Below are 115,343 nucleotides of genomic sequence, written 5' to 3' on the forward strand. Positions count from 1 at the left end.
GATTGCTCCAGGCCGCCGGCCCGCCGTGTGCCTGCCAGTATGCTTCATAAGCCATGTCGGCCACGCTTGGCTGCCAGAAACGCCCGCCGTCCGTGCTGAGTATCTGACTGAGTATCGCCAGAATGCCTATGCCTGCCAGATAGATCACCACACCGCTTTTTAACAACACTTGGGTATTTTCTGCATAGCGCACCATGCCGTAACACACCAGCCCAATCAGCCCATAATCCAGCAGAATATCGCCATCCCAGAAAAACAGACTGTGGATCAGACCGATCAACATCAACCAGAATAGCCGGGCATGGATCCAGCGACGACCACGCGGCAACAGCAACTGCAATCCACCACCAAACAGTAGTGCAAACATGGTCAGGAATTTCGCCTGGGCCACACCATCCACAATGGCCCAAGTCCAGGCATCCCGTAATGGCGGTAATCCTCGATATGCAGGATTAAGGTAGGCCGCTTCAGGCAAACCAAACGCGGTGATGTTAAGTAGCAGAATACCCAGAATGGCAATCCCGCGCGCGAAATCCAGAGTAACAATTCTCGGTGGTGTCGTTGATTGTGGTGTCGTTAATTGTGGTGACATGGCCGTCGGCAAGCGATAAGTTTATCGGTGAATTGTAGTGACAGATAAGGCAAAAACCTACGCTTTTACTCACTATAAAATGAAGTGGGGTACTTCAGACAGGTGCAACGGCTGGCGTTATGACGAAAAGAAACGTACTAAAACCGTGCCCACCACGGCAGGCACAGCGTAAACGGCGATTTGTCGGTTAATTATGATGACGCACTGCGCGTAAAAATTCCTGACGAGTATTCTGACTGGACTTGAATAATCCCCCCAGCGATGTCGTCGTGGTCGCACTGGTCGCATCACGAATGCCACGGGCTTTCACGCAGTAATGTACTGCATCAATGGATACCGCTACATTATTGGTGCCCAACAAAGCCTGTAGCGCGATCAGAATCTGTTGCGTCAGCCGTTCCTGCACCTGTGGGCGCTGCGAGAAGAATTGTACGATACGGTTAATTTTCGACAGTCCAATCACCCCCTCTTTGGGGATATAGGCGACTGTCGCTTTACCATCGATAGTAACGAAATGGTGCTCACAGGTACTGGTTAACGTGATATCACGCACCGTGACCATCTCATCCACCTTCATCTTGTTTTCGATAATGGTAATTTTTGGGAAGTTGCTGTAATCCAGACCAGCGAATATTTCGTCCACATACATTTTGGCGATGCGATCTGGCGTCTCGGCAAGGCTATCGTCTTCCAGATCAAGGCTTAGCAGGTTCATGATTTCCGTCATATGTTCCGCAATGCGACGTTTACGGATATCCCGATCCAGCATTTCGCCACGCAATGGGGTTTCCAGCCCACGCGCCATCAATGCTTCATGCACCAAGACAGCTTCTTTTGTTAACGGTGATGCCATTATTATTTATTCTCCAGCAGGTGTAACTTATTTTGGCGCAGAGCAGGATAAAACGCCGACTTCACTCTAGTTGAGAGCATAACGATTATCCAGTGATTGTTCCTCATGATTGATGAAATAGCTGCAATATAATTGATGAAATAGCTGCAATCACCCGCTGATCAATAACAGAAATGGGACAAACGCTTTTCAGCATCCGTCCCATTTTAGGCTGTCGACGTTAGTGCGCCAATTGTGAGAAAACCGTCAGGATCTCTCACAGTGATCATAACGACTGGATTTGTGGACAGGTAATAACGCCAGACCGTTCCGATGCCGGAAGCGCTCTTTTGCCACCCTGATTCTTCGCTGCCGTCGGAACACTATCAATACGCCGCCATACAGCATATGGTATGACGGTTACCTGACAATAATTAACGCTACGGCAGAAGGTGTTTCTGACGATCGGATCAGAATGTTTCCCAGTTGTTGTCACCCGCTTTACGCCCTGCGATAGCCAATGCAGATGTCGATGCAAGTGTCGGGCGTTTTAGCGCAACGGCGGGTGTAATATTCCCCCCCGGGCGTCGTTCATCGCCGCCCAGTTGAAACACGGCTACTGCTTCAGACAATTGGCGGGCTTGTTCTTCCAAAGACTCCGCGGCTGACGACGCTTCCTGCACCAGCGCCGCATTTTGCTGGGTCACACCATCCATCTCATTGACCGCCTGACCAATCTGGTTGATACCGCGGCTCTGCTCATCAGAGGCGGAGGCAATTTCTCCAATCAGATCATTGACATGACTGATGGACGTAATGATGGTTTCCATCGCGTCACCCGCCTGTTTCACCTGGTTGGAACCGATATCCACACGAGAGACTGACTCCGCGATCAAAATTTCAATTTCTTTGGCTGCCTGGGCACTACGCTGGGCCAGATTACGTACCTCGCCGGCGACAACGGCAAAACCACGTCCCTGCTCCCCGGCACGCGCCGCTTCTACTGCCGCATTCAGTGCCAGAATATTGGTCTGAAATGCAATACCGTTGATAACACTGGTGATATCGGCAATCTTGCGTGAACTGGCCGTAATGCTGTCCATGGTTCCTACTACTTCGCCGGTGATTTCTCCTCCTTTTTTCGCAACGACAGAAGCCTCGTACGCCAGTTTGCTGGCCTGGTGAACGTTTTCCGAATTCAGTTTCACTGTGGAACTGAGTTGCTCCATGCTGGCCGCGGTTTCCTGTAGCGCGGCTGCCTGTTGTTCAGTGCGAGAAGAAAGATCATCATTACCCTGCTTGATCTCCGAAGCACTCTGATAAATCAGCACTGCACTTTCACGAATGATCGTGACAGTATCACGCAGGCTTTTCTGCATCTGGTTGATATCCGGGATTATCCGACCTGCGCAATTGCGACCAAACTCCACCAGTTTACTGTCCAGGCGTCCGGCCGTTAGCGCCGTCATATGTTCTTTAATGAGATTAATAGGCTTCACTAAATAATTTTTGAGATAGCGTTCAGTTAATATCAGCGTTATCAGCCCAAGAATCATAGTAAAAATCAACACATTACGACTCCACCCAGCATGAACGTTAACTTGCTGGGCAATATTCATATTGGTAATAGCGGCGGTGTACTTTTTCGCCATATCACCAAATGCCCAACTGGCAGGTGGATATGTTGTACGGAAAACGCTGCGGAACCCATCCAGATTATGTTGTTGCAGAGCGTTATACATCGGGTCGATAGCAGTAGAAAGTAATTGCGACCACGATGTAATCATCGCATCGACAATCTCTGGATTCACATCAATATGCTGTGCAGTTTTAAACTTCTCAAGCGCGCCTTTGCTGTTTTTTATTGCTTCCTGAGCCATATCCAATGTCTTTTTTGCATTTTCCGGATCATTGAACTGCAAATAATCCATGACCCGCGCCATGCGTGTCACCGAACGAAAATACTGATCGTTTCCATAAACCAGATAGGAATAGCTGTTTTTCTGTTCTTCACTTCGATTGAGGAGAGCGGTAACTTTATCCAGAGAATAAAGGCTATATCCCGACGCTGCGCCCAAAATCAGCAAAAAAGCGGCGAGGATAACTAACATCATTGCCCTGATGGTAATGTTTTTTAAAAAATTCATAAGTAACTCCGGATAATTAATCAGCGTTTTCTGTTTGTGCTTTTAATAACCAGCACACTAGAATATTTGATATTTTGCTGTTCACCCTTTGATGAAAAAAAAGGCAGACTACTTGTTAAAATGTGCACCAAAATTAATAACAATGAGATAAAACCAATACAGAAACATGATGTATTATTCTCTACGTCCGGCATTGTTCAGTTGCCGACGTGTTGGCGTAGTCCATTCACCAAAATCACTTACTTATGTTAGCTCGTCAGGATTCGTTTCCTTTTTATCTTCCTGTATCTTGATAAGCTGTTAAATATACATCGGCATTAAAATTAAATTCTTAATCGTTTTTTCACTAAATATTAAAAAAACCATTGTACAATGGAAATTCGCTATGATTTGGTAAGCGTTTTTTATTACCAAATTAATATTAACTTATTGTTTTAAAACAATTTTTAATTTTTTGTTTAAATAAACACATTAACTCATTTAATCTAAAACAGAATAAACCGTTAAACAGTAAGAACGATTTATTTTCAAATCAACTATCGTTAAATCAGATATGCGGAATGAAATTTGACCATGATAAACAAACAAGAAATAGTACCCGCGGTTACTAAAATCAGTTTCACCGATATACTCCTGATAATTCCCTCACATTAATTGTAACTATTATCACAAGTAACCATGCCCACTGTCTTTACGTTGTGGACACGGGTGACTATGTTTATCCGCTTAAATTATTTATCCAGACAATAATATAATAATTGTAACTTCAAGAATTAATTCCTGGCAGGCAATAAACCTCATCAGCAATACCGACAAATTCCCTGCGGTGATGTCTCCAGAAAAATGGAACTTCCGTCCATGTAGTATTTAACTGATGGATAACCGGCCTCACCAGCATTCCGTTTTTACTAAAGAGGTATTGCCAAGGCGTAACCCACCCACTACACTCATGAAAAGTGAATAACTAAGCAAAAGTTAATGACGTAAAAAGAAGACATGGACCTTATTCAACTGCGTATGTTTTGCCTGGTAGCAGAAACCAGCTCGGTTGTCCGTGCGGCGGAACAACTTCATCGGGTTCCATCAAACCTGACCACACGACTACGCCAGCTTGAGCAAGAGCTGGGAGAGGATCTGTTTATCCGGGAAAAACAGCGACTGCGTCTTTCACCACTGGGGCATAATTTCCTCTGCTATGCCCAGCGCATTCTGGCACTGAGTGACGAGGCAATCGCGATGACTCACACGGGAAAACCGGCGGGTAATTTCGCGCTTGGTGCCCTGGAAAGTCTGATTGTCACACCATTGCCAAACTTATTGGCAAGCTTTCACCTGCGGTATCCACAAGTCAACCTGTCACTGGAATCCGGTACTGGAGATGAATTGCTTGATAGCGTGCGTACCGGATTACTGGCCACCGCTCTGGTTAACGGTCCGGTAAATGATGACGCGCTGAATGGTTGTGCTGTTTTTGTCGAACAATTGGTCCTGGTGACCGCCCTGGGAAATCCCACCATCACGCACGCCAGCCAGGTACGGAACCGTACCTTGTTTTCCTTTAGCCGCGGATGTGGATACCGACGCCGACTGGAAGCCTGGTTCCGCAGCCAGGGCATTGCGCATGGTAATGTTGTGGAAGTTTCATCCTATTCATCCATGCTGGCCTGCGTGGCTGGCGGTGCAGGTCTGGCCATCGTGCCACGTTCCGTACTGGACGCATTACCGGTAGGGAATCAGGTATTACCGCATGAGCTACCGGTCGAAATGGCTGAAGCCACCGCTTGGCTGGTATGGCGTCGGGAAGCTTTCGGCCCTAATGTAGAAGCATTGAAGAAACTGATCATTGAACAGTTCCCCCGCTGAGTGGTAAGGGTTTCCCGATCAGACATTGCATCAAAATCAGCCATTGATACGTTTTAAACCTTATGTTCCATAAAAAAATAAAGGAGCTCACCATGCAAATGATAAAAACCCGGGCCGCTATCGCCTGGGGTCCCAACCAACCGCTTTCTGTTGAAGAAGTGGATTTGATGCCGCCACAAAAAGGCGAAGTGCTGGTACGCATCGTTGCCAGCGGTGTCTGTCACACGGATGCCTACACACTGTCCGGCAAAGATCCGGAGGGCGTGTTCCCGGTAATCCTCGGACATGAAGGCGGTGGTGTTGTTGAAGCTATCGGTGAAGGCGTAACCAGTGTAGCCGTTGGCGACCACGTTATTCCGCTGTATACACCGGAATGTGGTGAATGCGAATTTTGTCGTTCCGGCAAAACCAATCTGTGTCAGGCTATTCGTGCCACGCAAGGCAAAGGTTTGATGCCGGACGGGACGACGCGTTTCTTCAAAGACGGCAACCCGATTTTCCACTATATGGGTACCTCCACCTTCGCAGAACATACGGTGGTGGCTGAAATTTCACTGGCCAAAATCAGCAAGGAAGCCCCGCTGGAGGAAGTTTGTCTGCTGGGTTGTGGTGTAACCACAGGGATGGGGGCCGTCGTGAACACAGCGAAAGTCCAGCCAGGTGACAGCGTGGCGATTTTCGGTCTCGGTGGTATTGGCCTGTCAGCGATTATCGGTGCCAGAATGGCCGGTGCCGGTCGCATTATCGGGATTGACGTCAACACCAGTAAATTCGATCTGGCCCGCAAGCTGGGCGCTACCGACCTGATTAATCCCAAAGATCATGATAAGCCGATTCAGGATGTCATTATCGACCTGACGAAAGGCGGCGTGGATTTCTCTTTTGAGTGTATCGGTAACGTTAATGTGATGCGCTCCGCACTGGAGTGCTGCCACAAGGGCTGGGGTGAGTCAGTGATTATCGGCGTGGCGGGTGCTGGTGAAGAAATTTCTACCCGGCCATTCCAGTTGGTGACCGGACGTGTATGGCGCGGATCTGCTTTTGGCGGTGTTAAAGGCCGCAGCCAGCTACCCGGTATTGTGCAACGTTATCTGGACGGTGAATTCCAGCTCAACGATTTTATTACCCATACCATGAAGCTGGAAGACATCAATCAAGCATTTGAATTAATGCATGAAGGAAAATCCATCCGCTCTGTCATCCATTTCGACTAAATCGGAGGAACACCGCAACAATGAATGTGTCACTGGAACTTCTGGAAGAACATCGTATTTTTGGCGGCTGGCAACAGCGCTACCGTCATGCTTCATCCGCACTGAATTGCGACATGACGTTCAGCATCTATTTACCGCCGACGTCCGATGATATACCACCTCCGGTGTTGTATTGGCTGTCAGGGCTGACCTGTACGGATGAAAACTTTACCATCAAGGCCGGTGCCCAACGGGTTGCCTCGGAACTGGGACTGGTGTTGGTGGTACCGGATAGCAGCCCGCGTGGTGAGAACGTAACCGATGATGACAGCTACGATCTTGGACAGGGTGCGAGCTTCTATGTCAATGCTATTCAGCCCCCGTGGGACACGCATTACCGGATGTATGATTATATCTGTCATGAACTGCCAGCGCTGATTCAACAACACTTTAACGTCAGTGATCACCAGTCAATCAGCGGACATTCTATGGGGGGACACGGTGCCCTGATGCTGGCATTGCGCAACCCTGGCCGTTATCGCTCGGCGTCGGCCTTTGCCCCCATTGTCAATCCCTGTCGGGTGCCATGGGGCAGAAAAGCGTTTACGGCATATCTGGGCAGTGATGAACAGTTGTGGCAGCAGTATGACAGTTGTGCCCTGTTGGCAAACAGCACTGAGACCTTGCCAATACTGGTGGATCAGGGTGATTGCGACCAGTTCCTGGCCGATCAACTCCAACCCGCGCGGCTGGATGATGTAGCCCGCCAGCAGGGGTATCCACTGACGCTGCGAACACAATCCGGTTATGATCATAGCTACTATTTCATTGCCAGTTTTATTGAAGATCATCTGCGATTTCACGCTAAATACTTGCAATAAATAGTCGTGAGGTGTTGTTTACCCCTAATATTAGTAACAGAATAGCATTATGGAATGTTCAGCAGGCTTGAGCTTTTCAAGTTTGCTGGGTTTCCATGTTTATTTATAGTGCGGGATATCAGGGGAAAACGTATTACGTTAACCCTTTAACCAGGGTAAATGGTGGCTGATGCCCATAGATTGACCGAAAAAAAGACAACCAGTAACATGCTCGCTATATAGTCTGTTTATTGGCTGCTTAATAACAACAGGGAGTTATCGGCTTTGCAACGCAAACGTGTTTCATCAACAGAACTGTTCTCCGTGGGATATGATCCGGAAACCAGCACACTGGAGATAGAGTTTCTCAACGGAAGCTTGTATCAGTATAAAGGCGTAGCGCGCATGATTTATGAAGAACTCATGTCGACAAGTGCCAAAAATCGCTACTATACCCGGTATGTGAAAAATTCATTTCCTTATGAAAAAATCCAATAACGTAACAGAGCGGACACCTTCTCCGCTCTGTTTGTTTCTGGCTTTATCGTTGTGTGTTCACCGCTGACACCATGGTGGAACGCCGTCAGTGATGTAATTTCACCCAATAGCTCCTGGCGCAGAAAATGCGTAATGTGGTTTTACCTGCCCCGCCACCGGAGAGGACAGCGTAATTGCACGGTACAGACATGCAGATGACACGAGATCAGATTATTTTTTCAAAAAACGCAGAATACGGATCCCACATTTCGTCACCAGCCTGAATAAAGGCGATATTCTGAACGAATCCAGTATTGACCACAAAATATATACTTTGACCGTCTTGTTATAATGAGGCGATCCATGAACATCTCTTAGTGAAAGAATATTATGGTGTCGGGATATTTTTTTGATGAACCCGGCTTCAACATTCGGGATAACTTCATCCATCAGACTCTGCACATAGTACAATTTAACATTATTGTTAACCTCTGATGCATCAATAGTAAAAGTGGAATCCAGGTAATTAAACACCTGCGCCGCATCAGTCACTTTAGGTATTGTATTGATAATATTATGCTCAATAACCAGCCGTGTGACATACGGTAATTTATTATAGACATCTGCATCATGATACAGCGTGTCGAAAGGTGTTCCCACCATGGTCAACCCGCTAATTCGACTGTCGATAATACTGTTCTTATACGCAATAAAACCGCTAAAACTTAACCCGATGATATGACAATGGCATGTTCCCTGCTCGCTGCCGAGATAATCCAATATATCACTGTACATACTGAATGATTTATCACCATACGGTAATTTATTTTCTCCAACACCAGGCATTTCTGCCAATACAATGGTGAAATCAAACTTGTCAAACAAGTTAATAATATTTACCCATTGTTCTTTTAAAGAAATAATTCCACCACTGATAATAATCACATTATTAGACTTTTTCTTCCTTATATAACAAATCTGTTTATCATCAGAAAGGCTAACACGCGTTACTATCCCCTTGTCGATATAAAGATGCTTGAATAAACGCAAACAATGTTCATAGCATGCTTGTTGCAATTCTGTTTCTGCATAGGGAAAACGACTAAGATTATACAGTGCACAGGCCTTGACACATTCTCCCTTTTTTTCACATGCCAGCGCTGCTTCAAAAAATGTCCGGCTCCAACTGGAGTGGAGATCATCACCCAAATGATCAATCCGGCTTAAAAGATTTCGGGTTTCATCATAAACACCGAGTACCTTACTGTGTAATAAAACAAAATTCTTTAATTCATCCAATACCATAATGATTAGTCCATTGGGAAATGTTCTATATTCTGTTTTACCTGTCCCAGCAGTTGCGATGCCAGCTTCCCATCAAGAACCCGGTGATCAAATACCATGACGAGATTTGCTACCCATGCAGCCACTATTTCCTCTCCAGCCACGATCGGTTTTTCGCTAACTGCGCCCAGCGTAAAGGTAAATGTCGAACCGGATATGGGAATACACAGATCGGGGCCGTTTTTCCCCAGCGATGTTACCGTAAAGCTTCCCCATGTTTCTGCCTGTGTTTTTGATGAACGTAGCGCCAGCTTCATCAAAATAGCGGCTAAAAAACCGGGTAGTTGCTGAATCAACCTGATTTTACGGTAGTGTTCACTTTCCTTAACGTTCTCATGCTTAATCTCTTTTAACGCTTTCTCTATATCCATAACTGTTTTTATATCGGTATTTTTGATAACCCGCGAGTAGACCCCCGATACTCCATTCAACGTTTTTTCGAGCGTCAATCTGGCGCTGATATCATTCAAACAAATCAGAGTATTACTGCTGCCAAATTTCACCATTACATTCAGATCAGGAAATTTAACCAGAGCATCACTGATTGCCTTGATAGTAATAGCGGTCATACTGCCAAGCTTGGCGCTTTTTACAATGTGCGAGACATTCACTTCCCGTATTAACGTGATGGCCGGTATGTTTTTGGAGATTGATAAAAAAGAAAGTGTCTGATTTCTTTCCTTAGAGACTTTCTGCAACTTCATCGCTGACCACCTGGTAAATATCATGAAGTGTTGTGCATTGTAAAATCCGCTCAACATTAAGTGTGAGCTTATTTTTCTTTTCAATTTCCATTAACATATAAACAAAGGTCAAAGAGTCCCACTCTGATAAATTGGTCAAATCAATATCCACATGTTCCTTGAGCAAGGACATCCCGGTTTTAACATTAATAAAGCTGATAAACTCGTCCAGATTCATATTACTATCTCCTCTTGAATAGCAACGGAATGACTCTTTCCTGCCAAGTGATAATTATCCTGACCAACAATATTAAAAATTGTGTCCTTTGTATTATCAAAACCGCAGTCATGATAAAAAGACCGAAACTTTTTGTTTTTTTCAGTCGGAATGAATGCAGCTTCTATAATATTGATACTTTTTTGTTTACACAGATCAAACAACCATTGTATTGCAGCGAACTCCACTTGCCGACCAAATATCCGGCAACTCATGATGAAGTTATCAATATAACAACGTTCATTCGAGAATCTGAGAAACATAGCACCTATCGTGCCATAATCTCCAATGTTATCATGGCAATTTAATGTAACAATCAGGTTGTCGCTGTTATGGTTGAATTCAGCCACATCATTCATGCTCATTCGCCTGGTCGTCATATTAAACTGATTAGTTCTCAGTGTGAGCTGTGATACTCGATCAAACGTAGCATCATCAATCCTTCGGATGCTAAGCGTCATATTCAGACTGGCAAGAAAATCGTTGTTATCCGCGTAATTCTTTCTCATTTCTGTGCGGATTTTGTTCTGCGAATACGTCAGATTCCGTAACCGGTCATCATTACTGAGAGTTTCACGTTGAAAATAATCTTGGGTAATAATCCACGATACATTTTCAGCAACGTCACCAGAGAAATCGACCACCGTAATTTCCGGGCATCGCGTTTTGACCTCTGCGCATTCATAACCAGAATCATCAATGAACATCATGTGTTCTATTGATATATTCAACTCCTTGGCTATCTTGACTATATTAGTGCTTTTCTCATCCCAGTTAGCACTGATGACCGAAAATTTATCTAGTGAGATCTGTAATTCGTTGCTTCTGCGCTGAAACATCGCCTCGACATTTTCCAGGTTATTTTTACTGCATATCGCCAGAATAATGCCCTGATCGTACAAACTACTCAAAAAACGCTGGTAACGTAAAAATCCAGTACCGACCTGTTTATCGCTGATAATGATGTTATCGATACCATCATCAGCTAACGTGCCTTTCCACAGCGTATTATCCAGATCGGTGACCACACATTTAATGGTTTTCCCCATGGTCATTCGTAATGTAGAGGAAATCGATCTGGCCATGTCATCCAGTGTACCAAGGCCGACGGACAGCCCCAGCAATTGCGCCAGCTTACCATCTTCAGCACTGCCACCCGCCGTGTTGAATTCCTGGATATCAATCACCGTGATATGACTGCCGATATGAGATTTTGACTGAATAAAGGCGTTGAAATCATTGAGCAACGACTTTATCTCGGCTCTTTTATTCAATGCGGTATACTGCTTTAAAACAACTTCACTGATATGAATCGTATTTATAAATGTATGTGCTTTACAGATCTGGGTTGAAAAGTTCAGCACATACTCCAGTCTGTCCTTATATTCTGTGATTTTTTCTCTGATAACATCAGCTGACCGTGCGCAACCAATCCCATCTTCGATAAATGTGCCATCAATAATATAGACATGAAAATGTGCATTAAAATCACTGATCTCATCCATATTACCCAATATATGGGGGAAATAGTTGCTGTATACCTCATCATAAAACTCAGGAAAACATCCCATTTTGCCGATATTATAAGTAATCAGATCATTCAACGCTTTATGGTTGAAGTCACTGAATATTACACCCCTAATAATACGTTTATCAGTAGAATCAATTTTTTTAGAAAGCGCTATTTTATCTAATGCTGTATCCTTTTCCATAAAAAATCCCTCTATTATTAATACACTTTCCTATAAAATTCCCTTTTTATTTTTCAGAATAAAACCACCCGACAGCCATCGTGACGACTCGACAGATACACCAATAGCTGTTTCATTTGGAGAGGAAACGTCACTAAATTCCTTTAACTGGAAAAATAATGCCGCATTTGCTGTATTGCCGATCTCATCAACCAGGCTGAATATTTCATTTGGTTCATAATCAGTATCAGACAATATTTTCTTAACCATACTCCCCGATAATTGTGGTGGCATGAGCCAGTCTGCTTTTTTGTTTAATGAACTGGCTAAACCCTCGATCATTTCCTTTGTTATTTTAGGAACAAGACTTTCTATAAGTTTATACTCCTCCATCAGCATAGGCCCATAATCGATATCATTTCTTATTCCCCGCCAGTTCGCAAGTTGCCCCACATTCTCATCCAGACCGAGATACTTAAAACAAATATCAACTAATTCAATACCGGCACCATCAGCCGTATCAGAGATAATACACCCTCCGACACCATCACCAAACAAGGTATAATTTACTATCTCTTTCATTTCTTTCTTCCTTGTATCGTCACTGAAGAAATCAAGAAACTTAAAAGCGCACTCTACGCCGATAACAATCCCGCGGCGCAATGAGTTGTCAGATGCAGAGACCAATTCACGAGCGAGCTTAAGCGCCTGTATTGCGCCGGAACAGCCCGACAAAATCTGATAGGTTTCTATATTTTTCATTCCCACCAAAAAACAGGCTTGATTGACACTGGTAGGAAGAAGGTAATCAGGCGTGGCGGATGAAACAATAACGAAATCTATCTCGTCTTTTGAAATATGATGATTTGATAATAATTTTTTAATTACTATCGATACCAAGTCAGCCGATGTTGAAGTTGGTTTTCCTGTATTTATATTTGCAGTGAAATGTCGACCAATGTTACCAAATAGTTTCTTTATCAATTCTGGTTTGAAACCAATTTTCTCACCAAGCTCATTATTAGTAACATTAGGTCCTGGCAAATACGTCTCCACCGCATTAATATAAACGCTCATTTGTGATCCCTCATTTTTAAGCATGAAATAAAACTCGCACACATTATGTGCTTTTGCAACTGCATTTCAACAACCATCAGAAAATCCTATTTCTAAAAACGGATATAATGTGCATTCGTTTTTTAAATTATTATCAAGATAATAATTTCATATCATATATGCCCTACAGATAAAAATTATAGCCAAAAAAAATATCAATAACACTGAATTATATAAAGTTATATTGAATTATTTATGGATAGAAAAATCGATAAAAGTAAAAATAATGAAATAAAATATATTTGTTTCATTATTGAAACAGAAAAGAAACAAAATATTATATTTATAATCCACACATTAATATCCGCATCATTATTCCACAAAAATATAGTCATGAAATAGTATTATTATATAATAATAATGAGCATCTAAAATATAAACATTTCCGGGATACAATAGATAAGATACCTTCCATCCATAAGCGACATGCGCTAAGTCCCCATTGTAAAAAAAAAAAACAAAAAACGTGACACATGTCGCATTTATAAGTTGAATTGACTAGAATGCGCTGTCCGTTATACCTATACCTGTTCAGGAAATACCTATGGAATCCGCCATTCCATCACGCTCCACAGCCTGGATGCGCGTTGTCACCCTGGCTATCGCTGCCTTTATTTTTAATACCACTGAATTTATCCCTGTTGGGCTACTGAGTGACATCGCACAAAGCTTTTCCATGAGAAGTGAGGATGTCGGACTGATGATCACTATCTATGCCTGGATAGTGGCCGGGATGTCGCTTATCTGTATGTTGCTGACCAGCAAGATAGAACGTCGTAAGCTGCTGATTGCCTTGTTTAGCCTGTTTATCGTCAGCCATATTCTCTCCGCCGTGGCCTGGAACTTCACGGTTCTGATCATTTCACGTGCCGGAGTAGCACTGGCCCACTCGGTTTTCTGGTCAATTACCGCGTCGTTGGCCATTCGCATGGCGCCACCGGGGAAACGTGCTCAGGCGCTAAGCCTGCTGGCGACCGGTTCAGCATTGGCCATGGTGTTCGGCCTACCGCTGGGCCGTATAGTTGGCCAGTATCTGGGCTGGCGCGTCACCTTTATCGCCATTGCGGTTGGCGCCACCATTGCCCTGATTCTGTTGGCCCGCTTGCTACCAGTACTGCCAAGTGAACATTCCGGCTCACTGGCCAGCGTACCAATGTTGTTCAAGCGTCCGGAACTGGTCACCGTATATATGCTGACCATTATGGTCGTGACAGCAAACTTTACGGCTTACAGCTATATCGAGCCCTTCATACAAAACGTGGCTGGACTGCCGGGAAGCTTCACGACCTTGATACTCCTGTTATTTGGCGCAGCAGGTATTCTGGGCAGCGTGTTGTACAGCCGTTACAGCGAGCGTTTTCCATCCGGCTTTATCATTGGCGCTATGGTGATGCTGCTCGCCAGCCTGCTGCTATTGTTGCCGGCAGCCGGTCATCCGCTTAGCCTGACGTTGCTCTGTGTGGTATGGGGAGTATCGATTATGGCTATCAGTCTATCCATGCAGTCCAAAGTATTAAATCTGGCACCGGATGCCAGTGATATCGCCATGTCTATCTTCTCAGGTCTCTATAACTTTGGTATCGGTAGCGGTGCCTTGCTGGGCAATCAGGTCAGTCTGCATATCGGCATGGATAAAATCGGTTATGTCGGAGCGCCACTGGCATTGATAGCGCTTGGCTGGTGCCTGTTCAGCTTCTACCACAACACACGACTTGTTAATTTTCGGATGAAGAAAGCACACAACCCGGATGCACATTCAATCCGTTAAACGCCATATTTAGGATTGTACGACCCATATCGCACCTCAAAAAAATGCCAGTCAGCTAATGTGACTGGCATTTGAATCCGGGATATCATGCCTATTAAATCAACCATCCCTTGATAGTCAATGCATTACCACCAGTCTCAATCCGATGCGTGATTGACCGATGTTTCAGGGAATGTCATTTCTTCGTATTTCACGACGCGTGTACCTTTCAGTAGCTTATATCCAAACCAGATAACCAGAAACAGCGGGATGCCGATGTAAGTCGCGGTGACGGAATACCAGTCGATCTTGTCTGACAGAAATGCCTGATAATTCTGGCCGAGGGTGATAATCAGGCACAGCACAAACGCGAAAACCGGTCCCAACGGGAATAAACCGGAACGGTATGGCAGTTCGCCCAGATCACGCCCTTGCTTAACATAACCACGCCGAAAACGGTAATGGCTGACGGCAATCCCAAGCCAGGCAATAAAACCTGTCATGCCCGACGTATTGAGCAACCATAGGTAGACCGTCTGATTACCATACATCGAACTCAAAAAGCAGAGCGCGGCTACTGCGGTGGTCGCATACAGTGCATTACGCGGCACGCCACCGGTGGACAATTTGGCGAACAATGCCGGCGCTTTACCTTCCGTCGCCAGGTTATACAGCATCCGGGTAGAAGCATACATCCCCGAGTTCCCGGCTGACAGCACGGCAGTCAGGATAACCGTGTTCATCATCGCCGCCGCGGATAACAAACCAGCGTTCTCAAACACCAACGTAAACGGGCTGACGCTGATGTCTTTCACGTCGTTACGCAGCAGATTGGGATCAGTATAAGGAATGATCAAACTGATAATCAGAATAGCGAGAACATAGAACAGCAGGATACGCCAGAACACCTGTCGGACAGCACGCGGAATGTTGATGTGCGGATCTTTAGATTCACCAGCAGCAACACCGATCAACTCGGTTCCCTGGAAGGAAAAACCGGCGATCATCGCCACGCCAATCATGGCAGAAAATCCACCGACAAACGGCGCATCGCCAATCTGCCAGTTATGCCACCCCGCATGCTCGCCACCCCGTAAAATACCGACGATCATCAGGATACCCACGCCGATGAAGACCACGACGGTGACGACCTTAATTAAAGAGAACCAGTATTCTGCCTCACCAAAACCTTTTACCGAAATGGCATTCAACAAAAACATCACTGACAAAAATAGTGCGCTCCACACCCAGCCAGGAAAATCCGGAAACCAATAGCCCATCACCAATTGTGCCGCCACCAGTTCCACTGCGATGGTGACCGCCCAGTTATACCAATAGTTCCAGCCCAGCGCGAAACCGAAGCCTTCTTCTACATATTGTGCGCCGTAGGTGGAAAAAGAGCCGGCAACCGGCATAAAAGCGGCAAGCTCGCCGAGGCTGGTCATTAAAAAATAAACCATCAAGCCAATCAGCGCATAAGATAATAACGCGCCGCCAGGCCCGGCCTGAGAAACCGTAGCACCGGAAGCCACAAATAAACCGGTACCAATCGAACCACCGATCGCGATCATGGTGAGATGCCGTGCTTTTAGCTCACGGCGGAGCATGGTGCCTCCCTGTCCCGGGGCTTGAATATCATACTGAGCCATTAGAATCCTGCGTGCTCTTACAAAAATTGAGGCCGGATTGTAACAAATATGCCTGAGCTTAATAGCGGCGAACACCAATTATAAGAGAGCTTAATAACTCCATGGCTATCATAAGAAATTCATTTGGTCACAATATTCTTGGAGGAAAAAGGACTACGCCGCCTGACAATATCCCAGAAAACATTGCAGCACACTGGAAAGATGTTTCTGCCGGTGATGTACCAGGTACAGGGTTCGGACCAGCCGAGGCAACGGTATTGACAGCTCAACCAACGTCCCCGCCGCGAGTTGCTCGGCGATGACATGCCGGGATAAGCAGCTGATGCCAATACCATGCCGCACCGCATGTTTGATCGCCTCAGAGTTCCCCAACTCCATCACCAGACGGAAATGAGGCAGGCGCGTTAGCAATAGGTGGTCCAGAACTTCACGCGTACCCGACCCTCGCTCTCGCAGGATCCACGGTGCATCAGCCAAGTGTTGAAGTGTAAATGTCTCATTAATCAGCGGATTTCCGGGAGCACAGAACACCACCAGTTCATCTTCCATCCAGGGTGTGGTAATCAGATCCGGGTGATGGCACGGCCCTTCGATCAACCCCAGGTCTACACTCAACGTCGCCACCGCCGTGACCACATCCTGGGTATTACCCACATGTAACTCCAGGGGGATATGCGGGTAATCCTGGCGATAGCGGGCGATCATTTCGGGCATTAAGTAATTACCAATGGTGCTACTGGCATAAATGCGCAACGCACCATTGCCTTTACGAAATAACAACTCAATCTCAGAGGATTGCTCCAACAATGACAGTGCTTTGGGATAGAGCAGACGACCATGTTCATTCACCACCAGTCGCTTTCCTACACGATCAAACAACTGCACCCCAAGTTGACTTTCCAAATCAGCCAACGCGGCACTGACGGCCGATTGAGAAAGCGATAACACGACGGATGCCTGAGTCGTCGAACCGCTTTTCAACACTTCAGTAAAAACTTCCAACTGACGTAATGTTATATGCATAGTGGGCTCTTATCGTAAATACCTATAGGTTATAAATATATAATCGATTTCTCTTTTAAGCACTCTGATTATAGGCTGTGCACTCAGCTCGATATATTCATAATAGGAACTGCCATGCTTTCTCTTGCTTCCAGGGTATTGCTTCAAAAACCACGATTTGCCGTCAAACACATCGCTACCGGTATGATACTGATCAGTTTGATGACCGTACTGATGCTCTGTCTGGCCAACCAACCGACTATCGCCACCTGGGGCCTTGGCTCCCTGACGCTGGCTATTTTGGGGGGCATGGTACTGGGAAATACAGTTTATCCCCGGTTACATCCCCGCTGTGATGCTGGAGTACAATGGGCAAAACACCACTTGTTACGATGGGGTATCATTCTGTATGGCTTTAAACTCAGTTTTCAGCAAATTACTTCAATTGGCGCAACCGGTATCACCATCGATATCCTGACGTTAACATCCACTTTTCTGCTCGCCTGCTGGATTGGACAACGGTGGTTCAAGCTTGATCAGCAAACGGTATTCTTGATCGGTGCCGGCAGCAGCATCTGCGGTGCTGCGGCAGTTCTCGCCACTGCACCAGTATTAAAAGGCCCGGCGGATAAAATAGCCGTTGCCGTTTCTACCGTCGTTATTTTTGGTACTACGGCCATGTTTCTTTATCCCTGGATTTATCACTTCATTCTTCATTATAGCGGCAGCTTATTTACCCCGCAGACTTTCGGCATATATCTTGGCTCGACCGTTCACGAAGTCGCCCAGGTGGTTGCCGCCGGTCATGCCATTAGTCCGGAAACAGAGAATGTCGCGGTAATTGGCAAAATGTTGCGCGTCATGATGTTGGCCCCTTTTCTACTGATCCTCAGCTTTTGGCTGAAACAGAAACAGCCGGTGACGGAATCCACCGAAAAGGCCGCACCGTTGATTTTCCCTTGGTTCGCCCTGGGCTTTATTTTGATGGCAGCCTTTAATTCCTTTGCATTATTGCCCACATCATGGGTAAAGGGCATCGTTCACCTGGATAACATACTATTGACCATGGCTATGGTCGCATTGGGTATTGCTACCCGTTTCAGCGCGATAAAACAGGCCGGTCTCAAACCCATTCTGTTAGCACTGTTGCTGTTTATCTGGCTGATTTTCGGCGGGGCCGCTATCAATCTGGGAATAGAACATCTGTTTGCAGCATGAATATCGCAGGGATTTACCGCCTGACCATCAGACAATGCCATAATGCACGCACCAGCAAAGGAGAAAACCATGAAATATGTCGGTGCTCATGTCAGTGCATCCGGTGGTGTCGACCAGGCGGTAATCCGCGCCCATGAACTTAATGCCACGGCGTTTGCGCTATTTACCAAAAATCAGCGCCAATGGCAGGCGCCACCGCTTGCGCCGGAGATTATCAGCAAATTCAAGGCCGCCTGCGCCCAATATGGCTACACATCCGCGCAAATACTTCCTCACGACAGTTATTTGATCAACCTGGGTCATCCGGATGATGAAGCACTGCAAAAATCCCGTATCGCATTTATTGATGAAATGTACCGTTGCCAGCAACTGGGACTGACGATGCTCAATTTTCATCCCGGTAGTCATTTACGCCAGATAACGGAGCGCCAGTGTCTGGCGCGGATTGCGGAATCCATCAACATTGCCCTCGAAGCAAGCCAGGGTGTCACCGCCGTGATCGAAAATACCGCCGGTCAGGGCAGTAACCTGGGATTTCGCTTTGAACAGCTGGCGGAAATTATCCACCAGGTTGAAGACAAAAGCCGGGTAGGTGTCTGTATCGATACCTGCCACACATTTGCGGGTGGTTATGATCTGCGCACCGAAGCCGATTGTGACCATACGTTTACCGAACTGGAAAACGTAGTAGGTTTCACATACTTGAGAGGGATGCATCTCAATGATGCCAAAAGCGAGTTCGGCAGCCGGGTTGACCGCCATCATAGTCTGGGAGAGGGCAATATTGGCAAAACGGTGTTCAGCTATATCATGCGTGATCCCCGTTTTGATGGCATTCCACTCATTCTGGAAACTATCAATTCCGCTATCTGGGCAGAAGAGATCGCCTGGTTGAAAGCTCAGCAGTCCGGCAACTGACCCCCTGAGAAAATGTTATCACCGCCGATGTTCTACTATTTCATTACGTAAACACCAATGTCGTTCCCGTGAAAACGGGAATCTATCTGTTAATCAATTCGTTAGTATCAGAATGGATTCCCCTCTACACGGAGATGGCAAACATCGCGTCCTTGCCATCAAACGCAAACGCGCCAGTCTATTTAGACTGGCGCGTTTGAAGCAACATCCCTGTGTGTGACTAATACTTATGGCAAATCAATATCAAGCGGCTTTCATCAACTGCGCGTCAGTGCGTTTCAGCGCCGCGTACAGCAGACCGGTAACCACTGTACCTGCCAGGATCGAAAGCAGGTAACCGAACACCGGTGTAATTGCACCCGGAATCAGCAGCACGAACAGACCACCGTGTGGCGCCATCAGTTTGGCACCGATAGCCATCGACAACGCACCGGTCAGTGCGCCACCCAGAATACAACTCGGTATGACACGCATCGGGTCACGGGCAGCATACGGAATCGCCCCTTCAGAGATGAAGCACAAGCCCAGAATCAGCGCGGCTTTACCCCCTTCACGCTCGGTATCCGTAAATTTCTTCCCGGCGACAATGGTCGCCAGACCCATTGCCAGCGGTGGCACCATACCAGCCGCCATGACCGCCGCCATTGGTGCATAAATCTGACTACTGAGCAGCGTGGTGCCGAACACATAGGCAACCTTGTTCACCGGACCACCCATATCGGTACACATCATGCCACCAAGAATCGCACCCAAAATGATGGCGTTCGCGGTTCCCATGGTTTGCAGCCAGTTCGTCAGCCCGGTCAAAATCTTCGCAACCGGTGTCCCTACCACATAAATCATGATCAGACCGGTAATCAGCGTAGCGATCAGCGGAATAATCAGGATAGGTTTCAACGCATCCATACTTTGTGGCAGCTTCACATGATTATTGATTGCACGGGCCAGATAACCAGCCAGGAAACCAGCAATAATACCACCGAGGAAACCTGCACCCGTGCTGACCGCCAGCATGCCGCCGACCATACCAGGTGCCAGACCAGGACGGTCAGCAATCGAGAAGGCGATGTAACCTGCCAGTACCGGAACCATCAGTGCAAAGGCCGAACCACCACCGATCTTCATCAGTGCCGCAGCCAACGTCCCGGGTTCTTTAAAGGCAGTAATACCGAACACGAACGATAATGCGATACACAAACCACCGGCTACCACGACCGGCAGCATGTAGGACACACCGGTCAACAGGTGACGATAAGGACCGGTACCACCTTTCTGAGATCCGCCGGTAGAGGCACTATTGCTTTGACCGGAAGGCTGATACACCACGGCTTCTACCGCTGCCTTGTCCAGCTCTTGCGCCGTTTTCTTCAGCGCCAGTCCGGTTGAGGTACGGTACATTTTTTTACCGGCGAACTTACTCAAGTCAACTTCGATATCGGCCGCCACAATCACCAAATCAGCCTGTTCGACCTCTTCTGGTGTAATGGGGTTACCGGCACCTACGGATCCGCGAGTTTCTACTTTAACCCACCAGCCACGTTTTTTAGCTTCGGTTTCAATGGCTTCCGCCGCCATAAATGTATGAGCGACACCGGTTGGACAGGCGGTGATCGCCACGATGCGCTTCGCCGCTGAAGGCGTAGCCGCCGCGATAGGTGATGCCTGATACGGTTTGGATTCAGCTTTGGCTTTTTCCAGGAACGCATCTGGCTGGCTAAGTGCCAGCTCTACATCACCGACATACACATTTTTGCCATTCAGACCACTGTCTGTCTGTGCCGTAGCACCCAACACAATAGCCAGTTCAGCATCTGAAAGTTGTTCGGTAAGAGTAAGACCTGCTTTCACAGCGGCAGAGCCGAGTAGGTTCTTCACCAGACGGCTTTTCGCCAGTCCCAGTGATTTATCTATTATCAGCAGCGTTTTCATCGTTCATCTCCTGCTGTCAGTTAAAAGGTTTTAAATCGACACGCGCCATCATTGCGGCCAATTGTGGACGATCGGTAATGCCGACGTTACTTTGACTGACAGCTAACGCAGCGACTGCCGTTGCCAAACGTAACGTATGTTCACTGGACTCCCGCATCAATAAGCCATAAATCAATCCCCCCACCATGGAGTCACCCGCACCTACAGTACTGATCACCTCACAGGCCGGCGGTTTAGCCAACCATGCACCTGACGCATTCACCCACAGTGCGCCTTCCGCTCCCAGCGAAATAACGACATGGGCAATGCCTTGTTCACGCAGTGCATGAGCAGCGTCAACCACATCGGATAACGTTGGTAATTTACGTCCCGCCCAGATTTCCAACTCACGACGGTTAGGTTTCACTAGCCAAGGCGATGCTTTCAACCCCGCCACCAGTGCTTCACGACTACTGTCAAAAATAATGCACGGACATTGGCTACGCAGCCGTGTCATCCAGTCAGTAAAGGCATCAGGATCAACGCCACTGGGCAGACTGCCGCTGACAGCAACCATATCGAATTGCCCCAACCAGCTCAGCGAATCATTGACAAACCGCTGCCAGTCCTGAGGCGTAACTTCAAAACCAGAGAAATTCAGATCGGTAACATCACCGTTTTTTTCGGTCAACTTAACGTTAATGCGTGTGCGTCCTGGAACGACCTGGAAACGGTTGGCAATGCCCAACTCGCTGAACAATTGCTGAAATCCGTCCTGGTTGTCTTTACCCAGAAATCCACCCACCGTGACGTCAATCCCAAGATCTTTCAGCACTTTGGCAACATTGATACCTTTGCCAGCCGCATGCAGACCTGCAGTCTGAACCAGATTCACTTCGCCACGTTCAATTTCCGGGCAATAGCCAACCAGATCATAAGCGGGATTCAAGGTAATGGTGGCGACTCGCCTACTCATGCAGCCCCCTCACCCAAACCAGAGTTAATGGCCTCGCCAATGGCTTTCAGCGCAGCTTCAGCATCACTACCGCTAGCCGTAAAACGCAGATGGTGGCCACTCTTAACCCCTAGCGCTACCACTTTCATCAAACTGCGCCCATTCGCCGGTTTACCGCTGCCATCAAGGTTGGTCACGGTAATTTCGCTGGAGAATTGTTTAATGACATTCACCAGCATCGCTCCCGGACGCGCATGCAGCCCGTGTTCATTACGAACGGTGAATTCCGCTACCAGCGCATTGCTCTCCTCCACCACATCACTGGTCAGCAGTGCCAATAGTGTAGCGTCATCCGCAGCCAGTAATTGGCTAGCCTTACCGGCAATCATCAGGTTACTGAAGTAATCCAGCGGGGCGAAAATCTGTTCGTCTGCTGCCGCAACGGTTAGCAACATGGCGACGTTTTCACCATCAACAAGGAAAGGTTCTGCCGGACGGCTCACCGCCAACGCGCTGATCACGTTGCCGTTCAGGCTGTCATTTAACCAGATACCCTGCCCCAGATTCAGAGGTTTGCCTGCCACGACATTGCTGACGAAGCTGGCATCCACCGCACCAATCTGTTGCAGACGGCCAGCATTCAGTGCCTGCAACGTCATCAGGTTGTCAGTAGCGACATTCAGGTTGATTAGCGAAGTATCAAAGCGGAATTCTCCGGCCAGTTTTTCGCCCATCAGCAAATGGTGTAACTCTTCGGCAGACGTGGTGCTGGCCAGGCGTTCGGCAACACGATCGTCACTCAGCACATGTGTAAGCTGACGCAGCAATTCCAGATGCTCATCAGAACGGGCGGCAATTCCCAGCACGACGTAAGCCGTCTGGTCATCGCCCCAGGGAATCCCCTGCGGGAACTGATAGACCTGAACACCTGTGTTCAGCACCAGATCACGCGTGTCAGTAGTACCGTGAGGAATGGCAATGCCATTGCCCAGATAAGTGGATGTTTGCTTTTCACGCTGAAACATACCTTCAACGTAACCAGCGCTGACGCAACCGGCTTCAGTCAATGCGGCAGCCACCAGATTGATGGCCTCTTGCTTGCTGCTGGCGGTAGCACCTATATGAATATCGTGCTGTGACAACTGGAACATGGCTCTCCTCCTCCGCTAAAATTGAATCGTTTCAGCATTTGTGAGAAAAAAAAGTATCAATTTTCGGAAGCGTTTCAAAAAAAACCGCTGAAACGTTTCAAAAATTCTGAGGGATTCATCATATCGATGCAAGCATTCTCCATGAACTATGTTACGGATCTTAGAGGTCACGCACACTTTCATCATTTTATGGGATAGTTCTTAATTATTTTGTAACATTTGCTGAAGCTATGCTGAAGAAAAAATTCTGAAACTGTTTTTTGTTTTTTATTGGCAGGCGTAATATAGCGCGTCCTGTTTTATCTCTCGTTCACTTTTTAGCCAAAGAACCACCATGCACACGTCTGCCAATATTACCCGACGATTACCCGATATTACGTCGTCGGCATTTTTAGTGGTTGCTTTTCTGACCGGCACCGCCGGTGCGTTGCAATTGCCGACGCTCAGTCTGTTTTTGTCAACGGAAGTTCATGCCCGCCCTTTTTTGGTAGGTCTGTTTTACACCGGCAGCGCGATCATCGGAATTATTGTCAGTCAACTGCTGGCCGGTCGATCAGATCGACAAGGCGACCGCAAAACGCTGATTTTTCAATGCTGTATATTGGGCGCACTCGCCTGTGCATTGTTTGCCTGGAACCGCAACTACTTCATTCTGCTGTTTATTGGCGTACTGCTTTCCAGTTTTGGCTCCACCGCGAATCCACAACTTTTCGCGCTGGCGCGAGAGTATGCTGACCATACCGGACGCGAAGCCACCATGTTCAGCTCGATGTTACGCGCCCAGATCTCCCTCTCCTGGGTCGTCGGACCGCCCATCGCCTTTATGCTGGCACTGGGGTTTGGCTTTCCGTTCATGTATCTGGCCGCCGCTGGCGTGTTTATCCTGTGTGGCCTGCTGGTATGGATGCTCCTGCCCTCAATGCCGAAGGTTCAGACAAAAACCCGCGATACATTGGAATCCCCACGTCGCAACCGCCGCGATACATTGCTATTGTTTATCGCGTGTACGCTGATGTGGAGTTGCAACGGTATCTACCTGATTAATATGCCGCTGTATCTGATTCATGAATTGCAATTACCGGAAAAACTGGCTGGCGTAATGATGGGGACAGCCGCCGGGCTGGAGATTCCCGCCATGCTCATCGCTGGTTATGTAGCTGAACGGTTTGGTAAACGTTTTCTGATGCGTCTGGCCATCACCGCCGGTTTATTGTTCTATATAGGACTGAGTGTGTTGCATGCTGAGTGGATATTGCTGGCGCTACAACTGCTGAACGCTATCTTTATTGGTATTCTCGCTGGCATCGGCATGCTGTATTTTCAGGATCTTATGCCTGGGCAGGCCGGTGCAGCCACCACATTGTTTTCCAACACATCCCGCGTTGGCTGGATTATTTCCGGCTCTCTGGCAGGCATAGTGGCTGAAATCTGGAGTTACCATGCCGGTTTTATCATCGCGATGGGAATGATCGTCGGCTCAGGTTATTGTTTGTGGCGGATTAAGGACGTCTGATCGTCCGGCGTGGTATCCACTTCAAGCTGAATCAAATAGATCAGCGCATCGTCACGATGGCTGTGACACATCTCCAGGCTGGCCTGCAAGCTGCCACAGACAGCCGGACGCAATGGAGAATGGAACAAGGCACAACGCATCTGTTCATCCAGATGGATGCAGCGGGTATTGGCAGGCTTCCCCTGCGGCATACCCGGTATCGGGCTGGATATAGAAGGGGCGATGCAGCAGGCTCCACAATCAGGACGGCAGTTCATCAGTGATGCTCCAGTGGTCTGGTCCTAACGGGGTTTCCCATTCCGCACCTTAGCAGGCTTATGCCGACAAGGCGAATGCTTCTCCCGTCATCTCCCGACAACGGCATTTTTAAAGTCACTGGTGCATCAAATCCTGCTTGCCTGAATCCGGCGGCACGAGTAACGTGACGCCACAAAAATTCAACTCCTTACACAGGTATTACTTCATGGCAAGAGCGAACGAAATCAAGCGTGGCATGGCTGTTAACTACAATGGCAAGCTGCTGTTGGTAAAAGATATTGATATTCAGAGTCCCAGTGCTCGTGGTGCCAGTACGTTATATAAAATGCGTTTCTCCGATGTACGCACTGGTCTGAAAGTTGAAGAACGCTTCAAAGGGGATGATATTCTTGACACCATCACCCTCACCCGCCGTTCCGTCACCTTTTCCTATATTGATGGTGACGAGTATGTGTTTATGGATAACGAAGATTACACGCCCTATAACTTTAAAAAAGAGCAGATCGAAGACGAGCTGCTGTTTATTCCAGAAAGCGGCATGCCAGGTATCCAGGTCCTGACGATGGATGGACAGATTCTGGCACTGGAACTGCCACAGACCGTCGATTTGGAAATTGTGGATACAGCCCCAGGTATCAAAGGCGCCTCCGCCAGTTCCCGTAACAAACCCGCCACCATGAGCACCGGCCTGACAATTCAGGTGCCGGAATATCTGAGCGCTGGCGAGAAGATCCGCATTCATATTCCAGAACGCCGTTATATGGGTCGTGCCGAGTAAGTGTTGTTCGACCTGATGTCTGGCGCAATGCGTCAGACATCACCTCACCCTGATCTTTTAACCTGTACCTATGGGGGTTCTTTTGTTGACGAAAGTGAATTTGATTACCGGTTTTCTAGGTAGCGGCAAAACCACCACCCTCCTCCATCTGCTGTCACAGAAACCGGAAAACGAAGTCTGGGCCGTTCTGGTGAATGAATTTGGAGAAATCGGCATTGATGGCGCGCTACTGGCAGACCAGGGTGCCGTATTGAAAGAGATTCCCGGCGGCTGCATGTGCTGCGTGAATGGTCTGCCAATGCAGATCGGCCTGAATATGTTGTTGCAACAGAAGAAACCACACCGCCTGCTGATCGAACCGACCGGTCTCGGCCATCCTAAACAGATTTTGTCGCTGTTAACGGCAGAGACCTATCAGCCCTGGTTGGAACTCCAGGCCACGCTGTGCCTCCTCGATGCTCGCCAGCTCAGCAATAGCCGCTATACCGATAATGAAAACTTCCGCGACCAACTGGCCGCAGCAGATATTATCGTAGCCAACAAACAGGATACCTGGCAAGACGACGATCGCCGCGCACTGACTCAATGGTATCAAGCGTCTGGCGACGGCAGACCGCTTGTCACAGTGAGCCAAGGCCAGGTCGATATGCAGTGCCTGGATCTGCCACGCGAAAATCTGCGCGCACTGCCGGATGCGGCGCATCATCATGCTGCCCCCCAAAAACAGGGGCTGGCCGCATTACGACTGACAGGTAATGCACCCTGGCGTCGGGCGCTGAATCAGGGTCAGGGCTATTACGCCTGTGGCTGGATTTTTGCGCAGGATACGGTGTTTGATACCGCCAGACTGCTCGATTGGGTACGGCTGTCACCGGTCGATCGGATTAAAGGCGTGATGCGTATCGCTGAAGGTACGCTGATTGTTAACCGACAAGGTGCCGATCTGCATATCGAAACCAAACCCGTCCCGCCGATGGATAGCCGTATTGAACTCATTCATGAAGCCGAGGCGCCGTGGAATCACCTGCAAGCCGGTTTATTAATGGCGCGTTTACCGTAAGCGAGCTGAAATAGCGACAAAAACCGTTTCATACCGGCTACCATTGCCGCTATATGAAGATCAAAGACAGTGCCTGGCGGACATAAGACGCTGTCTTTTGCAATCTACGGGCTGGTTGTGGCCGAGAGAACGCGACAAACTTACCGACAGCTTTTGCTCATGGCACCCATGGCGGTGTCGAGATTGTTGGTGGTGTGCTGACCCAGATAAACAATCGCCCCCATAGCTGCACTGCCACTGACTTGCGCCACCTGACATAAATACGCTTCCGCCCCCATCGCCACACTGACATTGGCGCTTTGGGCTTTGAAATCATTCACACCATCATTAAATTTCGCCCCCATGGCCAGATCGGCATTCAGTTTGTCGGTTTCACCGGAAATCGCAAAGCTGGAACCCATGCTGCCATTGACGGTTAATTGATCCTTGGGTACGGCGCAGGCATCCACTGCCAGCTTCACGCCAAACATGATTTTCATGTTATCAATCGGCTTGTTGGTATAAATTTTCAACGTAGCCTTATGATCGGAAAAGTCCCAGGCATCATAATCTTGTGTTGTCCCGGTGACAGCCAGATGGTGGTTACTGACCTTTACTTCCAGCTTATTCATGGTTTCCGGTGAAGCACTGGCGACAATCTGTGGATGTGCGGCGCACATGACATGAACCTCCAACCCTTTCGCCAGCGTGATGGTATTAAAGTCACTGACATCAAACTGCTTTTCAACCTGGCTGGCATGCGCGGCCGCGGCAGGCAGAATTAGCAGTGTCAAAATAGAGGGAAGGACAGACAACATTTTTTTCAGCGTATTCATAGTAACAGTTCTCTTTCAGGGGGTGAGCAGTACTGGCACCCTTTCCAGGGGAGACGCAGTCAAAGCGACATCGCCACGGGGTGCCAGATTAAGGTCGAATTGGGGCCGTAGATCGAGCGCCCGGGTTGACGCAGCCACTTGCCAGCGACAACTCAGCGCCAGTCGAGATAGCGTTATCGTCAGTTGATTCAGGGATAAGGTCATACCGACGCAATTACGTTTCCCTGTTCCAAACGGGAAAAAGTGGTGAGTGGGTACCGTATCATGCAGGAAGCGATCAATATCGAAGCGCAGAGGCTCCGGCCAGAGTTGCGCATTACGATGAACCAGCCACGGAGAGAACATCACGTTCACCCCTGGCGGCAACAGGTACCCCTCAATTTCCACCCGCTGCCGAGTGGTGCGCTCAATCAAAGAGGAGACGGGTGTAAGGCGTAAACACTCCCGCACCGCCGCCAGCGTGACCGGACATTTTTGTATCGACCAGTTCCGGTAGTCCAGTCCTGCCGCTTCCTGACGGATTCGTGCCTGCACCTCAGGGTGCTGCGCCAGATGGATAAGACACCATTGCAGGCTGGTAGCCGGATTATCAATGCTGCCCGATAGGTTACCTATCACCAGATTGACCAATGACGATTTCTGACTGGGATGCTGGTCAATCTCCATTGCGCGATATAACGCCGCCAGCATGGTATCCGGTTCGTTATTCATATTAGCAATGGCACGATCCACCATGTCATTCATTTTTTGGCGGATCTTCAGCAATTCTGGGGCCTGTAGCAGTGTTTCCCGGTTACTGGTCGTCGCTTTCTGAATCAGATCGAAAAACGCCTTATGTATTTCAGCGGCGAAGAGCTTGCTTTCCTGTAGTGAAAAAACCTGCCCCATAAACGGGGGCATTACCGCCCGGACGGCCCATTCCCCGCAGACATCACGCAGGGAGTTCACCGCCCCGGACTGAAATTGCGCCACCAGCCACTCTGCGCTATCGGTGAGGGCCAACTGGATAGTGTCGAGTCTGGGGCTGACCAATGGCATGGTCAACCGGCGACCTTTGCGCCATTCATCACCATCGGCAGCAAACGTTAACGCGTCGCCCAGTAGTATCCTGCCCACAGCGGAGGAAGACGGTAACGTCGATATCTCTTTCGCAAAACTGTCGTAGTGATTTTGCCAAAACCGGACATGTTCGGCAGCGCCGAGAATAACCAGGTCTTCACTCCCGGCAAACTGTAGCCGCACCAACGGTCCATGCTGTTGTACCGCCTCTTCGATGATTCTTAAAACCCCAATGGCCTGTAACCGCTGTAGGGCAACCTGATGGGCCGGTAACGCATCATAGGGCAACGTCATGTCTGCCTCCCTCTTCCCATGAAACAGTGGATTGTGGTGGGAAATACACATTACAGGCGCCGATAAAAGCGCCTGCGCCAATCGATAACAGCGTGATGGGTTGCCGCTGGCGATCGGGTTGTTGCAGCCAGGAGCCCAGCATTAAAAAAGGATCACTCGCGCAGCAATGACCAACATCCGGCAGCAGGCTCAGATCAATTTTCTCTTTCAGTGCCGGATTAATCCGCTCATAGTTCATCCAGGTCAGTCGGTTGATATTATGTGGCAACAGCGCCCCATGGGTTTGCACCGAAAAGCCGATGGCACTTAGGGCGGTGTCAATCATGGCGTAATGTGCTTCATAGAATCCCCGGTTTTTATCCACGTCACCAAACAAACCGGGGTAAAATTCAGGGCGATGATGCAGGTAGGGCCGGTCAAGCTGTACACCAGTGTGGTGGTTATCCACGACCAGGGCGGCAAAGCCATCGCCCAGCAGCGTACAACCGGGAATATAGCGTTCTATGGGATCGAAACCGGACAGACTGTCCCCCACCACTAACAATACCCGTTTGGCAATACCCTGCTGCAATAGACGATAGGCCAGCATCAGCCCCCAGAACCCGCCGCCACAGTTGTGCTGATTGATCTCATAGCGGCGTTGTACCTGATGCAGTGCAGCGTGACGACGGCAGAGTTGCACGGTTATAGACGCCTCACCACCCGGTTGGATTGGCAACGCATGCACATAAATCAACGTGTCAATCGCCACTTCAGCATCCAGTTGCCCGGCAACGCGGTCGGTCAGTGCCAAAAAGCAATCCGCCAGGCTCTGTTCGGCACCTAGCGCTGCCACGCTTTCAATGCCAAACAGCTTGCAGAAGACTCTCGCTTCGCTGCGTTTGCCTCCTGCCGACTGAATAATCTCCATGGCATCAAGGCGATGCTCGGGAATATCACTGGCGAACGCGGCAATTCTCATGCCATCACCCGCTGGCCACGCAGACCGATCGCTGTCAGTACCGCATTTTCCCAGGTTAGCAACAGATAATCCTGCGTGGGATCCCCCCGCTGAAGAGCGGCAAAGGGCGCGCTACACAATAGGCTGTCGTCAGATGCGATCCGGTAGGCGGTCGACGGCAGATGGCTCAGTACCGCAGACGAGGCAACGATGCGACAGTCACTCGGTGACAGGGAAAAATGCGCCAGCATCTCGTCACAACATGATGCAAGCTGGTCAGCACTGATCTCGACCCGCCGCTGATAGCCCTGGTAACACCACCCTTGCTGTTCACGATTGATTGCCAGGATGCAGGCACTATTCGCCGGTTGCAGTTGCGCCATAAGCGTTGAGCGATACAGTAAATGTTTTTGATCGGCAATTAGCAGTAGCGCCCGACGATGGTTGTTACAAACATAACGGTTAAGACAGTCAAAAGCGAAAAGTGACGCCGATAATCCCCGATCGCTGATAGCCAGACCAAAGCTCTGCTCAGACAAATTCAAGCTGTAAATAACATGGTTGACCACCGACGTTCCCAGGTGCAGATCCGGTGTCCAGTGCGCCATCAGCACGACATCGATATCCTCTGTGTCAATGCGCTGGCGCAGCGTTGGCAGAAGTTGGTTGAACATGCTGATAAAGGATGCTTTATCCGGTGCATGGATACACGACGTGACATTGCTCTGTGTAGCGTCCCATGTCAGGCCATTGGCTTTAAAAAAGGCCGCGATATAACTCTCCCAGTGGGGAATGTTATCGACCCACGCCGGGTTAAAGGTTTCCAACTGACCAAAGGTGTCCCAGATAATATGCTGCGGGCTCAGACAGATATTCATCGCACTCCTCGGCTCGATACGTAAGCGCGAAAAGCGTTTAAACGATGAATATGGGATGTCCCTTCCATGTATTCGAATGCGAAGGCATCACGATAGCGTTTCTGTAGCGCTGGCATATTCAGCCAGCGCACGGCGGGCAAACGCTGCGGTAACAGCATGGCGACCTGCTCTACAAAAGCGGTGGCTTGCATCTTCAACTGACTGGTCAACCACACTTTGGACCGTCCCTGCTGATACTCTTCTCCCAATGCCAGCAATCGATAATAAAGCGCCCGATAGCACCGCCAGTACGACGCCAGATCATCGATGCCTTCAGCGTCAAGGGCATCCAACAGGCCACGCGCAGTTCCCAGCGCCATCGCGGCTACCAAGGGGCGATGCTTTTCAAACACCGTACCCAACGCGTTGATTCCCTGATGTAAACCAGACAACTCTCGTCCGAGAATCTGCGCTTGAGCAACCGGGAAATCAGTGATGGTGATACGCGTCAACCCGGCACCGGCCAGCCCATAGGCTTCCAGCGCTTCAACGTTAAACGCCTGTGGTGCGGCGTGTGGCTCCACCATCACTAGCTGGGTACGCCCCTGCCCCTGGCTGGCGAAAACCAAACCAATACTGGCCAGTTGGGCGCCGCCGATAAACATTTTTTCGCCGTTCAACAGATAACGGTCACCATGCGGTGTTAGCTGGGTGTGAATGGCTGACGCATCTGAGCCGACCTCTGGTTCACTGACGGCAAAAAATGTCCAGGTGGGACACTGTAAATACCGGCTGAAAAACAGCGCCTGCTGTTGTTCGTTACCGAGGGTCAACACAGCCCGACAAGCCAGTGAAGTGCCCGGCATCGCCATCATGCTGCTGGCGTCAAAGCGCGAGAGATACTCCACCAAGACTAAATAATCGACGAAATTATCACTATCAATCGGTAACTCGCGCAGATATCTGTGCCACGGGTTGTACTTTTCCGGCAAGCCGATATGGGATATGGCCAGCAAGATTTCATCCTGAAGTCGCAGTCGTGCCGTATCAGGATCGGTTTCAAGTAATAGCCCTGCTGCCGTGAATTCACTCAGGCTGGCGTCCAGACGATGTAATTCCCATTTATGCTCGACCTTCACGTCATTCACCTCGGTCTGTTAACCGGTAGCAGGCAACCCTGCCAGATTAATTATCTGACAATAAGCGTAATACCGATGGTTTTTGACAATTGATTGAAATTGCACTCTGTTGAGAATAATCAAGCACCTGCCATCAGCCGACGGCGATTCGCTGATGCGGGTTTCCCCCACCGTTATCCGTTCGCTAGCGGCGGTGTTTTACTGGCATGATCACGGTTTCCAGTGCTGCAAATGGCATTCGATCACGGCGGATGACGCGGTTGCGCCCAGCCCGACGCTGATGAGCATCACCTTGTCACCTTCAGCCAGGCGGCCTTCGGCGATCAAGCGCATTAAATTGATGAAGGGATCAGCCCCGAAACAGTGTCCATAGCGGGGAACATTATCGAGGAAGACCAGATCGGCAGGAAACATCATATTCTTGCCGATTTCTTTCCACGAAGAGCGGTTAACATTATGGGGAACCAGATATTTTATCGCTGACATATCCATCCCACTTTTCGTCAGACTGGTCGTAATATGATGCTGGACGAAATCAAAATAGCATTGCTGAAAAAGTGTCGGATCATGTTCCTGACGATGACCACTATTAATGCTGAAACGCCCGTCGCGCGTGGTAGTGGTCTGTAACACATTAAGCTGCCTGCCAGTGCGAGTGATCAAAACGGCGCAGGCGGCCTCGCCCATAATCGTCGTCGCAGGGATCAGCTGTACCCACTGATGGAAGGCTTTTTCTGCAATCAACACAATCGCGCTCTCACCCTCTTCCAGCAGGGTCGCCGTTTGTTCCAGTGCTACCAATCCGGTAGCGCAGTGACTCATGGTATAACTGGCGCACTCTGTGGTTGGACCAAAAAAATGGTTTACCAGCCCAGCCAGCGGCGAATCGTTAAACGGGGAGATCGTGGGGATAGTATGGCAATGGACGCACAGCTTCAGCCGGCCGACCAGATCAGGATGACGATCGACGATACCCGACAGAGCTGGCGCAATCAGCGCGGCCAGCGGCTGGTCATCATCATGGGGAAACTGCTTTAGGCCATAAAAACGTTCGAACATTTTGCCATCAATTTTCGACAAGCCCAATTGCTCAACAGCCTGTGCGATAGTCTGAATTTTAGGGGCGAAGGCAACCTCGATATCCACAATATTAAGCAACATTTACCGCGCTCCCGATCGCGTTATGCTGCCGCGACATAATGCTGACTGAGGATACTGTCTTGCTGTCCGTGCTCACCGGGTAAACGCAACGTCAACGCCGCCGCCCGCGGTTTATCGGTCAACCACTCGTCAAGCGTCTCTGAGGCCGGATGATCGGCAGATGGCTGTCGTATCCAGCGCCACCCGCCGGTAGTCAGGATTTTACCCGGATGAGTGAACAACAGATAATCAACCCGATTGGCGAAAGTGTCAGAAGATGAGGAAAAACGGGACAGCGCATCAACGATCAGCAAACAATCCTGCTCAGCCGTGACCATCGCGCCGGCTAATTGCAAATGGCTCCATGTCAATCCGCTGTCATCCATCTTCAGCCCCAGCACTTCATTGAAATGGCCCGCGTTATAGAGGAGTTCAGGCAATAACGGTGTTTTGCAATCCGGTGAAGGCAAGCGATGCAGATAAATCAGTGACAGCGCGCCACGAGTGGTCAGTTGTCGACAAAATGTGGTTACGCTCTGATGGTGTTTGGCTTCCGGCCATTCGCCACCGGCAGAGTAGGAGGCGATGCGCAGCTGGCCGGGGTCCGGCTGGGGGTTTAGCGAGAACCAACAATGTAACAACGCGATATCATCCTCTTCAGCATTACGCCACACCGAAGATACGGGTAGTGTTCCTGCCGCCCCGATCCATAGCTCATCACATTTACCCATTGATTTTATTCTCCCGGAACACCCCGCAGGCATTGAGGAAATGGATATTCCGCGTCCCCTCGGTGTACTCAAAGCCTTTAATATCACGCATCAGTTTTCTCAACTGCGGGTCGAAGAGAACAGCCCCCGCCTCACAACGGTGAACGGCCTGTTCCGCTACCGATTCTGCCGTACTGGTGGCCATCGCTTTTGCCAGACCAATTTGTCGGCTGATGGTTTCTCCACGATCCACCCGTTCCGTGCAGTGGATTAATTGCCCTAATGCCGCCGCCAGTCGCCGCTGCGCCTGCTGTAACCATTCCCGGTGGCGAGACGGCGTAAGCAGTCCGGCTTGTTGAACATGATCCACGATGGCGCGGGCCACGCCCAGTGATAGCGAACCGACGCAGGGACGCAGACTGTCAAACGTATTCATGGCCGCGGCGGAAAAACGCTGGACCGGGCGCAGATGTCGGCCGATCAGGGCATCATCATCCAGCCACATATCATCAAATACCAGATGTGAGATATTACTTCCCGGCACACCGAGGACTGGAAGTCGGGTGGCGGAAAAACCCGATACGTTACGGGGTTCGAACAGAAAGAGGTTAATCCCCAAAGGCCCGTCATTGCTGCGGGCAAATACCACACCGATATCCGCGTTTATCCCATTGCCGATAAAATATTTTTCCCCACGGATCAACCATCCGCCATCCACCTTAATAGCCCGGGTCGTCATCTCGCCGGCATCAGTGCCGTGCATGGGCTCACTCATGGCGAAACAGCTCCAGCAGAGTCGTTGGCGAAAATGGGAAAAAAAACGCTCCTGCTCTTCAGCATTACCAATAGTTTGTAGAACAAAACCCGACATGCCCGGATTCGGACAGGAAAAAATAAGATTGGGTTCGACATACCCCAGCGCTTCGTAAAATAAACACCGTTGTGAAACCGTTAATTCATAAATAACGTCACCGTTACTCAGCACCAATGGTGTGGGATTATATTTCTCCGGCAGTCCCAGGCGGTTAATTTGTGGCGCCAACACATAATTCACGGTTGCCAGATAATTATCCGGATCTTGCTCAATAAGTTGACCAATAGAACGCCCTGATGCCAGCGAAGATAAAGCCAACTCTCTTAACGCCATTTGCGGCACGCTCAACTTCATGGTTTCTCCCATTAAAAACAGCAAGATATCTGTAGTGTCATCTGCTAATGAATTCAGTCAGGCTGATTATTACTGTCAGCCGCATCACTGATTTACCCCTGCTTGCATGACGTTAGTGTCTTTCATTCAGGACAGGCTACCCTGACGTTGATAGTTTTGCTGCCAGTATTGCAGTAACGCCTGATGATCAATTTTGCCATTCAGACTCAGCGGCAGCTGTTGCAGATAATGGAGGGACGTCGGCACCATATATTTGGGCAGGTGTTCACTAATATGACGTACAAAACCCTGCCGCTGTTCGGGCGTATCCTCATGTAGTTGCAGAAACATAATCACGTCAGCCAGTTTATTGTGCTGATAAACCGGTACGGCGGCCGCCTGGTTTACCGGCGGGTAGCGGCAGGCTACCGCTTCAATTTCCGCCAGTTCCACTCGGTTACCATGCCACTTGACCTGGCGGTCTATCCGGCCCTTTAACCACAGCTCGCCATGTTCATTGACGAAACCGTAGTCGCCGGTGCGGTAGAAACGCCTATCGTCATGACCACCGAAAGCGACATTTTTCGGATGCGATTCGGGTAAATATCCCAAGCCGACCTGTTCACCGTAAATCACCACTTCCCCGACCTCCCCAATGGGAAGCGGCTCACCACGATCATTTTCGATGCCAATCACGTTATTGCCACGGGGTTTGCCTAGTGGCAACAGTGTGTGTTCGCCGTCAGACAATCGCTCGATAGGGTGAAGATGTGTGAGGCAAGCAGTTTCCGTCGGCCCATAACCGTGCATCACCCGCACCTGTGGAAAGCGCTGATGGATTTTGCCAATCAGCTGTGGCGAGACAAATTCACCCCCGACGATCACCAGCTGTAAATGCGCCAAAACCTGCTGGTTGAACTGGGGATCCAGACACATGATCTCCAGAAAACTTGGCGTTGAAAACCAGCTGGTTACCGGCGCCGCTGTCTGGCATCTCATTAGATTGAGGTTCTGGCGTGGCATCGCATTATGCGCGTGACATAACATAATCACCGGTTTCGCCAGCGCGAGGCTGGTAAACAGATCGAGCAGACCCATATCAAAGGAGAGACGCGCATGATTGAGATGTGCGCCGGTAGGGGCTTCAATCAACATGATCTCACGATACCAGGCGTAAAAGGCGCCAAACTGCGCATAGCCAATCTTGACGCCTTTCGGCAAACCAGTGCTGCCGGACGTTGACAGCACATAAAAAATCGGATTATCCGCAGGCGGCTGCCACGCTGTCAGTTGGCAATCACTGTCGGGCAATAACGCCAGCGCCACTATCGGGTAGTGAGTGATCGCGTCATCGCCGACAGGCTGCGAAGCCACACGCCCATCCAGGATCAGGTCGGTTTGATAAATCTCGGCCATTCTTACCACTCTGGACAGCGGATTGGCGGAATCCGCTACAGTAAACGCGATACCGCAATAGGCGCAGGCAATCAATGCCGAGAGGGTATCCAGTTCTTTATGGCCAAGGACCAACACCCGTGCCGGCTTTAGCTGCTGTAAAACATCAACGATGGCCTGCACACGTCCGGCAACCTGCCGGCAACTGAACTGCCCATCCGGCGATATGATAGCAATGGTGTCACCCGATTGATCAAGATGACTAACGATCGCCTGCATCATTGACGAAAACATAATATTTTCCTTCACGGGTGGCCGACTCGCTTACCGCCTTGCGGTCGAGTTTACTGTTGAGGTTAAGAGACTGATGGGTAATGGCATACCAGCGTTTGGGGATCATATAGGGCGGAAAATGACGGCACATCGCCTGCCCCATCGCGGCAAAATCAGGCGGGTCATCACTCAATACAAAAGCGCTGATCCCCTGTAAGGTATCCCGGCGGTACCAGGGTTCGATAAAGGCTTCGCGTACCTGATCCAGGCTACGTAAATACCCTTCGATTTCATTAAGTTCGATACGGTAACCTTGTAGTTTTATTTCCCGATCAGTACGTCCCCAGAAATAAAACCAATGTTGACATACCGATCCCAGATCACCGGTGTGATAACCCCGAACTCCCGCCGCATCAATGAAGTAACGCGCCTGTTGCTGTGGCGTGGCGTTGAGGTAGCCGACACCGACCGAGCGGCCTTTGATGACCATTTCACCCCGTTCCGCCGCGGCGGGCGCAATCTCGATGGCGGTTCCCGGACGCACGCTGCCGAGTGGTAACGGTAATGTGTCCGTCAGGTGCTTTGGCTGAATATCAACGTGCGTTACCGCCACGGTGCATTCCGTCGGACCATAGGTATTGGTGATTCGGCATCCGGGAAAACGTTGCCACAGCTCACTGACCAAGGCTTTCGACAACACTTCCCCACAAAAAATGAAGTGTGTCAGATGTGGCAGGGATACGGCGGAGAACATTTTGTCATTCAGGTAGTAACGCGTGATGGTGGGGGTGGACACCCAGGTCACCGTGCGGTAAGCGGCATGACGACTAATGTATTTACGGGTATTAATGAATTCCCGGTGATCCAGTGCAGAAAGGGGTTGCAGATTAAGCCAGGCCAGCCACAGCTCGAACAGAGAGACATCAAAACAGTAACGAATATTGCCACTCACCGCGCCATTCAGTACAAACTCCTCCGCCAGCCAACCGACAAAGTCACTCACATTGTCATAACTGACCGCAATGCCTTTTGGCAAACCCGTGGTGCCGGAGGAGAACATAATATACATGGTGGCTGACGGCGGCACCTGCCGTAGCGCCAGCACGGGCTGCGCCTGACGACGGGCGACCAGCGCAACCGGCCACCAGGGGACTTCCTTTTGCGTCAGATGAGCTGCATCAGCGGTGGCATTCAGTACCAGTTGCACACCAGCCCCTGCCACCACCTGCGTCAACCTGGCGGTAGAATTGTCGGTTTCCGCTGGTACGAATGCCCTGCCGGCGAGAATGCAGGCCCAGACAGCAATAAGATAACGTTTATCTTTGTGTCCGTAGATCATCACCGCGCCATCGCCCTGCGCAATCAGCTGTCGGCTCAAGTCATTGGCGAGAAAATAGAGTTCGTCATAACGCAGATCGCCATCAATATGATGGTAGGCGGCGGTTTGACAGTGCCGAAAACGCTGAAATATCGCCCACAATGCGGGTTGTCCCTGCACGATACTCATGAGGCCTCGGTAATCATTAATCCATTGATATAACGGGCGATCGAGCTAACGGTTTCAAAATGTTTGATATCCAGCGATGCCGGATCAAGATGCAACCCGTCAATCGCATCTTCCAGATACATGATCAATTCAATATACAAGCCGCTGTCGAACCCCAGATCGCGCTCAATCTGGATACTGCTGTGCAGTTCTGCGGTATCGTCGATATCCATCACTTGGGCAATGGCGTCAATAACCAAGCGTTCGTAGCTATCCATTCTTCACTCCTGACGATATGGTTGAATCCGGTGGGTCGAGGCTTAAGGCTTTTAGCGCCAGCCGATCGATTTTACTGTTACTGTTTTTAGGAAGATGTTGGGTGAAATAAAAGCGGTGCGGAACCATGTAGGCTTCCATCCGTGTTTTGCACCACTCTTTAATTTGCTGGTGGTGGGTCGTGGCGGCTGACGCTATTTCTATCCACGCCACAATTTCATCGCCGTAAACCGGATGGGGCAAACCTATCACCGCGACCTGGCTGACGTTATAGAAGCCAGCCAGCACCGACTCTACCTCACGCGGAGCGACTTTCTCGCCACAGACATTGAGTACGTCATCCAGCCGGCTGACGAAATAAAGATAGCCCTCTTCATCCAGACGGCAGATATCGCCGGTATACAGTACCCGCTCGCCGGGAAGCGGCCCGGGCTTTAATTTTTCATCGGTTTTCTCCGGATTATTCCAATAGCCGAGCATCACCGTCGCGCCCCGGATCACCAGCTCGCCGGTGGCATTGCGTCGATGTGCGCGTCCCTGCGGGTCAACCACCCACATTTCAGTATTGGGAATAGCCTTCCCGACGCTTTGCTTACGGGTTTCCAGCATGGCGGGCTCAAGATACGTACAGCGATGACATTCGGTCAGTCCGTACATTGAGAACAGTTGGGCCTGACTGAATATTTCGCCAATTTTATCGATGTCAGCGGGATTTAACGCCGCGGCGGTATTGGTAATCAGGCGTAGCGAGGAGAAATCAAAACGCCTGGCCAAGGGTACGATCAGGCTCAGCATGGTCGGCACCAAAGGAAATACCGTCGCCTGCTGCTTCACCAGGCGATGCAGCGCAAACAGCGGCTGCGCAAACGATGTTTCAATAATCAGCGTGGCGCCGATCAGTGCCGACATAATCACCTGATGCAGGCCATAGTCGAAACTTAACGGGATGGCGCAAAAAATTCTGTCACTTTCCACCAAGTGCAAATAGCTGGCGACCGACTGCGATGCGGCAATCATATTCAGTTGTGTCAACATGACGCCTTTGGGTTTTCCGGTTGACCCGGAAGTGTAAATAATCGCCGCCAGATCCTGGCTCAATCGCTTTCCCGGCAATGCTGGTGCACCATTTGAGGCCAGAATAGCGGTTAACTGTGAGCACGGACGTTCACTCGGGCCATTGAACAATAGGGTTGGCAGCCGGCGCATCTGTTCACCGGCCAGCGCAAGTTCACTCTCCAGCGCCGCATCAGTAATAATCAGGCTGGCGGCGCAATCATCACTGATCCACGCCAGCTTTTCCGCCCGGGTATCGGGGTGTATCGGCACATAAACGGCACCGATATATTGAACCGCCCAGAAACAGCGGATCAATTCCGGGCTGTTTGCCATCCAGACCATCACCCGGTCCCCACGCTGGATATTCTGCTCAACCAGCCAGGTCACGATCTTTAACGCGTCGTTCCGCAATTGTGCGTAGCTGATTTCGCTATTGTTACCGATGACGGCGATACTCTCCGGCTGCGTTTCCGCGCTGACATCAAGATATTGACTGAGTACCTGATAATTCATTTGCATCATGCTGCCTCCTGTCGACGCAATACCATGGCGCTGAACGTACCGGCCACTCCGGCGGCGACAGCCAGCATCCGGCCTTGTGGCTTAACAGCCGCAGGGTTGTGCATCACATCATGTAAGTTGATAAAGGCATCGCCACAGAAGCAGTGACCAAGCCGGTAGAGGTTGTCGCGCATCACGCAGTTTCGGTCCAGGCCAAGTCGGTCAGCAATGCGATCGAAAGTGGACGGACTCATATGATATGGCAGCACGGTTTCAATCATCGGTGCGCTGATACGGGCCGCCGCCATTGCCCGCTCAATGGCGGACATCATGGTGGGCATGAAATCATGGTCATAACGGTTCTCAACCTGGCGATCGGTGATTACCGTGCGACTACCGAGTCCGCCAATCATCGCCCATCCCATGCCTTCAATGACACTGCCGCCCGCATCAGCGGCGCGGCTTACCAGCACGGCACTGCACCCTTCACCAAACACGCCGTTCTGATCAACATACTGCACCGTTTGATGGAAACACTTGTCACCGGTTAACAGCACAGCGAAACCTGCCGACGCATCGGCTGCGGGCAATATTCGCTGTAGCAGCGCCAGTCCGGCAAACGAGGAGGCACAGGAGTTCTGCGTTACCGATAATACCTCCACGCTGGCAGGCAAATGTTCGGCCACGACGGTGCGGAGCACATCGGCATCGAAGGGATACGTGCTGTGCAGTGAATGCGCATAGGCAACATGGGTGATCTGCTGTCGTTTTTCCGGGTGACGGGCCAATAATCGAGCCAGGCATTCACTCAACATCCAGGATAATGCCAGATCGGGAAACAGGCAGGCGGATTCCAGCTTATGAAAGCGGCTGAAAATTTTCTGGTTTCGCTCTCCCCACTGATAGTGCTGTTGCAGCGTCGATAACGCCGTCAATTGCGGGTTAATCAGTGTCGCAATATCAATGATGTTCATCGACGTCCTCCAGTGAGAATGCCAGCACATGGCAATTATTATGTCGATGACAGGTCAGCAATAGGGTCTCTGCCACTGGCTTTTCCGCCTGAAGTACGCTGGCCAGTTCAAAGAAAGGCGCGGCGCACAGTAACGCCGGCTGCGGGGTGAGCATGGCAGTGAATGCCATCGCTGAGTGACGCTGCGGCTCAGCAGTGATCAACAGTGTGCTTTCCGGCTTGATAGCGTGTTGTTTTAGCTGTGCCGCAAAATACGCGGGGGTGTTTTCATCATCCCCACACTGCTGCCAGCGGGCTTTCAACCGACAGCGACCCGCTTGACGTTGAAATAACAACGCTGCGCCACAGTCCTTACCCGCCAGACGATCCAGCGTGGGTGACTCATGCATCAGCAGATGTTGATCAGCGATCAGCAACAGTGCTTTACCCTGCGTGGCGGGAAGATAGCGATCGATTAACTCCAGCGCGGTAAACGGAGCCGCCAGCCCACAGTCGCTTACCGCGAACGCGAACGCCTGGCTGGCATGACATTGATGCAGGATAAAATTGGTGACAGAACATCCCATTAACGCATCAGGCGTCCAGTGGGCCAGTATCACCACATCCAGATCGCTCAGTTCCACTTCCGGTTGCAGGCGTGAGATCAGCGCGCCGGCGATGTCGGTAAACGTGACACGTGACTCGCCCTCAATCCATGCCTGCGCACGGCTACTGGTCGCGTGCCACGGTCGGTCGTTAGCCTGATAAAACGCCTGTAGCCACGCGTCGACCACCTCCACGCGATCAGTTGCCGGTAAGGAAAACGTCTCCTGATCGGTAAAAGTCAGGCAATGGATGTGGGCGCTATCCAGATAAAGATCCATAGTTACGCTCTGTCGTTGCAAACCGTCAGGGTTGCGGAATCGCAAGTTCGACCGGTTGTTGCTGATTCAGCATATGTGCCACACCATCCGGTTTGCGGATCTGCGTCGCCCGATCACCATCAACCAGAATTTCTGCCGGATAACCAAAACTGAGAAAATAAACCGGGGAAGCCGTTGGTCCATAGGCACCAGAATTGAACACACCAATCAGGTCGCCAACCGCCAATCTGGGTAGTGTGACCGTATCAGCGATGATATCGGTCGGCGTACACAGCGGGCCGGAAAGCGTATAGGTTTGCATCGCACCTTCCTGCCTGGCAGCCAAACGCCGCACCGGGAAGTTTTTGCGAATGACCGACCCCAATCCCGCCGCGGCCCCGTGGCAGTTAGAACCACCGTCACAAATAGCAAACGTTGATCCTTTGGAATCTTTAAGATAACGGACTCGCGTAACGAAAATTCCCGCTCGGGCAATCATGTAACGGCCCAGCTCCATCATCAGTTGCATCTGTGGGAACTGTTGTCGAAACGCCGCCAGGAGCGGCGCCAGACTGTAGCCGAGAGCAGCCAGATCGAGCGGCTGCTCCTTGGCGTAGTAAGGCACACCCAGGCCACCACCGATATCAACAAATTGCAGCGGGAAAGACAGTTGCTGCTGAATCTTCTCCGCCAGTACCAGAATGTTGCGGGTGTTACTGGCAATCGCCTCAGCATCCAGAATGCGTGTGCCAAGATAAATATGAATCCCGACCATTTTCAGATGTGGATAGTGATGCAGGCACGATAGCTCAGCCAGTGCCTGGGATTCATCAATACCGAATTGCCGAGGTTTGCCGCTCATCACCAGCCGGGCTTTCTCGGTGCTGAAATCCGGGTTGATACGCAACATGAAGGTTTGCTGACGGTCCGCTTCGGCAGCGATGTCATTGAGCTGCCGCAGTTCCGCCAGAGATTCCACCACTACCGCTTTAATCCCTAACGCCACACAACGGCGTAGCTCTTGCGGCGATTTGGCTGGCCCGACAAAAATGATTTGCTGTGGCGTGGCGCCCGCTGCCAGCGCCATTTCCAATTCGGCGGCGGAACAGACCTCACAGCCGACGTCATATTGTCTGATAATTTTTATCAGTGACACATTCGGATTGGCTTTTAAGGAATAAAAGTAATTTAATTCTGCTGGCAATGTTTCTGTTAGTGTTTTTAGGTCATGTCGTATTTGATTGGCACTGTATATATAACATGGTGTCCCGGTTACCTGAACCAGCGCGTCGAAATTCAGTTTCTCAATACCATTCTGATGAATGAATGCTGTCTGGTAATTAAAGCGGTGCATGCTGAATACTCTCTGCGAGGTAGTGACTGAGAGAATTAATATTGAGGAAATTACCCAGGAATTCACCATCCATCTTTTCAAATAGATCAAATTCTCTACCGATAATTTTTTCAATACGTTCATTTAATCCAGCAATCAGCTCAACTAATTTCACGGAGTCGAGCACGCCAGAAAAACCATAAAGCTCACGACCGGAAAGCACCAGACTTATTCTGTGGTCATCTAACCCCAACTTTTCTAACTCTACTGTTATTATTGATACAATCTCATTTATGATGAGTGACATGATCTCTCCATCCAATAAAAACTCGCCAAATATCCGCGAGAATAAATCAGTAAGCTGTGGCAGATTTCTGCATAGTAATAGGGTGTTTTTTCATAATGTTGACTAGAATTGTAAATATGGATTAAAAAATAGAAAAAGTATCACTCAGCAATTTCAGGCAAATCCCGTTAAAAAAAATGCATAATTTACTTCCTATCAAGACATTGTGCCCGTAGGTTCACGGTAATATTACGGTAATATTAGTGCCCCGTGTTGACTTGCCATCATGTCGCCAGCGTTAGTTAATAACCAATATCTGGACAGCGGCTTATGCTCTTCATAAAGGACATTCAGTGTAGCCAACCCACTAGCTACCGTTGCAGGCCCTTACGGGAATTGGCAGAAAGTCATCAGCTTTCCGATAAAGAAATCAAGATTTATCAACGTATTTACCAACTGGACAGCGTGTCGATGATCGAGAAAAGTCATTTTGATATGCATCTTGAAACCTTATCGGAATTAGTGTCCAGGCATCCGTCACTGCGCAACAAAAAAGGTTATTTGATCTTTACCAAGACCCAGACGCACAATACGTTTTTCGATGATGAGTGGCTGAAAAATCTGGCTAATGCATGTGGTCTGACGCGCTGGACGACGTTTACACTCAGCCTGAATCATTGCGCTTCCGCATTAAGCGCGGTGCATTTGATTCGACAACTTCACACTACGGATTTTGATGGCGTGGCAATTATTCTGAGTGGCGAAAAAAGTTTCTCTCCTTACTTTAATAAAATGCCAGTGGGGTTATTAGGTGAAATGTCTGCCGCCTGTTTACTCAGCAGTAAAATAGGGAAATGGCAAATTACTGCATCAAAAGTGACACATATTAACCAGTATTATAAGAATCCAGAAAACACTACCGTGCAAGAAAGAAATGAAATGCGAAATGTCTTTTATGACCAATTGGTGACATTTCTTTCTTCTGATTCAATAAGGGATAACCCTCCCGACGTAGTGATTTCATATAATTTAAACCGGCCATTACTATCCCGTCTCACTTTGGATATGGATTGGGAGGATAAACTTGATTTATCCCATATTGGTAAATATGGCCACACCTTTTGTTCAGATGTATTTTTTAATTTACAGATGATCACGGAACATCGCGATTTTAATTCAGCACTATTATTTTCGGCAGGGATGGGAATTACATTCTCCTCGCTGAATATTTTAAAACACACCGCAACCTTTAATTAGTGAGATGACAATATGGCAATTTTAGACGCAATCAAACTGGCTCTGGATGAAGTGTTAGATGGTGAGCCTGTTGTGCTGACTGACACCACGCGCTTTGATGAGGATTTGGATCTCGACTCCGTCAGCTTTGTCCAGTTCTTGTTGACACTGGAGGATAATATCGATGGATTGATGTTTGACCCTGATCAGATCAGCCAACAATCATTTAATACTGTCGGCACACTGGTCGCCTATATTGAATCCTACACTTGCACAGCCCAACAATGATGACGCTTTCCTCTCAACACGTTGAGCAAGCGCTGCACTGTGGACGCACGGCGCAACCGGCGGAAATATTAAGTCAGCTCACTTTATGGATAACGGGCAGCCAGGGTTATCTGGCCAGTAACGGTGTCGCGCTGTATTCCCTTCAGCCTCCGTTGCCGCTGTTACAGGGTGATGGTTCGGCGGTGGCGGATACAGCGTTGACGACATTGGCTGATGATCGGCTGCTGAATTACCTGGGACTGGCAGTAGCACAAGTCGCCACCAGTCAACCCGGCACCCCACAACAGTCTCTGCTAGTGGCGGCGCTACGACTCGGGCTGGCGGCAAAAATCCTCGACATGTCCTATACGCACCTTAATCAGCGGCAAAGTTTCGGACAAAAAACCACCCGGCATCAGCTGATCAAGGCCAGCTTCTCTGAAATATACGCCGACATCACTCAACTGAAATTTCAGTTGATCTTGCGTCTTGAAGAGGGCGATTTCACCGGCCTTGAGCAGGAACACTATGCGATCACACAGCTCACCAATAAAGCGGAAAAACTCATGGGCGGGCATGGTTTTCTGCTGGGTAACAGTCATACGCTGAGCCATTTTTCGATGTTGCTCTATAGCGCTTCGGGAAAAACAGGCAACGATACCTGGCATCAGCCGGCCCCCGTGATGTGAGGAAACCGTTTTATGACAACGTCCAAACAACCCGCACTTTATGCCGCGGAATATCCACGACAGAGTGATTTAAGACAAGTTGTCACCTTGGCCTGGCCAATGATCTTAACGGCCGTGGTGGTTTCACTGTCACAAAACGGCCAGATCTGGATTCTGGGTAACAATAGCGCCGGTAATGATGCACTGTACCTGCTTTCCATGTTACAGCCGTTTCATTTTCTATTTATTGCCTTGCTTGAATGCCTGACGATTACGAATCAGATCTTCAGCGCCCGTTCCACGCAGCACTGGCCGCGCCGCAACGTAATAAACAGTACACTGCTTTTCGCTCTGGTCGGCGCGCTGTTTCTGGCATTAATTGCACTAGGCAGTTGGCTATTCGCCGCCCCACTGCAACATCTTTATGTCAGTAACAATACCCGGTTATTCAACACGATTTTGCCGGTTTATATGCTATCGCTGATTCCTTTTCTGATCTTTGAACTCAGCAATGCCGCACTGCGTGGGCAAAGTAAAAGCAAATCCAGTATGACGTTTATTATTGGTTTTATTCTGATCAATTTTATCAGTTGCTATATTGGTTTTAACTATTATCACCTTGGTTTCTCTGCTGTTATTTACTCCAATCTGATCGCGGCGCTGCTGCTGCTGCCGTGCTCATATATCACTATGATGAAAACGGTTTCTCAAGGCGAACGCGCTCAGGCAAGGACCTATTTACCCCGACTGCTGGCGATCACCGCCGATGCTGGCGTGCCAATTTTTCTGTCAATGATGCTGGCTTTCGCCAGTTCAGCGGTCATCTTTCCCTTACTCAGTAAGTCAGGTCTCGGCTATGCCACCGGTTTTCTGATTGTGGTCAAACTACGCACTTTCTTTATTATTCCCGCCGTGGCTATCGGTTCCGCCATCGCTATCTGCGTAAACCAAAAGCTGTCCAACAGCGCCACATCCGCCACGTTGAGCCGAATCCTCAGTAAAGGACTGGGTTGGATCGCCCTCAGCTACCTGGTTTTTACCCTGCTCGCCTTTTTCAGCCAACACCTGTTGGTCGATCTGCTGGCGGGTAGCGAAGAGATCCGCAAAACCGCCTATCTGATAATGGCATGGCTGCTACCCACTTTTTTCATGACATCACTGGTGGCAAGCATACAAACCATTCTGGAGCAATTAGGTCGAGGTAAACGGGTTCTGCTAGTGACGTTTGTGATGGAAGCCTTGTTGATAATGGCGGTGTTACTGGCCGACGGTGGACAGAATATTCACCGGCTGATTAACATCATCCTGGTTTTTAATCTTCTCTATTTGACCGTGTTTGTTTACGAGTACTACCTGCTGGTCAAAAAGATGGGAAAACTGAATGCTGTATGATCTCTGTTACCCATTATTGAAACTGGCCGCGGTGGCCCATTACCGCTACAACCATTGTCTGGTCAAATTGAAACGTCGCCCCAGCCTGCTGCTGAAAACGCAGATTACGCCGGAAACGCATTACGGCCACACTTGCCGCAGATTACGGCAGGTGGATATCACCATTCTGAACAGGATTTCACCGCATCGTGCCGTTGATTATGCCATCGCGCTGTTCGAACACCCGCACCGAATGCCCTGTAAAAACAGCGATCTGCTTTATCTTCAATCCTTGAATAAGGATTCTCTGGTGTTCGCCGGCCAACAGATCACCGTTTACCGGTCAGGGCCGGGATCCCACCAGCGCGTGCTGTTGGTACATGGCTGGGAGGGGCACAGTGTGATGTTTCGTCCGCTGGCTGAAAAACTGGTCGCTCAAGGTTATGAGGTGATTGCACCCGATCTGTTGGCACACGGCAATTCAGCCGGCGAGCGCTGTTCTTTCTATGATCTGGTGCAATTGCTGCTCATGCTGGGTAATCACTACGGTCCTTTCAAGACGGTTATTGGTCACTCATTCGGTGGTACTGCCGCAACCCTGGCGAAATGGAAAGGGCTAGACTGCCATCAACTGGTGAATATCAGCAGTCCAGACTCTTTTGCCTGTCTGCTGGATGCCTGGATTGACTATCACCGGGTTCCCTCTTCGTTACGCACTCAATTGGCAGAAGAGTACCATCAACGCTATGGCCTGCATCCTGATCTTATCTCCACCACATCCTGGAAGGCTATCCCTGTTCCCACGTTGATTTGCCATGATCGTGATGACAGTAATATAGACTTGCATCAGGCTTACAATATGGTCAGCGCTTTTCCCGACAGCCAGCTGTTTCTGACCTCGGGCCTGGGACATCGAGGCATACTGAAGGACCACGCCCTTCACCAACGTATCATCACGTTTATGCACGAAGGAAAAGAAAGCAGCGTTAACACGGAGTGAATGCAATGGAACCACTCTACACGGGAAGCGTAATACTCACCTTACATCCGGTTCTGTCCCGACGATTTTCCAGACTGAAATAACCACCGTGTAATTCCACAATTTGCCGCGAAAGCATCAGACCGATACCACTACCATTTTTCTTCGTACTGTAAAAAGGGACAAACAAATTGTCTCGGTTGCCAATACCATGCCCCTCATCGAGCACGTCGAGATGAAATTTGTTCTCTTTAATCTGCCAGCCTAATGTCACCACACCGTCGATCTCGTCAGTCATCGACTCATCCGCATTTTTCAGAATATTGATCATCAACTGTTCTATTTGTACCGCATCAATATTGATCATCGCCCGGCCTGAATCATGAAGCACTATTTTACGGTGCTCGAAAAGCGGCAACAGATTACGAATCAATTCACCCGCATCCTGTAATGACTTTTCGGGTTTGGGTAAAGAGGCCAACTTCCGATAACTTTCGACAAAGCTTCTCAGGTTATTGGCTCTTTCATGAATAATCTGTAATCCATCACGAATGTCCTGGTACTCTTCCTTCTCTTCCGTGGGGATCAATGACGTCAATACCTGGCTGAGTGAAGCGATCGGGGTCAAGGTATTATTAATCTCATGGCTCATGACGCGCAGTAGATTTCTCCAGGCCCGATACTCTTCCTCACGCAGTAACTGACTGACATCCGTAATAAACAACAACCGCTGGCGCAATCCGTCTTCAAAGTAGCTGTCATGCCCAATCTTGAATCTCCCGTGACGCTCTGGAAAATTCCATTCAATAACACTGTTTTCCGGCTGCTCAAATAGCGGTTTAAACGGCAGTGATTCCAGAGATTGTCCCTGTATGGTCTGAGGCGTGGTGTTAAGCAGTTTTGCCGCGGTGTTATTGAGAAAAGCCACTTCACCCTGATTATTGATAGCCACAATGGCCACATCAATATTATTAATCACGGTTTTAACCAGGTACTGCTGTTGCTTCACCGTCAAGCGTTGCTGCTGCATTGAAGAGGCCAGTTCATTGATCATGTCAATCAACCCATTCAAGGCGCTGTTTTTTTTCTGCTGCTTACCACGTAAGCTGAAATCATTGTGCGTGATGGCTTCAATTAAATTCATCAGCGTGGCTATCTGATAATGCAGGGATTGACGGGTCATGAGCACACAATAACCAATAGAGACACAGAGCATTAGCGCCACCAGCGCCACCAGATAACCGGAGAATCCATTCCAGATCATCAGAGCGATCACGCCAATGGCCGAGGGTAATGACGCCAACAGTATCAGCCAGCGCTGTAACGCTTCTAGCGAGCTCCAGGCTATATTCATCAGCTATTCTTTTTTAACCTGCGATAAAATGCGCTGCGGCTCAGGCCTAAAGACTCGGCGGCTTCAATGACATTCCCATCGAACTCCCGCAGACGCTGCTGAAGCGCCATCTGTTCAATATCGTCCAATGTTTGCCACGTACCCTCATCATCCAAATCCACTGCCGCAGAGATTCCGGGCAGATTATCCGCGCAGGTTGGCTCACACGGTAATCGGCTATCGGCGTTGTTAGGCGTGAAATCCATGGACAGTACCATTTTCAACAATGGTACATCCAGCGTCCCGGCCCGGCTAAGCAGTACGGCCCGCTCCAGAATATGATTAAGCTCGCGGATATTTCCCGGCCATGGATATTGTTGCAACAATTCCAGCGCTTCAGACGTCAGCACCAGCACCGGTTTGCGGTATTTTTCGGCAAATGCCGCCATCATTCCTTGTGCCAACGGACCAATATCCTCCGGTCTTTCACGTAACGCTGGCACGCGAAATTCAAAGGTGTTCAACCGGTAGTAGAGATCACGGCGAAACGAGCCATTGGCGATCATGGTATCGAAGTCTGCATTGGTGGCGGCAATAATGCGGACATCAGCGAACTGCGTCTTACTGGCCCCAACTTTTTCGAACTGCCGTTCCTCCAGCATTCTCAAGAGTTTGACCTGCTGATTCAGCGGCGTGTTACCTATTTCATCGAGGAAAAGCGTGCCGCCATCCGCCAGTTCAAAACGGCCGATACGCTGCTGTTTGGCATCAGTAAACGCCCCTTTGACATGCCCGAACATTTCACTTTCAAACAGACTGTCAGGAATACACCCCATGTTGACCGAAACATAGCTCATCTCACGTCGCATCGAACGCTGATGAATATAACTCGCCAGCATACTTTTACCGGTGCCATTTTCGCCAGTCAGCAAAATACTGGCATCGCTTGGAATCACCTGGTCGAGCAGGTTTAACAGCTCCTGCATCGCCCTGGAGCAGGCAACAATGTTCTTCTGTAGGCACGGATGCAGTTGCTCCTGCAACAACGTATTCTGTTGCAGGAGCGAACGCTGTTTTTTTATGCCTTCCACCAATTGTAGCTGGGTATTGAGCACATGAACCAGACGCTCATTTTCCCAGGGCTTCTGAATAAAATCAGCGGCGCCATTTTTCATGGCGTCAACAGCAATATCTATCGAGCCCCAACCGCTCATGACGACCACGGGAAGATCGGCATCAATCTGCCGGATACTCTCAATCAGAGACAACCCCTCCTGACCCGAGGTTGTGTCACGCTGGTAGTTGAGATCAACCAGCGCAATATCCGGTGTTCCCTGGCGTACCTGGGTTAACACCTCTTCCGGCTGGGTTGCGGTAATCACCTCAAACTGATGCACTTTCAACATCAGTTTGAGTGTACTAAGGATGATGGCATCATCGTCGGCGACCAGAACCCGGTATCTTTTGCCCATACTTTATGTTCTCAGCCTTTTTTCATCTATAGCGCAGTTATTGATGTCGCAGGGCATCCATTGGACTGGTCTGCACTGCACGTTTTGCTGGTAACAGGATGGCGAACGTGACAACCAGACCAATCATCAATGATGTGATGGAAAACAGCATCATCATACCAATGCCGGGATACCCGAAGGTGACCAGGATCATCGGACTGATGGCACCAATGACCGGCACGCTAATCACTAATCCCAATACCAGTTGCCACCATCCTTGCCGCATAATCAGCGCGATAATATCGCCTCTGGTTGCGCCCAGGGCGCGACGGGTGCCAAACTCCTGATAACGCTGATTAATCGTTTTCGCCATCACACCATAGATGCCACTGCCCGCCAGCAATACCGCCATTATACCGAAAATGTTAAACAAAATAGAGATATAGCTTAACCCGGAGGTGTTACGGTCTATCACTTCCTGTAACGTTTTCTCCTGATATACCGGCAGTTGAGCATCAATGCTGCTGACGGCATGTCGAATCACATTGCTCAGGTTCTCATGCGGTACGCCGGTAACCACCACGGATATCTGCTCCTGGGGAACCTGAAGCATGGAACGGTAGACGGAAGGCATCCACTGGCTATGACCAAAAGGCCGGCCCTGAATCACATGCGGTATGACTCCTACCACCGTGTACCATGCATGATCTTCGCCATCGATCCAGCGGATACGTTTACCGACCACGTCTTTTTCATCTGGCCAGTAACGCTGGGCGAATGAGCGGGTTATCACTACCACCTTTTGCGATTGAGCATCATCATTCTGTGTCAGCAACCGGCCCTCTTCCGGCATAATTCCCAACGCGCTCAGCGAGGATGGATAAACAACCACATCGTTGGCTCGGGGGAACTGATTACGGTTGGATCGCGTGAAGCTACTACCTTCCAGTTCAATACTGCTGGCCGAGGTGAATTCCCCGGGAAGGCGGCTCATCAGCCCCGCTTGCACGACCCCGGGCTGGGTTTTCAAATCGCTCACTAAACGGTTAAAGAAATTCACTTTGCTGGCGTCATCAGGGTAATTAATCGGCGGCAGACTCACCTTTGCCGTCCAGACATTATTACTGTCCACGCCATAGTCAATTTTCGCAGCCTGAGCGACCACCAAAGCAAGTAGCACCCCCACGCAGAGCACCGAACTGGAGAGCGCCACTTCAAAAATCACCAGCCCGCGACTGATGCGACTACTATTACGGCTTTGAGCGCCGCGTGTACCATCCCGTAGCGCATCGTTGACATTACTGTGCACAATTTTCCAGGCAGGCAGCGCCCCGGTAATAATACTGGCAATAACCACCAGAATCAGGGCCTTCACCACCACATCGGTATCAATGCCGAGTTGCCACCAGAACGGCGGTTTATCCGGCACAACAGAGGTAATCAGACTGCCGGTTAATGAAATACCCCAGCCAGCCAGCAGCAGCCCCACAACGCCACCAGCGCAGCAAAGAATGACACTCTCCCACATCATCTGCATCACTACGCGTAACGGCGGAGCGCCATGCGCCACACGAATAGCGGTTTCTTTACTACGCTCAATCGCTCTGACCAGCAGCATGTTGCCAACGTTGCAACACGCCAGCAGCAACACCAGCAGCACCGCCAGTAACATCACCAGAAAGATCGGTTTTGAATCTTCCCCCATGAAACTGTCCATAAAGGTGATGGCAAAAGCGGAATGCCCACCGTTGATTTCAGGAAAGCGCTGCTCACGCCCGGCCATGATATTTTTCAGTTCAACGTCCACATCAGCCAGCGTAAAACCTGGTTTGATCTTGGCGAAAACCTGGACCTTCGGTGCATTTTCGACCGTAATATGCGCAGGATTCAACGTGGTGGGCAGCCAGATTTGATTATTCATCGGGAAGGCATACCCCTTTGGCATGACGCCGATGATTTGGGTACTGACACCATTCACCAGCAGCGACTGAGCGAGAATATCCTGACGTCCGCCAAAATAGTTCTGCCATAGCGCATACCCGATCACCGCCACAGGATTAGCGCCTTCGCCTGCATCCTGTTGGTTGAACAACCGGCCTTTAGCGGCCTGAACACCAGTAAAAGGGAAAAAATCGGGCCCTGAACGAATGGCAATATAGCGTGATGCCTGACCGTCGAGATTAATGTTCGCGACATCGCCATAATAGTAGCCCACCTGCTCCAAACGCTTGCTGTGCGCTTTGATATCAAGATAGTCCATAAAGCTGATAGGAGAGTCGCCCAGCCGCACATCGTTAATACTGGGGCTGATCATGACCATCCGATCGCCGTCCTTAAACGGCAACGGCTTGAGAACCAGGCTGTTAATAATGGAATACATGTAGATGCATAATCCCAGCCCGACGGCCATGATTAATATAGTGAACAGTGAAAAACCGGGCCGTTTCAATAACAGACGGCAGGCATAGCGAAAATCGAACAGAGTGGACATAAAACGCTCCTCAGGCCAGGCACATCGAGTTTCGCAACAGTCGATCATCAATGACCATACCATCAAAAATTTCAATCTGTCGCAGCGCCCTTGCCGCCGAACGAGCATCATGAGTCACCATGCAAATGGTCGAGCCCGTTTGGTGTAACTGATCAAACAGCGCGATTACCGCATCGGCGTTTTTGGAATCCAGATTACCGGTTGGTTCGTCCGCCAATACCAGCGTCGGGTTACCAACAATGGCGCGGGCCACCGCAACACGCTGCTGCTGACCACCAGAAAGCTGGGCTGGAAAGTGTTTACCGCGATGCTTCATATCTACTTTTTCCAATGCCGCCTGCGCCATCGATTTCATCTCTTTCTTATGCATTCCTTTGCGGTAGGTCAGCGGCAACATGACATTCTCTTCTACCGTCAGGTCGCTAATCAGATTAAATGACTGGAAAACGAATCCGATTTCCTGATTGCGGATCACCGCCTGCTGTTTCGCGTTGAGGTGGCCCACATCAATACCGTTAATTTTATATTCGCCTTCACTGGGTTTATCGAGCAAACCAAGGATAGACAGTAATGTCGATTTGCCACAACCAGAGGGACCGGAAATGGAAATGTATTCACCTTTATTAATAGTGAAACAGATGTCGCTCAGTGCATGCGTTTCCATCTCCTCGGTATAAAACACTTTTTTAATGCTTTTTAACTCTACAATTGCTGACATACACTTATCCTCTTAACGAGTAATGCTAATCTGTTCGACATGCTCCCACGCATGATAACTGGATAAAACAATCCTATCCGCAACCGTCAGTCCGCTACTGATGGCAATTTCATCCGCTGAACCTTTGCCAAATACCACCTGGACCTTTTTGGCGCTTTTGCCATCAGCGGAAAGTTTATAGACAATGCCTGGCATATTATTCTGCGCATATAGTGGCCTGGGGACATAAAGTATATTGGTCAGGCGGGCGACCTGTATCGAACCTTCAATACTTAAGTCAGGCCGGGCTTCATCTGGCAGTGGACCGGTTAATTCGACATCAACCAGCACTGTGCCATTAATGACTGAGGGATCAATACGAGAAACGTTGCCCTGAATATTGTGGATCTGCGTATTGATAGTGACCGACTGGCCGAGGGCCACATCACGGATTTGTCGTTCGGGCACTTTCAACTCAGCTATCAGCTGATCTTTGCGTGCCACACGGGCGATGTTGTAACCAGTGCTGATACGCTGTCCCACTTCAAGATTTATCGTCTGAATGACACCAGATTCTGTTGCCCGCACCGTTAGTGAACGAATTTGTGACTCTGAACGAGCCAGCATGTTTTTCAATTTACTCACGCGGGCATAGTTCGCATCCATATCTGCTTTCTGCGCAACTTTCAGTTTTTCCAACTGTAGACGGGTGAGATCCAGACTCTGTTTGTTTTGCTGCGTTGCCAGTTTGGAACGGCGGTAAACCAGCATGGATACCGAACCATTATTACGTTTATTTAAAATTTCAGCGGCATCATATTCCAGCTTCGCATGTTCATATTTTTGTCTGGCATCGACAATTGCCACCTGTGCGCCCAGCAGATTACTCTCATGCCGACTCTCAAGCGCTTTGGTATCCGCTTCCTTCGCCGCCAATTCCCAACGTAACTCTTCAGTAGCCTGCACCAAGTCCGGATTAACCATTTCGGCTATCACATCACCGGTATTAACAAATGCACCCGCTTTCACTTTTACTGACTCAACACGACCATCCACATTGGCGGCAATCCAGCTGATATTTCGGGGAATCAGCGAGCCATTACCTCGCACTTCTACCACCATATCGCCTCTCTTGACTGCGCCGATCAGCAGACTGGATGCGCTGACTTTATATCCGTCGGGGGTATAGCTCAGTGCATAGAAACTGGCGATGGCAATCACAATCAACAATGAAGTTGCCATTGCCACTCGCTTGATAGTGAATTTGCTGGTTTTACGCTGAACATCCATCGTCTTTTTCACTTAATTATTATTTGATTCAGACCAGCATCAAGCAGCATTCATGCCAATTATCATCTCATTGATATTTATGCATTTTATATTTAAAGACAACTAAATTCCCATTTCTGACAACACACTACAGATACAAATGGGACGAGTTCCAGAATATGGGACACAGACTTTACGCGTGACAGGGATGCTGATTTAACAGGAATGCAGCCCGGCATTACCGCGTCTCACCAGATAAGAAATATGACAGTAATATGTCATTAATATGGCGGAAATATGGCAAGAAATGATCATGCCGGCAATACTGAAATAGGTATTATTCGCTATCAACGAGCATTACAAAAATGTTATTAATTCCTATGTCAAAACGTAATCTTTTACTTATCTTGCTGTTAAATAGTGTGGGTATTATTCTGTTCTTTTCCTGGTATTTACCCATGAACCATGGATTCTGGTTTGTTATAGATAAAAATACCTTTTTCTATTTCAATCAGCATCTGGTCACCAGCCCTGTATTTCTTAAACTGGTGGCGCTTACCAACAACCGAGCCTTTGATGGGTGCTCCCTATTAGCTATGGGGTTATTGTATCTGTCCCTCTATGTAGCACGCGACTCGAATGGTCGGCGCCATATGTTGACAATCGGGGTGGTCATGCTGCTGACAGCGTTGGTACTGAACCAACTGGGACATGCACTCCCGGTACAACATGCCAGTCCTACGCTGTATTTCGATGGTATCAATCGTGTCAGTGAACTGACCGGTTTTCCGACCAAAGACAGTTCCAGCGACAGTTTTCCTGGCGACCACGGTATGATGCTGATGGTTTTTTCCGCCTTTATGCTGCGCTATTTTGGCGGTAAAGCGTTCGCAATAAGTCTGCTCATCACCGTCGTATTCTCTTTGCCACGAGTCATGATCGGTGCCCACTGGCTGACGGACATCATTGTCGGTTCTCTTTCCATCGTTTTAGTGGGATTGAGTTGGTGGTTATTAACCCCCGCCAGCGACCTCCTGATCGAAGCGATTGAACGTCGCTTACCCAGCCAGACCTCTTCGAGTACCACCACAAACTAGCCCTTTTACTTCATCTATTTTTACCTTCAGCCGTAGCGGACATCTTTCTCACTGCTACGGCGCTCATGCCAATCGACAATTTTTTGTGCTGTGTTATCAGCTCGAAATATCTGCGCTATATCTTGCGTGGGGGGAAGGGATTTCATCATGAAATCATATAAATGAAATAAGCAAAAATACTCGCAATCTGTTTTCCAATACGGTAGGCTCATCGCGGCATACTATTTTTATGCACTTATCTGCTCAGTTGAGGGAATTATGTGCTGTATTGCACAGTTTGGCAGATCGGTAATTGTCCTATAAATAGTAGTGCTTTACGCTGAATCCCGTTTTTGTTTGGCATTAACACACATAACGATTGGTATTATCGTTAAGGACATCAAGGGAATATAATCGTAATGGTCAAATCTCAACCGATTTTGAGATATATCTGGCGGGCGATGCCAGCGATTGCAGTGGCCATGGTGCTCACTGCCTGTACTAACAACAATGCGAACCTGAATGCACAAACTGATAGGCATGTGGTTAATGGGGACCCTTCACTACAAGCCTCTCAGGATGAATTTGAAGCAATGGTTCAGAATCTGGATATTAAATCCAGACTACTTAACCAATATGCTAGTTGGAAAGGCGTTCGTTACCGTTTAGGCGGTGACAGCAAGCGCGGTATCGACTGTTCAGCTTTCGTACAGCGCACATTCCGTGAACAGTTTGGTATGGATCTGCCTCGGTCCACTTATGAACAACAGGAAGTCGGTAAAAAAATTCAACGCAGCAAATTACGCGTTGGCGATCTTGTGTTATTCCGTGCTGGCTCGACGGGCCGCCATGTCGGCATCTATCTCGGTAACCGGCAATTTGTCCACGCCTCCACCAGCAGTGGTGTGATGATTTCCAGCATGGATGAAAGTTACTGGAATCGCCGTTATCAGGAAGGGCGACGGGTTCTTAATAGAGATCCACAGAGTTAACGCTGTTTTCATTCCCTGTTCTGATGCCAAACGAAGTGAAACGCCGCTACCTCAACAGCGGCGTTTTTCTATATCTGTCCTGCGCCTTATGTGATCAAAGATAAGTTTCTCTGACTGATTCATGATAAAACTGCAATGGTGCCGGCGTGTTTATTGCTAAATATTTCAAACGCTTTATCGTGTCGTTCCAGCCTCCGACATACATGAGATAATACGTCTGGCAGGTTATATAACATTGGTTCTCAGGAGCTGAACACCCCGATGTTTAAACGTGTCGTTACTGCTGTGTTGTTAGCAACTTGCTCGCTGATCGGTCATGCTGAAACCATCAAACAGGTTTTTGCCTTTGCCCTGTTGGGCTCGCCTAAATATGATAAAAATTTTACCCACTTCGATTATGTCAATCCTGATGCTCCTAAAGGTGGTGATGTCACACTTTACGCACTCGGCACCTTCGACAATTTTAACCGTTACGCTTTACGCGGCATTGGCGCTATCCGTACCGACCAGCTCTACGATGCGCTCTATACGTCTTCTGAGGATGAACCCGGCAGTTATTATCCACTGATTGCACAACGCGCGCGCCATGCCAGCGATGATAGCTGGATTGAAGTGGATATAAATCCCAACGCACGCTTTCATGACGGTTCACCGATTACCGCAGCCGACGTGGCTTACACCTTCAACATGTTTATGACTCAGGGTGTACCGCAGTTTCGTATTTATATGAAAGGCGTTACCGCCAAAGTTATTGCACCGTTGACGATACGCTATGATTTCGCCCAACCCGACAGAGTGAAAATGGTCAGCCTGCTGACATTACCGGTAATGCCTGAGAAATTCTGGAAAAAGCATAAATTCAACGAACCATTATCGTCCCCGCCGCTGGCCAGTGGCCCTTATCGCATTACCGACTATCGAATGGGACAATATGTCACCTATTCCAGGGTAAAAAATTATTGGGCGGCGAATCTGCCGGTCAATAAGGGTCGCTACAATTTTGACCATATTCGCTACGATTACTATCTGGACGACAATGTGGCCCTCGAAGCGTTCAAAGCAGGCGCGTTCGACCTGCGGATAGAAAGCTCCCCCAAACACTGGGCCACGCAATATCAGGGCGGTAACTTTGAGCGAGGTTACATTATCAAGAAAGATGAGCCAAACCGGAACGCACAGGATACGCGCTGGATGGCATTTAACATTCATCGCCCTTTATTTTCCGATCGGCGGGTCAGACAGGCGCTAACGTTGGCGTTTGATTTTAACTGGATGAATAAAGCTCTGTTTTTCAACAGCTATCAGCGGGCCGACAGTTACTTTCAGAATACGGAATATGCGGCGCAAGGCAAGCCTTCTGCGGCAGAACTGGCCTGGCTAACGCCGCTGAAAAGTAAAATTCCAGCGGAAGTGTTTGGCCCCCCCTATCAACCGCCGGTATCCGATGGCAGTGGCTACGATCGGCCTAATTTATTAAAGGCGCAACACCTGTTGGCGCAGGCGGGCTGGATCATAAAAAAACAAACGCTGGTGAACCGCCAGAGCGGCCAGCCTTTCGTCTTTGAACTGCTTATTCCCAGTTCAGCCAATGCGCTGTATGTGCAACCATTCCAGCAAAATCTGCAACGACTCGGCATCCAGATGAGCATCCGTAGCGTGGATTCCCCACAGTTTAGTAACCGGTTGCGCAACCGGGACTTTGACATGATACCGACGCTATATAGCGCTGATCTGTATCCCAATGCCAACCTGCAATTCAGTTGGAGTTCAAAATACATCAACTCAACCTACAATACCTCGGGCGTAGAAGATCCGGCTATTGACAGCCTGATCGACGACATCATGCGACATCAGGGCGATAAAGACGCATTACTGGCACTAGGTCGCGCATTAGACCGGGTGCTGACCTGGAATCAGTTCATGATACCGATGTGGTACTCCAACCATGATCGTTACGCCTACTGGAACAAATTTGCAATGCCGGCGGTACGCCCCGCTTATTCGCTGGGTTTTGATAGCTGGTGGTACGATGCCAGCAAGGCCGCGACGCTACCTGAAGAACGCCGATAAGGAGTTGATGTGGGAAGCTACCTGTTACGTCGCCTGTTTCTCATCATCCCCACATTGTGGGCCATTATTACCATTAACTTTTTTATTGTACAGATTGCGCCGGGAGGCCCGGTTGATCAGGCCATTGCCGCTATTGAACTGGGTCAGGGTAGCGGTTTTACCGCGGGTGGCACCGGAAGTGGCATGGCCCGTTCAGGCGGTAGCGGCATGCCTTCAGCAGAGAATGCTTATCGGGGATCCCGCGGCCTGGACCCAGAGATTATTGCGGAAATCACCCAACGTTACGGCTTTGACAAACCTATCCATGAGCGCTATTTCAAGCTACTGTGGAATTATATCCGTTTCGATTTCGGCAACAGCCTGTTTCGCGGCTCATCCGTCATCGAACTGATCAAAGAAAGCATGCCGGTATCCATTTCACTGGGATTATGGAGCACGCTGATCATCTATCTGGTTTCCATTCCGTTGGGTATCAAAAAAGCGGTGAAAAACGGAACGGCATTCGATACCTGGAGTAGTAGCCTGATTATTATCGGCTACGCCATTCCCGCGTTTCTGTTTGCCATTCTACTGATTGTACTCTTTGCCGGCGGCAGTTATCTGGACTGGTTTCCGCTGCGCGGATTAGTTTCCAGCAACTTTGATACCCTTCCCTGGTACGGCAAAATCACTGACTATCTGTGGCACATTACACTGCCGGTACTGGCAACGGTAATCGGCGGTTTCGCTACCCTGACCATGTTGACCAAAAACTCCTTTATGGATGAAATCCGTAAACAGTATGTCATCACGGCACGGGCCAAAGGATTGGATGAAAAAACCATTCTCTATCGCCATGTCTTCCGTAATGCCATGCTGCTGGTCATCGCCGGATTTCCAGCTACGTTTATCAGTATGTTCTTTACCGGCTCGCTGTTGATTGAAGTGATGTTCTCTCTTAACGGACTGGGACTGCTGGGATATGACGCGACACTGCAACGCGATTACCCGGTGATGTTCGGCACGCTGTATATCTTCACCATCATCGGACTGCTGCTGAATATCGTCAGTGATATGACCTACACACTGGTTGACCCGCGTATTGATTTTGAGGAACGCCAATGAGCCGCTTAAGCCCGATGAACCAGGCGCGCTGGGCAAGATTCAGAAGTAACCGTCGTGGTTACTGGTCGCTATGGGTCTTTATGGTGCTGTTCATCGCCACGCTGTTTTCCGAACTTATCGCCAACGACAAACCGCTGCTGGTGCGCTATGACGGCCAGTTTTATGTCCCGTTCATGGTGAATTACAGCGAGACCACGTTCGGCGGTGAATTTGGCACTCAAGCCGATTATCGTGATCCTTATGTAGCGGCGCGACTGGCAAAACACGGCTGGGCGATCTGGCCGCCGATCCACTACAGTTACCGCACCATCAACTACGCCACCCAGGTTTCTTTCCCTTCTCCGCCTTCACGCTACAATTTGCTCGGCACAGATAGTCAGGGAAAAGATGTACTGGCACAGGTGCTGTATGGTTTTCGCATTTCTCTGTTGTTTGGACTGGCGCTGACACTCCTCTCCAGTGTGATGGGTATCGTTGTCGGTGCGGCACAAGGCTACTATGGCGGGTATGTGGATTTATGGGGACAGCGCTTTATCGAAGTATGGTCCGGTATGCCGACGCTGTTTCTGATCATTCTGCTATCCAGCGTCATTCAGCCTAACTTCTGGTGGCTGCTCGGGATCACGGTATTATTCGGCTGGATGAGTCTGGTGGGCGTGGTACGGGCTGAATTCCTGCGAACACGTAATTTTGACTATATCCGCGCTGCCCAGGCCATGGGTGTCAGCGATCGGTCCATTATGTTTCGTTGCATGTTACCCAATGCCATGGTCGCCACCCTCACCTATCTGCCGTTCATCCTCTGTGGCTCTATTACAACACTGACTTCATTGGATTTTCTCGGCTTCGGGTTGCCAATTGGTTCACCATCACTGGGAAGCTTGTTGCTGGAGGGGAAAAACAATCTGCAAGCGCCCTGGCTGGGTATGACGGTATTTATCGTACTGGCGCTTATTCTTTCACTCCTTATTTTTATCGGCGAAGCGGTTCGCGACGCTTTCGACCCAAGCAAGGCGCATTAATATGTCCGGTACTCCGTTGTTACAAATCAAGGACCTCAGCATCGCGTTTCGTCATGGTGCGGAAGAAAAACGCGTGGTTGATCAGATCTCACTGGAAGTGGCGCAAGGTGAAACGCTGGCGCTGGTCGGTGAGTCCGGTTCAGGGAAAAGTGTGACCGCCTTGTCGATTCTGCGCCTGCTGCCTTCTCCGCCGGTGGTTTACCCGCAAGGAGACATCCTGTTTGAGGGGCAGTCACTACTGCACGCCGATGAAGCCACACTACGGCAGGTGCGAGGTAACCGCATCGCCATGATTTTTCAGGAGCCTATGGTTTCCCTCAACCCATTGCAATCCATTGAAAAACAGTTGGCGGAAGTGCTGTCACTGCATCAGGGAATGCGTCGTGAAGCTGCCAAAGGAGAGATTATCAGTTGTCTGGAACGCGTTGGCATTCGGCAGGCCAGCGCACGACTGGCGGATTTTCCACACCAGCTTTCTGGTGGTGAACGGCAACGGGTAATGATTGCAATGGCCTTGCTAACCCAGCCAGATCTCCTGATTGCGGATGAACCGACTACTGCGCTGGATGTGACCGTACAGGCGCAAATACTGACGTTACTGACATCGCTGAAACAGGAGTTGGGGATGGCTCTGCTGTTCATCACCCATAATCTGAATATTGTCAAACGTCTGGCCGATAACGTGGCCGTAATGAAATCAGGTCAGTGTGTCGAGCATAATTCGACCAGGATGTTATTTTCCGCGCCTCAGCACGCTTATACTCGGCAATTGTTGGATGCCGAACCTGGCGGTATGCCATTACCCTTGACCGATGACCAAACCGAGTTATTGCGCGTCAATCACCTCAATGTTGCTTTTTCCATCAAGCGCGGTCTGCTGCGACGTACTGTTGATGAAAAAAAGGTGGTCAGTGATCTCTGCTTTACACTGCGGCGGGGGGAAAGCCTGGGATTGGTGGGCGAGTCCGGTTCCGGCAAGAGCACTACCGGACTGGCATTACTGCGGCTGCTGACGTCACGTGGGGAAATCTGGTTTGATGGACAACCACTACATACGTTTAACCGCAAACAGATGCTCCCCATCCGCCGCCGAATTCAGGTGGTTTTTCAAGACCCCAACTCCTCACTGAATCCGCGCTTCAATGCCGAACAGATTATTGCCGAAGGCCTGACTGTTCATCAAAAACTGAGCGCTGCCGAACAGGAACAGCGCGTTATCCAGGCCATGCAGGAAGTGGGACTGGATCCAGAGACACGTCACCGCTATCCAGCCGAATTTTCCGGCGGTCAGCGTCAGCGTATTGCTATTGCACGGGCACTGATTCTGCAACCAGAGCTGCTGATTCTTGATGAACCCACCTCATCGTTGGATCGTACTGTGCAGGCACAAATTCTGATGTTGTTGAAAACACTGCAACAAAAACACCGTCTGACCTACCTGTTTATCAGTCACGACCTCCATGTCGTGCATGCGTTATGTCATCAGGTTATCGTGTTGCGCCATGGTGAAGTGGTTGAACAAGGTTCTTGTCAGCACGTATTTGCCCACCCGGTACAGGAATATACCCGGCAATTATTACAACTCTCAGCTTAAGACTACAACGCAGACTTATCTATGGAGCAGAAGCAACAGGGCCAACCGCTGTTGCTGTTTCAGAAGGGATGCTGAGCGGCGATAGACTCGGCAATGGCGACGCCAACGTTTTTCAGATGGCATAATGCAGTGCTTTCATCGTTCCGATGCAGAAACAGACAAGGTTCACTGTCCCATTCCAATACAGTGCATTGAACATGGATTTCATCCAGATATTGATCCAACTGATGCAGGATTTTCCATGCATCTTTACCATCATGGCTTAATAGTTTGAAACCAATCAAATTATTATCATCGTCCTTGCCACTGAGCGGAATCGGTTCCACTTTCACACCGGTAAACCCAGTTAACCAGCGATAACTTTGCGGCAAGCGATGAACTACCGAAAGTTGGAGACTATTCACGACGGTTTTCCTCAGCTAGGCAGACTGCATAATTTACAAAATTATAACATATGTAATGCATACTTTTTTAATTTCACTTTTCTTTTGCTGCTTTTTTGCTCAAGAGGCTAACTTTTTCTTAGCGTTTGATTAATATTTGTGCGTTTAATGGCTGTCAGGACGATTAATTCTGTTATAGGGATCACGAATCTGAGCTATTTTTCGCTATATGTAACCTTTTACGCCTCATATCTCAACTTATTTTTCATGTTGTTCACTTTTAAAACAAATAAATTACAAGACAGGCAATAACTCCCTATTGCCTTGAGAGTATCAGCACTATAGTAATGATGATCGTGACAACCAGACGGGAAACGCCCCTTGTTCAAAAAGACTCAGGAACGACTGGCATACAGATACAGGGCAGCGGCGGAGACAGAACAGAATGCCATAGAAATCACCATCGGCCAGGCACTCTGAAACGACGATAAAGATAACACGGCACCGATCAGTGAACCCAAACCAAAACGTAGTGTACCCGCCAATGATGACGCGGTACCTGCCATATGAGGGAAACCATCCAGAATAACCGCCATCGCGTTGGATGCGACGGTGGCCACGCAACCGACAAACAACGCCACCCCGACAACCAATGACAGGAATCCAAGATTGAACGCACAGACCAACAGCAGAAAAATGCCCATAGAAAACTGGATAATCAGCCCCAACCGGAACATAAACATCGGTCCCATGCGGGAGACAATGCGGCTATTCAACAACGTCATCAGGAACAGAACAACAATATTCAGAGCAAAGTAGTAGCCAAAATTCTGGGGAGACACCCCATTCAGATCGATATAAACAAACGGCCCGGCGCTCAGAAAAGAGAACATCCCGGCAAAAGAGAATCCGCTGGCCAGCATGTAGCCAAATACCCGCTTGTGACGACACAACTGAGAAAAATTACCCAACGTAGTGCGCAAATGAAAGCGCTGACGCCGCTCCACTGGTAGCGACTCCGGGATAAACAACCATACAAAAATTGTAGCCATCAGCGCTGCACCAGAAATGGTCCAGAATATTGCATGCCAACTGAACCAGAATAACAATGCACCACCGATGATCGGCGCCAGCAAGGGTGCAATTGTCATCACCAGAATCACAAACGACATCATGCGGGAGAACTCATCTTTGGAGAACATATCCCGCATCAACGCATTAATCACTACGCTGGCCGAGGCGGCTGACAAGCCATGCAGAAAACGCATGTAAATCAGTTGTTCCACCGTTTGAGACAGCGCACAGGCGGCAGCGGCGATAGTGAAAACCAGAACGCCCCCCAGGATCACCGGTTTGCGTCCTATACTGTCGGACATCGGCCCGTAAAAAAGTTGGCCGATGGCGAACCCCAACACGTAAGCGCTAAGCGTCATCTGTACCCGACCGGGGTCCACGTTAAATTCTTTTGCAATCACGGGTAATGCTGGCAAATACATGTCAATGGCTATTGGCATCAACATGGAGATCAAACCAAGGATAAAAATAAGACGCAGCCGAGACGAATATTGTGGACGCACGGAAAACAATTCCTTTAAAGATGACAAAAGCCCGCTGCCAGTAGCATCAGCGGGGATAAATAGTTAATCGTATTACAGGACGTCCGTTCCAAATGCAGGCAGTTACAACCCGACGCTGGCAACTTCCTCCGCCGTCAGCGCACGGTACTCTCCCGGTTTCAGATCACTGTCCAGCACAATGGCACCGATACGTTCACGATGCAGCGCCACAACATGGTTCCCCACGGCGGCAAACATCCGTTTTACCTGATGGTAGCGGCCTTCACTGATCGTCAACCTCACCTGATATTCTGTTACCTTCTCCAGCAACGCGGGACGGGTCAGTGTTTTTTCATTATGCAATTGTATACCTGTCGCAAATTGCGCTGCGGTATCGGCATTCACTGGCTGTTCAAGCGTCACCAGATAGGTTTTTTCACAATGGTGTTTTGGCGACGTGATCCGGTGCGACCACTGGCCATCATCGGTTAATAACACCAAGCCACTGGTATCAATATCCAGCCGTCCGGCGGGATGCAATTTATATGCTACCGGCTCATCCATAAAATAAAGGATTGTCGGATGGTCAGGATCGTCGGTAGAACAGACATAACCCAGCGGTTTGTGCAGCATAAAATAACGTGGCCCGTTTTGCTGTTGCAGGGGCTTGCCGTCAAATTCAACCACGTGTTCCGGTAACAGCTTGAATGATCCGCTTTTTATCACTTCACCTTGCACCGTAACCCGCTGGGCGCGCAATTCCCGCACGATCAGTGAACGGCTGATCCCTAACTGTTGGGATAGAAATTTATCCAGTCTCATTAAACGTTTACTGCCTATATTACCCGGCTGACTGGCCAGGTTGAATCCGCCAGAAGCGCGAGATCTGCCCGTCAGCATAAAAAAAGAAGAGTAGCGTTATACACCCTAAGCACACATTAGCATAACGGCGTGTTACGCCGATGGAGAGACTCGGTCGATCAGACACTATTGACCCACTGACCAAAGGGTCGCTCCCGCCATGAGTAACAGGCATAATAGAAGCAATTTATAATAAGGAGCGATACGATGTCATCTATTCATGGTCACGAGGTGCTGCAAATGATGCTGGCGGCCGAAACCCCTTTTACGACTGAACAGTTGATTACCGCCATAAACATCCGCTTTGGCAACGATGCCCGCTTTCATACTTGCTCGGCCAGCGATATGACCGCTGCGATGCTGGTGCAGTTTTTAGCCAGGAAAGGCAAATTTGTTCCGCAGGGTGAGCATTTTACCACCCATGCCAGTAAAATCTGTCAACATTAGGCGATGTCTTTTACACTGCGGCCCTATCAACAAGATGCCGTAACCGCCACCCTCGACTACTTTCGGCGCCACACCACACCCGCCGTGATCGTTCTGCCTACCGGCGCGGGGAAAAGTCTGGTGATCGCCGAACTGGCCCGGTTGGCCCGTGGCCGCGTGTTGGTACTGGCGCATGTCAAAGAGCTGGTAGCGCAGAACCACGAAAAATACTGTGCCCTGGGGCTGGAGGCCGACATCTTTGCCGCCGGACTGCAACAGCGACAGAGTCAGGGCAAGGTGGTTTTTGGCAGCGTACAGTCGGTCGCCCGCAATCTGGCCCTATTTGAACAGGCTTTTTCATTACTGATTATTGATGAATGCCACCGGGTCAGTGACGACGATACCAGCCAATACCAGCAGATTATTCATCATCTCCAACAATCCAATGCACAATTGCGTTTGTTGGGACTAACCGCTACACCCTATCGTCTGGGAAAAGGCTGGATCTATCAATACCACTACCACGGCATGATCCGGGGTGATGAGCACTGCCTGTTCCGGGACTGCATTTATGAGTTACCGCTACGCTACATGATCAAGCACGCTTTTCTGGTACCGCCCCAGCGTCTGGATATGCCAGTAGTACAGTATGATTTCAGCCAGTTGAGCGCTCGCAGTAACGGTTTATTCAGCGAGGAAGACCTTAACCGTGAATTGAAACGTCAACAACGGGTTACACCACAAATTATCCACCAGATTGTCGAATATGCCGCCGATCGTAACGGGGTGATGATTTTTGCCGCCACGGTGGAACATGCCGGAGAGATTGAACGTTTGCTGCCTGATGGCCAGGCCGCGCTTATCAGCGCAGATACACCAGCAGCCAGACGTGATGCGCTGATTGAAGCTTTTAAACAGCAACAATTGCGCTATCTGGTCAATGTCGCCGTATTAACCACCGGTTTTGATGCTCCTCACGTAGACGTTATCGCTATTCTGCGCCCGACCGAATCCGTCAGCCTCTATCAGCAGATCGTCGGACGCGGTTTGCGATTGTCTGCGGGAAAAACCGATTGCCTGATTCTCGACTACGCCGGTAATCCACACGACTTGTATACGCCCGAAGTCGGCAAGCGTAAACCGCATAGCGATAGCCAGCCGGTACAGGTGTTCTGTCCACAGTGCGGCTTTGCCAATCTGTTCTGGGGCAAATGTACCGACGACGGCACCGTGATTGAACACTACGGGAGACGCTGTCAGGGGTGGAGTGAGGATGAGGATGGCCGCCGTCAACAATGTGATTACCGCTTTCGCTTCAAAACCTGCCCGCACTGCGGAGCAGAAAATGATATTGCCGCCCGCCGTTGCCATCAATGTGAAGAAATACTGGTAGACCCAGACGACATGCTGAAAGCGGCGCTAAAGCTGAAAGACGCGCTGGTACTGCGTTGCAGTGGTATGAGCATGGTTTATGGCCTGGATGCCAAAGGCGAATGGTTGAACATCACCTATCATGATGAAGATGGTGCTGAAGTCAGTGAGCGTTTTCGCTTACAGACACCGGCCCAGCGGCACGTTTTTCAGATCCATTTCCTACGAGTCCATCTGCGTGCGCCCGGTATTCCCTTCCACTGGCAGACCGCCGCCGAGATCACGCAGCAACAGCCGCTACTGCGGGCTCCTGATTTTGTTGTCGCACGCCAACAAGGCAAATTCTGGCAAGTGCGGGAAAAAATATTCGACTACCAGGGCCGCTACCGCAGAGCGAATGAACTGCGCGGCTGATTAAATGGCGGTTTCATTTGCCCGCTGGGCCAGATTCCGATAGAATTCCGCCCGCTTTTGTCTAAACACAAGCGGAATATCCAACCTGTTGCTGGGTCGCCTGTAGCAGGATCACTTTTTTAAAGTCGAGAAAGACATGATTACTATCAATGCAGAAGTACGCAAAGAGCAGGGTAAGGGTGCGAGCCGCCGCCTGCGTAATGCGAACAAATTCCCAGCCATCGTTTATGGTGGTGCGGAAGCACCGGTTTCTATCGAGCTGGATCACGATATTGTTAAAAACCAGGAAGGGAAAGGCGGTTTTTACGATGCAGTTATCTCCCTCGTTATCGATGGCAAAGAAACCAAAGTGAAAATTCAGGCTGTTCAGCGTCATGCTTTCAAGCCTAAATTAACTCACATCGACTTCGTTCGCGTTTAATCACGCTGAAGTTATCCGGTATCCCGGAGAGAAAAACGCCGCTGATGCGGCGTTTTTTATTGCTATCGACAACGGCGGTGAACGTCAGTTCCGGGGTGACGTTAAAGTAGCTCGATACGCTTTGATTTTCGGCACCAACAGGGCCGCACGCCGCAGGCTCTCTTCCTGCCATACCATTTGGCGGTCGTAATATTCGGCAAACGCCGGAGTTTCCGGCGGCAGAATCACCCATGGTTGTTTAGATTGGGTAAAAATATGCACATCTGGCGGCAACAGTTCCGGATGAGTAAGCGCCCCAACCCGCACGAACCGGATCAGCGGGCCACTGCCAGCATAGTGGCTCCACAATGCCACATAGCATTTAGGACAGCGAGCGATCTGTTGCCCTTGCCCGCTGTTGGATGGCGTGTTCACCAGCAGTGGCTCACCACTGAGCAATTCCACGTTGTCTGATTCGATCATGGCATTCAAAGCAAATGCCGAGCCGCTTTCCCGCTGACACCAACTACAATGGCAGCAGTGCACTACCAATGGTGCACATTTCAGACGGTAACGGATAGCGCCACAATCACAACTGCCGTCCATAGGATATGGGTTTTGCATCAGTATCCCTTATCTGCGGTGGTTTTGCTGGTTTCAGTGATGGTTTCCCGGTATTAGTCCGCTAAAAACACACTCAGCCGAGGCACTGGATTGCCCGTAAAATACCGAATAATCAATTATCAATACCTTGCTCTGCCCACATTTTTTATAAAAATCCTGATTCAATACAAATCCATATTGTTGCTATCGCCGGCAACCGATGCCAACGTTCACATCATGTATCGAAACTGACGCGAGGTAGGGCATTGGATTATCGGGGCCTCATAGCAATAATATCGCAACAGATCAGTTACCGCTGCCCAGGCGACGCTGTAGTTGATCACGCAAATTCGGTGGTGTTCCCTTGATAGTCAAAGTATCAGTCGCCGGATCCCAGAAAATACGTTCCCCCAACAGTAATGCATCGAAGTTAATACTCAGGCCACCGCCACTGCCGGCAAACTTGGTCAGTTGCCGCAACGTGCTGCGATCTGCCGGGAAACTCTCCTCAAGTTCATAGCCTTGTCCGATGGAGAAGTCCTGAAAACTCTGCTCCCCCAAAGTCGGTAACTCACCGGACAATGCCGCCACGTCAATCTCATCTCCCGCTTGCAACTGTTCATTGCAATAGCTGTACACTTGCTGACGGTATTGCTGACGCTCATTTTTATCCAATTGCGCATCAGCGCAATAGTCATCAACGGCCTTGAGCAAGCCACGGTTCTGCGCTTTGGTATCCAGCCCTTCGGCTGCGGCCAGGAAATCCATGAAAAAATCAGATACCTTGCGCCCGACCCGCCCTTTCAGAAAAGTGAGATAACGAGTTGATGACGGGTTCGTCTCCCATTCAGTCAAATCGATACGTGCCACAATATCGGCATGGTGAATATCCAGATAATGAGTGCTGCTGATATCCAACTGCTCATTTACCCGCAAACTATTGCAACTGTTCAACACCGCGATCAACAAATACTCCACCGCCAAATAGCGATATTGGCAAAACAGGACCACACCCCCTTCCGCAAACGGATATTTTGCCAGTTCATCACGCAGACGCCCTGTCGCGGCACGGGTAAATGCCAGAAAGTCATCGTCTCCCTTGCGGCAGGCACGTAATGCATCCGCCAGTTCACTTTGCTCATTAAACAGGCCATAGGCCTTATTTTTAGCACTATAGACACGATGCAGTTCAGCCATCATTTCGTTAACGGCGTCATTGGTGGATAACAGCGAATCACGCAACACCATTTCCAGTGTTTGCTCATCGCGTTTGATGAGCTGATGCAGGGCAATCTGGTCGATATCCAGACTCATGATAAACTCTCCTTTTAGCGGGGGAACGTATTCAAGCACCTAAGTATCCTCGCTGCAACCAAAAGCCGCCGCCACACAGGGATAACACATCCACGGGCCGAAATGATAAAAGTGCGGAAAAAGACGCTCTTATACGGTAATATGTTCGACTTTAGTCGCTTAAGAAGCACCATTTTATGCCACAATCATCCCGTTATAGTGACGAGCAAGTTGAACAGTTACTATCAGACTTGGTCAAGGTTCTGGAAAACCGCCGCACACCAACCGATCTCGCATTGATGGTGTTGGGAAACATGGTGACCAACCTGATTAACACTAGCGTGGCCCCGGCACAACGTCAGGTGCTGGCCCGCTCTTTCGCTGAAGCACTACAAGCTTCAGTAACAGCAGATAAAACACATTGATTTTGACCTGTATATGGTAACCAACCGCCAGCGCTACCGCGAAAAAGTTTCCCAGATGATCAGCTGGGGACACTGGTTTGCCTTGTTTAACATCCTCCTCAGCCTTGGGCTGGGTAGCCGTTATCTGTTTGTTACCGACTGGCCATCATCACTGACTGGACGTATTTATGCGCTGGTCAGTTGGCTCGGACACTTTAGTTTTATTGGTTTTTCCGCATATCTGCTGATTATTTTCCCGCTGACATTTGTTGTCATGTCGCAGCGATTGTTGCGTTTTTTATCAGCGGCGATAGCAACGACGGGGCTCACACTGCTCATCGTCGATGCTGCTGTTTTTACTCGTTTCCACCTGCACCTTAATCCCACCGTATGGGAACTGGTAACCACCCCCAACCAGAGTGAGATGGTCCGTGACTGGCAATTGATGTTTATTGGGGTGCCCGTCATATTTATGGTGGAGATGTTGTTCGGCACCTGGTGCTGGCAAAAATTACGCAGCCTGAATCGACATCATTTTGCCAAACCGCTGGTGGGTATTTTCATTATTGCGTTTTGTGCCTCACATGTGATGTACATCTGGGCTGATGCCAATTTCTATCGCCCGATAACCATGCAGCGCTCTAACTTACCGCTTTCTTACCCAATGACCGCACGCCGTTTTCTAGAGAAACACGGTCTGCTCAATGCACAGGAATATCAGCGCAGACTGCTGCGACAAGGCAATCCAGAAGCAGTTTCGGTGGAGTATCCACTGAGCGACATCTCCTTTAGTGATGCCGGCAGCGGCTATAACCTGTTAATGGTAATGGTAGACAGTATTCCTGATCAGGATACGCCACATGCTATGCCTAACCTGACCCGTTTTGCGTCTGAAAATATTCGGTTCAGTGACCATTACAGTGCCGGTATGCAACAGGATAGCGGGCTGTTCAACCTGTTCTATGGTATCTCCTCCACCTATATAGACAGTGTTCTCAACAGCAGTAAGCCCTCTGCGCTGATTACTGCGTTAAGTCAGCAGGGTTATCAGTTCGGTCTGTTTTCTGCCAGTGGATTCGACAGTCCTCTTTACCGACAAGCACTTCTGGCTGACTTCTCACTGCCAACACCAGATGCGCAGAGTGATGAAATCATCACCACGCAATGGCAAAAATGGCTGGACAGTCGCGCCGGCACAACCGAACCGTGGTTCTCATTCATCGAGCTAAACCACACCAGTTGGCAGGCAACTACGTCTAAAAGCCCAGCTGCGGAACAACAACGCCTCTACCTTCAGGGTAATCAGCGTGTGGACCAGCAAATTGAACGGATCATCAGTGTGCTGCGTGACAAAAATATGCTGGATAAAACCGTGGTGGTTATCACGGCTGAACAGGGAAATGCCCAACGCCCAGGCGATAACTCGCCGACGCCGATGAAACGCTCGTTGTGGCAGGTTCCGCTGGTCATTCACTGGCCTGGCACACCCGCACAGACCATCAACAAAATGACGGATAACAAAGACGTTATGACCACATTGATGCAACGTCTGCTACATGTAAAAACGCCATCCAGCGATTACTCACAGGGAGAAGACCTGTTTACAGCAGAGCGACGAGATAACTGGCTGGTCAACGGTGATGGGAGTGATTTGATCATTACCACACCAAAACAGATTATTGAACTCGGAAGTCACGGCAATTACCGGGCTTATAATCAGGCAGGTCATGAATTATTGAATGAAAAACCGCAGTTGGATCTGTTATTGCAGGTATTGACCGACGAACGGCGATTTATTGCTGACTAACTGCCTAAATCTAAAGCAGTCGTTTCGTAAGGCTATTGCAATCAAAGCGAGAAACGGTAGTATATGCCCCCACAGCGTCGGCACGTAGCGCAGCCTGGTAGCGCACTGTCATGGGGTGTCAGGGGTCGGAGGTTCAAATCCTCTCGTGCCGACCAAATATCTATTCCGTTAGTACCGGTTATTGACGGAAACCCCACAAAACCCGCATTCTCACTGAGTTTGCGGGTTTTTTGTTGCCTGTTATCTGCCGGTTTGCTACGTTTTCAGCCGGAAAGTTCAGTTATACGCTTAGTTATACCACCCCATATAACTACAAAAGCGTATAACTACGATGGCTCGTATAATTCCCCCCTCTCCAATACCGAGATCAAAGCCGCCAAACCTGCCGAGAAGGAATACACGCTACAGGACGGAGATGGGTTGTATCTGCTGGTGAAACCGAGCGGTTCTAAAATCTGGCGTTTTAATTATTACCGCCCCGATACGAAGAAACGTGCATTAACCAGCTTTGGTTCATTCCCTGCGGTTTCTTTGGCCGAAGCCCGACAACGGCGTGAATCAGCAAAGGCACTAATAAGCAAAGGCATCGATCCACATTGGCAGTTCCTCTGCCAGAAAGACCACTATCGGCACCATCGCATCCTCCGTGTATGGCGATCCCAAGATGCTTAAGCTGACGTGGTATTCCACCGCGCTGGGGCTGGTGAACGAAGCCGCCGCCCACAATGACGGTTTTATGCCGCTGGATGAAATCGGGCAAGGCAGCAACCGTAAAGCCGTCGCGGATGCCGCTTATGCACTGTTTAACGGTGTTGGCAAGATTCAGAGGAGCGTGGAGTAAATGCGCTTTCTTTGTCTCATAGCAACGTCCTCCTTATTTAAAGATAGCGTTGCATCGACCAGTTGAACTCAAGATTTCTGACCACTTCGCTCGGTTACTGGCGCAATGCCAGCATAGTTTTGAATTTCTTCTGCGCTGTTAAACCGGTTTCGGCTATCCCTCAATGCCGCAAGCATTCGTGGGCCCAGCAGAACCCCATACCAAGAAGTGATTTAAACAGGGCATTACTCGTCTATTTAATAAAAAATTAAATTATATTGTTCTGCAGCCGATAATGAATACTGATATGTTTTTTACTGGCGTATCAATATTCGTTGAAAATGACAAAATGGATAACATTTATATGGCGAAGATTTTACATTTTATTTTAATTTTGGCAGCTATTTCTTTGTCTGGATGTAAGGCAATTGAAAACAGCTTTGGTGATCGCCCGATATACCAAGAACCTTCAGATACAAAAAATGTATCAAGAATAAGATTTATAAAAAACATAAGAGGAACAGAAATAAAGCAAAAAGGATATTCCAAGACTTATACGAATATTACAGAATTCTCATGGCGAGGGTATGTAAATAAAACCAGAGACATCGGCATGCCTAAAATATCCTATCGAAAAGATGATTATAATGATTATTATTTTGAAACAAAAATAAAATCAGTGCCAACACTTATCTATATTCAAACCGAATCAACAGTAGCAGGCTCATGTCATGGTATGTTTTTTATTAAGCCTCAATCAGGTAAAGATTATGACATGAATTTTGACATAACTGAGAGTAGAACGAAGTGCATTATGCACTTCAATGAAATAGTAAAAGACGGTACAACTGGGGTTTATATATTAAAGCCTGCGCCGTATAAAAGATCATCGGCCCCACCTTGGGAACCAGCAGATAAAAATTACAAAACAGAGTTGGATGTTGATTGATTATGAAATTAATTTTAATTTTTCCTCTCTCCTTGATTTTATCTGGGTGTATTATAGATAGAACAAAGACATACAACACATCACTTTCTGATATAAATTCAAATAATGTCAATCATGTTTTTTTTGTTGGAAAAACCAAGAAAGATATTTTAGAGAAGCTAGGGCCGCCACAAAACTCATTAGAGTTTATGAAAGAGAATCATTGGTCGTATACTAATAAAGAGTCTATACATGGATTTGTTCTTATTCCACCCATTCCAGTAGGAATGAGTAAAACGAAAAAAATAGATCTATATTTTAATGAAAAGAATGAATTAAATAGATTCACATTTCACGAGGAATGAATCTGGTAAGAAATTAATGAAAGGAGTATGTTTATGCTGCATTGAATATACTCCTCATTAAGTTTTTTAGGATAAATTCATATAATCTTTATGCTATTGCTATATAATCAACCCATAACAAACAACTTAGAGCTAGAAATGCGTGATCTTGTGCTACCGAATTACTCCTATATCATACTTTAACGAGCCCAAATAACACCATTCATTTTCCACACCCATTGCGTTTACTGTCCACATGTGAGTGGTAAGTCCGGTTTCTCACGAGTTACAGCGAAACGGTGTGCAATAAAGTACGCAGCATCATGCGTTATTTTCAATTCGTACGACGATGCTAAACGTTCAGACATTTTGCCAAATGAGCCAAATTTACAGTGTTATCTCCCACCTTGAAGACCACCGAAAACTTGATTTTCAAAGCCATAAGCTAAAAATCACATATCACAACGATAAGCTTGAAGCATTTTGATTACACTATAACTGCGCAATCTGAATTGCCCAGTACGCAGCCCAAGTGCGCAAAACGAAACCGAACGGTAGCCATTCGCAAATTGGCCTCTAACCCTTGCTATGACTGGCGTTGGCAGGTATTGCGCACCGGTTTCCATTTTTGTCAGAATCATATTATTTCGTATTCAGATTGCGAACTCTGCGCATTGTTGATGCGCACTGGAGGCGGATAATGCGTGACCAGACGCGAAGTTACACCACCGATTTGCCGCGTATTAACCTGCAATTTCTCGCCCGTTTGCTCGATAAGTTGGGCAATGCAGCCCCAAACACGCAGGTTTACTGCGACACAGCGAGCGGAAGACTCTATTTATCCCGATATTCAGATGGCTACAGCGCCACAATTAACGGTGTCACGCAAAGGGTCGGTATTACAACCACACGCGTGGGGGATGGCGTACGTGAATGGTATGTTTGCCCCCACTGTGGCGAACGGGCAGCAAAGCTGTATACCGGGTGTAAAGATATTGGCTGCCGGAAGTGCTGGCATCGTCATTACGCCAGCCAAAGCAAAGACGAAGCCGACCGTTTATTACTGAGTGCGCGCCAGCAGCGCCGGGCGATTTGGGGCGATGATTACCCGCCCGCAGACAACTTGCTTAACCACGCTCGGTGGCTTGCAAAGCCAGCCCGTATGCGCTGGGAAACCTTTGAAAGAAAGTTAGCCAGGCTGATAAAAACTGAGGCCGCATACTGGCATACTGGCGGGTGTCAGATGCGAAAATGACAAGAATTCAGCGGTATGAGCAATGGTATACATCTTTCATAGATTAGTAGCGATATACCCTGGTTCTACCGAAACCTGATATCAAAAAACAGACCACCAGCAGCAAGGATTAACCATGTCTGGACTATTTAACACGCTCGATTCATCCAATATGTTCATTCATCTTCAGAAAAAATGGGAATCGTTTTACCACCACCCTTCCGAAGAAAGGCTGATTGATACGCTGCTCCCGCTGTACCATCTCAGGGAATGGATATGCCCAGGTGGCTCAGCAAGCTACAAAAACAAATACGAGTTATCAGCCGAAGAAAAATTACACAGTTTTCTGTATACCTATCCACCCTATGAGGTAGTCAGAGAACTTTGCAATCGAACGAAGCACTTCAAGAAAAAAAATGGTGATATAAATCTCAACATCCTTGAAGGAGCCAGAGCAGGACTGGCAAAAGCGGGGGACTCATTAGGGACAACATATTTTACCGTTGATGGAGTTGATATCCGGGATACCTTTATGGCTGTTTACAGGATCTATTACCAATATTTTGAGGCAGTGAAACAGGGGAAGTATCCTTCATTTGCCCCGTCCGACAGTGAAGATTGTTAGTCGAACGCTGAAAAGGTATACATGTTTTTATGGTGCCCTTTTCAACGTGATTTTTCTCTATGGGACTACGATTGGGACTACAATGTTAAATTATTAAAAATAAAACAAATTAAAACCAATAAAATGAACCATTAATTCAATTTCTCTCGTGCGAAACGCGCCAGCTATTGGCAAACGGTATAGATCCTCTCGACAACCGTGGATTTGAATCTCTGTTGTTACCTGAAATGAATTACTCTTGCATCTTGACGACCACTTTTCCCTTCACATGCCCTTGGGCAAGGTAGGCAAGAGCACCCTTTGCTTCGGAAAAGGGGAACACTTTGTCGATCACCGGACTGATTTGTTTCGCTTCTATAATTTTGGCGATTTGGGTAAGTTGGTCGCCATCAGGTCGAACGAAGAGAAATGAGTAGGTCAGTCCGCGCTTTTTTGAAAGGCGCATGATTTTATGGCTCATCAAGGCAAACACAAAGCGCAGGAAGATGTTTAAATTTCTATCACGTGCGAAAGCAGCATCTAACGGCCCGATGAGGGAAACAATTTTCCACCAGGCTTAAGAATGTGAGTGGATTTTTCAATCGCATCACCTCTGAGGGTACCCAATACAATATCGTAGCCACTAAGTTCGTTTTCGAATTCCTGTTTTTTATAATCAATCACCTCGTCTGCGCCAAGACGGCTTACCCAGTCGACATTATCTGTACTCGTTGTCGTTCCCACCTTTGCGCCAAGGTGCTTCGCCAGCTGGATGGCAAAACTGCCAATACCCCCGGAACCTGCCGGGATGAAAACCTTCTGACCCGTCTGCAAGCCGGCTCGCTCTGTCAGCGCTTGCCAGGACGTGAGGCTCACCATCGGGAGCGAAGCCGCTTGCACAAAATCCAGGTTTGCGGGTTTCATGGCCGCAGCGTTCTCTGGCACCACGGCAAATTCGGCAAGAGAACCCGTTCCCCTGTCGAAAATGCTGGCGAAAATTTCGTCACCTGGTTTGAAACGTGTCACGCGACTCCCCACTGCGATGACAACCCCGGACAAGTCGCTGCCCAATGTGGCGGGGAGCTTAAAATGCAAAACCGGCTTGAATATTCCGGTTGGGATCATGTTATCAATCGGGTTCAGACCCACAGCGTAAACTTTAACCAGGATTTCATCAGCATCGGGGGCAGGATAATCGATGTTATCGAATCCCAGCGCAGGGGATTTACCATAGCGTTTAAACGTAAATGCTTTCATCGTGTTATTCTTCATTTATTCTTTCGCATCAAGCTGAAGACTTTTGCGCACCACCTTATCCAGGAATGATGCAGGGGCGAATCTGAGAATAAAATTCAATTGACCTGCCAGCCTTCCCGCTGTGTAGCGTACCTTCGGATGTAAAGTCTGAACCGCTTTAACCACCACGTCAGCCACCACCTCCGGACTTTCCGCTTCGGCCATTGCCTTGCTAACCACTTTCGCCAGCTTAGCCCGGATCAGGTCATACTCTTCGAGCCTGGCATCCGGCTCAATATTATTGGCTTCAAACTGTGTTTTTATGTAAGCAGGTTCAATGACCGAAACTCTGATGCCCTGCGTGCGCAGTTCATGATCCAGTGCTCCCGAATACCCTTCCACCGCATGCTTACTGGCCGCATAAAGTGCCACATACGGTAACGGAACGATCCCAAGTATCGAACCGATGTTAATGATGCGCCCACTGCCCTGACGGCGCATGTGAGGGATCACTGCCCGGGTCAACCTGACGATGCCCAAAAAGTTCGTATCGAAAATGCTCATGGCCTGTTCGATAGAGCTTTCTTCCGCCGCCGCCGGAGCGACCCCGAAACCCGCATTATTCACCAAAATATCGATCCGCCCCTCCAGGCGCAGCAGCTCCTCAATGGCAGCCCCGACAGAAGCGTCGTCCGTCACATCCAGTGTCAGTAACGGAAACGGAGGTTTTCCCGCCTGGAAGCCACGCCGGCTCGTGCCATATACCCTATACCCCGCCGCTAAAAGTTTACTAGCAGAGGCTTCGCCGATACCTGAAGAAGCGCCGGTAACCAGTACTACACGTTTTTTTGTCATGCTGAATAAGGCCTTCATGATGTGTTTGAGGTTTCTCATCGCTGATGAGACGACAGGCTGTAAGGAATTTATGTCGGATTTACCGCTGTACAGAACAGCCGGAAGACCGTTATGCACAGTGCACCTCATTGATTACAGTGCTTTATATCGTTCGGCAGCTTCATCTTGTTTGATGTCTGAAAGCAAAGCCTGACGTGAAGCATCGAGGGTGTCCCAGCGTGCAGCATTATGTAACGGCGGGATGGTGACCAGTTCACGGCGATCAAAGCCAATCAGTGCGGCATCCACTAACTCGCCCACTTCCATAAATTTTGCCGAGTTACTGATGTCGATACCCGCACGGTCCCAAATTTCCGTGTAAGTGCCGGCAGGGAGCACCGCCTGGATATAAATGCCCTTAGATGACAGCTCTACATTCATTCCCTGAGACAGGAAAAGAACAAAGGCTTTGGTTGCGCCGTAAACCGTCATGGCAAATTCCGGGGCGAGGCCTACGACGGAACTGATATTGACGATCGAGCCTTCTCCGGCTTTTACCAGTCGTGGTGCCACGGCACTGGCAAGTCTCGTCAGGGCGGTGACGTTGAGTGCGATGAGGCTTTCTATCGAATCAGGCGTTTGCTCTGTAAAACTGCCGGACTGTGCGATACCCGCGTTATTGATAAGGATACCAATCCGTGTGTCTTCACGCAGACGGGCTTCGACCGCGGCTAAATCACTCGTTTGCGTGAGGTCGGCAGGCAGAACGTCGACAGAAATAGCATTTTCTTGTCGCAGACGCCCGGCCAGTATCTCTAACTTCGCTTTGTCGCGCGCGACCAGAACAAGGTCGTGGCCCCGGCGGGCAAACCGTTCAGCGTAAACAGCACCAATACCCGTGGATGCGCCTGTAATGAGAACTGAAGCTTTAGTCATAAGTTGATCTTCTTTATTAATGTGTAAACAGAATCCGCAATGTGCGATGTATGTAGAAGCGTGACACCGATGCTTTACTTGCTGGTCTCAGTAAGCGACGGGTAATCGGTATATCCCGCTGCGCCACCGCCATAAAGTGTTTCAGGATTGAGTGAGGCCAGAGGCGCGCCCGTCTTCAGCCTTTCGACCAGATCCGGGTTGGAGATGAACGGACGACCGAACGCGAACAGATCGGCTTTGCCTTGCGCAAGCTGAGCGGACGCCAGTTCCAGGTCATAGCCATTGTTGCCGATGTAGGTGTTTTTAAAACGCCGGCGCAGGGAGTCGTAATCGAACGGTGAGACATCACGCGGGCCACCCGTAGCGCCTTCGACCACATGGAGGTACACGATGCCTAATGCATCGAGTTGTTCAACGAGGTAGTCATATTGTGGCTGCGGATCACTGCATGAAATCGCATTAGCAGGTGACACCGGTGAAATACGTACGCCAGTGCGTTCTGCGCCGATCTCATCTTTTACAGCTGCCGTGACTTCCAGCAGCAGGCGCGCACGATTCTCGACAGAGCCGCCATATTCATCAGCACGCTGATTTGCACCATCTTTAAGGAACTGTTCCAGCAGATAACCATTCGCACCGTGGATCTCTACACCGTCAAATCCGGCGGCAATGGCATTGGCCGATGCCTTTCTGAAATCGTCGATAATCCCCGGTATTTCATGCAACTCCAGCGCACGAGGTTCGGAGACATCAGAGAAACCGTTATTCACAAAGGTTTTCGTCTCAGCACGGATGGCCGAGGGGGCAACAGGTGCAGCGCCATTAGGTTGCAAGTCAACATGAGAAATTCGCCCTACGTGCCACAGCTGTACAAATATCCGCCCGCCTTTGGCATGCACCGCGTCAGTCACTTTGCGCCAGCCATCGATTTGAGCTTGCGTGTAGATCCCCGGCGTATCCTGATAACCCTGCGCCTGTGCGGAGATCTGCGTGGCTTCGGTAATCAGCAATCCTGTTGTGGCACGCTGCGAGTAATACGTCGCCGCCAGTTCGCTGGGAACCAGACCCGCTCCAGCACGGTTACGAGTTAACGGTGCCATCACAATATGATTAGAGAGCGTTACTGGCCCCAGACTATAGGGTTGAAATAATTGTTGCTTCGTCATGTTTGTTCCCTTGCAAAGTGATTGGTAAAAGCATGGCCTTAATGATGGTGATCATAATCTAAAAAGTCAACCAGTTTGATTATGGTCATCATCAATGTATACTTATGACATGAATGTTTAGGAGAGGATCCAAAAACCATGAAAGTGTCGAAAGAGCAGGTTCGTGAAAACCGAAAGCGTATTATTGAAACTGCCTCAGTGTTGTTTCGTGAACGGGGCTATGACGGCGTGGGTGTAGTGGAACTGATGTCAGCAGCAGGATTAACTCACGGCGGCTTCTATAAGCACTTTGCTTCCAAAGCTGATTTGATGTCGGAGGCGATGAGCTGCGGTTTCTCACGATCTGCAGAAAATAGTTCTGGTGTGAGCCGGGAAAAATTTGTCGAATATTACCTCTCCCGGCAGCATCGCGCTTCTATGGGAAGCGGTTGTGTGATGTCGGCACTGGGCGCCGATACTGCACGTCAGTCTGAATCAATTAAGGCAACATTTGCCGCGGGTATTGAGAATCAGCTGGCCGTTTTAGCAAATGGAGATAGAGGTGAAACCCGTGCTGACCTGATCGACACTATTGCACATCTGGTCGGTGCCCTGGTGCTGTCCCGTGCCTGCCCTGATGATTCCGCTCTGGCAAATGAGATTCTCGAGGTCTGCCGCTCTCGTATTCTCAGTCAGGAAGTCCATGAGAATTGAATTTTGGGTAATTCAGCGATTCAATAAAATGTCTCACCTATTTCTTGGTGGCATCTTAATAACGTGATGCCAGTTCCCGACACCCAAAAATTTCGATTCAATCGCAATATCACACAGATTGTAATCCGCGTGTCACCGGGCAGCTTTGCTACCTACATATGGTTGCCAAAGAAAAGTATCAAACCTAACGAATTTGCCAATAAATTTGCCGGTCGCCAGAATATGCAACCAACATGAAGCTGTTTTCCCCTGATTATGACTAGATCATATCCGGGATCAGGTCAGCTGCCCTTTGCATACCAGAAATTTATCATCAAGACTTAAACCAAAGACGTAGTCTGCGCAGGCATTGTGCTTTACACTGCGCGCTGCAAAAACTGAGTAGATAAACAATTAAGTAGGCGGTAATGGCGATGAATGGAACGATCACAACCTGGTTTAAAGATAAAGGTTTTGGATTTATCAAAGATGAAAATGGTGATAACCGTTATTTTCATGTGATTAAGGTCGCCAATCCTGAGCTGATTAAGAAAGATGCGGCGGTCACTTTCGAACCCACCACTAATAACAAGGGGTTGTCAGCTTATGCTGTGAAAGTCGTACCGGAAAGCAAATACATCTATATTGCGGGCGAGCGCCTTAAGCTCACGTCGATCAAGTCTTACCTGGTTTACCGCGAAGAAGTGTCTGCCGATACCCGCATTGATAAAGAAAATGCGGTGCTGTCTGTCGGGGTCCTGATGGGTAATATCAGGCCGAAATCAGCCGCTAAGCCTGGTGAAATGCGCTCGCTGAAAAAACTGGCGATCACCACCTTCCAGGGAACGACGTTAATCTTCTCGGAAGATGAGATAGACGTGGATGCCACGGTAAAACTGCTCAAGGTCTGAAATAATTCGCACGGGCCCTGTGCCGAAATCCTGCGCCATTCATAATCAGAATGTCGGCATCGCTTACTAGCCTCAGTACGCCGTGATATATGGCGCGGTTACAAACGCTTCCAGCAACCAGACCATATCATGTAGCAGCCCGGTTAATGCTTTCGCCATGTTGGGCGGCAGTGTTCCCCCAGATGGCTGCGTTAATGCCGGCGCATCGTCCACTTGTAATGCGGTTTCCTGCCAGCAATTCGGTATCAACTCAAGCCACATAGTGATCAGGTACTGCGACCTGGTACAGTCTCAAAAATTACAGGTATAATCCCACACATTATTCAACTGGTTTAGAAACGAAGATGACAAAACTCACCTTACAAGAGCAGATGCTAAAAGCTGGGTTAGTGACCAGCAAAAAAATGGCCAAAGTCCAAAGAACGGCTAAAAAATCACGAGTTCAGGCGCGTGAGGCAAGAGAGGCTGTGGAAGAAAATAAAAAATCACAACTTGAGCGTGATAAACAGCTAAGCGAACAACAAAAACAAGCTGCTTTAGCTAAAGAATATAAAGCTCAGGTGAAGCAGCTCATTGAAATGAACAGAATCGACATTTCAAAAGGCGATATTGGTTTTAACTTCACAGATAATAATTTAATTAAAAAAATAGTTGTGGATAAGCTTACTCAGGCTCAGCTGATTAGTGGTCGTCTCGCCATTGCTCGTTTGGTTGTTGATAACAGTGGCGAGAGTGAATACGCTATTATCCCCGCGAGCGTAGCCGATAAAATTGCGCAGCGAGATGCGAACAGCATTGTATTAAATAGTGCGCTTAGTCAGGAAGAGCAGGATGAAGAAGATCCGTATGCCGATTTTAAAGTGCCTGATGATTTGATGTGGTAATTAACGTTTTGCAGATGCTTATGTATGAAAAGTCCCTAAGGGCTTTTCATTAAGATTCTATGTTCAGCAAGTTCATGGAAAAACGTAAGGTTATTCTGGATAGTTAGCAATACCTTTACGGCCAGCCCGACTGGATTACATCTTTCGACTTCCCTGCTTTCTATCTATCTGTGCCTTTATCAGCCAGTACGGTTACATCCGCCTTGGCAACAGCCTCCTGTGCTAATGTTGTCACAGCGGTTAAGCTGCCCACGGTCTTGGTGTATTTGTTACTTCATGTGCAACAATCAGGTGATGTCTGGTATCAACGGCAGTCTGAACGTTATCGGTTAACAGCCAGCCAATGATAAGTTACAGATACTAATAATACCTCTTCCTATAACGAAGCAGTGCCAGCATATGCCCGAATTGATATCGAAAATGTGGTGGCTATCTGTGGGTGTACTAATAATGTGGGTGTACTAATGAATAACATCAGGCCGAAACCTTGCGTCATTCATAAACAAGATTTCGGCATCACTAGCTGACCTAAGGGAGTCAAGCCATACAATTGTAGTGAATAAATGAGACAATGATCTTCATTTGCTAAAAGCACGCCCTGACGATTTATTCACAAATATTTAAAATATATCGCACGAACGTTTACTCGTTTAATTTCTTATCCTCTGTAAGAACATCCTCGAGGAAACGCACCGCATTGCGCAAAGCCTGATCAGCTTCAGGCAGGATCCCTGCTAGAAGATGCCATACATGGAACATTCCAGGCCAAACTTCGAGTGTGGTGCGTACACGCGCTTCCCCTAAATTTGAAGCTAGTCGGATAGCATCACTCAGCATGACCTCATTCTCACCGATCTGGATTAGTATCGGTGCAAGCCCTTGGACATCAGCATAAACGGGGGAAGCATCAGGATGTGTAGGAAGCTCACCGGCGAGAAAACACCTTCCCAAGATGTTGAGAAAATCCACGCTACAAATCGGATCAATCCCCTCGCGGGTGGTCGCAGACAAACCGCTATGGGTAAGATTTGCCCATGGTGAGATCGCCACCCCGGCGGCGGGTAGCGGAATACCAGCATCGCGAGCCTTGCGCATCATAGTGACGACCATCGCGCCGCCTGCTGAATCACCTACCAGAGCGAGATCGCGGGGATGAATGCCACGGTCCAGAATTGCACGATAAGCTGAAAAAACATCATTAATTGGCGTCGGAAATGGGAAATCGGGCGCCTGCCTATAGTCTGGCGTGTAAACCCTGGCTTTCAACGCTTTGGCAAGACGCCCCGTAATTCCACGGTATGCTTCGACACCCCCATGCACATAGCCGCCGCCATGAATGTATAGAACGACCCTGCTTCCAACGTGTTCCTCCATCTCGCTGATCATTGCAGGAGCATCGCCTAACGCAGTGGTCTTATAGGAAACCCCCTCGATCGCAGGGAAAATTTTTTCAAGACTTTGCATATAGTGAGCGCGTACTTCCGACCAGCTAGCTTCAGACTGACCATAGAGCTTCTGAACAACCGGGCCAGCGGCAGTGATCCATCCATCAAGAGCATTTTGGGCATTTTTCGACAGCATTGTTGAAACCTCACTCAGTTAAATTCTACAATGGCAGTATATTCAACACATTAACGAAAAGGGTTCCCCAATGGTGGGAAAAAAAATCCCGGTGGCTAAACCAAAAGGCTCGGATATAGATATTGGTGCACTGCGTATCTTTGTTGCTGTTGCAGAGGCGGGGAGTTTTGTTGCAGGCGGTAAGGCAATGGGACTGACGCGTTCTGCGGCGGGTAAAGCACTGGCTCGTTTGGAAAACTATCTTGAGACACGGCTTTTCCAACGGACAACTCGTCGCTTATCTCTCACGACAGAGGGACATGAATTTTATCATCGATGCAGTCAGTTGCTGGAGGATCTAGAAGAAGCTGAAGCTACCATTCGTCAAAATCCACTACGACCAAAAGGCATACTTCGACTTACCGTTTCAGAAGGCTACGGCAAAATGATTATTTTGCCGTTTCTCAATGAATTTCTAGAGGCCTCACCAGAATTGAGCATTGAGGTAAGCTTCACTGATCGGGTTGTTGATCTTGTAGAAGAAGGATTCGATCTCGCCATCCGCGTAGGTAGTGCAACCACAAGTTACCAATACATAACGCAGGTGATCGACAGGGCATGGCCACACCTTTATGCATCCCCCAACTATCTCGAAAAGTGGGGAATTCCGAACTCGTTTGCTGAGATAAAAAACCATCGGCGTCTCGTCTATGGTCTGGGAACGGCTCCCACCGCATGGACACTGGTTGATAAAGAGCAAGGTCAGATAACTCTAGACGGCCCGGCTTATGCCAGATTTGACAGCGGAGATGCAATTCGCACCGCATCCATCGCGGGGCTGGGTATCGGATATTTACCGTCCTTCATGATTGAAAAGGATTTATTTGAAGGCCGCCTGGTGCAAGTGCTGACTGATGTAAGAGGTGAAGAAATTGCTATCCATGCAATTTACCCAAACCGCAGGAATCTCTCTGTTCGGGTACGGGCTTTCATTGATGATCTTAGAAAATTTCTGAATCACACTTAAAAAGTGACATTTCTCATCCTGCGAACATGAACTTCCGCTTCACGCCCTGAGACATTTGACAAGCTTTGTATGGCTTCAGTAAGGGCGAATTTTGCTCTTTGTGTGCTCAAGTATTTTGCCTCGTCGTAGCAGGTTCCGGTCTTCCAGCAGCGGTAAATGATCCTTATCCATTTTAAACGCCAGCGCCCGGATCGCGGATTGGTGAGATTTTCCTTTTCTCACTGGCCCTGGTAATACAGTCTGGCCCAGTATGAGGAATTTACCGTCTTGGCTGCCCATTCACGCCTGCCTGACGAATATTTATCTGACTTTTCAGGAACCAGATTAAACATTATATCCGAGACACTGAAGCAACCATTACGAAAGGTTTGCTCTATATTCCAGATCATCTGGTAAAAAGATGAAAGCCCCGCCGGGTTGTATCCGCCCGAACGGGGTCGCAGGCCCTTACCGTTGTTGATGGAATAGCCAATCAATGTGCTGCCTTACTGCACATAACCTTCTTGATTAATTTGCCCTGTCGCCAGGATTTCATCTTCTTCCTCAGTAATTTTTGGTGCGGCCAAACTGGTGCTGACACCCCAGTAGTAGCACACCAGGCTGACAATAGCAGACAGGATCATATCCATCGGCGCGCTGATAAGCCCTGTGCCACCAAAGGTTCCCAGGCCGGAAATCACCATTATGGCAATGTAATAAACCAACAACCACCATGCACAACCGACATCGCGCTGATGATGCTGACCTTTTTTCGCAAACAGTGCATATAGCACCCAGGCAACAATCAGTATCGGCAGCAAAATCACGTTAACCGACCACCCGCTCCAGTAAACCAGCATTGTACTGGCGACAAATGCCAGCGGGCTTAATAGGTTAAACAGCGGCAGGCGGAAAGGACGGTATAAATTCGGTAGATGGCGGCGGAAAGCGCCTGCGGAAATCGGCCCTGGCAAGTAAGTAAAGACCGTTGCCGATGTCACGGCCCCAATCAGGCCCCCCCACATCTGGAATTCAGAAGGCAGAGTCCAGGCGATCGCCAGCACAAGTGATAACCAGAGCGCCCCACGCGGTACACCGGATTTCTCATCCACTTTGCCAAAGACTTTAAACAGGTGGCCGTTACGCGCCCAGGCAAACAGTACGCGGCTCGCCCCCGCGAGATAAATATTACCGGTACCTGCCGGAGAGATGACAGCATCAACCAGGATCAGGTTGATAAGCCAGGTGATCCCAAGGCTGCGCGCCAGATCAGCATAAGGGGATTGCAATACATGTTTCAGGCCATCCCAACCGTGGGCACTCAACGCTTCAGATGGTACCGCTCCCAGGAAAGCATATTGCAACAGCAGGTAAATAACAAAACTCAACCCAATGGCAATTATGATAGACAGTGGTACATCACGCTGAGGATTTTTCGCTTCACTGGCAAAGTCCACTGCCTGGCGGAAACCCAGATAGGCGAATACAATCCCGGCACCGGTCAGCGAGGAGAAGATACCATGCGTTCCGCCCGGCGGCGGCGGTGGTACATTCAGGTTGGCAGCATTGAAGTACATGAATAAGGTGACGATTGTTAGCAATGGCACAACAAATTTAAAGACAGTAACAATGGTATTTACCCGACCAAAGACTTTTACACTCCAGTAGTTGAGCAGGAAGAACACCAGCAGCAGCCCTATCTGAACAGCAAAACCGATCATTGTCGGGCTGCCATCAGTATTCCCCAGAGCAGGCCACCAGTACACAGCGTACTGACGCACGGCTTCCACCTCCACCCCTGCCGTACTGGTATAAGCGAGTAACGAACTGACGCCAATCACGAAACCCACAACATTACCATGGGAATAATTAGGATAACGGACAAAACCGCCAGCACGTGGTAACGCAGCGGATAATTCCGCAAACACCAGCCCGATTAATAATACGATGATGGCCCCCAGAATCCATGCCCAGCCAGTCTGTGCTCCTGCATACCCGGCGCTGGTGAGCGCGGCATAAAGCCAGCCAGAGCCAATCATTGACCCTATTCCCAGCAAGGTGAGATCGACTAATCCCAGCTCTTTCTTAAGTCCGTGTTTCACCATATGACATACCTCTTGTTTTCAGTTTCGGCACTCACTGGCCCGACTGTCTGAACCATTCGTTGATGTGATGTGTTGTGTGTAACAAGACTAAATGAGCAGGTTACATGCCATCGCAGGTATCTATAGGTAAATAAATATGTCTTTTTATAATTCAGGTATCGGTAGGTAACTGGAGAATGAAATTTGCAAACTACCGGGCACAAAACAATCTGGACAAAGAGCCATCTGGCAGGACTGTTCGTAAACTAAAAGCAGATGAATATCCCAATGCGCCAAAAAAGTGCACATCCCCAAATAGGGATGTTGAAAGGCACCAAAATGGGGCATCGTTTTTAATTGTCAGCGTTAAACCTATTTCCTCGCGGTCATCGCCAACGAAGTTGACACCCTTATTTGCTTTTACGCTGTGGATTTCAGCCTGGTTTCTGGCTTGTCCGGATTCAGCATCCCTGCCTCAACTCGTTGTCATTGATGACACGATCTTGACCACCGTTCATGTAAGCAACTGACGGGTATCCGTCTCGCCACGGTTGACGTCGCCTCTGTCACAACGTCAATCGCCACAAACGATTCCTCTTTATCCAACCCGTAATCTACGCGTGGCTTCCCGTACTTCATCTTGCCGCTGTGGCGCTATATGCGCCATGGACTCTGTGTAGAGCGCCAACACGTCGGCTGGCGCAGTTTCGGGTCGTCCGGCATTGAACGGGGGTTCGGGCGCATATTCCAGTCGAAGTTGTATAGACTGGGCCACGGTATCTCCGGCAATCTCAGCCAACACCGTCAAGGCAAAATCTATGCCTGCCGTTACCCCGCCGCCGGTGATAAGCCGACCATCGCGGACCACACGCGCGGCGTCAGGAATAGCACCATACAGTGGCAGCAGTTCGCGCAAAGCCCAGTGACAGGCGGCATGTTTGCCCTGCAAAAATCCAGCGGCCCCCAGGATTAGCGAACCGGTACAGACCGATGTTACATACTGAGCACTGTGACCTAGACGCCGGATATGGCCAATAAACGCCGCATCCAGCGATATCTGTGTAGCGGTCAGCCCACCAGGTACGCATATCAAATCACAACGGTCTATGCCGGCCAGCGGTACGGTATTGGCAAATGCCAACCCATCGCCCGACACAGTGCCACCCTGTAAGCTGGCCACCTGTGTTTCAGAATTCGGCAAACGCGATATGCATTCATAAGGACCGACAAAGTCTAAGGGCGTCATACCTGGGTAAATGACAAACACGGTGCGAAAATTGGCCTGGGACATATTCATGTTGGACTCCTGGAAAACGGATTACGCTTCTTACCTGCCGATATGTTATCTGTTGACAGATTGGCTTAAATGACATAAATACCTCTTTTTCAGCCAATATCAATTCTATGAAACGCATCATCGCTTTTTTCCTGTTTGACGGTTTCCAGATGCTGGATGCTGCCGGGCCGATTGCCGCATTTGAAATGCCCACACGCTTCGTCCAGCCCGCGCCTTACACGCTCAAGCTGTTGTCACGCGATGGAGGTCTGATCACTAGCTCTTCGGGCGCAGCAATGCAGACTGAACCCATGCACCAGATCCGCAGTATCGACACGCTGATTCTGGCTGGCGGCATCGGTATACACGAAGCGGCTCAATGCCCAGCCACGCTGGCATTTGTGCGCCGCCAAGCTGAAATAGCACGCCGCGTGTGCAGCGTGTGCTCAGGCGCGTATCTTCTGGCGACAGCAGGTTTGCTGAACGGTAGGCAGGCCACCACGCACTGGCGACGCACCAAAGATTTTGCCCGGCGTTTTCCCAAGGTGCTTTTTCGTCCGGATCAGATATACACCCAAGACGACAAATTCTGGACATCAGCAGGCATCACCGCAGGTATCGACCTGGCTTTGGCATTGATCGAAGACGACCTGGGAGCAGAACTGTCCAAACAAGTTGCGCAACAACTCGTGGTTTACCATCGGCGTGGCGGCGGACAGTCCCAGTTCTCTGCCCTGCTCGAATTTGACACTCCTGGCAGCCGCTTTTCCGCACTTTTACCGTGGATTCGCGAGCACATTGCCGAGTGTCTGTCGGTGCAACGTTTGGCAGAACACGCCTGTATGAGCGAACGCAACTTCGCCCGTACATTCAGGAGCGAGACCGGTATCACACCCGCCAAAGCCGTGGAGAAAATCCGCCTGGAACTTGCTCGTAACCTGATCGAATCAACGCAGAAACCGATAGAAGCTATCGCAATCCAAACTGGATTTGTCGACGCCGAACGTATGCGTAAGGCTTTTCTGCGCATCTATGGGCAGCCACCTCAGAGCGTGCGGCGTGCGGTACGTGCGCAAGCAGGAAATACATCAACCTGACCGGCGAAAACGATAGCGCGACAGGTGCCACTGATCTGTAATGTCTGGTATCGGGTTACACGCCGGTTACGGTCATACTATACGGCGTGATACCAACTCCACATTTTAATCAACAATGCGGCAGAAACACTCCAGCACACCACCGCGGCGATGAGTGCCTGCGGAAGGCGCATCATCGTCGTCAAGTAGTACAGGGAAATGAGATAGATAAGATAGGGAATGACCGACCAGATACCAAAAAGGATCGTCGCGCGCAACGCATCTATTCCGCGTTCAGCACCCACAATATAATGTGCAATAAGGGCAAAAGTAGGAAATAGGGGAATCAGCCCGGCGATATAGTAATTACGTGTTTTTGCCAGTACGCCAATCAACAAAACAACAAATGCACCAAGAACAGCTTTGATAAGCAGCGACATACTTTATTTTCATTCCGTTGGACAATCCCTATTTTTAACAGAAATGCGCCCACAGAAAAGTGAAAATTGCGCTCAGATCGTTTCTGTTCAACCCCGCAGAATAAATTCAATAAATAAAACATCGGTTCATTTTTATAATACTTTGATCCCGCTCCGTTTTTTATGTCGAATGATTGACTACGCTTAACCTCCTTAGCAGAAAAAAACATTGAATAACAAGGAGTATTGAACGTGAGCCTGACTCGTTTTCCCCTCGCGGCAACAGCGGTGTCGGTATCCCTGCTACTCGCTGCCTGTAGCAATTCGCAACCACATGACACCGTTAAACCGCTATCTCCGGGAACAGCTACCCGCCCGGTGCTTTCCGCTCAGGAAGCTGAGCCGTTTACTCTACAACACTATCTTGCCGCCACCGGTCTTTACACTCAGCCACAAGCTGACGGTTGGTTCCCCGCTGCGGTGAATACCGGCAATATAGCAACACCTTACGTCGTCGGACCGAAAGCCGGGACAGACGGCGCCACATATACCCATATTCAACAGGCAGTCAATGCCGCGATTCGACAGTCAAAAAACAATCAACGTGTGTATATCAGAGTGTTGCCGGGTACTTATACCGGTACAGTTTATATCCCTGCGGATGCCCCGCCGATGACGCTATCTGGTGCCGGTTCACAGCCCGGCCAGGTAGTTATTCAGTTGGCGCTCGACTCGATGATTTCTCCCACCACCTACCGTTCTACGGTCAACGCTGGTCAGGAATATCAGCCCAGCGATCCCGCCTGGTATATGTATGACGTCTGTGCATCCAAGCAGAAAGCCACCATCGATACCATCTGTGCTGCCGTCATGTGGTCCCAGAGTGATGATTTTCAGCTTAAAAACCTGACTGTCATGAACTCACTGCTGGATAAAATAGGCAGTGGCACACACCAGGGCGTTGCGCTGCGGACTGACGGCGACAAAGTACAGTTGGAAAACGTGCGCTTGATTGGTCGTCAGGATACGTTCTTCGTCAACACCAGCAACAGGAAGAATGAATATGTCACCGATCACTATAGCCGCGCCTATATCAAGGACAGTTACATTGAAGGCGATGTGGATTATGTGTTTGGCCGCGCCACGGCAGTTTTCGATAATGTTCATTTCCATACTGTTTCCAGCCGTGGATCACGTGGCGCCTACGTGTTCGCGCCCGATACCATGCCGCGGGTGAAATATGGTTTTCTGGTAATACACAGTAAACTCACTGGCGATAGCGGCTTTCGGGGCACACTGAAAGCAAAACTGGGACGCGCCTGGGATCAAGGGGCGAGTAAAACCGGCTATCTGCCAGGCAACACTGCCAACGGGCAGTTGGTGATTCGTGACAGTACGATTGACAGCAGCTATGACCAACTCAACCCGTGGGGCGCGGCAGCCACCACCAACCGGCCATTTCACGGCAACATCAGCCCGACCAGAAACCTGAATGATGTGAAATTCAACCGGTTGTGGGAGTACAACAATGTGGTGATGACTGGACATAGCACCGGATTACCGACCGCAAAATAAGGTGGAAGTAAAAAACACACCATTCACTATCAACCAGTGAATGGTGTGATGATAGATACCTTGTAACAAGCCCCGGCAACTACCGGGGCCATAGCAGTGATATCAATACTGTTTAACGCTTAGTGCCAATGCACATCATCCGTTAGTATCTATGAAACGCTCTCATGATGTTTTTCAATAGCAATTTTTTTCGGTTTTTCATCTTCCTTGATTTCCTGCAGCAGGTTTACTGTCAATAATCCACTGTCCAGATGCGCGCCCTCAACTTTGACATGATCCGGCAGCGAATAACGGACACTAAAGTCACTACGGCTGATACCACAATGCAACCAGCCATCTTCCTCCTTCGTAGACGTTTCTTCTTTATGTTTACCGGAAATAAGCAGTTGCCCATTGTTGATGCTGACTTCCAGATCTTCATCGCGCCAGCCAGGTACGCTGAGTGTAATGTCGTAGTGGGTATCGTCGAGTCGGCGGATGTCATAAGACGGCGTGACGGATAAAGGCGTATCGCCTGTCAGCTGGCTGAACAACCGGTCTATACGGTCAAATCGGTCAGAGAAGAGTGAATCGGCAAACGCCGGAAATAAAGACACTGATTTGAATGCCATGGTTAACCTCCTGAATCGCAAAATACACATTCAAAAGTGCAAACCGCAAGGCAACGAAATTGTCTTGCCCTCACTCAATAAGATAATAGTGATTATGCGACTTTCAAGTCCGCATGATTAAAAATTATGCAGAATGCCCATCAACGGTATAAGGCACAGGCATCCCTGCCTATGGTTCGTGCCAATCATTGAGCTTATGCCATTAATTTAAACCTGCCGACTGCGCGGCCAAACGCAGTACAGCACCAGCGCAGTCAGAAACGTCACCGGAGCAGAAAATGATTGCCACAGCGTGCTGCCATGCATCAGCACAATACCCGTGACCACACTGAGAAACCAGGCGCTCAGCCCATGCAGGTTGACGGTTTTTTCCGTAGGTTTAGGTAAAGGCGAAAACTGGCGAGCGGAAAAAATATGCCCTAACGCCACACCGACCCATGCCACAACAAAGACACCCTGATAGGCCAGCGCTTGCAGAATGTAGGCAAAGATATCGGCCAGCATCAATACATATACCGCCACGCCAACCACACAAGCCCAGACGATTTTGCGATAGCGAATACGTAACAACCGATCGAAAAATACCTGCATATTTACCGTCGCCAGATAGTAATTGGCGGTGTTGATACGGGTTTGAGTAATCCAGACAAACAGTAACCCCCATAACCCCAGTAAATTCAGGATCGCCACCACCACCGCTGTTTCACTGACACCACCTTGGTGGGCCACGCTACTGACCAGATAAATTCCGGCTATGCCATTGAGCAAAAAGGTGATGAGATAAAATGGCATGCCAAAGTTGAACCGTGCATGGTAATGGCTGTCATTCTCTTTACCAAACCTGGCATAATCAAAGGTATACATCATCAAGACCCATACCCCCATGTAGTAAGTGAAGCAATTCCACCACCCATGGGCTGGAGGGGAAGTCGGCCCGAATTCCAGCCACTGTGGCTGATAACCATAATGATTAATGGACACCAGGACCGTAAGTAGCAGACCGATAAGATAGAACGGCAACAGCACACCATTGAATTTATCCAGCCAGTGCTGCACGCTACCGAAAATCAGCGGCACGCTGTAAAGTACCACCACCAACGCCGCCCAGTGATAAGCCACTTGTGGGAACAGATGATTGATGGCAAAGGCGATAACCGACCCTTCAAACACCGCATAGTAAATGGCAGTTGAAAAGAAAATCAGCGTGGCGAGCGCAGACCCCATGCGGCCGAATAACAGATTGGAAAACAGTGCTACCGACAATCCACTGCGGATGGCAAAACGGCTGATCGTCCCATTGACCAGACCATAGCTCACCACCGATAGTGCCATACCAATGATGGCGTTTTTCGCACCATAGCTCAGCGCCAGCGACGCCCCTACCACAATGTAGAAGATGGCACTGCATACTGCCCACCAGGCCATAGTCAGAGACAGTTTTCCCATTCGCTCTGCCCCGGTCACGGTTTCAGCAGAAATGGCGGAATAGGTCTCTTGCTCATGGGATAAATCAGCCATTGCAAACCTCCGGATACGTGGTTGAACATCATTTAAGGTCGAAAAAATCCGCAGTTTGGGCAGAACCAAAACTGACAAAAAACATTCAGATGAATTACAAGATCACGCTATGAAAAGCTGCTCCAACCGCTGCAAACGGTTTTGGTATTGCTGTCTGGCCGCCAGTGCTTCTTCAAGACTGACTGGCACAAAACGTACCTGGTTATGCGGTTGTAACTGCCCGACACTATCCAGATCGGCACTGATAACCGTGCCCAGCGTCATGTAGCCACCACCAGAAACCGCATCACGTAACAGAATAATCGGCTCCAGACCACCGGGAACCTGAACAGACCCGATCGGATAGCAGGCATCAACGATATTGGAAGGATCCGATCCCGCGCCAAAAGGCGGCGTGCGGGGCTCAAATACCAGTGGTGCGCCGCCTTTCAACCGATAACCGATACGATCGGCTTCGGTACCCACGGACCAGCTATCAGCAAAAAATTGCGCTACCGCCGCGGCTGTTAAACGATGAATGTACAAACCGGTCACCATGCGCAGCTCGACCGCTTTGGCAAATGTTGGAATGAAATCGTCAGGCACGCTAGTGCCTGCCTTTACCTTCATCCCCGCCATCCCAACCGTCAGCGTATCGTTAATCATCAAGCGGCGCCCCTGATACCCCCCCAACGCCCCTAACGTATAGGTGGAACGGCTGCCCAGGGCTTCCGGCACGTCAATCCCTCCGGCTACCGCCAGATAGCTGCGGCAGCCTGCCACGGCGTAATCGAAACGCAATATTTGCCCGGCCTTCACCTTGAAGGCGGTATGCATCGGCATCTCTGTACCGTCGAGCGTTGGTTTCATCGACGCACCACACAATGCCACCAGCCCATCACCGGTAAACTCCAGTTCCGGTCCCAGCAAGGTTAATTCCAGTACCGCGGCCTGTTGCGGATTCCCCACCAACAGATTGGCCATACGCAGAGAATACTGATCCAGCCCGCCTGATGGCGGGATGCCAAGATGGTAATACCCTTCCCGGCCGGTATCCTGTACCGATGTCGCCAGCCCGGGTTTGAGGACATTAATCTGCATACAGAACCTCCTGAAGATAGTGCTTGTACCCTGTAGGATCGGCGGCAAATTTATCCAGCTCAAAAGTAACCGGACGAATACGCAGACGGAACGTTCCGTCCTCCACCTCATGGATGGCCTGCTCATAAGCGAGTTGATCGATGGGCTTGAACTGTACGATGTCGCCAGTCCGGAAAAACACCAATAACTCGCTGAAATAATCCAGCCTCTGCTCCGGGTCATAGATAGGTGCCGGCGTCACACCAAATAACTGATAACCACCCGCGCCCCGTACCGAATAGATACAGCCGAAACAGCCGCCGTGCCCCACTGACAGCCGAGGCGTGTCAGTGCGCGGTCGCAAGTATTTCGGTACCTCAATCTGCTGGGCCCGTTCCACCATCTGAAACATGAAGGGTAATCCGGCGACAAACCCCACCATGGAGACAAACCACGGCGTACCACTGTGCGCGGCGATGAAAGCCGCAACATCTGGATAGCCATTACTGCGTGCCGCGTATTCCAGATCGGTTACGGTGGGGTCCTGATGACGATCCCGAAAACGCATCAGCGTTTCCCGCGTCCAGGGATCGTCATATAACACCGGAATTTCAATGATGCGGGTTTCAAGCCGATTAACCGTCTGTGCCTGGTTTTCTGCCTGCTGCACCGCCTCCAGCAATGCCTGCGGCGCGATGATGTCCGGATTAAAGCGAATCTGAAAGGACGCATTGGCCAGACAAATATCCAGTATGCCGGGAATGGCCTGTCGCTCCATAGCGCGGGTAATCGCCATCCCACGGAAGAATGCGGGTAGAGACATCGATTCATCGACTTCAGCGAATAGATGTTCATCCCCACCGAAGGTGTAACGTATTGTGGCGTTTTCCATATCAGGCCTCCTGAGATATCGGGGTCTTGGTGTCCGCACGCTCTTTCAGCCAGGCTTCCAGCGTAGTAGTATCGAACTGCCCAGCCCGCAGACGTGGATCGGCAATCAGCCATTGATGCAGTGATTGTGTTGTCGTGATACCGGTCAGTTTTAGCTGATGCAACGCCCGCTCCGCTCGCGCGATAGCTTGCTGACGATCACGACCATGCACGATCAGCTTGGCCAGCAGGGAATCATAATACGCGGGAATCCGGTAACCGCTGTACAGATGACTATCAACCCGGACCCCCTCGCCTTGCGGCCATACCAGCTCTTCCACCACGCCGGGACACGGGAAGAACCCTCGAGCGGGGTCTTCGGCATTAATCCGCATTTCACAGGCGCTGCCGTTAATAGTGATAGCCTCCTGCGTCAACGTTAACGGTTCTCCCTGGGCGATACGCAGCATCCACTGCACCAGATCGACACCGGTGATCATTTCCGTCACCGGGTGTTCCACCTGAATACGAGTATTCATTTCAATAAAATAGAACCGGCCGGTGGCGATATCGAACAGATATTCCAGCGTACCGGCACCGCGATAACGAATCTGTTGGGCCAGCTGTAACGCACTGTGGCAGATCGCCTCGCGTTGCGTCGGAGAAAGCGCGGGAGACGGTGCTTCTTCAAACACTTTCTGCCGCCGCCGTTGCAGCGAACATTCTCGTTCATATAAATGCACGACATGCTCGCCATCTCCCAGGATTTGCACCTCGATATGCCGGGCATGCTGGATAAAATGCTCCAGATAGACATCACCGGAGCCGAACGCGGCCCGGGCTTCACTTTGAGCAATAGGGAAATCACGTGTCAAATCGGCAGCATTGTGAGCGATGCGGATTCCCCGCCCACCACCACCAGCCGCCGCCTTGATCAGCAACGGATAACCAATTTCTTCTGCACACCGTAACGCGGCAGTGACGGTGTCCAGCGCCTTATCGGAGCCGGGAACCACGGGTACGCCCGCCGCCTGGGCAGTACGTCTGGCGACGGCCTTGTCACCCATCATACGAATGGTATCAGGCGTCGGTCCGACAAAAATATAGCCGGCCTTTTCCACTGCCTCGGCAAAATCAGCGTTTTCAGCAAGAAAACCATATCCCGGATGAACAGCGTCGACACCACATGTGCGGGCTCCCTGGAGCAGCGCTTCACTCTTTAAATAACTTTGATCCGCTCGGGCTGGACCAAGAATATAAACCTCATCGGCAAGACGGGCAGGCAGAGAATCGGCATCCGCCTCGCTACAGGCGGCGACAGTAGCAATACCCAGGCTTTTAGCGGCACGGATGATACGTACAGCGATTTCGCCACGATTGGCTATCAGCAATTTTCTTATTGGTATGTTCATCTCTACCTCTGCAATAAATCTTTATTGTTGTAATTATCTATCAGTTTTTATGATGGCAATAACTTGTCCCGGTTCAACAGCTTCACCATTGGAAACCTTAAACGTAATGAGACGTCCATCCTGTTCAGCATAAATTTCACTAAACTGTTTCATGACTTCAATTAAACCAATAACCGTATTTGGCGTGACTACATCATTTTCTTCAATATACACTGCCACATCCGGGGCAGGTTGCCGGTAGAAAATACCGGGTAAAGGAGAACAGATTTCATATTCTTTCATTACCAATGATTCCTTTAATTTAGTTATCAGATACCTGATTAAAAATCGCTTTTACTGGCGATTTAATTTCAATATCAGCATTAATTAATACTTCTCGCGTGGTTTTAATTAATGCCAATGCGCCGGGGGTATCACTGTGAATACAGACCGAATCAAATGTAATCGGGATATCATCCCCCTCGACGGTACGGACTTTCCCTTCCAGGCAGGCACGCAACACTCTCTTTGCCGCCTGCTCCGGGTCACGTGCCTCAACCCGGCGGGTGAAAACAATTGAACCACTTCGGTCATAATCCCGGTCACCATAAAATTCACAGATAACAGGATGTTGTGATTCTTTCGCTGCATGCCACACCGCCGAACCATGCATACAGAACAACAGGAGACCTGGCGCCAATGCATGCAGGGTTTCCACAAAAACCCGTGCTGCCTGAGGATCTTTTGCCAGATGCATATAAAGCGCGCCATGTGGCTTTATATGTTGCAATGGCAATTGATATAAATGGGAAAATTCCCGCAACGCCCCCAACTGATAAATAATATCGTTCACCACTTCTTGTGGCTGAATATTGACATGTCGCCGACCAAAACCCACCAGATCACGAAATCCGGGGTGTGCGCCAATAGCCACTTCATGATATTTTGCCAATGCAACGGTCTCTCGCATGATATTGGGATCCCCAGCATGAAAACCGGTCGCGATATTGGCGGAACTGATAAGAGACATAATATCTTTATCAACACTGTCACCGATGGTCCACGGCCCAAAATTTTCACCCATATCAGAATTAAGATCGACTGCACGTTTCATAATTATTTCTTATTTGTGATGGATTTGTTTAAAAATAATATAAAGTGAATTTTTTATATTCGGAAAGACATATTTTCAGATAGCAGGGTATCTGAAAAACAGATGGCTCATTCATCGGAGAAAACATCATGATTACGCTGCGCCAAATCCGGTATTTTGTCGCCACCGCTGAAATGGGGCAGATATCTCAGGCTGCCATTCAGTTGAACATTTCCCAGTCAGCGGTCACCGCCGCCATACAGGAGCTGGAAAGTTTATTGGGGAAACCGCTGTTTCTGCGCTCAGTACATGGCATGACACTGACGGAAAACGGCAGCTATTTTCTCAATCATGCCTATTCCATTCTACGCAGCGTAGACGATGCCACTAACATCCCACTGACCGACAACCGTATCAGTGGAACATTGAGAATAGCGGCCAGCTACACGGTGATGGGGTATTTCCTGCCATTTCACTTACAGCGGCTCTCTTATGGGTTTCCACATGTCAATATCAATCTGTATGAACGGGAACGCCGTGATATTGAGCAGGGCCTGATCAATCGCGCGTTGGATCTCTCTCTGGTGTTGACGGCAAACCTCACGCATTCGGAAATTATCTCTGAAACCCTGTTCAATTCCGAACGGCGACTATGGTTACCCAGCCGGCACCCATTATGCGAAAAAGCGGAAGTCAGTCTTGAGGATGTGGCAAAAGAACCCTTTATCATGCTGACAGTTGATGAAGCCGATCACAGCGCCATGCGCTACTGGGATCTTAATGGTCTCCAGCCACGGGAGATGCTGCGCACCAGTTCCGTCGAAGCAGTACGCAGCATGGTGGCGAATGGCTTGGGGGTAGCCATTCTGTCTGATCTGGTCTACCGCCCATGGTCACTGGAAGGTCGACGCATTGAAACCCGTTCGCTCAAAGATACTGTGCATCCAATGAGTGTCGGATTGGCCTGGCATCGTGACGCTGAATTTACCCCACCAATGCAGGCAATTCGGGAGTATTTCCGTAATGCGTTTCTGACACCGCACCTTAATTTCTCACGACGGTGACAACGCTCGGCGCAACTGACGATACAGAATCATCTAATGTGATGGCGCTTTCATCGAGTATCAGACATACGCCGGCTTACGGGGACCAAAACGCAGCGCCATCAGCATCAGAACGATCACACCGGCAGTCATAATCACCCATGCCTGCTCTAGCCCGGTTGAATGCTGGCGAATAAAGCCGGCCACTAATGGCATCAGGCTAGCGATAATGTAGCCACCGCCTTGTACAAACCCCATTAACGCACCGGCCTGTTGGGGAATATCCACATTATCCAGCGCAATAATCAGTGAGAGCGGAAACAATGCTCCGATACCCAGCCCCAGAAGTATCATGATCGGAAATGCCAGCAAGACCGGTGCGAAAATCAGCCCCAACATCCCCAACAACAGTAACAGCAATACAGGAATCAACAGACGACGCCGATCCGGAAAATAGTTAATGGATGATGACACCAATAATCCGGCGACCACTTCTGTCAGGGTCAGTCCGCCCAGCAAAAATCCACTCTGAGAGGCGCTCCATCCCAGTTTGGTGTAATACGGCGGTAACCAGGCCAGCACCAGCGTATAAGCTGCCGTACCGACGCCGAAGAAAATCATCAGTGACCAGGCGCGTGGCGTCAGCCGTGGAAAAGAGACGGTATTCCCTCCGGTGGCTGGTTTTGGCAGTGACGACATCCGTTTCCACGCCAGTGCCGCGATCAGAGCCAATATACCCCAAAAAGCCAGCGCGCCAGACCATCCAATAACCCCCGATAATGGCGACACCGATGAAGCCGCAATCGCCGCCCCGGCCATGATGGCCGTGGTGTAAATTCCCATCAGCGTACTACTTTGTTGACTGAAAAAATGTTTGATAAATGAAGGTATCAGCGCCTGAATCAGCGCAATGCCAATTCCCGCCAGTGCGGCGGTAATCAACAACCCGGTACGGGTAGTGAACCACCAACGAAGTATGCAGGCGACGGCAATGATCGAAATTCCTAACGTAATACCGCGATATTCACCTAACCGCGCCTGTAACCAACCACCAGACAAAGCACAACATCCCATCGCGAATACCGGCAATGTGGTGAGTAATCCAGCTTCTCCATCGCTCAACCCGGTTGCTGCCTGAATCTGATCCAGCAATGGGCCGATACCTGCCAGCACAGGGCGTAAATTCAGTCCCAATAAAACAATAGTTATTACAATAAAAAGCTGAGAACGAGCGGTAAATTCTGTTGTCATGAGCATTCCTAATGGCTTGAGTCGATAACCTTGCTGGTTTAGACTGCCATATCTTTACACAAAGAATCTTAACGTCAAGATAAATACTATGACTAACAGAGCAGATATTGCATTTGCACAATGGCAGCGAGAAAGACCCGATGTGGATCCCTTTCCCATGCAACTGATTGGCCGCTTATATGAGGCATCGTTGCGTATCGAACGTGACTACATCAATCCGCTTTTTACCCGTTTTGACCTGCGTCCCGGTGAGTTTGACGTACTGGCGACACTACGTCGCTCCGGTGCACCTTTTGCACTATCACCCACTCAGCTTTATGAGGCGCTAATGCTCTCATCCGGGGGAATGACCAATCGTATCGACCGATTGGAAGACGCGTTGCTGGTCAGCCGCCAACGCAATCCGCAAGATCGACGTGGGACGCTGGTGGAATTAACTGAAAAAGGATTACAACTGGTAGATGAACTACTGGAATTACATGTCGATAACGAGCGCCACGTATTGTCAATGTTGAACGGGGAAGAGCAACAGCAGTTGGATAACCTACTGGCAAAATTGGTGGCCGGATTAACTCAGGCGTAAAAAAATCCGCTCATAAGAGCGGATTTCACATACATACACTCAACAATTACAAGTGTAGTAACGTTATTTAGAAGCGATAACCGACGCCGACATTCCAGCTGCCGATATCAACGCTACGGACACGGCTTTGTTCATAACCCACATCCAGTGCAACGTCTTCCCGTGGGTTGAACTGCAAACCAGCGCCGTAGACAAAGCCGACGTCACTGGTGCTGTGGTTAGCACCCCCCACCGTTGCATTGTTAGTGAACTTAGCAGCACTTATCCCAATAACACCGTAGATGCTTGCCCAATCATTAATACGGTAAGCAGGACCGGCACTCAATCCATAGTACTGACCTTTCTGGTAGATACCACCAGTAGTCTGGCTATCATCCAGATAAGTGAATGAACTAATAACACCCAATGGGCTATTATCAAATTCATAACGGTATTTCAGGTTAAAACCAGGGGCTTTATTTATTACGCCCTGCATATCACCTTGAGCATAACCTAACGACACAGTACTTTGACCCGCAACTGCGGAACCAGCACTCGCGGCCAAAACACAGGCCAAAGCAGAAAGACACGCGATCTTTTTCATATACAGCCTCGAATTCATCTTATGAAAGAATACTTACGCGCTATAAATATAACAAAAAAATAAGCACTTGGTTGCCTGGCAAATATTTTCCAAACCGGGAAAACATGTAACAAAAATTATCAAACACAAGATATCCGTATGATTTCAATTGATTTTTAATCATAACCATTAAATAAATACTTAATTTCTTGATAGCAAAAAAAACAGATAAATCTTAATTTTTCGCTTAGTTTTCAATCTGAAACTTATATTATGAAAATTTTCTCCAAACAGAGAGTAAATTAAGGTCAACGAGAGTAAACTGGATCTGAATAACTTGTTTATTTATGTAAAGCCCGGTTTTTATTAATTGCTCACTATTAAGGCCCCATGGATGACCTTATTCCCCACCCTGCGAACTTCCGTTTTACTCCCTGTATTGCTGATTTTTATCTCTATGCTATCCATTCAGAGCGGGGCTGCTCTGGCTAAAAGCCTTTTCCCACTTGTTGGGGTATCGGGTGTGACCGCATTGCGCCTGGGGTTTGGGGCGTTGATTCTTGCTGTCATCTTTAAACCCTGGCGAATGCACTTTGGCTCTAACCGTCTGCCACTACTCGTTTACGGTATCACGCTAGGGGGAATGAACTATTTATTTTATCTTTCCCTGCGCACTGTTCCACTCGGTATTGTCGTAGCACTGGAATTTACCGGTCCCCTTACCGTCGCTATTTTCTCTTCCCGACGACTCTTCGACTTTCTGTGGGTCATACTGGCGATTGCCGGATTATGGTTGTTATTGCCTCTGGGGCAAAATCTGGGCAGCATATCTCCCCGTGGGGCCGCCTATGCCATCGGTGCCGGAGCCTGCTGGGCATTTTATATTCTGTTTGGACAAAAAGCCGGTAATAACCACGGTGCGGGTAGTGTCGCTATCGGAGCCTTAATTTCTGCGCTGATTTTTTGTCCACTGGGTATATTTTTTTCCGATGCCAACTTGTTTTCTTTCTCGGTCCTGCCTATGGGAATCGGGGTGGCGATCCTCTCCACGGCACTGCCTTATTCGCTGGAAATGATAGCCTTGACACGTCTGCCGGCACGAACATTCAGTACATTAATGAGCATGGAGCCTGCGATTGCCGCTCTCTCCGGCATTCTGTTTCTGGGAGAACATCTCATCCTGACCCAGTGGATAGCGTTACTGTTTATCATCATAGCTTCATTAGGTACCACGCTGACAATAAAAAAACCGAATCGAGCCAGGGAGAGTTGAAATAACCAATAGATTTCCCTATAACACAAGACTATAGGGAAACCTCAATATCTGCCCTTTCAGATAAAAAAATGAACTTAACATTCAGATATTGAGACTAATAAATAAGCTGAATATGTCTTGGTGAAATTATTTTTGCATCAATATAAAAAATGGATTAATGTTATTTAGCATCACCTGTTAATTTATTTATTCCGTTATTGCGCTTGTCAATCTATCTCATCGTGTTACCTCACCATATAAATGTAATATAGAACAATAAGCCACAAATAAGACAATGACGGGTAATAGCAAGAATAGCAATTAACTCATTGTTAATAATGACAAATTATAACGCAACGTTTAGTCATGTGAAAAAATATCCTGCTGGATGTCAGTCCTTCGTGTTACATGATAAAAATCAAATTCATGTGGAAGAAAAAATAATGCCACAGACTATTTGTATAATAGGTGATTCTTTGCGAACAACACTGGCAGAGTTGCTATAATTAACCATGTTGAACAGCAGAATTATGAACAATCAGAGCCGGTTGAAATTGAACAGGCAGTTAATAAAATTAAGAGGGTAGCAATTATGCGTACAGCTAAACTGGTAAAATCCACCCCTTCAGAATTCGTTTACACCCGGAATGATCTGGACGATGACGTTAAAGCCTCAACCATCAAACTGCTAAACCAACTGGTGATAGACTTTATCGATCTGTCACTGATCACCAAACAGGCTCACTGGAATATGCGTGGTGCCAATTTCATCGCTGTACATGAAATGATCGATACCTTCCGCGATGCCATTATCATCCACCTGGATACTTTCGCAGAACGTGTGGTACAGATCGGTGGTATAGCAACCGGCACAGTACAGATGATTCATGAAAAAACCGCCCTGAAGAGCTATCCGACTGATATCCACAGCGTGCAGGAGCACTTGAAAGCGCTGGCAGAACGCTATGCCGTCGTCGCTAACGACATCCGTAAAGCTATCAGTAAAGCGAAAGATGAGGATACTGCCGATATGCTGACCGCTGCGTCTCGCGATTTGGATAAGTTCTTGTGGTTTATAGAAGCGAACATTGAATAACTGTCCTAAAATAAATCATTGTCCAACGGTCATCTGCCGTTGGACAACACTTATTCAAACATCAGAAAAACCTACTTTTAGCTAGGTTAACCCTCTATCCTGCCAGCCTTTATGTACAAAAAATTAGCTTTTACCCACAATATTGCGATGTAACGCAAATCAACGGTTGTTTCCCCACTACAATTTAGTTAATCATAGCAACGCGATACATAGGTATTTATGATGGCAGACGTTTCCTCCAACTTATTATCTTGGCACGCGATAAAAACAATCAGGTTAAACACCATCTTTGACCACTAACCCCAGATGTTCGCCACCGTGTCCGCTCTCTGCGGCTGGAGTGATGCAACCTATAAAATCGGGGCTCTTACAACCAATAGGAAGGATGTTGATGAAATCACTACTCAAAGCTTCAATTGCCGCTCTCGCGCTGGCCTTTAGCCTTTCCAGTCAGGCAGCAGATAAAACACTGATCGTTGCAACCGATACTGCGTTTGTACCGTTTGAGTTTAAACAGGGCGATAAATATGTTGGTTTTGATATCGATCTTTGGGATGCCATTGCCAAACAACTGAACCTGAGTTACACCCTAAAACCGATGGATTTCAGTGGCATCATCCCAGCATTACAAACCCGTAATATCGATCTTGCCCTGGCGGGTATCACTATTACGGAAAACCGCAAACAAGCCGTTGATTTCTCGGACGGTTATTACAACAGTGGTTTGATGGTGATGGTCAGCGCCGATAATCATGACATCAAAAGCGAAAAAGACCTGAATGGTAAAATTCTGGCAGTGAAAAGCGGCACCGGCTCGGTGGATTATGCCAAGGCCAATATCAAAACCAAAGATCTACGCCAGTTCCCGAACATCGATAACGCCTATCTGGAATTAGCCACCCATCGTGCTGACGCGGTGCTGCATGATACCCCTAACATCTTGTATTTCATCAAAACTGCCGGTAATGGTAAGTTTAAAGCGGTAGGCGAATCCATTAAGGCACAACAGTACGGCATTGCCTTCCCGAAAGGCAGCGAGCTGCGTGAAAAAGTAAACGGTGCGCTGAAAACCCTGCGTGAAAACGGTACTTATGCAGCCATCTATAAAAAATGGTTTGGCGTAGAACCTAAATAACCACCGTTTGTTGCTGGAGAAATTTAATGCAGTTTGATTGGAGTGTCATCTGGCCGTCGATTCCCCTCTTGCTGGAGGGGGCAAAAATGACCCTGCTGATTTCAGTACTGGGTCTGTTCGGCGGGCTGGTTATTGGTGTGCTTGCGGGATTTGCCCGCGTCTACGGCGGTAGAGTGTCCAGCCATATCGCGCTGGTATTTATCGAAATTATCCGCGGTACGCCGATTGTTGTTCAGGTCATGTTCATCTATTTCGCATTGCCGATGATCCTGACGTCTATCCGCATCGACCCATTTTCTGCCGCGGTGGTGACCATCATGATTAACTCGGGAGCCTATATTGCGGAAATCACCCGTGGTTCTGTGCTGTCGATCCATAAAGGCTTCAGCGAAGCGGGTCTGGCGTTAGGCTTGTCCCGCCGCGACACACTGCGCCACGTCATCGCCCCGCTGGCGTTGCGCCGCATGTTACCGCCCTTGGGTAATCAATGGATTATCAGCATCAAGGATACTTCGCTGTTTATTGTTATCGGTGTGGCGGAACTGACCCGTGAAGGGCAGGAAATCATCGCCGGTAATTTCCGAGCCCTGGAAATCTGGAGTGCGGTAGCAGTGATTTACTTGATCATCACACTGACACTGAGCTTTATTCTGCGACGTCTGGAAAGAAAACTTAAAATTATATGATTGAATTTAAAAATGTTTCCAAACACTTTGGTCAGACAAAGGTTCTGCACGATATCGATCTGAAAATTGACCAAGGTGAAGTGGTCGTGATCATTGGGCCGTCAGGTTCCGGTAAATCCACGCTGTTACGCTGTATCAACAAGCTGGAAGAGATCACCAGTGGTGACTTGATTGTAGATGGTCTGCACGTCAATGATCCTCACGTGGATGAACGCCTGATCCGTCAGGAAGCGGGCATGGTATTTCAGCAGTTTTATCTGTTCCCACACCTGACGGCACTGGAAAATGTAGCGTTTGGACCCATCCGGGTGCGGGGAGCCAGCAAGGAAGAGGCTAAAAGGTCGGCCCTCGAATTGCTGGCTAAAGTCGGGCTGTCCGAACGCGCACATCACTATCCATCTGAACTTTCCGGCGGTCAGCAGCAACGAGTGGCGATTGCCCGTGCGTTGGCGGTGAAGCCCAAGCTGATGCTGTTCGATGAACCGACATCCGCGCTGGACCCGGAATTGCGTCATGAGGTGCTGACGGTAATGAAAGATCTGGCCGAGGAAGGGATGACCATGGTTATTGTGACGCACGAAGTGGGCTTTGCCCAGAAAGTGGCGTCACGCTTGATCTTCATTGATAAAGGTCGTGTTGCTGAAGATGGTGACCCGGAGACGCTGGTCGCCAACCCACCCAGCGACCGTCTGCGTGAATTCCTGCAGCACGTTTCCTGACCACATTCTTCCTCCTCGATATCCCCGCGCTCCTGCGGGGATATTTCGCTTTCGGCTTAACATTCTGATCTGAAGATATCGCTACAGCACAGATACTTTTATTCCGCCGTAGCCGGATATTCCTGTTGTATCACCTCGGCAAAATCACGACACATCACGTCATCGCCATGCAGATTATCTGCCAGTACCCGCTCACCATCCACCACCCGAATTCTGGCATTCAAATTAAAGTCCGCTGCTGGCTGAGGACGTTTTGCCGCCGCGGTGATAGTCGCTTCAGCCGCTTGCCAGACGTCATCCACTGTCTGGTTACAGACCGTCGCCAGATAATCCGGGTTAAATCCCTCACCAGTCAGGCTACGTAGGGTGTCGTCATGACTGACACTGTTACCCGGGTTCCAGTAATGTTGCGCCAGATCCGGACCAATTAGTGGATTGTCCGTCAGGTAACCATCGCGTTGCAGGAAGAAATGGCGCGTCTGTTCAACGGCCATCAATGCCAGCAAGTATCCCTGATACGAACAGGCGGACTCCATTGACAGCAAATGCGGGATCGCCAGCGTAGGACGTGGGCTGCCGTCGATGCCCAAAATACGCCGTTCCGTATCCCGCGCCAGCTCGGTAACCGCCTGCGGTGTGAGCTGGTCATCGTCCCAGGAATAGAGCTGCCATTCAAAATAGGGCACCAGCAGAATATGCCGCTCATTAAACGCTCGCATGGGTTGACGAGTGCGGATATCCGCCTGAATTAGCGCATCGGGAATCACATCGCCTTCAACATTAGTGGCGTAGCGCTTCAACCAGTCAGCATCCTGCAATAAGCTGTCGCAAAACATTGATTGTGTCTCGGCATACGCCATCGACGTTGGCGGAAACTCTTGAGAGAAACAGGGGGCATTCTGGCGAATATTGGCAAAATGCGCCGCATGCCCGCCTTCGTGAAATAACGTATTGATGCCATTCGCCCCACTGCCGATCTGGTCTGGTTTCGCCAGGCTGGTAAAGTTGATACGCGCTGGCACCCAGTGCCCTTGCTGAATAAACGGTGGCACCGGTTCGTGCATAAACCCGTTTTCATATTTGCCCTTGCGCACCAGCAGATCGAGCTGCATGTCGGCGCCGTTAAAACCGATGTGCAGACGTTTGAAACTGTTTACCCAACGTTCAAGTGATGCGGCAAACGGGAAGTAAGGATCAAGCTGGCGGGTTACATCCCCTGAACTGGTATAACGGACATTCCAGGGTTGTAATGCGTCTTCCCCGTTTTCCGCCGACAGTTGACGCAGACTACGCAGATTGGCGTCACGGGTTTGCGCTTCAAAGCGGTCCAGAATGGCAAAGAGTTGCTCCGCTGTCATACGCTCGGTCTTATTGACCTTGTAATCGAAGTAATTACGATAGCCCATCTGACGTGCGAAACGATTACGCAGGCTGACCAACGTTAAAAATCCATGCTGTAATAACCACTGCTCCAGATCGCGTAATGCCTGCTGTGAACTACGCCGAGAAGCTTCGTTATCGTTGGTGGCCTGATTGGTTAGCAACTCGCCCAATGAAGCCTCAACCCGCTCGCCTTCTTCATTCAGATGGGTCATCTCATAGGTTTTACGTTGAGAATACAGCGTATTTTCCGCTGAGATAAGTTCATCCAGCAGGGATTGTGCCTGAGGATCTTCAATCACATTACAATCGAAAAAACGATACCAACCGCGTAAGCCGTGTAACAACGCTGCGTTATCCACGGTATGCGGTGCCGCCTCCAGCGTGGCAATATGCGCACGCAATGTCGCCAATTGCTGTGGTTGTGAGATAAAACGCTTGTAGGCACTTTCCGCCTCGGCAAAACGAGCCGCCACATCGTCGTTGCCGGTTCCCATATAGTATTGCCAGAACAGATCTTCTTTAGTCTGGTGCACCGCAAGATAGTCGCGGTTCAGCGCATTGAAATAATCCACTACCTGTTGCATGACTAATCCTTCTCTTATTTTTTGCCGCTGAGGGAAATATTCACCTTCAGCCCAGTTGCTTTCTGATGGCGGAGGCGGCCTGCTCCATCGTGGATGCAGCCCCGCTTGCCACCAGGCAACAAGCCAGTTGCAGACGAATTGCCTGCGGTATGGCCTGTTCCCCCGCCAGGCATTGTGCCGTCCAGCGGGCTGTCGTCTCGGCGTCTTTTGTGGCGGGCAGCGCATCGGCAGCCACCACGATATCCTGCCGCAATTGCAGTACCTGTTGCTGCTGATGGATAAAATGTATCTCCGGACAACGCTCGGGATGGGCGTAGACTTCCCCTTCCGTACCGTGCATCAACAACGCCCGTCCACCCATATTCTGAAAAAATGAGGCAACCCGTGTCACATATTCCGGATGAGACACACTGGCTAACCGAAGCGCCGCCCCTTCAGCAAACGGAGTCGCTATTTTCGCCAGCGTATGCGCACTGTTTCGCACCCCCATCCGCCAGCGGAAATTCAGTTGCCGTTCCATCGGCGGACACAGGACGGATACCGGCATAAACACGGGCTTCCCACTGTCCAGCCGCTTCTGCGCCTCTATGTTGTCCTTTACCGGCATCACCCCCAACTCATGCAGAATTTCCGCACTGGTCACCCGGGTAGGATCCTCACTAACGCCGTGGATCAGCACCGGGAAACCGAGCTTTGATAGTAGTAACGCCAGCAATGGCGTCAGACAGGCCTGCTTGCGCGCGCCGTTATAGCTGGGAATCACGATGGGTGGTAATCGCTGCGCGGGAGGGTTCAAATGCAGAGTCTGCTCACACATTGCTTGATAAAAACCACGCATCTCGGCGTCTGACTCCCCTTTGATACGAAACGCGATCAATAATCCCCCCAACACCAGTTCAGGAACCTGATCGTTGAGCATCTCACGGTAAAGTTCGTAGGCGGTAGTCTGGTCTATATCCCGGGCGTGCTGTTTGCCGCGCCCGACTTCTTTGATAATTTTAGTGAAATCCATGATGCGTCTCATCACTAATACGGTAGTCAATCGGCTAACTGCGAAAATACCATGTTTTTATTTGATCCGTGTCACCAAAGCCATTATTATCGCCCGCGCATTAATAACAACCTATTAACGATTTATCTTTTATGCGTATTTCGCCACGCTGATCCATCCTTTTTTACAAACTGTACACCCACACGTAACCATTTTGCGCGCAACATGCGCCTGTCGCCGATGAATCGGCGCCAACCGACAGACCAGTCGGTGTATTGATAATCGCTTTATTAACCAACAAGGCCTTATGACTATGTTGTTGTCTTCAAACCGCCAGGACTGGCTTGGCAATATCCGTGGCGATATTCTGGCGGGTATCGTTGTTGCTCTGGCGTTGATTCCAGAATCCATTGCCTTTTCCATTATTGCTGGTGTTGACCCTAAAATCGGGCTATATGCCGCATTCTGCATCACTATCGTGATCGCGTTCATTGGTGGCCGTCCCGGCATGATTTCTTCCGCTACCGGCGCCATGGCGCTACTGATGGTCACGCTAGTGAAAGAACATGGACTGGAATACCTGTTTGCCGCGACGCTGCTGGCGGGTATGCTGCAAGTTCTGGCCGGTTATCTGAAGCTGGGCAGTCTGATGCGCTTCGTCTCTCATTCGGTGATTGTCGGGTTTGTGAACGCACTGGCTATCCTGATTTTCATGGCCCAGCTACCTGAACTGACGCATGTTGGCTGGCCGGTTTATGCCATGACAGCGCTGGGACTCGCCATTATTTATCTCTTCCCCTTTATCACCCGTAGCATCCCATCTCCGCTGGTTTGCATTATCGTGTTGACGATCCTGTCACTCAGCCTGGGGCTGGATATTCGAACCGTGGGCGATATGGGCCAGCTACCGGATACACTGCCGGTTTTCGCCCTGCCGGATATCCCGGTAAACCTGCACACATTGGCGGTGATTTTCCCTTATTCCGCAGGGTTGGCCGCGGTCGGGCTACTGGAATCGATGATGACGTCCACCATCGTTGATGAGATGACCGACACGTCCAGCGATAAAAACCGGGAATGCAAAGCTCAGGGAATTGCCAACATGGTGACGTCACTGATGGGCGGAATGGCGGGTTGCGCCATGATTGGTCAGTCGGTGATTAATATTAAATCCGGTGGACGTGGACGCCTCTCGACGCTGACCGCTGGTGTCTTCCTGTTGTGTCTGGTCATGTTTCTGCGCGACTGGGTATCCCACATTCCGATGGCTGCACTGGTTGCCGTCATGATCATGGTATCCATCAGCACTTTTTCCTGGCGTTCCATCCGTGACCTGCGGACACATCCGGTTTCCACCAGCGTGGTGATGCTGACCACCGTCACGGTTGTAGTGACAACCCATAATCTAGCCTATGGCGTTCTGGTTGGTGTATTGATTGCGGGGATTAATTTCGCCAACAAAGTGGCTCAGTTTATGCTGGTAGACAGCGTTGTTTCAGAAAATACCCGACATTATCAGGTTAAAGGACAGTTGTTCTTCGCTTCTGCTGAACGATTTGCCAATAGTTTTGATTTTAATGACAGCATTAATCACATCGTTATCGATTTGCACCATGCACACTGTTGGGACATCACATCCGTCAGCGCACTGGATAAAGTGGTCATGAAATTCAGACGCCTGGGCAAGCAGGTTGACGTCACCGGATTAAACACCGCCAGTGCTACGATTGTCGATAAATTCGCCATTCATGACAAACCCATCGACGCGACGAAACTACTGGAAGAGCATTAACGGACATCACTACTAAGTACGTCGTCTTTTCAGACACAACGGGCTACCAGGCAACGGGTAGCCTGTTTACGCATCGGCTTCACCCTCTTCCGGCATATCGCGCTGTTCAATTGGAAATACCGGCAACGCTGCCAGTAATTGTGCCCCATAACTTTTAGTCAGCAGACGACGATCGTAGATCACTATTTCGCCGAAACAATCATGACTGCGGATCAGTCGTCCCACCTGCTGGATCAATCTGAACGACGCACTCGGCAGACTCTGAACCACAAACGGATGGCGCTTCAGGCTTTTCAACCATTCGCCTTCGGTCAGGATCACCGGACTGTCAATCGGCGGAAAGGCTATCTTGTGAATATGCACTTGCGTTAACAGCTCACCTTTCAGATCCAGCCCTTCCGCAAAAGATTGTAGGCCGACCAGCACGCTGGTTTGCCCCTCTTCTACCCGCTGGCGATGCAGTTCCACCAATCGATAGCGAGGCTGGTCGCCCTGCACCAGCAGCATTAACCGCAAATCGGTCACTTGTATCAGAAACAGTTGCATAGCACGCTGGCTGGCAAACAGCATTAGCATGCCTTTATGGGTATTTTTTTGAAGTTCCGAGCGAAAAAAACGTGCCATTTCAGCAACATGTTGTGCTTCGCACGCCATCAGCGGCTCATAGCGCATTTTAGGGATCACTAACCGACCTTGCTCACGGTGATTAAACGGCGAATCCAGGGCAATAAACGTATCCCCCTCTTCTTCACTCAGCCCCGACAGCTCTTGCAAACGGGTAAAACTGTTCAGTGAGCGCAGCGTCGCCGAGGTCATCACGACATGAGAAAGATTGCGCCACAGTAATCGGTCAAGCTGGTCGCAAACACGGATCCCAGCACAATGCAGATAAAGATGCGGCTGGCCGTCCCACATCTCGCGGACAATCCACTTGGAAACCGGCGCATTGGAAGATTGCTCCAGCGCCGCCAGACGCCATAATTTACTCACCGTTTCCAGATAATTCAGGATCCGGCTCATCCGCAACATGGTGTGGTGTAATCGCACTATATCGTGCTGGCCGGTTTTTTCGCCCAGATCATTGAGCATGTACTCTGCCAGTCCGCGCAGACTGTCGGTCAGCTTGAACAGGCGGGAGCAGACATCGCTCATTTCTTCCGGCAATTTTCCCATTGGGAAACGATAATCCGCCGATACGTTGTCGACGGGCAGGAACGACACGCACATCTGCTCAAATATCTGCATCCGTTCCCGCACTTCACCACAATGCGCTAACAGCCGTTCGGCGTTAGCCAACCGAGGCGGCGATTTCGGCGCAAACTGTACCATGCAGATGCCCATTTGTTGCACCAGCTGTTCCAACTGGTACTGAGTCACGCTGTGGGTAATATCAGCGGATACTTCTAATGCATCCCGTGCAACATCAGGCACGTGATGCCCTTCATCCAATACCAGTAACAGATTTTTGGCGCTGGGTAACACCGAATCACTTTCCATCGCCGCCATCACCAAGGCATGATTGGTGACTACCACATCAGCCTCTTCAATCTCACGCCGGGCGATAAAAAACGGGCATTCGCGGAAATAGTGACAGTTACGCCCCAGACAGTTCGCCTTATCAGTGCTGAGCCTGGCCCACAGCCCATCAGCTATCGATGCCTGATAATGATCCCGAAGTCCGTCCCAGGTATGACTCTGCAAGGCTTTTGCCAGTTTTGTGCAGATGGCCTGTTCTTCGCGACTGGAAGGAACCCGTTCATCATCCAGAAACAGGGTTAAATCCCCTTGTGCATCGACATCCGTCGCCATGACCGCCAGATTACGTGGACAGATATAACGTCCCCGACCAAACGCCGCCGTAAATTTCAAGTCGGGAATGAACGACTTCAGCAGCGGTAAATCCTTGCTAAAAAGCTGATCCTGTAGTGCGACATTGGCCGTACTGACCACCAGCGTTTTCAGTTCAGACCGACCGACCGCGATGCCTGGAATCAGGTATGACAGGGTTTTCCCCACCCCAGTCGGCGCTTCGATGACTAAATGGCGCGGATAATCGCCCGCCAGCGCTTTAGCCACTTCAGCTATCATCTGTCGCTGTGGAGTACGGGAAACAAAATCCGGAATTTGCTGCTGCAATGCCTTATACCATTGGCCGATCTGCAGTTTTAACGCGGGGGAAAGGGCCATGCCTGCTCAATATCAGTTAATTCAGCAGGCATTGTCCCACAGACGGCAGGTAATACGCCACTTTCGTTATGGAAGCGCAGGTTTACACCACGTCTTTACCACCGTGGATGATACGAATTCAAGAAACCGACAGCGGCAGTTTGCTTGTATCACCAGCGGAAGGCTTTATAATCCAGAGGAATTAACGAAAGGATAACCTGATGAGTTTAAGCAAGCTGGGTATGATCGGGCTATTTGCCCTGTGTGCATTGAGTGGTATTGGTGGCGTCATGCTGGTGGGTTATATCATTATTGTTCACAGCAACTGACCATACGATAACGGCAGACTCGTGTCTGAGGGGAAAAACTATTCAACCGCTATTGCCCCTGTACCATCATTCCCTGATGGCGTTTCCCGACCCCATCACGGTGGTCAGGAAACGGAATTGATGAAGGCATTAACGCCAAGAAAGGTGTTAATGCAAGGTAAGGTGTTAAAGCAAGGTAAAGTGCTGTGTTTTCACCCGTTCTGAATCCACGCCAATCATGACATCAAATCGGCCCGGCTCCACAACATGCTGCATTTTCGCGTTATAGAACATCAAGTCTTTAGGCGAGAGTGTAAAGCTGACGGTTTTTTCTTCTCCCGGTTGCAGCATCACCCGTTGAAATCCTTTCAGTTCTTTTACCGGACGGCTAACCGAAGCCACCACATCATGTAAATACAGCTGGATGACGGTTTCTCCTGCGCGTTTACCGGTATTTTTCACTGTCACTGACGCGGTTAATGTTCCGTCGCGTTTCATGATCGGGCTGGAAAGCCGGATTGCCGACACGTCAAACGTGGTGTAACTCAGGCCATAGCCAAATGGATAGAGCGGGCCATTGGCTTCATCATAATAATGCGAGGTGTACTTACCCGGATTCTCCGGCGTATAAGGACGTCCGGTTGGCAGGTGATTATAGTAAATCGGAATCTGCCCTACGGAACGCGGAAAGGATATCGGCAGTCTGCCGGACGGGTTGTAGTCGCCAAACAACACATCTGCAATCGCGTTCCCGCCTTCCGTCCCGCTGAACCAGGTTTCCAGCAATGCG

107 protein-coding genes, 1 tRNA gene and 5 pseudogenes (2 of these 113 only partly in view) are annotated in these 115,343 nt (G+C 49.3%); 48 read left to right on the top strand and 65 right to left on the bottom strand.

Features of this window, described 5'->3' with window-relative positions; all coding sequences use genetic code 11:
• The 3 genes from yeiB to CWC46_RS16050 form a co-directional block, all read right to left on the bottom strand.
• Positions 1-592, bottom strand: the 5' portion of a protein-coding gene (gene yeiB / locus CWC46_RS16040; RefSeq protein WP_021015541.1) for a DUF418 domain-containing protein YeiB. The gene continues 587 nt to the left of window position 1, outside the view; 592 of the gene's 1,179 nt are visible here — the first part of the coding sequence; its start codon is at positions 590-592; its stop codon lies beyond the left edge, outside the window.
• A gap of 187 nt (positions 593-779) precedes the next feature.
• The gene (gene folE / locus CWC46_RS16045; protein ID WP_021015540.1) at positions 780-1,445 is read right to left on the bottom strand and encodes a GTP cyclohydrolase I FolE; all 666 of its coding nucleotides are present in this window, start codon (positions 1,443-1,445) and stop codon (positions 780-782) included.
• Positions 1,446-1,894: 449 nt separating this feature from the next.
• Positions 1,895-3,571, bottom strand: a complete 1,677-nt coding sequence (locus tag CWC46_RS16050) for a methyl-accepting chemotaxis protein (RefSeq protein ID WP_021015539.1) — start codon at positions 3,569-3,571, stop codon at positions 1,895-1,897.
• Between the two features lie 996 nt (positions 3,572-4,567).
• On the opposite strand from CWC46_RS16050, the gene CWC46_RS16055 reads away from it, so the two are divergent.
• The 4 genes from CWC46_RS16055 to CWC46_RS16070 all read left to right on the top strand — a co-directional run bounded on the left by CWC46_RS16055 (position 4,568) and on the right by CWC46_RS16070 (position 7,985).
• A complete protein-coding gene (locus CWC46_RS16055) occupies positions 4,568-5,434 on the top strand; it encodes a LysR family transcriptional regulator (protein WP_021015538.1) in 867 nt (288 codons plus the stop codon).
• 92 nt (positions 5,435-5,526) lie between these two features.
• Positions 5,527-6,648, top strand: a complete 1,122-nt coding sequence (locus CWC46_RS16060; RefSeq protein WP_021015537.1) for an S-(hydroxymethyl)glutathione dehydrogenase/class III alcohol dehydrogenase — start codon at positions 5,527-5,529, stop codon at positions 6,646-6,648.
• A 20-nt stretch (positions 6,649-6,668) separates the two neighbouring features.
• Positions 6,669-7,508 (top strand): S-formylglutathione hydrolase, encoded by an 840-nt coding sequence (gene fghA, locus CWC46_RS16065; protein WP_021015536.1) that lies wholly within the window; start codon positions 6,669-6,671, stop codon positions 7,506-7,508.
• Between the two features lie 264 nt (positions 7,509-7,772).
• On the top strand, positions 7,773-7,985 hold the full coding sequence (locus tag CWC46_RS16070) for a KTSC domain-containing protein (protein ID WP_021015535.1): 213 nt from the start codon (positions 7,773-7,775) through the stop codon (positions 7,983-7,985).
• A gap of 210 nt (positions 7,986-8,195) precedes the next feature.
• Here the strand turns inward: CWC46_RS16070 and CWC46_RS16075 are convergent, their stop codons facing one another.
• From CWC46_RS16075 to CWC46_RS16095, 5 genes are read right to left on the bottom strand one after another with little or no spacing between them, the layout of a single operon-like run.
• Complete coding sequence (locus tag CWC46_RS16075; RefSeq protein WP_021015534.1) at positions 8,196-9,269, bottom strand: alpha/beta hydrolase family protein; 1,074 nt, start codon at positions 9,267-9,269, stop codon at positions 8,196-8,198.
• 5 nt (positions 9,270-9,274) lie between these two features.
• Positions 9,275-10,012, bottom strand: coding sequence for a 2-oxo acid dehydrogenase subunit E2 (locus CWC46_RS16080; RefSeq protein WP_021015533.1), 738 nt, complete (start codon positions 10,010-10,012; stop codon positions 9,275-9,277).
• Entirely contained in the window at positions 9,990-10,229 is a 240-nt protein-coding gene (locus CWC46_RS16085) for a phosphopantetheine-binding protein (protein WP_021015532.1), read from the bottom strand. The genes CWC46_RS16080 and CWC46_RS16085 overlap by 23 nt, the downstream gene beginning before the upstream one ends.
• Positions 10,226-11,980 (bottom strand): HAD-IIIC family phosphatase, encoded by a 1,755-nt coding sequence (locus CWC46_RS16090; protein WP_021015531.1) that lies wholly within the window; start codon positions 11,978-11,980, stop codon positions 10,226-10,228. Before CWC46_RS16090 ends, CWC46_RS16085 begins: the two co-directional genes overlap by 4 nt.
• 30 nt (positions 11,981-12,010) lie before the next feature.
• Positions 12,011-13,036 (bottom strand): 3-oxoacyl-ACP synthase III family protein, encoded by a 1,026-nt coding sequence (locus CWC46_RS16095; protein ID WP_021015530.1) that lies wholly within the window; start codon positions 13,034-13,036, stop codon positions 12,011-12,013.
• 583 nt (positions 13,037-13,619) lie between these two features.
• Here CWC46_RS16095 and CWC46_RS16100 point away from each other — a divergent pair.
• Positions 13,620-14,843, top strand: coding sequence for a sugar transporter (locus CWC46_RS16100; RefSeq protein ID WP_021015529.1), 1,224 nt, complete (start codon positions 13,620-13,622; stop codon positions 14,841-14,843).
• Positions 14,844-14,980: 137 nt separating this feature from the next.
• Here CWC46_RS16100 and CWC46_RS16105 read toward each other — a convergent pair whose 3' ends face one another.
• Positions 14,981-16,471, bottom strand: coding sequence for an amino acid permease (locus CWC46_RS16105; protein ID WP_021015528.1), 1,491 nt, complete (start codon positions 16,469-16,471; stop codon positions 14,981-14,983).
• A 153-nt stretch (positions 16,472-16,624) separates the two neighbouring features.
• On the bottom strand, positions 16,625-17,494 hold the full coding sequence (gene yieE / locus CWC46_RS16110) for a DNA-binding transcriptional regulator YeiE (protein ID WP_021015527.1): 870 nt from the start codon (positions 17,492-17,494) through the stop codon (positions 16,625-16,627).
• A gap of 114 nt (positions 17,495-17,608) precedes the next feature.
• Between yieE and CWC46_RS16115 the strand changes: the two genes are divergently transcribed.
• Both CWC46_RS16115 and nfo read left to right on the top strand, forming a co-directional pair.
• Positions 17,609-18,691 carry a YeiH family protein gene (locus CWC46_RS16115; RefSeq protein ID WP_021015526.1) on the top strand — a complete coding sequence of 361 codons (1,083 nt, stop codon included), beginning with the start codon at positions 17,609-17,611 and terminating at the stop codon, positions 18,689-18,691.
• A 69-nt stretch (positions 18,692-18,760) separates the two neighbouring features.
• Positions 18,761-19,609: a deoxyribonuclease IV gene (gene nfo / locus CWC46_RS16120; protein WP_021015525.1), complete on the top strand. Its 849-nt coding sequence runs from the start codon at positions 18,761-18,763 to the stop codon at positions 19,607-19,609.
• Between the two features lie 243 nt (positions 19,610-19,852).
• Here nfo and fruA read toward each other — a convergent pair whose 3' ends face one another.
• From fruA to fruB, 3 genes are read right to left on the bottom strand one after another with little or no spacing between them, the layout of a single operon-like run.
• On the bottom strand, positions 19,853-21,538 hold the full coding sequence (fruA, locus tag CWC46_RS16125) for a PTS fructose transporter subunit IIBC (RefSeq protein ID WP_021015524.1): 1,686 nt from the start codon (positions 21,536-21,538) through the stop codon (positions 19,853-19,855).
• 16 nt (positions 21,539-21,554) lie between these two features.
• Complete coding sequence (gene fruK, locus CWC46_RS16130; protein ID WP_021015523.1) at positions 21,555-22,493, bottom strand: 1-phosphofructokinase; 939 nt, start codon at positions 22,491-22,493, stop codon at positions 21,555-21,557.
• The gene (gene fruB, locus CWC46_RS16135) at positions 22,490-23,623 is read right to left on the bottom strand and encodes a fused PTS fructose transporter subunit IIA/HPr protein (RefSeq protein WP_021015522.1); all 1,134 of its coding nucleotides are present in this window, start codon (positions 23,621-23,623) and stop codon (positions 22,490-22,492) included. Before fruB ends, fruK begins: the two co-directional genes overlap by 4 nt.
• Before the next feature lie 334 nt (positions 23,624-23,957).
• On the opposite strand from fruB, the gene CWC46_RS16140 reads away from it, so the two are divergent.
• On the top strand, positions 23,958-25,136 hold the full coding sequence (locus CWC46_RS16140) for a sugar efflux transporter (protein WP_021015521.1): 1,179 nt from the start codon (positions 23,958-23,960) through the stop codon (positions 25,134-25,136).
• Here the strand turns inward: CWC46_RS16140 and CWC46_RS16145 are convergent.
• Positions 25,106-25,393, bottom strand: a complete 288-nt coding sequence (locus tag CWC46_RS16145) for a YkgJ family cysteine cluster protein (protein WP_021015520.1) — start codon at positions 25,391-25,393, stop codon at positions 25,106-25,108. The two genes, CWC46_RS16140 and CWC46_RS16145, sit on opposite strands and share 31 nt — an antisense overlap.
• A 206-nt stretch (positions 25,394-25,599) precedes the next feature.
• Between CWC46_RS16145 and yeiP the strand changes: the two genes are divergently transcribed.
• Both yeiP and CWC46_RS16155 read left to right on the top strand, forming a co-directional pair.
• A complete protein-coding gene (gene yeiP / locus CWC46_RS16150; RefSeq protein ID WP_021015519.1) occupies positions 25,600-26,172 on the top strand; it encodes an elongation factor P-like protein YeiP in 573 nt (190 codons plus the stop codon).
• 82 nt (positions 26,173-26,254) lie between these two features.
• Positions 26,255-27,232: a CobW family GTP-binding protein gene (locus tag CWC46_RS16155; protein WP_037380844.1), complete on the top strand. Its 978-nt coding sequence runs from the start codon at positions 26,255-26,257 to the stop codon at positions 27,230-27,232.
• Positions 27,233-27,372: 140 nt separating this feature from the next.
• Here the strand turns inward: CWC46_RS16155 and CWC46_RS16160 are convergent, their stop codons facing one another.
• The 16 genes from CWC46_RS16160 to CWC46_RS23100 form a co-directional block, all read right to left on the bottom strand.
• Entirely contained in the window at positions 27,373-28,047 is a 675-nt protein-coding gene (locus tag CWC46_RS16160; RefSeq protein WP_021015517.1) for a GIN domain-containing protein, read from the bottom strand.
• A 15-nt stretch (positions 28,048-28,062) separates the two neighbouring features.
• Positions 28,063-29,400: a cytochrome P450 gene (locus CWC46_RS16165; RefSeq protein ID WP_021015516.1), complete on the bottom strand. Its 1,338-nt coding sequence runs from the start codon at positions 29,398-29,400 to the stop codon at positions 28,063-28,065.
• Positions 29,384-30,361, bottom strand: coding sequence for a beta-ketoacyl-[acyl-carrier-protein] synthase family protein (locus CWC46_RS16170; protein WP_021015515.1), 978 nt, complete (start codon positions 30,359-30,361; stop codon positions 29,384-29,386). The genes CWC46_RS16165 and CWC46_RS16170 overlap by 17 nt, the downstream gene beginning before the upstream one ends.
• Entirely contained in the window at positions 30,358-31,218 is an 861-nt protein-coding gene (locus tag CWC46_RS16175) for a hypothetical protein (RefSeq protein ID WP_021015514.1), read from the bottom strand. The genes CWC46_RS16170 and CWC46_RS16175 overlap by 4 nt, the downstream gene beginning before the upstream one ends.
• Positions 31,215-32,336 carry an acyl-CoA dehydrogenase family protein gene (locus CWC46_RS16180; RefSeq protein WP_021015513.1) on the bottom strand — a complete coding sequence of 374 codons (1,122 nt, stop codon included), beginning with the start codon at positions 32,334-32,336 and terminating at the stop codon, positions 31,215-31,217. The genes CWC46_RS16175 and CWC46_RS16180 overlap by 4 nt, the downstream gene beginning before the upstream one ends.
• Before the next feature lie 210 nt (positions 32,337-32,546).
• On the bottom strand, positions 32,547-33,497 hold the full coding sequence (locus CWC46_RS16185; protein ID WP_021015512.1) for a 3-oxoacyl-[acyl-carrier-protein] synthase III C-terminal domain-containing protein: 951 nt from the start codon (positions 33,495-33,497) through the stop codon (positions 32,547-32,549).
• A gap of 20 nt (positions 33,498-33,517) precedes the next feature.
• Positions 33,518-34,207, bottom strand: coding sequence for a hypothetical protein (locus CWC46_RS16190; protein ID WP_021015511.1), 690 nt, complete (start codon positions 34,205-34,207; stop codon positions 33,518-33,520).
• Positions 34,200-35,354 carry an acyl-CoA dehydrogenase family protein gene (locus CWC46_RS16195; protein WP_021015510.1) on the bottom strand — a complete coding sequence of 385 codons (1,155 nt, stop codon included), beginning with the start codon at positions 35,352-35,354 and terminating at the stop codon, positions 34,200-34,202. Before CWC46_RS16195 ends, CWC46_RS16190 begins: the two co-directional genes overlap by 8 nt.
• A gap of 126 nt (positions 35,355-35,480) precedes the next feature.
• Positions 35,481-37,022, bottom strand: a complete 1,542-nt coding sequence (locus CWC46_RS16200; protein ID WP_021015509.1) for an AMP-binding protein — start codon at positions 37,020-37,022, stop codon at positions 35,481-35,483.
• A complete protein-coding gene (locus tag CWC46_RS16205) occupies positions 36,991-38,508 on the bottom strand; it encodes an AMP-binding protein (protein ID WP_021015508.1) in 1,518 nt (505 codons plus the stop codon). The genes CWC46_RS16200 and CWC46_RS16205 overlap by 32 nt, the downstream gene beginning before the upstream one ends.
• Positions 38,505-38,765 (bottom strand): phosphopantetheine-binding protein, encoded by a 261-nt coding sequence (locus CWC46_RS16210; protein ID WP_021015507.1) that lies wholly within the window; start codon positions 38,763-38,765, stop codon positions 38,505-38,507. The genes CWC46_RS16205 and CWC46_RS16210 overlap by 4 nt, the downstream gene beginning before the upstream one ends.
• Positions 38,758-40,341, bottom strand: a complete 1,584-nt coding sequence (locus CWC46_RS16215) for an AMP-binding protein (RefSeq protein ID WP_021015506.1) — start codon at positions 40,339-40,341, stop codon at positions 38,758-38,760. The genes CWC46_RS16210 and CWC46_RS16215 overlap by 8 nt, the downstream gene beginning before the upstream one ends.
• Entirely contained in the window at positions 40,338-41,294 is a 957-nt protein-coding gene (locus CWC46_RS16220; RefSeq protein ID WP_021015505.1) for a 3-oxoacyl-[acyl-carrier-protein] synthase III C-terminal domain-containing protein, read from the bottom strand. Before CWC46_RS16220 ends, CWC46_RS16215 begins: the two co-directional genes overlap by 4 nt.
• On the bottom strand, positions 41,281-42,156 hold the full coding sequence (locus CWC46_RS16225; protein WP_021015504.1) for a hypothetical protein: 876 nt from the start codon (positions 42,154-42,156) through the stop codon (positions 41,281-41,283). The genes CWC46_RS16220 and CWC46_RS16225 overlap by 14 nt, the downstream gene beginning before the upstream one ends.
• A gap of 25 nt (positions 42,157-42,181) precedes the next feature.
• Positions 42,182-43,489: an alanine racemase gene (locus tag CWC46_RS16230; protein ID WP_021015503.1), complete on the bottom strand. Its 1,308-nt coding sequence runs from the start codon at positions 43,487-43,489 to the stop codon at positions 42,182-42,184.
• On the bottom strand, positions 43,476-43,775 hold the full coding sequence (locus CWC46_RS23100; RefSeq protein WP_021015502.1) for a hypothetical protein: 300 nt from the start codon (positions 43,773-43,775) through the stop codon (positions 43,476-43,478). Before CWC46_RS23100 ends, CWC46_RS16230 begins: the two co-directional genes overlap by 14 nt.
• A gap of 375 nt (positions 43,776-44,150) precedes the next feature.
• On the opposite strand from CWC46_RS23100, the gene CWC46_RS16235 reads away from it, so the two are divergent.
• The 5 genes from CWC46_RS16235 to CWC46_RS16255 are packed head-to-tail and all read left to right on the top strand — an operon-like array spanning position 44,151 to position 48,296.
• Entirely contained in the window at positions 44,151-45,011 is an 861-nt protein-coding gene (locus CWC46_RS16235; RefSeq protein WP_037380838.1) for a hypothetical protein, read from the top strand.
• Between the two features lie 12 nt (positions 45,012-45,023).
• The gene (locus CWC46_RS16240; RefSeq protein ID WP_021015500.1) at positions 45,024-45,278 is read left to right on the top strand and encodes an acyl carrier protein; all 255 of its coding nucleotides are present in this window, start codon (positions 45,024-45,026) and stop codon (positions 45,276-45,278) included.
• Positions 45,260-45,946 carry an acyl-CoA dehydrogenase family protein gene (locus CWC46_RS16245; RefSeq protein ID WP_246838343.1) on the top strand — a complete coding sequence of 229 codons (687 nt, stop codon included), beginning with the start codon at positions 45,260-45,262 and terminating at the stop codon, positions 45,944-45,946. The genes CWC46_RS16240 and CWC46_RS16245 overlap by 19 nt, the downstream gene beginning before the upstream one ends.
• A 12-nt stretch (positions 45,947-45,958) precedes the next feature.
• Positions 45,959-47,317, top strand: coding sequence for a multi antimicrobial extrusion protein MatE (locus tag CWC46_RS16250; RefSeq protein WP_021015498.1), 1,359 nt, complete (start codon positions 45,959-45,961; stop codon positions 47,315-47,317).
• Complete coding sequence (locus CWC46_RS16255) at positions 47,307-48,296, top strand: alpha/beta fold hydrolase (protein WP_021015497.1); 990 nt, start codon at positions 47,307-47,309, stop codon at positions 48,294-48,296. Before CWC46_RS16250 ends, CWC46_RS16255 begins: the two co-directional genes overlap by 11 nt.
• A 16-nt stretch (positions 48,297-48,312) precedes the next feature.
• Here the strand turns inward: CWC46_RS16255 and CWC46_RS16260 are convergent, their stop codons facing one another.
• The 5 genes from CWC46_RS16260 to CWC46_RS16280 are packed head-to-tail and all read right to left on the bottom strand — an operon-like array spanning position 48,313 to position 55,549.
• On the bottom strand, positions 48,313-49,629 hold the full coding sequence (locus CWC46_RS16260; RefSeq protein WP_021015496.1) for a sensor histidine kinase: 1,317 nt from the start codon (positions 49,627-49,629) through the stop codon (positions 48,313-48,315).
• On the bottom strand, positions 49,629-51,080 hold the full coding sequence (locus tag CWC46_RS16265) for a sigma-54-dependent transcriptional regulator (protein WP_021015495.1): 1,452 nt from the start codon (positions 51,078-51,080) through the stop codon (positions 49,629-49,631). The genes CWC46_RS16260 and CWC46_RS16265 overlap by 1 nt, the downstream gene beginning before the upstream one ends.
• Before the next feature lie 37 nt (positions 51,081-51,117).
• A complete protein-coding gene (locus tag CWC46_RS16270; protein ID WP_021015494.1) occupies positions 51,118-53,550 on the bottom strand; it encodes an ADOP family duplicated permease in 2,433 nt (810 codons plus the stop codon).
• A gap of 10 nt (positions 53,551-53,560) precedes the next feature.
• A complete protein-coding gene (locus CWC46_RS16275; RefSeq protein WP_021015493.1) occupies positions 53,561-54,268 on the bottom strand; it encodes an ABC transporter ATP-binding protein in 708 nt (235 codons plus the stop codon).
• A 12-nt stretch (positions 54,269-54,280) separates the two neighbouring features.
• Positions 54,281-55,549 carry an efflux RND transporter periplasmic adaptor subunit gene (locus CWC46_RS16280; RefSeq protein ID WP_157831380.1) on the bottom strand — a complete coding sequence of 423 codons (1,269 nt, stop codon included), beginning with the start codon at positions 55,547-55,549 and terminating at the stop codon, positions 54,281-54,283.
• A 347-nt stretch (positions 55,550-55,896) separates the two neighbouring features.
• Here CWC46_RS16280 and CWC46_RS16285 point away from each other — a divergent pair, with 347 nt between their 5' ends.
• The 6 genes from CWC46_RS16285 to yejF all read left to right on the top strand — a co-directional run bounded on the left by CWC46_RS16285 (position 55,897) and on the right by yejF (position 63,374).
• A complete protein-coding gene (locus tag CWC46_RS16285) occupies positions 55,897-56,613 on the top strand; it encodes a phosphatase PAP2 family protein (RefSeq protein WP_037380833.1) in 717 nt (238 codons plus the stop codon).
• Positions 56,614-57,011: 398 nt separating this feature from the next.
• Complete coding sequence (gene mepS / locus CWC46_RS16290) at positions 57,012-57,584, top strand: bifunctional murein DD-endopeptidase/murein LD-carboxypeptidase (protein ID WP_021015490.1); 573 nt, start codon at positions 57,012-57,014, stop codon at positions 57,582-57,584.
• Between the two features lie 261 nt (positions 57,585-57,845).
• Positions 57,846-59,654, top strand: a complete 1,809-nt coding sequence (locus CWC46_RS16295) for an extracellular solute-binding protein (RefSeq protein WP_021015489.1) — start codon at positions 57,846-57,848, stop codon at positions 59,652-59,654.
• Between the two features lie 9 nt (positions 59,655-59,663).
• Positions 59,664-60,758: a microcin C ABC transporter permease YejB gene (locus CWC46_RS16300; RefSeq protein ID WP_021015488.1), complete on the top strand. Its 1,095-nt coding sequence runs from the start codon at positions 59,664-59,666 to the stop codon at positions 60,756-60,758.
• Positions 60,755-61,780 carry an ABC transporter permease gene (locus tag CWC46_RS16305; protein WP_021015487.1) on the top strand — a complete coding sequence of 342 codons (1,026 nt, stop codon included), beginning with the start codon at positions 60,755-60,757 and terminating at the stop codon, positions 61,778-61,780. Before CWC46_RS16300 ends, CWC46_RS16305 begins: the two co-directional genes overlap by 4 nt.
• A 1-nt stretch (position 61,781) precedes the next feature.
• Positions 61,782-63,374, top strand: coding sequence for a microcin C ABC transporter ATP-binding protein YejF (yejF, locus tag CWC46_RS16310; protein ID WP_021015486.1), 1,593 nt, complete (start codon positions 61,782-61,784; stop codon positions 63,372-63,374).
• Between the two features lie 59 nt (positions 63,375-63,433).
• Here the strand turns inward: yejF and CWC46_RS16315 are convergent, their stop codons facing one another.
• From CWC46_RS16315 to rsuA, 3 genes are all read right to left on the bottom strand, one after another.
• Positions 63,434-63,778, bottom strand: a complete 345-nt coding sequence (locus CWC46_RS16315; RefSeq protein ID WP_021015485.1) for a YejG family protein — start codon at positions 63,776-63,778, stop codon at positions 63,434-63,436.
• A 374-nt stretch (positions 63,779-64,152) separates the two neighbouring features.
• The gene (locus CWC46_RS16320) at positions 64,153-65,334 is read right to left on the bottom strand and encodes a Bcr/CflA family multidrug efflux MFS transporter (RefSeq protein WP_021015484.1); all 1,182 of its coding nucleotides are present in this window, start codon (positions 65,332-65,334) and stop codon (positions 64,153-64,155) included.
• Positions 65,335-65,436: 102 nt separating this feature from the next.
• Positions 65,437-66,135: a 16S rRNA pseudouridine(516) synthase RsuA gene (gene rsuA / locus CWC46_RS16325; RefSeq protein WP_037381462.1), complete on the bottom strand. Its 699-nt coding sequence runs from the start codon at positions 66,133-66,135 to the stop codon at positions 65,437-65,439.
• A 246-nt stretch (positions 66,136-66,381) separates the two neighbouring features.
• On the opposite strand from rsuA, the gene CWC46_RS16330 reads away from it, so the two are divergent.
• The 3 genes from CWC46_RS16330 (at position 66,382) to rplY (ending at position 68,806) form a co-directional block, all read left to right on the top strand.
• Entirely contained in the window at positions 66,382-66,621 is a 240-nt protein-coding gene (locus CWC46_RS16330; protein ID WP_021015482.1) for a YecH family metal-binding protein, read from the top strand.
• Positions 66,622-66,624: 3 nt separating this feature from the next.
• On the top strand, positions 66,625-68,385 hold the full coding sequence (locus CWC46_RS16335) for a DNA repair helicase RadD (RefSeq protein ID WP_021015481.1): 1,761 nt from the start codon (positions 66,625-66,627) through the stop codon (positions 68,383-68,385).
• A 136-nt stretch (positions 68,386-68,521) separates the two neighbouring features.
• Positions 68,522-68,806, top strand: coding sequence for a 50S ribosomal protein L25 (rplY, locus tag CWC46_RS16340; RefSeq protein ID WP_021015480.1), 285 nt, complete (start codon positions 68,522-68,524; stop codon positions 68,804-68,806).
• A gap of 84 nt (positions 68,807-68,890) precedes the next feature.
• On the opposite strand, the gene CWC46_RS16345 is transcribed toward rplY, so the two are convergent.
• Positions 68,891-69,409 carry a GFA family protein gene (locus CWC46_RS16345; protein WP_021015479.1) on the bottom strand — a complete coding sequence of 173 codons (519 nt, stop codon included), beginning with the start codon at positions 69,407-69,409 and terminating at the stop codon, positions 68,891-68,893.
• 285 nt (positions 69,410-69,694) lie between these two features.
• Entirely contained in the window at positions 69,695-70,702 is a 1,008-nt protein-coding gene (yejK, locus tag CWC46_RS16350; protein ID WP_021015478.1) for a nucleoid-associated protein YejK, read from the bottom strand.
• Between the two features lie 176 nt (positions 70,703-70,878).
• Between yejK and CWC46_RS16355 the strand changes: the two genes are divergently transcribed.
• The 5 genes and pseudogenes from CWC46_RS16355 to CWC46_RS16375 form a co-directional block, all read left to right on the top strand.
• Positions 70,879-71,106: a YejL family protein gene (locus CWC46_RS16355; protein ID WP_021015477.1), complete on the top strand. Its 228-nt coding sequence runs from the start codon at positions 70,879-70,881 to the stop codon at positions 71,104-71,106.
• A 13-nt stretch (positions 71,107-71,119) separates the two neighbouring features.
• Positions 71,120-72,892, top strand: coding sequence for an LPS biosynthesis-modulating metalloenzyme YejM (gene yejM, locus CWC46_RS16360; protein WP_021015476.1), 1,773 nt, complete (start codon positions 71,120-71,122; stop codon positions 72,890-72,892).
• Between the two features lie 78 nt (positions 72,893-72,970).
• Positions 72,971-73,047, top strand: a tRNA-Pro gene (locus CWC46_RS16365).
• 97 nt (positions 73,048-73,144) lie between these two features.
• A complete protein-coding gene (locus tag CWC46_RS16370) occupies positions 73,145-73,564 on the top strand; it encodes an integrase arm-type DNA-binding domain-containing protein (RefSeq protein WP_157831381.1) in 420 nt (139 codons plus the stop codon).
• Positions 73,482-73,730: pseudogene (locus tag CWC46_RS16375) on the top strand (DUF927 domain-containing protein); the annotation flags it as partial. The gene CWC46_RS16370 and the pseudogene CWC46_RS16375, both read left to right, overlap by 83 nt.
• A gap of 74 nt (positions 73,731-73,804) precedes the next feature.
• On the opposite strand, the pseudogene CWC46_RS16380 reads toward CWC46_RS16375, so the two are convergent.
• A pseudogene (locus CWC46_RS16380) lies at positions 73,805-73,953 on the bottom strand (transposase); the annotation flags it as partial.
• 54 nt (positions 73,954-74,007) lie between these two features.
• Between CWC46_RS16380 and CWC46_RS16385 the strand changes: the two are divergent.
• The 4 genes from CWC46_RS16385 (at position 74,008) to CWC46_RS16400 (ending at position 76,843) form a co-directional block, all read left to right on the top strand.
• A complete protein-coding gene (locus CWC46_RS16385; RefSeq protein ID WP_157831382.1) occupies positions 74,008-74,661 on the top strand; it encodes a hypothetical protein in 654 nt (217 codons plus the stop codon).
• 2 nt (positions 74,662-74,663) lie between these two features.
• Positions 74,664-75,005 carry a hypothetical protein gene (locus CWC46_RS16390; protein WP_021015472.1) on the top strand — a complete coding sequence of 114 codons (342 nt, stop codon included), beginning with the start codon at positions 74,664-74,666 and terminating at the stop codon, positions 75,003-75,005.
• A gap of 679 nt (positions 75,006-75,684) precedes the next feature.
• Complete coding sequence (locus CWC46_RS16395; protein WP_021015471.1) at positions 75,685-76,239, top strand: hypothetical protein; 555 nt, start codon at positions 75,685-75,687, stop codon at positions 76,237-76,239.
• Between the two features lie 115 nt (positions 76,240-76,354).
• Positions 76,355-76,843, top strand: coding sequence for a hypothetical protein (locus CWC46_RS16400; protein WP_021015470.1), 489 nt, complete (start codon positions 76,355-76,357; stop codon positions 76,841-76,843).
• A 232-nt stretch (positions 76,844-77,075) separates the two neighbouring features.
• Here the strand turns inward: CWC46_RS16400 and CWC46_RS16405 are convergent.
• The 4 genes and pseudogenes from CWC46_RS16405 to CWC46_RS16420 form a co-directional block, all read right to left on the bottom strand.
• Positions 77,076-78,094, bottom strand: a pseudogene (locus CWC46_RS16405) (NADP-dependent oxidoreductase).
• Positions 78,095-78,913 carry an oxidoreductase gene (locus CWC46_RS16410; protein WP_037381459.1) on the bottom strand — a complete coding sequence of 273 codons (819 nt, stop codon included), beginning with the start codon at positions 78,911-78,913 and terminating at the stop codon, positions 78,095-78,097.
• 132 nt (positions 78,914-79,045) lie between these two features.
• A complete protein-coding gene (locus tag CWC46_RS16415; RefSeq protein ID WP_021015466.1) occupies positions 79,046-79,828 on the bottom strand; it encodes an SDR family NAD(P)-dependent oxidoreductase in 783 nt (260 codons plus the stop codon).
• A 74-nt stretch (positions 79,829-79,902) separates the two neighbouring features.
• The gene (locus tag CWC46_RS16420) at positions 79,903-80,994 is read right to left on the bottom strand and encodes an alkene reductase (RefSeq protein ID WP_021015465.1); all 1,092 of its coding nucleotides are present in this window, start codon (positions 80,992-80,994) and stop codon (positions 79,903-79,905) included.
• A gap of 138 nt (positions 80,995-81,132) precedes the next feature.
• On the opposite strand from CWC46_RS16420, the gene CWC46_RS16425 reads away from it, so the two are divergent.
• Positions 81,133-81,687: a TetR/AcrR family transcriptional regulator gene (locus CWC46_RS16425; protein ID WP_021015464.1), complete on the top strand. Its 555-nt coding sequence runs from the start codon at positions 81,133-81,135 to the stop codon at positions 81,685-81,687.
• A 407-nt stretch (positions 81,688-82,094) separates the two neighbouring features.
• Positions 82,095-82,577, top strand: coding sequence for a cold-shock protein (locus CWC46_RS16430; protein WP_021015463.1), 483 nt, complete (start codon positions 82,095-82,097; stop codon positions 82,575-82,577).
• 72 nt (positions 82,578-82,649) lie between these two features.
• Here the strand turns inward: CWC46_RS16430 and CWC46_RS16435 are convergent, their stop codons facing one another.
• A complete protein-coding gene (locus CWC46_RS16435) occupies positions 82,650-82,838 on the bottom strand; it encodes a hypothetical protein (protein WP_037380826.1) in 189 nt (62 codons plus the stop codon).
• 83 nt (positions 82,839-82,921) lie between these two features.
• Between CWC46_RS16435 and CWC46_RS16440 the strand changes: the two genes are divergently transcribed.
• The gene (locus CWC46_RS16440; protein WP_021015462.1) at positions 82,922-83,461 is read left to right on the top strand and encodes a DUF2058 domain-containing protein; all 540 of its coding nucleotides are present in this window, start codon (positions 82,922-82,924) and stop codon (positions 83,459-83,461) included.
• Positions 83,462-83,633: 172 nt separating this feature from the next.
• On the opposite strand, the pseudogene CWC46_RS23325 reads toward CWC46_RS16440, so the two are convergent.
• Positions 83,634-83,785, bottom strand: a pseudogene (locus CWC46_RS23325) (IS5/IS1182 family transposase); the annotation flags it as partial.
• Between the two features lie 318 nt (positions 83,786-84,103).
• Positions 84,104-85,042, bottom strand: coding sequence for an alpha/beta hydrolase (locus tag CWC46_RS16450; protein WP_021015461.1), 939 nt, complete (start codon positions 85,040-85,042; stop codon positions 84,104-84,106).
• Positions 85,043-85,112: 70 nt separating this feature from the next.
• Here CWC46_RS16450 and CWC46_RS16455 point away from each other — a divergent pair, with 70 nt between their 5' ends.
• Positions 85,113-86,048, top strand: coding sequence for a LysR family transcriptional regulator (locus CWC46_RS16455; RefSeq protein ID WP_021015460.1), 936 nt, complete (start codon positions 85,113-85,115; stop codon positions 86,046-86,048).
• Positions 86,049-86,061: 13 nt separating this feature from the next.
• Here CWC46_RS16455 and CWC46_RS16460 read toward each other — a convergent pair.
• The 3 genes and pseudogenes from CWC46_RS16460 to CWC46_RS16470 all read right to left on the bottom strand — a co-directional run.
• Positions 86,062-86,329, bottom strand: a pseudogene (locus CWC46_RS16460) (hypothetical protein); the annotation flags it as partial.
• A 204-nt stretch (positions 86,330-86,533) separates the two neighbouring features.
• A complete protein-coding gene (locus CWC46_RS16465) occupies positions 86,534-88,132 on the bottom strand; it encodes an APC family permease (protein WP_021015458.1) in 1,599 nt (532 codons plus the stop codon).
• A gap of 577 nt (positions 88,133-88,709) precedes the next feature.
• Positions 88,710-89,408 carry a DJ-1/PfpI family protein gene (locus CWC46_RS16470; RefSeq protein ID WP_021015457.1) on the bottom strand — a complete coding sequence of 233 codons (699 nt, stop codon included), beginning with the start codon at positions 89,406-89,408 and terminating at the stop codon, positions 88,710-88,712.
• Between the two features lie 107 nt (positions 89,409-89,515).
• On the opposite strand from CWC46_RS16470, the gene CWC46_RS16475 reads away from it, so the two are divergent.
• Entirely contained in the window at positions 89,516-90,484 is a 969-nt protein-coding gene (locus CWC46_RS16475) for a GlxA family transcriptional regulator (RefSeq protein WP_021015456.1), read from the top strand.
• A 77-nt stretch (positions 90,485-90,561) separates the two neighbouring features.
• Here the strand turns inward: CWC46_RS16475 and CWC46_RS16480 are convergent, their stop codons facing one another.
• The gene (locus tag CWC46_RS16480) at positions 90,562-90,903 is read right to left on the bottom strand and encodes a GlpM family protein (protein WP_021015455.1); all 342 of its coding nucleotides are present in this window, start codon (positions 90,901-90,903) and stop codon (positions 90,562-90,564) included.
• Between the two features lie 231 nt (positions 90,904-91,134).
• Here CWC46_RS16480 and pemB point away from each other — a divergent pair, with 231 nt between their 5' ends.
• On the top strand, positions 91,135-92,457 hold the full coding sequence (pemB, locus tag CWC46_RS16485; RefSeq protein ID WP_021015454.1) for a pectinesterase PemB: 1,323 nt from the start codon (positions 91,135-91,137) through the stop codon (positions 92,455-92,457).
• Between the two features lie 149 nt (positions 92,458-92,606).
• On the opposite strand, the gene CWC46_RS16490 is transcribed toward pemB, so the two are convergent.
• From CWC46_RS16490 to CWC46_RS16520, 7 genes are all read right to left on the bottom strand, one after another.
• On the bottom strand, positions 92,607-93,068 hold the full coding sequence (locus tag CWC46_RS16490) for an Hsp20 family protein (RefSeq protein WP_021015453.1): 462 nt from the start codon (positions 93,066-93,068) through the stop codon (positions 92,607-92,609).
• Between the two features lie 207 nt (positions 93,069-93,275).
• Positions 93,276-94,586 (bottom strand): purine-cytosine permease family protein, encoded by a 1,311-nt coding sequence (locus CWC46_RS16495; RefSeq protein ID WP_021015452.1) that lies wholly within the window; start codon positions 94,584-94,586, stop codon positions 93,276-93,278.
• A gap of 102 nt (positions 94,587-94,688) precedes the next feature.
• On the bottom strand, positions 94,689-95,666 hold the full coding sequence (locus CWC46_RS16500; protein ID WP_021015451.1) for a 5-oxoprolinase subunit C family protein: 978 nt from the start codon (positions 95,664-95,666) through the stop codon (positions 94,689-94,691).
• Positions 95,656-96,537, bottom strand: a complete 882-nt coding sequence (locus tag CWC46_RS16505) for a 5-oxoprolinase subunit B family protein (RefSeq protein WP_021015450.1) — start codon at positions 96,535-96,537, stop codon at positions 95,656-95,658. The genes CWC46_RS16500 and CWC46_RS16505 overlap by 11 nt, the downstream gene beginning before the upstream one ends.
• 1 nt (position 96,538) lies before the next feature.
• Entirely contained in the window at positions 96,539-97,927 is a 1,389-nt protein-coding gene (locus tag CWC46_RS16510; RefSeq protein ID WP_021015449.1) for an acetyl-CoA carboxylase biotin carboxylase subunit, read from the bottom strand.
• 33 nt (positions 97,928-97,960) lie between these two features.
• Complete coding sequence (locus CWC46_RS16515) at positions 97,961-98,209, bottom strand: acetyl-CoA carboxylase (protein ID WP_021015448.1); 249 nt, start codon at positions 98,207-98,209, stop codon at positions 97,961-97,963.
• Between the two features lie 19 nt (positions 98,210-98,228).
• Positions 98,229-99,020, bottom strand: coding sequence for a 5-oxoprolinase subunit PxpA (locus CWC46_RS16520; RefSeq protein WP_021015447.1), 792 nt, complete (start codon positions 99,018-99,020; stop codon positions 98,229-98,231).
• Positions 99,021-99,148: 128 nt separating this feature from the next.
• On the opposite strand from CWC46_RS16520, the gene CWC46_RS16525 reads away from it, so the two are divergent.
• Entirely contained in the window at positions 99,149-100,063 is a 915-nt protein-coding gene (locus CWC46_RS16525) for a LysR family transcriptional regulator (protein WP_021015446.1), read from the top strand.
• Between the two features lie 60 nt (positions 100,064-100,123).
• On the opposite strand, the gene CWC46_RS16530 is transcribed toward CWC46_RS16525, so the two are convergent.
• The gene (locus tag CWC46_RS16530) at positions 100,124-101,293 is read right to left on the bottom strand and encodes an MFS transporter (protein WP_021015445.1); all 1,170 of its coding nucleotides are present in this window, start codon (positions 101,291-101,293) and stop codon (positions 100,124-100,126) included.
• An 88-nt stretch (positions 101,294-101,381) separates the two neighbouring features.
• On the opposite strand from CWC46_RS16530, the gene CWC46_RS16535 reads away from it, so the two are divergent.
• On the top strand, positions 101,382-101,876 hold the full coding sequence (locus CWC46_RS16535; protein WP_037380818.1) for a MarR family winged helix-turn-helix transcriptional regulator: 495 nt from the start codon (positions 101,382-101,384) through the stop codon (positions 101,874-101,876).
• A 67-nt stretch (positions 101,877-101,943) separates the two neighbouring features.
• Here CWC46_RS16535 and ompX read toward each other — a convergent pair whose 3' ends face one another.
• Positions 101,944-102,459, bottom strand: a complete 516-nt coding sequence (gene ompX / locus CWC46_RS16540; protein ID WP_021015443.1) for an outer membrane protein OmpX — start codon at positions 102,457-102,459, stop codon at positions 101,944-101,946.
• Positions 102,460-102,832: 373 nt separating this feature from the next.
• On the opposite strand from ompX, the gene rhtA reads away from it, so the two are divergent.
• The 5 genes from rhtA to glnQ all read left to right on the top strand — a co-directional run bounded on the left by rhtA (position 102,833) and on the right by glnQ (position 107,329).
• Positions 102,833-103,711: a threonine/homoserine exporter RhtA gene (gene rhtA, locus CWC46_RS16545; RefSeq protein WP_021015442.1), complete on the top strand. Its 879-nt coding sequence runs from the start codon at positions 102,833-102,835 to the stop codon at positions 103,709-103,711.
• Positions 103,712-104,285: 574 nt separating this feature from the next.
• Complete coding sequence (gene dps, locus CWC46_RS16550; protein ID WP_021015441.1) at positions 104,286-104,789, top strand: DNA starvation/stationary phase protection protein Dps; 504 nt, start codon at positions 104,286-104,288, stop codon at positions 104,787-104,789.
• A 391-nt stretch (positions 104,790-105,180) separates the two neighbouring features.
• The gene (glnH, locus tag CWC46_RS16555; RefSeq protein WP_021015440.1) at positions 105,181-105,924 is read left to right on the top strand and encodes a glutamine ABC transporter substrate-binding protein GlnH; all 744 of its coding nucleotides are present in this window, start codon (positions 105,181-105,183) and stop codon (positions 105,922-105,924) included.
• Positions 105,925-105,950: 26 nt separating this feature from the next.
• Positions 105,951-106,610 (top strand): glutamine ABC transporter permease GlnP, encoded by a 660-nt coding sequence (gene glnP / locus CWC46_RS16560; RefSeq protein ID WP_021015439.1) that lies wholly within the window; start codon positions 105,951-105,953, stop codon positions 106,608-106,610.
• Entirely contained in the window at positions 106,607-107,329 is a 723-nt protein-coding gene (gene glnQ / locus CWC46_RS16565; RefSeq protein WP_021015438.1) for a glutamine ABC transporter ATP-binding protein GlnQ, read from the top strand. The genes glnP and glnQ overlap by 4 nt, the downstream gene beginning before the upstream one ends.
• A 98-nt stretch (positions 107,330-107,427) precedes the next feature.
• Here glnQ and CWC46_RS16570 read toward each other — a convergent pair whose 3' ends face one another.
• Positions 107,428-109,296 carry a M3 family metallopeptidase gene (locus CWC46_RS16570; RefSeq protein ID WP_021015437.1) on the bottom strand — a complete coding sequence of 623 codons (1,869 nt, stop codon included), beginning with the start codon at positions 109,294-109,296 and terminating at the stop codon, positions 107,428-107,430.
• 46 nt (positions 109,297-109,342) lie between these two features.
• On the bottom strand, positions 109,343-110,308 hold the full coding sequence (ybiB, locus tag CWC46_RS16575) for a DNA-binding protein YbiB (RefSeq protein WP_021015436.1): 966 nt from the start codon (positions 110,306-110,308) through the stop codon (positions 109,343-109,345).
• Between the two features lie 292 nt (positions 110,309-110,600).
• On the opposite strand from ybiB, the gene CWC46_RS16580 reads away from it, so the two are divergent.
• Positions 110,601-112,079: a SulP family inorganic anion transporter gene (locus CWC46_RS16580; RefSeq protein ID WP_021015435.1), complete on the top strand. Its 1,479-nt coding sequence runs from the start codon at positions 110,601-110,603 to the stop codon at positions 112,077-112,079.
• A gap of 66 nt (positions 112,080-112,145) precedes the next feature.
• On the opposite strand, the gene dinG is transcribed toward CWC46_RS16580, so the two are convergent.
• Positions 112,146-114,266 (bottom strand): ATP-dependent DNA helicase DinG, encoded by a 2,121-nt coding sequence (dinG, locus tag CWC46_RS16585; protein WP_021015434.1) that lies wholly within the window; start codon positions 114,264-114,266, stop codon positions 112,146-112,148.
• A 200-nt stretch (positions 114,267-114,466) separates the two neighbouring features.
• Here dinG and CWC46_RS23775 point away from each other — a divergent pair, with 200 nt between their 5' ends.
• A complete protein-coding gene (locus tag CWC46_RS23775) occupies positions 114,467-114,574 on the top strand; it encodes a hypothetical protein (RefSeq protein ID WP_021015433.1) in 108 nt (35 codons plus the stop codon).
• A 165-nt stretch (positions 114,575-114,739) separates the two neighbouring features.
• Here the strand turns inward: CWC46_RS23775 and bglX are convergent, their stop codons facing one another.
• Positions 114,740-115,343, bottom strand: partial view of a beta-glucosidase BglX gene (gene bglX, locus CWC46_RS16590; RefSeq protein WP_021015432.1) — the 3' end only. 1,706 nt of this gene lie beyond the right edge of the window; the window shows 604 of its 2,310 coding nt (coding positions 1,707-2,310); its start codon lies off the right edge, out of view — the gene reads right to left on this strand; it ends in the stop codon at positions 114,740-114,742.

The organism is Prodigiosinella confusarubida, from assembly GCF_002847015.1.
GTDB classification, from domain to species: domain Bacteria; phylum Pseudomonadota; class Gammaproteobacteria; order Enterobacterales; family Enterobacteriaceae; genus Prodigiosinella; species Prodigiosinella aquatilis.

What these genes read in the sequence shown, in the direction of transcription:
- folE (WP_021015540.1), bottom strand. Translation starts at nt 1,445, where the DNA reads ATGGCATCACCGTTAACAAAAGAAGCTGTCTTGGTGCATGAAGCATTG.
- CWC46_RS16050 (WP_021015539.1), bottom strand. Translation starts at nt 3,571, where the DNA reads ATGAATTTTTTAAAAAACATTACCATCAGGGCAATGATGTTAGTTATC.
- CWC46_RS16055 (WP_021015538.1), top strand. Translation starts at nt 4,568, where the DNA reads ATGGACCTTATTCAACTGCGTATGTTTTGCCTGGTAGCAGAAACCAGC.
- CWC46_RS16060 (WP_021015537.1), top strand. Translation starts at nt 5,527, where the DNA reads ATGCAAATGATAAAAACCCGGGCCGCTATCGCCTGGGGTCCCAACCAA.
- fghA (WP_021015536.1), top strand. Translation starts at nt 6,669, where the DNA reads ATGAATGTGTCACTGGAACTTCTGGAAGAACATCGTATTTTTGGCGGC.
- CWC46_RS16075 (WP_021015534.1), bottom strand. Translation starts at nt 9,269, where the DNA reads ATGGTATTGGATGAATTAAAGAATTTTGTTTTATTACACAGTAAGGTA.
- CWC46_RS16080 (WP_021015533.1), bottom strand. Translation starts at nt 10,012, where the DNA reads ATGAAGTTGCAGAAAGTCTCTAAGGAAAGAAATCAGACACTTTCTTTT.
- CWC46_RS16085 (WP_021015532.1), bottom strand. Translation starts at nt 10,229, where the DNA reads ATGAATCTGGACGAGTTTATCAGCTTTATTAATGTTAAAACCGGGATG.
- CWC46_RS16090 (WP_021015531.1), bottom strand. Translation starts at nt 11,980, where the DNA reads ATGGAAAAGGATACAGCATTAGATAAAATAGCGCTTTCTAAAAAAATT.
- CWC46_RS16095 (WP_021015530.1), bottom strand. Translation starts at nt 13,036, where the DNA reads ATGAGCGTTTATATTAATGCGGTGGAGACGTATTTGCCAGGACCTAAT.
- CWC46_RS16100 (WP_021015529.1), top strand. Translation starts at nt 13,620, where the DNA reads ATGGAATCCGCCATTCCATCACGCTCCACAGCCTGGATGCGCGTTGTC.
- CWC46_RS16105 (WP_021015528.1), bottom strand. Translation starts at nt 16,471, where the DNA reads ATGGCTCAGTATGATATTCAAGCCCCGGGACAGGGAGGCACCATGCTC.
- yieE (WP_021015527.1), bottom strand. Translation starts at nt 17,494, where the DNA reads ATGCATATAACATTACGTCAGTTGGAAGTTTTTACTGAAGTGTTGAAA.
- CWC46_RS16115 (WP_021015526.1), top strand. Translation starts at nt 17,609, where the DNA reads ATGCTTTCTCTTGCTTCCAGGGTATTGCTTCAAAAACCACGATTTGCC.
- nfo (WP_021015525.1), top strand. Translation starts at nt 18,761, where the DNA reads ATGAAATATGTCGGTGCTCATGTCAGTGCATCCGGTGGTGTCGACCAG.
- fruA (WP_021015524.1), bottom strand. Translation starts at nt 21,538, where the DNA reads ATGAAAACGCTGCTGATAATAGATAAATCACTGGGACTGGCGAAAAGC.
- fruK (WP_021015523.1), bottom strand. Translation starts at nt 22,493, where the DNA reads ATGAGTAGGCGAGTCGCCACCATTACCTTGAATCCCGCTTATGATCTG.
- fruB (WP_021015522.1), bottom strand. Translation starts at nt 23,623, where the DNA reads ATGTTCCAGTTGTCACAGCACGATATTCATATAGGTGCTACCGCCAGC.
- CWC46_RS16140 (WP_021015521.1), top strand. Translation starts at nt 23,958, where the DNA reads ATGCACACGTCTGCCAATATTACCCGACGATTACCCGATATTACGTCG.
- CWC46_RS16145 (WP_021015520.1), bottom strand. Translation starts at nt 25,393, where the DNA reads ATGAACTGCCGTCCTGATTGTGGAGCCTGCTGCATCGCCCCTTCTATA.
- yeiP (WP_021015519.1), top strand. Translation starts at nt 25,600, where the DNA reads ATGGCAAGAGCGAACGAAATCAAGCGTGGCATGGCTGTTAACTACAAT.
- CWC46_RS16160 (WP_021015517.1), bottom strand. Translation starts at nt 28,047, where the DNA reads ATGAATACGCTGAAAAAAATGTTGTCTGTCCTTCCCTCTATTTTGACA.
- CWC46_RS16165 (WP_021015516.1), bottom strand. Translation starts at nt 29,400, where the DNA reads ATGACGTTGCCCTATGATGCGTTACCGGCCCATCAGGTTGCCCTACAG.
- CWC46_RS16170 (WP_021015515.1), bottom strand. Translation starts at nt 30,361, where the DNA reads ATGAGAATTGCCGCGTTCGCCAGTGATATTCCCGAGCATCGCCTTGAT.
- CWC46_RS16175 (WP_021015514.1), bottom strand. Translation starts at nt 31,218, where the DNA reads ATGAATATCTGTCTGAGCCCGCAGCATATTATCTGGGACACCTTTGGT.
- CWC46_RS16185 (WP_021015512.1), bottom strand. Translation starts at nt 33,497, where the DNA reads ATGTTGCTTAATATTGTGGATATCGAGGTTGCCTTCGCCCCTAAAATT.
- CWC46_RS16190 (WP_021015511.1), bottom strand. Translation starts at nt 34,207, where the DNA reads ATGGGTAAATGTGATGAGCTATGGATCGGGGCGGCAGGAACACTACCC.
- CWC46_RS16195 (WP_021015510.1), bottom strand. Translation starts at nt 35,354, where the DNA reads ATGAAGTTGAGCGTGCCGCAAATGGCGTTAAGAGAGTTGGCTTTATCT.
- CWC46_RS16200 (WP_021015509.1), bottom strand. Translation starts at nt 37,022, where the DNA reads ATGTTTTCGTCAATGATGCAGGCGATCGTTAGTCATCTTGATCAATCG.
- CWC46_RS16205 (WP_021015508.1), bottom strand. Translation starts at nt 38,508, where the DNA reads ATGAGTATCGTGCAGGGACAACCCGCATTGTGGGCGATATTTCAGCGT.
- CWC46_RS16210 (WP_021015507.1), bottom strand. Translation starts at nt 38,765, where the DNA reads ATGGATAGCTACGAACGCTTGGTTATTGACGCCATTGCCCAAGTGATG.
- CWC46_RS16215 (WP_021015506.1), bottom strand. Translation starts at nt 40,341, where the DNA reads ATGATGCAAATGAATTATCAGGTACTCAGTCAATATCTTGATGTCAGC.
- CWC46_RS16220 (WP_021015505.1), bottom strand. Translation starts at nt 41,294, where the DNA reads ATGAACATCATTGATATTGCGACACTGATTAACCCGCAATTGACGGCG.
- CWC46_RS16225 (WP_021015504.1), bottom strand. Translation starts at nt 42,156, where the DNA reads ATGGATCTTTATCTGGATAGCGCCCACATCCATTGCCTGACTTTTACC.
- CWC46_RS16230 (WP_021015503.1), bottom strand. Translation starts at nt 43,489, where the DNA reads ATGCACCGCTTTAATTACCAGACAGCATTCATTCATCAGAATGGTATT.
- CWC46_RS23100 (WP_021015502.1), bottom strand. Translation starts at nt 43,775, where the DNA reads ATGTCACTCATCATAAATGAGATTGTATCAATAATAACAGTAGAGTTA.
- CWC46_RS16240 (WP_021015500.1), top strand. Translation starts at nt 45,024, where the DNA reads ATGGCAATTTTAGACGCAATCAAACTGGCTCTGGATGAAGTGTTAGAT.
- CWC46_RS16250 (WP_021015498.1), top strand. Translation starts at nt 45,959, where the DNA reads ATGACAACGTCCAAACAACCCGCACTTTATGCCGCGGAATATCCACGA.
- CWC46_RS16255 (WP_021015497.1), top strand. Translation starts at nt 47,307, where the DNA reads ATGCTGTATGATCTCTGTTACCCATTATTGAAACTGGCCGCGGTGGCC.
- CWC46_RS16260 (WP_021015496.1), bottom strand. Translation starts at nt 49,629, where the DNA reads ATGAATATAGCCTGGAGCTCGCTAGAAGCGTTACAGCGCTGGCTGATA.
- CWC46_RS16265 (WP_021015495.1), bottom strand. Translation starts at nt 51,080, where the DNA reads ATGGGCAAAAGATACCGGGTTCTGGTCGCCGACGATGATGCCATCATC.
- CWC46_RS16270 (WP_021015494.1), bottom strand. Translation starts at nt 53,550, where the DNA reads ATGTCCACTCTGTTCGATTTTCGCTATGCCTGCCGTCTGTTATTGAAA.
- CWC46_RS16275 (WP_021015493.1), bottom strand. Translation starts at nt 54,268, where the DNA reads ATGTCAGCAATTGTAGAGTTAAAAAGCATTAAAAAAGTGTTTTATACC.
- CWC46_RS16285 (WP_037380833.1), top strand. Translation starts at nt 55,897, where the DNA reads ATGTCAAAACGTAATCTTTTACTTATCTTGCTGTTAAATAGTGTGGGT.
- mepS (WP_021015490.1), top strand. Translation starts at nt 57,012, where the DNA reads ATGGTCAAATCTCAACCGATTTTGAGATATATCTGGCGGGCGATGCCA.
- CWC46_RS16295 (WP_021015489.1), top strand. Translation starts at nt 57,846, where the DNA reads ATGTTTAAACGTGTCGTTACTGCTGTGTTGTTAGCAACTTGCTCGCTG.
- CWC46_RS16305 (WP_021015487.1), top strand. Translation starts at nt 60,755, where the DNA reads ATGAGCCGCTTAAGCCCGATGAACCAGGCGCGCTGGGCAAGATTCAGA.
- yejF (WP_021015486.1), top strand. Translation starts at nt 61,782, where the DNA reads ATGTCCGGTACTCCGTTGTTACAAATCAAGGACCTCAGCATCGCGTTT.
- rsuA (WP_037381462.1), bottom strand. Translation starts at nt 66,135, where the DNA reads ATGAGACTGGATAAATTTCTATCCCAACAGTTAGGGATCAGCCGTTCA.
- CWC46_RS16330 (WP_021015482.1), top strand. Translation starts at nt 66,382, where the DNA reads ATGTCATCTATTCATGGTCACGAGGTGCTGCAAATGATGCTGGCGGCC.
- CWC46_RS16335 (WP_021015481.1), top strand. Translation starts at nt 66,625, where the DNA reads ATGTCTTTTACACTGCGGCCCTATCAACAAGATGCCGTAACCGCCACC.
- rplY (WP_021015480.1), top strand. Translation starts at nt 68,522, where the DNA reads ATGATTACTATCAATGCAGAAGTACGCAAAGAGCAGGGTAAGGGTGCG.
- CWC46_RS16345 (WP_021015479.1), bottom strand. Translation starts at nt 69,409, where the DNA reads ATGCAAAACCCATATCCTATGGACGGCAGTTGTGATTGTGGCGCTATC.
- yejK (WP_021015478.1), bottom strand. Translation starts at nt 70,702, where the DNA reads ATGAGTCTGGATATCGACCAGATTGCCCTGCATCAGCTCATCAAACGC.
- CWC46_RS16355 (WP_021015477.1), top strand. Translation starts at nt 70,879, where the DNA reads ATGCCACAATCATCCCGTTATAGTGACGAGCAAGTTGAACAGTTACTA.
- yejM (WP_021015476.1), top strand. Translation starts at nt 71,120, where the DNA reads ATGGTAACCAACCGCCAGCGCTACCGCGAAAAAGTTTCCCAGATGATC.
- CWC46_RS16385 (WP_157831382.1), top strand. Translation starts at nt 74,008, where the DNA reads ATGAATACTGATATGTTTTTTACTGGCGTATCAATATTCGTTGAAAAT.
- CWC46_RS16390 (WP_021015472.1), top strand. Translation starts at nt 74,664, where the DNA reads ATGAAATTAATTTTAATTTTTCCTCTCTCCTTGATTTTATCTGGGTGT.
- CWC46_RS16395 (WP_021015471.1), top strand. Translation starts at nt 75,685, where the DNA reads ATGCGTGACCAGACGCGAAGTTACACCACCGATTTGCCGCGTATTAAC.
- CWC46_RS16400 (WP_021015470.1), top strand. Translation starts at nt 76,355, where the DNA reads ATGTCTGGACTATTTAACACGCTCGATTCATCCAATATGTTCATTCAT.
- CWC46_RS16410 (WP_037381459.1), bottom strand. Translation starts at nt 78,913, where the DNA reads ATGACAAAAAAACGTGTAGTACTGGTTACCGGCGCTTCTTCAGGTATC.
- CWC46_RS16415 (WP_021015466.1), bottom strand. Translation starts at nt 79,828, where the DNA reads ATGACTAAAGCTTCAGTTCTCATTACAGGCGCATCCACGGGTATTGGT.
- CWC46_RS16420 (WP_021015465.1), bottom strand. Translation starts at nt 80,994, where the DNA reads ATGACGAAGCAACAATTATTTCAACCCTATAGTCTGGGGCCAGTAACG.
- CWC46_RS16425 (WP_021015464.1), top strand. Translation starts at nt 81,133, where the DNA reads ATGAAAGTGTCGAAAGAGCAGGTTCGTGAAAACCGAAAGCGTATTATT.
- CWC46_RS16430 (WP_021015463.1), top strand. Translation starts at nt 82,095, where the DNA reads ATGGCGATGAATGGAACGATCACAACCTGGTTTAAAGATAAAGGTTTT.
- CWC46_RS16435 (WP_037380826.1), bottom strand. Translation starts at nt 82,838, where the DNA reads ATGTGGCTTGAGTTGATACCGAATTGCTGGCAGGAAACCGCATTACAA.
- CWC46_RS16440 (WP_021015462.1), top strand. Translation starts at nt 82,922, where the DNA reads ATGACAAAACTCACCTTACAAGAGCAGATGCTAAAAGCTGGGTTAGTG.
- CWC46_RS16450 (WP_021015461.1), bottom strand. Translation starts at nt 85,042, where the DNA reads ATGCTGTCGAAAAATGCCCAAAATGCTCTTGATGGATGGATCACTGCC.
- CWC46_RS16455 (WP_021015460.1), top strand. Translation starts at nt 85,113, where the DNA reads ATGGTGGGAAAAAAAATCCCGGTGGCTAAACCAAAAGGCTCGGATATA.
- CWC46_RS16465 (WP_021015458.1), bottom strand. Translation starts at nt 88,132, where the DNA reads ATGGTGAAACACGGACTTAAGAAAGAGCTGGGATTAGTCGATCTCACC.
- CWC46_RS16470 (WP_021015457.1), bottom strand. Translation starts at nt 89,408, where the DNA reads ATGAATATGTCCCAGGCCAATTTTCGCACCGTGTTTGTCATTTACCCA.
- CWC46_RS16475 (WP_021015456.1), top strand. Translation starts at nt 89,516, where the DNA reads ATGAAACGCATCATCGCTTTTTTCCTGTTTGACGGTTTCCAGATGCTG.
- CWC46_RS16480 (WP_021015455.1), bottom strand. Translation starts at nt 90,903, where the DNA reads ATGTCGCTGCTTATCAAAGCTGTTCTTGGTGCATTTGTTGTTTTGTTG.
- CWC46_RS16490 (WP_021015453.1), bottom strand. Translation starts at nt 93,068, where the DNA reads ATGGCATTCAAATCAGTGTCTTTATTTCCGGCGTTTGCCGATTCACTC.
- CWC46_RS16495 (WP_021015452.1), bottom strand. Translation starts at nt 94,586, where the DNA reads ATGGCTGATTTATCCCATGAGCAAGAGACCTATTCCGCCATTTCTGCT.
- CWC46_RS16500 (WP_021015451.1), bottom strand. Translation starts at nt 95,666, where the DNA reads ATGCAGATTAATGTCCTCAAACCCGGGCTGGCGACATCGGTACAGGAT.
- CWC46_RS16505 (WP_021015450.1), bottom strand. Translation starts at nt 96,537, where the DNA reads ATGGAAAACGCCACAATACGTTACACCTTCGGTGGGGATGAACATCTA.
- CWC46_RS16510 (WP_021015449.1), bottom strand. Translation starts at nt 97,927, where the DNA reads ATGAACATACCAATAAGAAAATTGCTGATAGCCAATCGTGGCGAAATC.
- CWC46_RS16515 (WP_021015448.1), bottom strand. Translation starts at nt 98,209, where the DNA reads ATGAAAGAATATGAAATCTGTTCTCCTTTACCCGGTATTTTCTACCGG.
- CWC46_RS16520 (WP_021015447.1), bottom strand. Translation starts at nt 99,020, where the DNA reads ATGAAACGTGCAGTCGATCTTAATTCTGATATGGGTGAAAATTTTGGG.
- CWC46_RS16525 (WP_021015446.1), top strand. Translation starts at nt 99,149, where the DNA reads ATGATTACGCTGCGCCAAATCCGGTATTTTGTCGCCACCGCTGAAATG.
- CWC46_RS16530 (WP_021015445.1), bottom strand. Translation starts at nt 101,293, where the DNA reads ATGACAACAGAATTTACCGCTCGTTCTCAGCTTTTTATTGTAATAACT.
- CWC46_RS16535 (WP_037380818.1), top strand. Translation starts at nt 101,382, where the DNA reads ATGACTAACAGAGCAGATATTGCATTTGCACAATGGCAGCGAGAAAGA.
- ompX (WP_021015443.1), bottom strand. Translation starts at nt 102,459, where the DNA reads ATGAAAAAGATCGCGTGTCTTTCTGCTTTGGCCTGTGTTTTGGCCGCG.
- rhtA (WP_021015442.1), top strand. Translation starts at nt 102,833, where the DNA reads ATGACCTTATTCCCCACCCTGCGAACTTCCGTTTTACTCCCTGTATTG.
- dps (WP_021015441.1), top strand. Translation starts at nt 104,286, where the DNA reads ATGCGTACAGCTAAACTGGTAAAATCCACCCCTTCAGAATTCGTTTAC.
- glnH (WP_021015440.1), top strand. Translation starts at nt 105,181, where the DNA reads ATGAAATCACTACTCAAAGCTTCAATTGCCGCTCTCGCGCTGGCCTTT.
- glnP (WP_021015439.1), top strand. Translation starts at nt 105,951, where the DNA reads ATGCAGTTTGATTGGAGTGTCATCTGGCCGTCGATTCCCCTCTTGCTG.
- glnQ (WP_021015438.1), top strand. Translation starts at nt 106,607, where the DNA reads ATGATTGAATTTAAAAATGTTTCCAAACACTTTGGTCAGACAAAGGTT.
- CWC46_RS16570 (WP_021015437.1), bottom strand. Translation starts at nt 109,296, where the DNA reads ATGCAACAGGTAGTGGATTATTTCAATGCGCTGAACCGCGACTATCTT.
- ybiB (WP_021015436.1), bottom strand. Translation starts at nt 110,308, where the DNA reads ATGGATTTCACTAAAATTATCAAAGAAGTCGGGCGCGGCAAACAGCAC.
- CWC46_RS16580 (WP_021015435.1), top strand. Translation starts at nt 110,601, where the DNA reads ATGTTGTTGTCTTCAAACCGCCAGGACTGGCTTGGCAATATCCGTGGC.
- dinG (WP_021015434.1), bottom strand. Translation starts at nt 114,266, where the DNA reads ATGGCCCTTTCCCCCGCGTTAAAACTGCAGATCGGCCAATGGTATAAG.
- CWC46_RS23775 (WP_021015433.1), top strand. Translation starts at nt 114,467, where the DNA reads ATGAGTTTAAGCAAGCTGGGTATGATCGGGCTATTTGCCCTGTGTGCA.